Here is a 112,598-nt window from a genome sequence, read left to right as displayed (position 1 = left end):
ACGGCGGCGGCTGGACCATTGGCGACCTCGACACCCACGACACGCTGTGCCGCGAACTTGCCAACCTCTCGGGCTGCGCGGTGGCGGCGGTCGACTACCGCATGGGGCCGGAACACCGTTTCCCGGCGGCGGTGGACGACGTGCTCGCCGCCACGCGCTGGGTGCGCAGGGAAGCGGGCGCGCTCGGCCTCGATGCCGGCCGCCTCGCGGTCGGCGGCGACAGCGCCGGCGGCAACCTCGCGGCGGTGGTGGCGATCGCGGCCCGCGACGCCGGCAACCTGCCCATCGCCTTCCAGCTGCTGATTTATCCGGCGACCGACATGCGCCGCGTGCACCCCTCGCACACCAGCAACGGCCAGGGCTACGTGCTCACCAGCGACACGATCAAGTATTTCCACGACCACTACATCACCGACCCGAAGCACGACCTCGACTGGCGCGCCTCGCCGCTCTTGCACCCCGACCTGTCGCGCCTGCCGCCGGCGCTGGTGCTCACCGCCGGCTACGACCCACTGCGCGACGAAGGGCTCGACTACGCGCGGGCGCTGACCGCGGCCGGCAACCGCGCGGTCTACGTCTGCTTCGAGCGCCAGATCCACGGCTTCATTACCATGGGCGGGCTGCTCGACGAGGCGAACGCTGCGGTGGCGCTGTGCGCCGGCGAACTGCGGCGCGCGCTGATGTAGGGAAAGTCCCCGCGCTTTCGACACCGCCGCGCGGCCCCGCGCCGCTACGATCCTGCGAGCGCGACGCAGCGCAGGAGACGGCATCTTGGGCACCAGGACGGACACCGGCCGCAGCGGCAACAGCAGCAGAGGCGAGCGCCTCATGTGGTTGACGCGCGAGCGTGTCTTCTATGCCGGCTTGCTGGGCGCGGCGGCGGAGCGCAGCCTGGGAGGGCATGGCGTCTACGTGTCGCCTGCGGGACAGCCCAACCGCATCCGCATCGGCGGCGGCGCCTGGCAAAGCGGCGAGCTGCTGGTGGTGCCGCCGCAGGTGCCGCACCGGGTCGTGAGCGAGGAAGCGCTGATCATCAACCTGCTGATCGAATCGGAGTCGGTCGATCCTGCGCAGTTGCCCGACTTTCTGCAGCACTGCGGCGCGGTCGAGGCGCCGGACTTCGTCCAGCGCGTTCGCGCGGCCCACGTGCAACTGCTGGCCGCCGCCGGCCGCGAGCGCTTCGACCACCTCGACTTCGACACGCTCTTCTTCGGCCGGCCGCTCGCGACGCGCCCGATCGACGCGCGCATCCGCCGAGTGGTCGAGCGCATCGTCGCCGACCCGGCGCTGCCTGCTTCGGCCGAGGAATGCGCGGCCTCGGTGCAACTCTCCTTCTCGCGCTTCCTGCATCTGTTCAAGCAGGAGATCGGCGTTCCGTTTCGCGCCTTCCGCGCCTGGAAGCGGGCCCGCAGCCTGCTGCGCCATGTGCGAGAGTCCGCCACGCTGACCGACATCGCGCTCGACACCGGCTATCCCGACTCGACCCATTTCAGCCACTCGATCCGCCAGGTCTACGGCCTGCGTCCCAGCGACATCCTTGCCGGCTCGCGGCGGCTCGCGCTCTATCAGGGAGCCTGATTGCAGATCCTCCAGCTCCTGCTCTCGGGCATCGCGCAAGGCTGCATCTACGGCCTGATCGCGCTGGGCTTCGTGCTGATCTACAAGGCCACCGAAACCGTGAGCTTCGCTCAGGGCGAGCTCATGATGCTGGGCGCCTTCGGTGCCTTCGCCGGCATGTCCTTGTTCGGGCTGCCCTTTTGGCTGGCGGCGCTGCTGGCCTTGGCGGCGATGGCCGCCTTCGGCGTGCTGCTCGAGCTGGTCGTGATCCGGCCGATCCTCGGGCAGCCGCAGTTCTCGATCGTGATGCTGACCATCGGCATCGGCTACGTGGCGCGCGGGCTGATCACCATGATTCCCGCGATCGGCACCGAGACGCACACGCTGCCGGTGCCCTACAAGGACCAGATCTGGAAGGTCGGCGAGCTGGTCGTCAACGTGGAGCAGATGGCGATCATCCTTTGCACGGCGGTGCTCTGCGGCCTGCTGTATGCGATGTTCCGCTACAGCAAGCTCGGCATCGCAATGCAGGCCTCGTCGCAGAACCAGCTGGCGGCCTACTACATGGGCATTCCGGTCAAGCGGCTCAACGGGCTGGTGTGGGGACTCGCTGCGGCGGTGGCGGCCATCGCCGGCATGCTGCTGGCGCCGATCACCTTCGTGCACGCCAACATGGGCTTCATCGGCCTCAAGGCCTTCCCAGCGGCCGTGGTGGGCGGCTTCGGCAGCCTGCCGGGGGCGATCGTCGGCGGGCTGGTGATCGGCATCGTCGAATCCTTCGCGGGCTTCTATCTGCCCGACGGCTTCAAGGACACGGCGCCCTACATCGTGGTGCTCATGATGTTGATGGTGAAGCCCAACGGCCTGTTCGGCGAAAAGCTGCGCAAGAAAGTCTGATGCGCTTCATCTTCAAGACCACTTACGCGCAAGACATCGCACTTGCCAAGCACGGCGGCCACGTGTTCTGGTACGCCCTGCTCGGCGCGGCGCTGATCGCGGCGCCATGGCTGCTGCCCGAGTACTGGCTCGCGCAGCTGACCTTCGTGCTGATCTACGGCATCGTGGGCCTGGGCCTGATGCTCCTGGCCGGCTTCACCGGGCAGTTCTCGATCGGGCATGCGGCCTTTCTGGGCACCGGCGCCTACACGCAGGCGGTGCTCGCGAACATGGGGGTGCCCTTTCCGATCGCGATGGCGGCGGCCGCCGCGCTCTCGGCGGCGGTCGGCGTGGTGGTCGCGCTGCCGGCGCTGCGCGTCAAGGGCATTTACCTCGGCATCGCGACCCTGGCCTTCGGCTTCATCGTCGAGGAGGTGTTCGCGCGCTGGGAGAGCGTCACCGGCGGCAACTCGGGGCTGCATGTGAAGTCGCCCAGGCTCTTCGGGCTGGACATCAGCTCGAGCGAGGGCTTCTACATCGTGTGCCTGGTGATCGCGGTGCTCTGTACGCTGGCCATCCTGAACCTGCTGCGCTCGCCGACCGGCCGCGCCTTCGTCGCGATCCGCGACTCGGAGATCTCGGCGCAGAGCATGGGCATCCATCTGGCGCGCTACAAGACCATGTCCTTCGCGATCTCGGCCGCGCTGGCCGGGCTCGGCGGCGCGCTCTATGCGCACAAGCTCAGCTTCATCTCGCCCGATCAATTCAACATCCTGCAATCGATCGACCTGCTGCTGATGGTGGTGATCGGCGGGCTGGGCTCGGTGCACGGCGCCTTCCTCGGCGCGATCTTCCTGATCGCGATGCCGCAGCTGATCGCGCTGGGCAAGGACTGGCTGCCGCCGGTGATCGGCCAGGCGCCCGGGCTGCAGGGGCTGGTCTACGGGCTGGTGCTGATCGGCTTCGTGCTGTTCGAGCCGCTGGGGCTGTACGGGCGCTGGCTCAAGATCCGCACCTACCTGCAGCTCTTTCCGTTCTACCGCCGGGGCTTGTTCAGGCGGCAGAAGTCCTTCACCAAGTCGGATCGACTCCGATGAGTACGGATGTGCTTCTGTCGGCCCGTGACCTGAGCGTGCGCTTCGGCGGCGTGCTGGCCGTGAACAAGGTCAGCTTCGACGTGCGGCGCGGCGAGGTGTTCACGCTGATCGGGCCCAACGGCGCCGGCAAGACGACGGTCTTCAACCTGATCAGCCGCATCTACACGCCGACCACGGGCGACATCGTCTGGCACGGCGAGGGCGCGCCGCTTTCGCTCACGCAGCAGGCGCCGCATGCCATTGCCGCGCTCGGCATCGCGCGCACCTTCCAGAACATCGAGCTGTTCGAGCATGCGACCGTGCTGCACAACCTCCTGATCGGCCGCCACACGCACCGCCGGACCGGCTTCTGGAGCGAGCTCTTCTTCACGCCCGCCACGCGCCGCGCGGAAATCGAGGCGCGCGAAAAAGCCGAACGGGTGATCGACCTGCTGGACCTGCAGCACCATCGCGATTCGATGGTGGCGGGGCTGCCTTACGGCGTGCGCAAGGTGGTGGAATTGGCGCGCGCGCTGTGCACCGAGCCCAAGCTGCTGCTGCTGGACGAACCGTCTTCCGGGCTCAATGTCGAGGAGACGGCCGACATGGCCTTCTGGATCCAGGACATCCAGCAGGAGCTCGGCATCTCGGTGCTGATGGTGGAACACGACATGTCGCTGGTATCGAAGGTGTCGGACCGCGTGCTGGCGATGAACATGGGCGAGGCGCTGGCCTCGGGGACGCCGCGCGAGGTGCAGTCGGATGCGAAGGTGATCGAGGCCTATCTGGGGACTGTGGATGACATGAGCGGGTTGAGGAGGGCGGCATGAGCGACGTCATCCTTGCCCTCCTCAACGTCGAAAGCGCCTACGGCCCCATCAAGGCAATCCGCGGCGTCAGCCTCAAGGTGCGCCAGGGCGAGATCGCCACCGTGCTGGGGTCCAACGGCGCCGGCAAGACCACCATCCTCAAAACGATCTCCGGAATCATCGATCCGAGAAAAGGCAGCATCGAGTTCCGGGGAAAGAACATCACCGCCAAGGACCCGGCCTACATCGTCCAGCAAGGTCTCAGCCACGTCCCCGAAGGCCGCGAAGTCTTCCCGCTGCTGTCGGTCAAGGACAACCTGCTGATGGGCGCCTACACCCGCACCGACCGCGACGGCGTGGCGCGCGACATCGAGACCGTCTACGGTTATTTCCCCATCCTGCGCGAGCGCGCCGCGCAGGAGGCCGGCCTGCTCTCCGGCGGCCAGCAGCAGATGCTCGCGATCTCGCGCGCCATCATGGCAGCGCCCAAGCTCATCCTCCTCGACGAGCCCAGCCTCGGTCTCTCGCCCAAGCTCACGCGCGAGATCTTCGAGATCGTGGTGCGCATCAACCGCGAGCGCGGCACCACCATCTTGCTGGTGGAACAGAACGCCAACATGGCGCTCAATGCCTCCGACTACGGCTACGTGCTCGAGAACGGCCGCATCGTGATGGAAGATACCTGCGAGCGCCTGCGCGAGAAGGAGGACATCAAGGAGTTCTACCTCGGCCTCAAGGACGAGGGCGTGCGCGGCGAGCGGCGCTGGAAAAAGAAGAAGACCTGGAGGTAAGGCCATGGCCAAGCAGCATCGGCAGCAGCAAGGACTCTGGGACCTCTCCCACATCCAGCCGCGGCACCAAATCGTGGTGCAGGGCGACACCGTTCCCGCGATCTTCTGGAACGCCGAGCGCGCGCGCGGCGACCAGGTCTGGATGCGGCAGAAGGAATTCGGCATCTGGCGCAGCTGGAGCTGGCGCCAGACCGCCGAGGCGGTGCGCGAGATCGCCGGCGGGCTGATGGCGCTCGGCTTCGCGCCCGGCGAGTGCGCCTCGATCCTGGCCAACACGGTCGTCGAATGGGTGCTCTGCGACATCGCCGTGCTCAGCTGCGGCGGCGTGGCCAACGGCATCTACCCCACCGACGCGGCCTCGCAGGTGCACTACCTGTGCGAGGACTCGCGCACCACCGTGCTCTTCGTCGAGGACGACGAGCAGCTCGACAAGGCGCTCGAGGTGCGCGCCGGGCTGCCGCTCCTGCGCAAGGTCATCGTGTTCGACATGGAAGGCCTGCGCGAGCTTCATGACCCCGGCGTGATGAGCCTCGATGCACTGCGCGCGCTGGGCCGCGACTACCTCCAGGGCCATCCGCAGGAGCTCGAGCAGCGCATCGCCGCCTGCCGCCCCGAAGACCTGGCGATCCTGGTCTACACCTCGGGCACCACCGGCAGGCCCAAGGGCGCGATGCACAGCCACCGCGGACTGGTCCACACCATGCGCGGCTACAACATGCTGGTCGCGCAGGACGAGCGCGACGAGCGCATGTGCTTCCTGCCGCTGTGCCACATCGCCGAGCGCATGGGCGGCGAGTACTTCTCGATGTACACCGGCGCCGTCCTCAACTTCGTCGAGAACCCCGAGACCGTGCCCGAGAACGTGCGCGAGATCGCGCCCACCGTGTTCACCGCCGTGCCGCGCGTGTGGGAGAAGTTCTATTCCGGCGTGATGATCGCGCTGAAGGAAGCGAGCGGCCTGCAGCAGGCGGCCTATCGCTGGAGCATCGGCGTCGGCGGTGCCATTGCCGAGCGCGTGCTCGCGGGGCAGCCGGTGGACGGGCTGCTGCGCTTCAAGTTCCGCCTCGCGCGCTGGCTCGCGCTGGACAACGCGCGCAAGCTGATCGGCATCCACCGCGCGCGCTTCCTGGTCACCGGCGCGGCGCCGATCTCGCCCGAGCTGGTCAAGTGGTACCTGGCGCTGGGCGTGCCGATGCTCGAGGTCTGGGGCATGACCGAATCCTGCGGCGCTTCCACCGGCGTGCCGGCCGCGCGCATCAAGCCGGGTTCCATCGGTCCGGCCGCCGGCTACAACGAGGTGCGGCTCGACCCGGCCACCGGCGAGATCCTGGTGCGCGGCACTAACGTCTTCATGGGCTACCTCAACCTGCCGGAGAAGACGGCGGAGACCATCGACGCCGACGGCTGGCTGCACACCGGCGACGTCGGCACCGTCGACGAGGACGGGTATTTCCGCATTACCGACCGCATGAAGGACATCATCATCACGGCAGGCGGCAAGAACATCACGCCGAGCGAGTTGGAGAACGAGCTCAAGTTCAGCCCCTACATCACCGATGCCGTGGTGATCGGCGATGCCAGGCCCTACCTGACGGTGATCGTCATGATCGACCAGGAGAACGTCGAGAAATTCGCGCAGGACCACGATGTGCCTTTCAGCAACTACGAGAGCCTCACGCGCGCGCAGGAAGTGCAGGACCTGATTCAGGGCGAGATCGACCGCGTCAACGCCAAGTTCGCTCGCGTCGAGCAGATCAAGAAGTTCTTCCTGCTCGAGACGCAGCTCAGCGCCGAGGACGAAGAGCTCACGCCGACGATGAAGCTCAAGCGCAAGCTGGTACAGACCAAGTACGCGCCGCGCATCGAGGCCATGTACGCCTGAGACCGATTTCGCAACCGAGGAGACCACGCTATGAAGATCGAGGCATTGTTCCCACTGGCCGCCGCGGCCGGTCTTGCGCTGGGCTGCGGCCTGGCCGGCGCGCAGTCGCAGGGCGTCAGCAAGGACGAGATCCGCATCGGCACCATCCAGGATCTCTCGGGCCCGATCGCGGGCTTCGGAAAGCAGTCGCGCAACGGCATGCAGCTGCGCGTGGACGAGCTCAACGAGCAGGGCAGCGTGCACGGCCGCAAGCTCAAGCTCTTCGTCGAGGACTCGGCCTACGACCCGAAGAAGGCGGTGCTGGCGGCGCAGAAGCTGGTCAACCAGGACAAGATCTTCATCATGGCCGGCCACATCGGCACGGCGCAGAACATGGCGGCGATGCCGGTGCAGTTCGACAAGAACGTGATCAACTTCATGCCGATCACGGCGGCGCGCGAAATGTACGAGCCCTTCCACAGGCTGAAGTACTCCTTCGCCGCCACCTACTACGACCAGATCCGCCTCGCGTTGCCCAAGATGATCAAGGAGAAGGGCGCCAAGAAGGTCTGCACCATCTACCAGGACGACGAGTTCGGGCTCGAGGTGCAGCGCGGCGCCGAGGCCGGCCTCAAGACCGCCGGCATGGAGCTGGCCGAGAAGACCTCGTTCAAGCGCGGCGCGACCGACTTCTCCTCGCAGGTCGCGAAGATGAAGGCGGCCAACTGCGATCTCGTGGTGATGGGCACCATCATCCGGGAGACCATCGGCACCATCGGCGAGGCGCGCAAGACCGGCTTCAACCCGACCTTCCTGGGCTCGAGCGCGGCCTACACCGACCTGATCCACAAGCTCGGCGGCAAGGCGATGGACGGCCTCTACGCCACCATGACCGCGCAGAACCCCTACACCGACGAGCAGTCGCAGCCGATCCGCTTCTGGGCCAACAAGTACAAGACCAAATTCAACGAGGACCCGACCGTGTTCTCGGTCTACGGCTACACCATCATCGACCAGTTCATCAAGGCTGCGCAGAAGGCCGGGCCCAACCTCACGACCGACAGCTTCATCAAGGCGATGGACAGCATGACCTTCGAGCCCGACATGTTCGGCGGCCCCAAGAGCAGCTACACCGCTACCAAGCGCCTGGGCAACGACCAGTCGCGCCTGTCGCAGATCGTGGACGGCAAGTGGAAGGTGGTGTCGGACTACGTGGCGCCCTGAGGCGTCGCCGGCTCAGCGGCAGATGGTGGTCGTGCCCACCGGCCGGCAGGTCTTTCCGTCGGGGGTCTGGTAGCGGTCGAGCCGACCGGAGCGGTCGTAGTGGTTGCCCTGCCTATCCTGGCAGCCCGCGCCATCGCAGTTGCGGATGCGCGGGCGCATGTCGCGCTGCGGCATGGGCTGGCGGTAGGTGCCGGGGTAGGGGTATCCGCCGTCGATCACCAGGGGGTCGCTGCCGCGATCGCTCCAGCGCGAATCGCCGCTTCGCTCGCTGCTGCTGCTGTTGCCGCTGCGGGGGTCGATGATGGCCGGGCCTGCCGGCGCCTGCGACGGGCCGGGCGCTGCTGTCGTCGAGCCAGGCTCTTCACGCTGCCGCTCGGTTCTGCCCGGCACCGGAGGCGGGGGTTCCGCGACCCGTGCCACCGGCCTGGCGCCGTCCGGACATCTGCCGTCGGTATAGCTCACGTTGCCGGCCGCGTCCGCGCAGCGGATCACCTCCGCGCCGGAGAGCGGGGCAAGCGTGCTCAGGATGGCAAGAAGGAGGAGTTGGCGCATGAGGCTCTCATTGTGCCCCGGCGCCCCGTCCCGCGCGTGCCAACGCCAGCGCCAGCCTTGCCCCCACCTCGGCGTTGTGCTTGACCAGCGCGATGTTGGTCGCCAGGCTGCGCCCGCCCGTCAGCGCCTTGATGCGGGCCAGCAGGAAGGGCGTCACCGCCTTGCCGGTGATGCCTTGCGCCTTGGCCTCGGCGAGCGCCTGCAGGGTCAGCGCGTCGATCTCCTCGCGCGGCATCGCCGCCGCTTCCGGCACCGGCGTGCTCAGCACCACGCCGCCCGCGAGGCCCAGGTCCCACTTGGTGCGGATGAAGCGTGCCTGCGCCGCCGCGTCGTCGAGCCTGAAGTCGGCGCGGAAGCCGCTGTCGCGCGTGTAGAACGCGGCGAAGTTGTCCTCTTCGCAGCTGAGCACCGGCACGCCGTGCGTTTCCAGGTATTCCAGCGTGAGCCCGATGTCCAGGATCGACTTGGCGCCGGCGCACACCACGGCCACCGAGGTCTTCGCCAGTTCCTGCAGGTCGGCCGAGATGTCGAAGCTCTCCGGCGCGCCGCGGTGCACGCCGCCGATGCCGCCGGTGACGAAGACCTCGATGCCGGCCAGCGCGGCGCAGATCATCGTGCCGGCGACGGTGGTGGCGCCGAGTTCGCCGCTCGCCAGTACGGCCGGCAGGTCGCGGCGGCTGACCTTCTGCGCCTGGCCGCCCGTGCGGGCCAGCAGTTCAAGCTCGTCGTCCGCGAGGCCGATGCGGATCCGCCCGCCGATCAGCGCGATGGTCGCGGGCTCGGCGCCCAGGCGGCGGATCGAGGCCTCCACTTCGCGCGCCGTGCGGACGTTTTCCGGATAGGGCATGCCGTGGGCGATGATGGTCGATTCCAGCGCCACGAGCGGGCGGCCGGCAGCCTGCGCGGCGGCCACAGGCGCGCTGCGCATCAACCAGGAGTGGGCAAGTTCGGCAACCATGTCGATGCTTCGGGGGAGTGTGGTTCACGCGGCGGTTCAGCGCAAATGGCGCTGCAGCCGCTGACTGTCCTCGGCGAGCTGCTGGCGCATGACGGACAGGAACTCCCTGGCCGTGGCAGACAGCACCTTGCCGGCCGGCAGGGCCAGCAGGCAGGCGAAGGAGACGTCGATCGACAGCTTGCGCACGACCAGCCCGCGCTCGGCGTAGTCGAGCGCGGTGATCGGATTGACCAGGCCGACGCCCAGGCCGCGCAACGCCATCTCGCAGACACTGGCCGCGTAAGGCGTTTGCGCGGCCACGCGCAGCGCGACGCCCAGCGGCGCCATGGCCGCTTCGAGCCGGCGATGCGCCGGGTCTTCGGGGTTCAGGGCCAGGAAGGGAAGCTCCGCCAGCTGCTGGGGCTTGACGGTCTTGAAGCGCGCCAGCGCATGCCCTTGCGGCATCACGATCACGCCGGGCATGCGCGCAAAGGTCGAATGCTCGATGCCTTCCAGCGACAGCTCGTCGGCCATCAGCCCGAAATCCGAGATGCCCATGGCCACGCGATCGCGCACATCCTTCGAGCTCAGCACCTGCAGCGACACCTGCGGCCAGGCGCCGTCCCCGCGCTGCGCCCTCAGCCGCGCCAGCGCGCGCGGCATGAAGCCGAGGCCGAAAGCCGGATAGCAGCTGAGCTCCAGCTGGTTGACACCGAAGTCGCGCAGGCTGCGCAGCCGGTGCTCGATGGCATCCATGCCGATGAAGACGCGCTCCACCTCGGTCCAGAGCGCGCGCGCCTCCGGCGTGGGCACCAGCCGGCCGCCGGTGCGCTGGAACAGCACCATCCCCGCCTGCGCCTCCAGCCGTTTCAGCGACTGGCTGACGGCAGGCTGCGTCACATGCAGCTGCGCCGCCGCCTTGCGCGTGGTGCTGCTGCGCATCAGGGCCCGGAAGGTCTCGATCTCTGTGAATCGCATTGATAAATTTGGTTATCGGATGAATAGATAGATCGACTTTATTTTATCTATCTGCGCCTAGCATTGGGGCATCGACGCACAGACGAGAAAGAGACCCAGAGTGATGAGCTCCCTGCTTTGTGCCCTGGCCCGGCCGATTCGGCCGATCAGGAACCCGCGCCTGCGCGGCCTGCAATGCCTGCGCTGCAATGCCGAGTACCCGATCCGCCTCGCGCATGAAGGCTGCCCGGCCTGCCGCGCAGAGGGTGTGCATGCGGGACTGCGCGCGAGCTACCGCGCCGACGCGGCTGGTGCGCATGCGCCTCTCATGCCGTACACCCAAAGCTTCACCCTGGGCGAAGGCGGCACGCCGCTGTACGCGATGCCCGATCTGGCACGCCGCTTCGGCGTCGCACACCTCAGCCTCAAGGACGAGTCCTGCAATCCGACCGGCTCGCACAAGGACCGGATGAGCGCCGTCGGCGTCACGCAGGCGCTGGACTTCGGCGCCCACACGCTGGTGCTCGCCTCCTCGGGCAACGCTGCGGTATCGGCCGCGCACTACGCGCAGGCCGCCGGCCTGGCCTGCGAGGTCGCGAGCTACGAAGACATGCCCGCCGCTTACGCGCTCGCACTCGACGCCGCCGGTGCCAGGCGCTTCGCCTTCGCCGACAACGCCGGCCGCTGGGCCTTCGTGCGCGAGCGTGCGTCGCTCGCGGGCTATTTCGCGCTCACCAACTACAGCCTGCCGGCGCTCGGCAGCGCGCCGCTGGCCATCGAAGGCTACAAGCCCATCGCCGACGAATGCGTGGAGCAGGGCGGCCTGCCCGACCATGTGGTGGTGCCGACGGCGCGCGGCGACCTGGCGTGGGGCCTCTTTGCCGGCTTCCGCGATCTGCTGGCCGCCGGCCGCATCGCGAAGCTGCCGCGCATCTGGGCAGTCGAGCCTTTCGCGCGGCTCTCGCGCGTGCTCGAAGGCGGCGCGCTGGATGCCGACTACCCCGGCCGCACCGCGCAGTTCTCCACCGCCGGCGCCACCGTCACCTATCTTCAATGGCAGGCGGTCGCCGCCACCGGCGGCGGCGCAGTGGTCGTGGGCGACGATGACGCGCGCGCGGCCCGGCGCCTGCTCGAGCAGGCAGGCGTCAGCGCGGAGCTCTGCGCGGCGGGCGGCCTGGCTGCGCTTTCGCAACTGCGCGAGCGCGGGGCGATCGCGGCCGACGAGCACGTGCTGCTGATGCTTACCGCCGACGCCTCGCGCGATCCGAGCTGGCCCGATCCTGTTTGAGTTTCAAGGAGCCTTCATGTCGCCGATGCATCGCCGCACCTTCTTCCTGAGCGCCGCCGCGCTGATGGCCGCCGGGCCGAAGGCCTGGGCCGCCTTTCCCGACAAGCCGATCAAGCTGATCGTGCCCTGGGCCGCCGGCGGCAGCACCGATGCGATTGCACGCGCCATGGCGCAGGGCATGAGCAGCGCGATGGGCATCTCGGTCGTCGTGGACAACCGGCCCGGAGCCGGCGGCCAGATCGGCACCGAGGCCGCCGCCCGGGCCGTGCCGGACGGCTACACGATCGCCATCGTGGAACTCCCGCATGCCATTGCGCCGGCGGTGATGACCCGTCTGCCCTACGACCTGCTGCGCGACTTCACGCCGATGACGATGATCGGCACCTCGCCGCTGGTCTTCTTCGGCGGCACCGGCGCCGACAGCAAGGATTTCAGGAGCTTCATGAAGGCCGCGGCAGCCGCTGCAGCGCCGCCCGCCATCGCGCACAGCGGCGCCGGCACCGTCAGCCATCTGGCCGCGGAGCTCTTGGCCACCCGCAGCAGGATCAGGTTCAACATGGTGCCGTATCGGGGCTCGGCACCGGCGCTCAACGACGTGGCGGCGGGCATGGTGGCGGGCCACTTCGCCACGCTGGCCAGCGGCTCCAGCCTGCTGGGCGCCGGCAAGATCCGCGCGCTGGCCGTGGCCAGCCCGCAGCGCGTGGACCTGCCGGCGCTGCGGGGCGTGCCCACGCTGTCGGAGGCGGGCATCAAGGGTGTAGAGATCGACCAGTGGTGGGCCATGGTGGCGCCGGCCACCACGCCGCTCGAGGTGACCGAGCACCTGCGCAGAGAGGCCGCGGCTGCCCTCGCTCAGCCGGTCGTCAAGGAGCGGCTGTCCGCGCTGGCTGTGGAGCTGAAGGCGTCCAGCAGCGGCGAGCTGCGCGCCTTCATGCGTGCGGAGGCCGAGCGCTGGCAGAAGGTGGCGAAGGAAATCGGCTTGCAGCCGCAGTAGCGGCGGCGCGATTCTCAGGGGCATGGGCGCCCGCGGTCGCGCTCCTTTGCGACCTCCATCGCCGCGGACATCGACGACACCACTGCGGCCCACTCGTCGCCCGTCAGCAGCTGCGCCGTTTGCGAATGGAGCAGCGTGTCCTCCCGGTCCAAGTGGGCGAGCATCAACAGGCGGTGCTCTTCCAACAGGTTCTCAACGGCCCCGATCGCCACCGTTTCTCCCGATTCGGCAGGCCTCAACATGGCCTTCGCCTGCGAGAGCAGGCCGTCGCAGTGCTTGCTTTCCAGCTCCAGCTCATCGAGCAGTTGGTCGGCTTCTGCCGACCTGCCGCGCAGTATCTCGAGCAGGACGACGCCCTTGGGACGATGCGTCGCTTCTTCGAATGCCTGGAGGCGTTCGATGAGCTCGACGAGCGCCGCTGCCTGCGGCCCCGGGCGTGCCCAGTCTCCGGCTTTCAGCATGCCGTCGACCAGCGCCAGCAACTCACGAATGCGAGTGTGCTCCGCACGCAAGATGATCCACGCGCATTCGGCCGCCAGCATGTCTCGTCCCCTTTGGCGTCAGCTTACTCCTCTGCGCTTGCCCTGGAGGTCCGGCCCCGTGGTCGATGGGGTCTCGCGCCGATGACTCGGAACGGCACAATGCAGATCATTCCCGTCGAGGAACCATCACTCATGACCGAAGCCGCCCCCATCCCTCCTCTTCCCGATCATCTGTCCATCGATCCGCGCAGCCCGCATCATGTCGCCGCCGTTTTCGAGCACGACATCGGCATCCGATTCAACGGCAAGGAGCGGCTCGACGTGGAGGAATACTGCATCAGTGAAGGCTGGATCAAGGTGCCCGCGGGCAAGACGCTGGATCGCAAGGGGAAGCCGCTGCTCATCAAGCTGAAGGGCAAGGTCGAGGCCTTCTACCGATAGCTCGACCTCGGCCGCTACGGCTTCTCGGAGGCGTCGAAGTCCAGTTCGACCTTCGCCCCGTTGGGGTCGTGGCAGAACAGCTGCCAGGTGCCCGCGCCCGCCTGCTGCCGCAGCTCGTACTTCGTGCCGCTCAGGTCGAAGCGGGCCTTCACGGCGCGCAGGTCGCGTGCGGTGAAAGCCATGTGGTCGATGACGCCGGTGCGCTGCGCCGGCACCGGTCTGTCGAAGTACAGGTGCAGCACCGCCTGCGGCCCCTCGCCGTAGAGCCACGCGCCCGGAAAGCCGAGGTCCGGGCGATGGCCGACGGTGAGGCCGAGCAGGCCCGTGTAGAAGTCCAGCGTCTTCTTCTCGTCCTCGGCCGTGACGGTGAAGTGGTTCATCCCGACGATCATTTCGCTTGCTCCTTGTTCATGGCACCAGCACCAGCGCGCCGATGGTGGCGCGCGATTCGAGCCGCGCGTGCGCCTCTGCCGCGGCGTTCAGCGAATAGCGCTCGATCGGCGGCGCCTTGATCGTGCCGTCTGCGAGCGCGTCCCAGACCCGCTGCGCGCGTTCCGCCAGCTGCGCGTTGGTCGCCACGTAGTCGAACACCACAGGCCGCGAAAAGCTCAGCGACTTGGCGACGAGCGCGTCGGCCGGCAGCGGCGCCAGCGGCCCGCTGGCCTGGCCGAGGCTGATCCAGTGGCCGCGGCGCGCGAGCGCGGCGAGGTTCTCCTCGCGGGCCGCATCGCCCAGGCCGTCGATCACCACGTCGGCGCCGCCGCAGGCGCGCTGCACGGCATCGGCGAAACGGTAGTCGCGCGTCACGATCACATGTTCGCAGCCGTGTTCGCGCGCCACGCGCGCCTTCTCTTCGCTCGATACCGTGCCCAGCACGACCGCGTCGAGCCGGCGCGCCCAGGAACAGATCAGCAGGCCCACGCCGCCGGCTGCCGCATGGACCAGCAGCCGCGTGCCGCGCTGCACGCGCCCGAGGTCGCGCAGCAGGTAGTCGGCAGTGATGCCCTTGAGCAGCAGCGCGGCGGCGACATCGTCCTCGACCGCCGCCGGCAGCCGCACGACCCAGTCGGCCGGCACGCAGCGCAGGTCGCAGTAGGCGCCCGGCACCGGCCCGAGATAGGCGACGCGGTCGCCGGGAAGCAGGCCGCTGACCTGCGGCCCGGCATCGAGCACGCTGCCCGCGGCCTCCATGCCGGGCACGCCGGGAAGCGCAAGCATGGACGGCATCCAGCCGCGCCGCAGGTACACGTCGATGAAGTTGACGCCGATGGCGCGCTGGCGGATGCGCACCTCGCCCGCGCGCGGCGCCGGCGCCTCGGCCTCTTGCGGGCGCAGCTCCTCGGGCCCGCCGTAGCGTTCGACGGCGATTCGGCGCGCGGGCATGGCCAGGGCGTGCGGGACCGCGGCGGCGTGGCCGGCCGGGCGCAGATCGCTGCCTTGCTGCAAGTGCCTGCGCAGGTTCTCGAAGCCGGCCTCGTACACACCCTGGGCCACCATGTCGCGCAGCTCGCGCTCCTTGCCCGGCGGCGTCGCGAAGGTCGACTCCCAATGCCAGAAGGTGCGGTTGCCGTCGGTCACCGGCTTGAGCGTGACGGTGGCCACGTAGCGCTGCAGCGGCACCGTCGCCTCGACGATGCAGTAGGTGCTCTTGTGTTCGGCATCCGACAGCGTCAGCAGCTGCTCGCGGATGCGGTTGCCGTCGCGCAGCGTGAAGCTGCGCACGCAGCCGACCTGGTCGCTGCGCTCGCCGCCTTCGATTCGGCTGGCCTCCACCACCTCGTGCCACGCTTCATGGCTGTTGAAGTCGCGCAGCACGGCCCAGACGCGCTCGATCGGCGCGTCGATGATGGTCGAGCGCACGACCTTTTGAAGCATCAGGACTCCCGCCGGGCCGCCCCAAGGGAGGCCTGCGCCCCCTCGGGGGGCAGCGAATACACGAAGTGATGAGCGTGGGGGCCCATCAGCGTCCGCCGAAGTGGCGCTTCAGTGCGTCGAAGCCGCCCTGGAACACGCCGCCGCCGATCGACTCGGTCAGCTCGCGCTCGCGGCCTTCGTCGCATTCGAACTCTGCGCTCCACTCGGCGAAGCAGCGCGCGCCGTCGGTCACCGGCGTGAGCTTGAGCGTGGAGGTGTAGTTCGTCACGCCCATCGGGCTTTCGAGCATCTCGTAGGTGCAGCTGTATTCGTAGTCCGACAGCGCCAAGAGCTTCTCGCGGATCATTCCGCCATCGCGCAAATGAAAGTGACGAATGCAGCCGACGCGGTCGCCCGGCTGGTTGTTCTCGATCCGGCTGTCCGCGATCAGCGGATGCCATTGCGGCAGGCCGTTGAAGTCGCGGATGCGCGACCACACGCTGTCGGCGCTGGCGTCGATCACGCTGGAGACGTACACCTGCACCATGCGTTATTCCTTCGCCTTGGGCCCGCTCGACGGCAACGCCGCTTGCGCGCCGCTGACATCTCCCACCAGGCGCTGGATATCACCGCCCTCGATGCCGATCTCGCGCAGCAATTGATCCACCAGCGGCGCCTGCGCGCGAAAACGCAGCGCGGAGTTGACCAGCCCGTCGGCAAAGCCGCCGCCCTCGCCGTTCTGCCCGCCGCCCGACGAGCCACCCAGGCCATCGACATGCAGGATCTTGATGCCCTCGATGCGCTCCATCGGTTTCACCGACTCGCGGATGATCGCCTCGGCCTTCTCGACCAGCTTCATGCGAAGCGCCGACATGCGCGCGTCGGGCGACAGCATGTTGTGCGCCTCGTTCATCAGGCGCGCCGCCTCGGCCTCGATCTCGGCCCGCACGCGCATCGCCATCGACTTGATCTTCTCGGCATCGGCGTCGGCCTCGGCCTGGGCGCGCACCGCGGCGCCGCGGTCGGCGCTGGCGTCCTTCTCGGCCTGCGCCGCGGAAGTGAGGCGCAGGGCGTCGCGTTCGGCGACCTGCGCCGCGCCGATGAGCTCGATGGCCTTCTTGCGTTCGGCCGTTTCGACCTCGCGCGCCGTGAACACCTTCTCCTCGGCCGACACCGCCAGTGCACGGGCGGTCTCGGCCTCGGCCTGGGCCTCGCTCTGCGCCTTGCTCTCGCGCGCGACCGCGATGGAGCGCTGCTGCTCGGCGAGTTCGAGCGACATGCGGCGTTCGATCTCGGCGCTCTGGATCGCACGCTCCTTGGCGATGCGCTCTTCCTCGATGGTCTGCTCGGCGCGGATGCGTGCCGCGTCGATGCTCTGCTTGGCGGTGATCTGCGCGCCCTCGGCGGCCTGTTCGCGCTGGGCGCGTTCGGTGGCGACCTCGGCACGCTGGCGGGCGCGCGCGATCTCGACCTCGCGCTGCTGGGTCAGCCGCGCGTACTCGCCTTCGCGGTCGATCTCCAGCGAGAGCTTCTCCGCCTCGAGGTTCTTGTTGCGGATCGCGATCAGCGTGTCCTGCTCGACGTCGTTGCGCTGCTTCTTGCGGTGCTCGATCTGCTCGGTCAGGCGCGTCAGGCCCTCGGCGTCGAAGGCGTTGCTCGGGTTGAAGAATTCCATGCCGGTCTGGTCGAGCTGCGTCAGCGAGGCGGCTTCGAGTTCGAGGCCGTTCTTGGTCAGGTCCTCGGCCACGGCCTCGCGCACGCGCCTGACGTAGGCGCCGCGCTTCTCGTGCAGTTCCTCCATCGTCATCTCGGCGGCAGCGGTGCGCAGCGCGTCGACGAACTTGCCTTCGACCAGCTCCTTCAGCTGGTCCGGCTCCATCGTCCGCAGGCCCAGCGTCTGGGCGGCCGCCGCCACCGCATCGGCGCTGGTGGCCACGCGCACATAGAACTCGGCGATCACGTCGACGCGCATGCGGTCCTTGGTGATCAGCGCCTTGTCGCGGCCGCGGCTCACTTCCAGGCGCAGGGTGTTCATGTTGACCGGGATCACGTCGTGCACGATCGGCAGCACGAAGGCGCCGCCGTCGAGCACCACCTTCTGGCCGCCGAGGCCGGTGCGCACGAAGGCGCGCTCCTTGGAGCTGCGCAGGTACAGCCAGTGGAGCAGCCAGACCGCGATCGCGACCACAATCGCGACGACGATCAGCCCCAGGATGAAATTGCCGAATTGAGCGCCTGACATGGATGTCGTCTCCTGTTATCTCGTGATCTGAACGAAGCGCCGCGTCGTTTCGGTGAGCGCCGTCTCGACCGGCAGGCGCTCCATCGAACTCGCGCCATAGAAGCCGTGGCAAGCGGGGCACTGGGACAGCACGTGCTGTGCATCCTCGGGCGTTGCGATCGGGCCGCCATGGCACAGCACGATCGCTTCGGGGTTCACCGCGTGCACCGCCGCGGCCCAGAGGTTGATGCGCTCCACGCAGTCGTCCAGCGTGAGTGCCGTTTCCGCGCCGATCGACCCGCCGGTGGTGAGCCCCAGATGGCACACGACGATGTCCGCGCCGGCCGCGGCCATCGCGCGCGCGTCGACCTCGCTGAACACGTAGGGCGTGGTCAGCAGATCGAGTGCGCGGGCGCGTTGGATCATCTCGACCTCGAGCGCGTAGCCCATGCCGGTCTCTTCGAGATTCGCGCGGAAGGTGCCGTCGATCAGCCCGACGGTCGGGAAGTTCTGCACGCCCGAGAAGCCGAGGCCGATCAGCCGTTGCAGGAATTCCTCCGGGATCATGAACGGATCGGTGCCGTTGACGCCCGCCAGCACCGGCGTGTTCTTCACCACCGGCAGCACCTCGCGGGCCATCTCGCAGACGATCTCGTTCGCGTTGCCGTAGGCCAGCAGGCCTGCGAGCGAGCCGCGTCCCGCCATGCGGTAGCGGCCCGAGTTGTAGATCACGATCAGGTCGATGCCGCCGGCCTCCTCGCACTTGGCCGACAGACCGGTGCCGGCGCCGCCGCCGATGATCGGCCGGCCGGCGGCGATCTTGGCGCGGAAGCGTTCGAGCAGTGTGGTTCTGGCGATGCGGGGCATGGTCGGGTCGTGTGTGAGATCAGGCGCGCCGTGCGCCGGCCGTAGGTCTGGACACCTCGTGCCATGCGCTGACCAGCGCCTCGGCAAAGGCCTCGTCGTTGATGTGCAGGGGCAGCCGCTGCAGCTTGCGTTCGGCGCCGCTTCGGAATCCCTTCTCGATGGCGTCGAACAATGCTCGATCGGCCTCGGGGTCGTGGAAAGGCTGACCGGGCCGGTCGATCGCGGAGACGCCGCTTTCGGGAATCAGGAAGCGCACCGGCCCGCGCATCGCGTTGAGCTTGGCGGCGATGAACTCGCCGATCGCGCGGCATTCCTCGGCCGTGGTCCGCATCAGCGTCACGGTCGGGTTGTGGCGGTACAGCTTGCGTGCGCGGAAGCGCTCGGGCACCGCGTCCCAGGCGCCGAAGTTCACCATGTCGAGTGCTCCGCAGGAGCCGACATAGGGCAGCGCGTGGCGCGCGAAAGCGTCCATGCGCGTGGGGCCGGCCGAGAGCACGCCGCCTGCGATCTCGTCCGCGATCTCGGTCGTCGAGACGTCGATCACGCCGGCGAGCAGGCCCGAGTCGGCGAGCTTCTCCATCGACTGGCCGCCGACGCCGGTGGCATGGAACACGAGGCAGTCGTAGCTGTCCTCCAGGCGCTTGGCGACCGCCTGCACGCAGGGCGTCGTCACGCCGAACATCGTGAGCCCGATCGCCGGCTTGCTGACGGCCGACCGGACCGGCGGGTGGGCGATCATGCCGGCCAGCGCGTTCGCGGCGTTGGCGAGCACGCATTCGCTGATGCGATGGATGCCCTGCACGTCGGTGACCGAGTACATCATGCAGATGTCGCTCGGGCCCACGTAGGGCCGCGTGTCGCCGCTGGCCATGGTCGAGACCATCATCTTCGGCACGCCGATCGGCAGCGCGCGCATGCCCTGCGTGGCCATCGAGGTGTTGCCGGAGCCGCCGGCGGAGATGATGCCGCCGAGGTCGCGCCGCGTCTGTACGAAGGCCTCGAAGGCGAGCGCCATCGCGGCCGTCGCGCTGCCGCGGTCGTTGCTGAAGACGGCCGATTCGCCCTGCGGGTGATGGCGCGCGACCTCGCGCGGAGGCACGCTGGCCGGCGAGGTCCGGCCGGAGGTCGAGAGATCGACCGTGACCACGCGCAGGCCCGCGCGCTCCAGGCATTGGCGCAGGAACAGCAACTCGCGGCCCTTGGTGTCGAAGGTGCCGGCGACGTAGGCCGCGCGAACGCTGCTGGCGGCTACGGGCAGGTCGAAGACCCGCGGCGATGCGGCCGCAGGCGGCGCAGGCGGTGCCGGCGCGACGTCCGATGCAGCGGCGGCCCGCGCGATGTCGACCACCGGCGCGGCCGTGCCCCCGGCATTCCAGCGCGTGAAGCCGCGCACCCGGCTCGGCGCGAGATCGTCGAGCGAAGGCGCGCCCTCGCCATGCGCGCGGCGCACCGTGAACACCTGCGTGGGTGCGGGCTGCTCGATGCGGGCGGCCTCGGCTTCTTCATCGTGGCCGTTCGAGCGCACGCCGAGCAGGCGCTCCTGCAGCTCGCGATCGCCGGCGAGCTGTGCGGTGGGCATCTGCTGCGCGATGCGGCCGTTGACCATCACGCCGATGCGGTCGGCCACCGAGATCGCCACGCCGAGGTTCTGCTCGATCAGGAGCACCGCGATCTTGCCCTCCGTCGCCAGGTCGCGCAGCGCCTGCGCCACCTGCTCGACGATCACCGGCGCCAGGCCCTCGGTGGGCTCGTCCATCACCAGCAGCTTGGGGTCCAGCAGCAGCGCGCGCCCGATCGCGAGCATCTGCTGCTCGCCGCCGGAGAGCTGCGCGCCGCCATGGTCGCGCCGTTCCGCGAGGCGCGGGAACATGGTGTAGATGCGGTCGACCTCGCGCCGCCGCACGGCGACCAGGCGCAGCGTCTCGTCGACCGAGAGCGAGGGCCACACGCGGCGTCCCTGCGGCACGTAGGCGATGCCGCGCTTCGTGATCTCGTTCGGCGCCAGCCCGAGGATCTCCTCGCCCGCGAGCCGGATGCTGCCGCGTGCCGGCACGAGGCCGGTGAGCGCGTTGCACAGCGTGGTCTTGCCCATGCCGTTGCGCCCGACGATGCCGAGCACGCCGCGTTCGAGCGTCAGGCTCACGCCCTGCAGCGCATGGGCGCGGCCATAGAAGACGTCGAGGCCGTCGATCGCGAGCACCGGCGCGCCGCTCGTCGTGCCGTCGCGGTTGGGCCGGAACCAGGCCATCAGTGCCGGCTCCCCATGTAGATCGCCTGCACCTGCGCGTCGTTCTCGATCTCCTGCGGGCTGCCGGTGCGAAGCTCGCGCCCGTTGTGCATCACGGTGACCCGGTCGACCACGCGCAAGGCGATGTCGAGGTCGTGCTCGATCAGGACGAAGCTCATGTGCGCAGGCAGCGAGCGCAGCAGCGCGACGAGTTCGCGGCGTTCGGCCGGCGACAGGCCGGCGGCCGGCTCGTCGAACAGGATGAGGCGCGGCGCGCCGGCCAGCGCCATGCCGATCTCCAACTGGCGCTGCTGGCCGTGGGCCAGGTTGGCGACCCGTTCCTCGGCGATGTGGGCCAGGCGCGAGCGTTCGAGCAGGTCCTCGGTCGCAAGCATCGACGCGTCGCTCGCGCGCGGCCGCCAGCAGCTGAAGCGGCCGTTGGCGACGCCGCGCACCGCGAGGAACAGGTTGTCGCGCACCGTCAGCTCGCGAAACAGCAGCGAGGACTGGTAGGTGCGCCGCAAGCCCTTGCGGATGCGCTCGTAGGGCGGCAGCTCGGTGATGTCCTCGCCGAAAAAATGGATCCGCCCCGCAGTGGGCGGGAAGTCGCCGGTGATGGCATTGAAGAGCGTGGTCTTGCCGGCGCCATTGGAGCCGAGCACCGCGTACTTCTGCCCCGCGGCGACCGCGAGCGACACGTCGTCCACCGCCCGCAGCGCGCCGAAGGTGCGCGTAACGCCGGCCAACACCAGCGCGTCGCTGGACGCGAGCGGTGCGGGCGGCCTGGCGATGGACGTGACGGAAGCCACCGGCGCCTTTCGCTCAGGGGCAGGCCGGCACGTCGCGCGAGCCGATCTGGAACTCTTCCTTCTTCATGCCCAGCAACTGCTCGACGTTGTCGACCTTGCTGTGCACCTTGTTGAAGAGATTGCCTTTCGAGTCCTTCACGACTTCGGTGACGAAGGTGGTGCCGATGGCCTGGCGGTTGGCGTCGAGCTTGACGTCGCCGTTCGGCGTCTTCAGCGTCATCTTCGACAGCGTTTCGCGGAACTTGGCCTGGTTGTTGGACAGGTCGCCCTTGACCGCGTCCAACCCGTCCAGTGCCGCCTTCATGTTGACGTAGTAGACGTAGGCGAACAGGCTCGGGCTCGGGTAGCCGCCGGCCGAGACGGGATAGTTCTTCTGGTAGTCGGCGACGAAGGCCTTCCAGTCCGCGCCGTCGTAGGCGTCGGCCAGCGGTCCGGCCGACAGCGTGCCGATCAGCGAGTCGCGGCGCTTGCCCTTGTAGTTCAGGATGTCCTGGCTGACGGTGATCGAGCCGCCGAGGATCGGCTTGTCGCCGCCCGCGTTCTCGTACTGGGTCAGGAAGTTGACCGCATCGGCGCCGCCGAGAACCACCAGCAGCGCGTCGACGTCCTTCGGGATCTTCGCGATCACCGACGAGTAGTCCTTGCCGCCCAGCGGCACCCAGGCCTTCTCGGGCACCTTGCCGCCGGCCTTGCAGTACTCGGCCATGAAGCCCTGCACCTGGGAGTAGGGGAAGGCGTAGTCCTCGGCGATCACCATCGTGCGCTTGTAGCCCTTAGCCAGCGCCGCCTTGCCGAGGCCCATCATCCACTGCGCGCCCTCGGTGTTGAAGCGGAAGAAGTTCGGGCTCGGGTTGACCAGCGTGGTCGCCTGCGCGCCGGAGGCGCCGTTGATGAAGGTCACCTGCGGCTGGGTCTTGGAATAGTCCTTGACCGCGATGCCTTCGCCGCCCGACAGCGGGCCGACCATGATGTCGACCTTGTCCTGCTCCACCAGCTTGCGCGTGGCGTTGACCGCGACGTCGGGCTTGGCGTCGGAACTGGCCTTGATGAGCTCGATCTTGCGGCCGGCCACCGTGCCGCCGCGCTGCTTGACCGCCAGCTCAGCGCCGCGCATGCCGTCCGCGCCGCCGGCCGCGAACGGCCCCTCGAGCGTGGCCAGGAGGCCGATCTTCACCGGCTGGCCCTGCTGCGCCCACGCGCCGCCGGCCAGCGCCGCCGCGGCGGCCGCACCCAACATCGAACGAACCCAGAGTCGCTTGTTCAAGTTCACGGTTGTCTCCTTTGGTTGGAAGTCAAGCCTGGCCTCGGGCCGAAGCGCGCGCGCAGCATCGCCCACAGTCCGAGCAGGCCGTCGGGGGAAAAAAGCACGATGGCGAGGAACACGCCGCCGATCACGAGGTTGAAGCGCTCGCGGTCGATCAGGTCGATGGCGAAGGTCTGCAGGAGCACGAAGACCAGCGCGCCGAGGAAGGCGCCGATCGGGTGCCGCATGCCGCCGAGCACCGCGATCACCAGGATGTTGATCAGCCAGGAGGTGCCGACCGATCCCGGTGAGATCAGCGCGTTGTACCAGGCCAGCAGGACGCCGCCGACCGCTGCGATCGCGCCGGCCAGCGCATAGGCGGCCACGCGGTGCGCGACGACGTGGAAGCCGAGCGCGCGCATGCGCCGCGGGTTGTCGCGGATGCCTTGCAGGGCGATGCCGAAGGGCGTGCGCACCACCCAGCGCACGAGCAGGTAGCCGCCGAGCGACCAGGCCAGCGCGAGGAAGTAGAAGGGCAGCGGGTCGCGCCAGGCGATGCCGAGAACGGTCGGCGCCTTCAGTTCGCGCAGGCCCTGGAAGCCGTTGAAGAGGCTGTAGTTCTGCAGCACCAGGTAGTAGAAGGCGACGCCGATCGCCAGCGTGATCATGATGGTGTAGATGCCCTCGGTGCGTACCGACAGCCAGCCGATCAGGGTGGCCGCGATGGTCGCGATGAGGAGCGCGAAGGGCACCGCGGCCCACCAAGGCCAGCCGAGGCTGATGTCGGCGCTGCTGCTGGTGCCGAGCACCGCGAGCGCGTAGCCGGCGATGCCGGCCACCGTCATCTGCGCCAGCGACACCATGCCGCCGTAGCCGGCGAGGAAGGTGAGGGACAGCGCGATCAGCCCGAGCACCAGCGCCTGCGCGGCAACCTGGAAGGTGAGGAAGGGCGAGGCGACGAAGGGGAGCAGCACCAGGGCGGCGAGCACGATGACGTGGTGCGGGCCGACATAGGCGCGCAGCGAATCGATCCACCGCGGTGGGGGCTGTGAAGGCGCAGTTCGGTGAGGTGCGACAGGGACGGTACGCAGCGCTGTCGCCGTCGCGCCACCGCGCACATTCATCGCCCTTCGCCACCGCGCGGCGCTCACGATGCGGGCCCCTCGTCGCAGGAGTACCTGCGCCGGTCCCCCGAGGGGACATTCGCTTGCTTGGGGCGGCCCGGCGCGGCGCTCATGAGGCCCTCCCCATGATCCCGCGTGGCCGGAAGGCAAGCACGAGGATCAGGATGCCGAAGGTGAAGACCACGCTGTAGGTCGGCGCGTAGGCGAGGCCGTAGGTTTCCGCGAGTCCGAGGATCACCGCGCCGATGGCGGCGCCGACCACGCTGCCCATGCCGCCGACGATCACCACGATCAGCGAGGCGAGCAGCAGCCGGATGTCCTCGCCCGGCACCATCGACAGCTCGACCGCGCCGATCACGCCGCCGAAGCCGGCCAGCCCGGCGCCGAGCATGAAGGTGATCGCGAACACGCGGTTCACGTTGACGCCGGCGGCGGCGAGCATGGCGCGGTCGTCGACGCCGGCGCGGATCATCGCGCCGACCCGCGTGCGGTTGAGCAGCCACCACAGCCCGAAGCCGATCAGCAGCCCGAAGCCGAGCAGGCTGAGCCGGTAGGCGGAATACGCGCGGATCAGGGGGATGTCGCGGATCGGCCCCTGCAGCCAGGCCGGCGCTTCGAGCTGGTGCACCTGGCCGGTGAAGATCCAGAGCAGCACGTCGGCGATCACGATCGACAGGCCGATCGTCACCAGCGTCTGGCGCAGCTCCTCGCCCTGCATGTGGCGCAGGATCAGCCACTGGATCAGGAGCCCGGCGATCGCCGCCGCGGCGAAGCCGGCCGCCACCGCGAGAATCCACCACCCGGTGTGATTGGCGACCACGTAGCCCACATAGCCGCCCAGCAGGTACAGCGAGCCGTGCGCGAGGTTGACGTTGCGCATCAGCCCGAAGACCAGCGTGAAGCCGCTGGCGACGATGAAGTAGAGCGAGGCGAGCGTGACGCCGTTGAGTAGCGTGACGAGGTAGAGGCGCGCGTTGTCGACGAGCGCCCAGAGCGAGAACGCGAGGATCGGGCCGCCCACCAGCAGCCAGAGCAGCCATCGATTCCTGCGGCTCATGCAGCCCGCTCCCATGCCCGCTGCGACGCGATCTCCGGCGCCTTGGCGAACTCGCCGTCCTTCATCACCGCGAGGATGCGTTTCGGGTCGCGCAGGATGGCGAGGTTGGCTAGCGGGTCGCCGTCGACCAGCAGCAGGTCGGCCAGGTAGCCGTCCTGGATGGCGCCGAGCTCGTGGCCGCGCATCATGATCTGGCCGCCGTAGACGGTGGCCGAGCGGATCGCCTCGGCCGGCGTGAAGCCCAGGTACCTGACGAAGAACTCCAGGTCGCGCGCGTTCTGGCAGTGCGGCGTGAAGGCGAAGCCGTAGTCGCCGCCGGGCAGCACGCGCACCCCGCGCCGATGCATGGCCTTGAGCGATTCGAGCGCCGCGTCCCATTCGATCTGGTAGCCCATCGCAACCGCCTTGTCGTGCGTGATGCCGTAGGGCTCGGCCTCGTGCAGCATCGCGTAGAGGATCGCGATGCCCGGCGCGACGAAGACGCGATCCTTCGCGGCCTCGAGCATGTCGAGCGTCTCCTCGTCGGTGAAGCTCGCGTGGTAGATCACGTCGATGCCGTGGCGCAGCGCCTGCTTGACCGATTCCGCCGAGCGTGCGTGCGCGGTGCCGCGCTTGCCGCGCACGCGCACCTCGCGCATGGCCGCTTCCACTTCTTCGTCGCTCATCCAGGTGGTTTCGGCCGGCGAGTCGGGCGTGAAGTTGTCGCCCGAGAGATTGAGCTTGATCGAGTCGACGCCGTACTTGAGGAACATGCGCACCACCTTGCGCATCTCGTCGGCCGAGTTCACGTTCACGCCGAAGCTGAACTCGGGGAAGGGCAGGTGCGGCAAGGTCTCGTCGCCCAGGCCGCCGGGCACCGTGATCTCTTGGCTCGCGGCCAGGTAGCGCGGCCCGGGAATCTGGCCGGCGTTGATGGCGTTGCGGATCACCACGTCCAGCCGCGGCTTGGCGCAGGCCGCGCCGACGCAGGAGGTGAAGCCGGCCTCCAGATAGCGCTTCGCGACCTTGGCGCACCACAGCACGTGTTCCTCCAGCGGCATGCGCTGGATTGCGGAAAGCGTGGCCGCGTCGTTCCACGAGAAGTGCGTGTGGGCCTCGCACATCCCGGGCATCAGCGTGGCGCCGGCGCCGTCGACCACCATGGCGCCGCCGGGCGCGATCGGCGCCGTGCTGCGGCCGACCTGGCGGATGCGGTTGCCGCGCACCAGCACGCTGCCGGTGTACGGGTTCTGGCCCGTGCCGTCGAGGATGCGGACGTTGGTGAAGACAACATCGGCCATCGTGCATCTCCTAGGCTGCCCAGCGCGTCGGCTGGGCGCGCCGCACCGGCGGCGCGCGGTGGAACTCGCCGTCCTTCATCACGGCCAGGATGCGGCTCTTGTCCTGCAGCACCGTGATGTCGGCGAGCGGGTCGCCGTCGATCAGCAGAAGGTCGGCGAGATAGCCTTCGCGGACGTAGCCGAGCACCTTGCCCATGCGCATCATCGGGCCGCCCCAGGCGGTGGCCGACAGGAGCGCCTCCATCGTGCTCATGCCGACGTACTTGACGAAGTACTCCAGATCCTTGGCATTGGTGCCGTGCGGCGTCCACGCGAAGCCGTAGTCGCCACCGGGCAGGATGCGGATGCCGCGCCTGCGCATCGCGCGCATGCTCTCGACCGCGGCCTCGAGCTCGCGGTGGTAGCCCATCTTGCGCGTCACCTCGGGCGTCAGGCCCCATTCGCTCGCGTGATGGCAGGTGTTGATGAGCCAGGCCAGCCCCGGCGCGATGAAGTGCTCGAACTTGTGCTCTTCCAGCATGTCGAGCGCTTCCTCGTCGGTGAAGCTGGCGTGGTAGATCACCTCGATGCCCTGCTTCACGCACTGCTTGATCGACCAGGTGGAGCGCGCATGCGCCGCCACGCGCTTGCCCCAGGCCTTTGCTTCCTGCACGCAGACAGCGATCTCTTCTTCGGTGAACTGGCTCATCTCGCTGGACATGCCGGTGATCGACTCGCCCGAGAGATTGATCTTCAGCGAGTCGACGCCGTACTTGGCGAACATGCGCACGCAGCGCCGCATCTCTTCGGCGCCGCTGACGACCGCGCCGAAGGCGAACTCGGGTTGCGGCAGGTGCGGCTGCGTGGTGTCGCCGAGGCCGCCGGGCACGGTGATCTCCTGGCTGGCGGCCAGGTAGCGCGGGCCGACGATGGTGCCGTCGGCGATCGCATTGCGGATCACCACGTCGAGCCGCGGCTTGGCCGCCGCGGCGCCGACGCAGCTGGTCCAGCCCATGTCGAGGTAGCGCTTCGCGACTTCGGCGCACCACAGGATGTGCTCTTCGGGCGGCATGCGCTGGATGGCGTCGAGGCTGGGCTGGTCGTTCCACGAGAAATGCGTGTGCGCCTCCACCATGCCCGGCATCAGGAAGGCGCCGGCGCCGTCGATCAGCTGCGCGCCCGTCACCGGCGCGGAGCGGGCGCCGTAGCCGGTCGGCACGACGCGTGCGATGCGGTTGCCCTGCACCAGCACGTCGCCGGTGAAGGGGGCCTCGCCGCCGCCGTCGAAGATGCGCACGTTGGTGAACATCACATCGGCCATGCCTATGTCCTCGCTTGGGTTGCCAGGAATTCGCGCAGCTCGCGCTGGCATTCGTCGGGTCGCTCGACCGGCGTCCAGTGGCCGCAGCGCGGCAGCACCACCACGCGCTTGCTGGCCGCGCGGTGCAGCTTGTCGGCCATGGCGCGCACCGCCTGCGGCGGCGCCACGCCGTCCTCGTCGCCGGTCACCAGCAGCACGGGCGCTTCGATGCGCTCCACGGCCGCGGCCTGCGCGCCGGCGAGCGCCTCGCAGCTGCGCGCGTAGGCCTCGCCGTCCTGCCGCATCAGGCTTTCGCGCACGAAGGCGACAGCCACCGGCAGGCGCGCTCGCGTGTCCGCGGAGATCGCCGCCTGCAGCAGCGATTGGGTGATCTCTTGCATGCCGGCTGCGCCCTCGCGCGCCTTCGCCGCGCGCGCCTGCATGGCCGCACGCGCTGCATCGGGCGGCGCGATCAGCGGCCCGAACAGCGCGACGCTCGCAGCCAGCTTCGGATGCGCGGCGGCAATGTGCTGGCAGACGATGGTGCCCATCGAATGGCCGATCCAATGCGCCCGCGCAATCTTCAGGCGCTCGCAGACGGCGAGCAGCGCTTCGACATAGCGCTCGATCGAGAGCGCGCCCTCGGCCCGCTGCGAGCGTCCGCTGCCCGGCAGGTCGACGCGGATCACGCGATGCCGTGCCAGCGCCGGCATCAGCGGCGTGAAGCTGTTCGAGCTGCCGCCCAGGCCGTGCACGCAGACGACGGCGGGGCCCTCGCCTTCTTCTTCCACCGCGATGCGGTCGATCAACTGGAAGGTCATCTATTCGAACCTGTTCTCGATCACGCCCACGCCGTCGATCTCGATGCGCATCAGGTCGCCGGACTTCAGCCACTGCGGCGGCGTCTGGCCCATGCCGACGCCGGCCGGCGTGCCGGTCGCGATCACGTCGCCCGCATGCAGCGTGATGCCGCGCGAGCAGGTCTCGATCAGCGTCGGGATGTCGAAGATCATGTCCTTCGTCAGGCCGTCCTGGCGCAGCGCGCCGTTGACCCAGCCGCGCACGCGCGTCGCGCGGCCGTCGAGCTCGTCGGCGCTCACGATCCACGGCCCCATCGGGCAGAAGCCGTCGAAGCTCTTGCCCAGCTCCCATTGCTGGTGGCGCATCTGCACATCGCGCGCGGTCACGTCGTTGACGATCGTGTAGCCGAACACATGGTCCATCGCCCGCGAGCGCGGGATGTCGCGCCCGCCGCGGCCGATGACCACGGCCAGCTCCGATTCGTAGTCGATCTGCACCGAGGTGGCGGGCGAGGGCAGGCGCACCACGTCGTGCGGCCCGACCACGCATTCCCCCAGCTTGCCGAAGACGATCGGCCACGGATCTTTCTCGGGCATGGACTCGCGGAACACGGTGCTCGCGAGCTCGGTGGCGTGCGCACGGTAGTTGCGGCCGATGCAGAACAGGCTGCGCAGCGGGCGCGGCAGCGGCGCGCGCAGCGTGAGGACCTCGACCGGCAGCCGCGCGCCGGAAGGCTGCGGCAGCGGCTCGTGGCGCGCGAGCGCCTGGATCAGGGGCAGGGCGCCCAGCGATGCGTCGCGCACGGCCAGCGGCGTGGCCTCACGCCCGTCCGGCGAGATCGTGCCCACGTGATCGCGTCCGCCCCAACTCCAGCTGGCCAAGCGCATCGCAGTTGTCTCCGTCTTGTCCCGGGTTCCTGCCGGCGGCGCCGGTGCCTCGAGATCTGGGATTTGCCGTCTATGAGACTTGCGTCTCAAATCGGGACCGGTGCATCATACGTGCCGACCAGAGACCTCCACAAGCGAAGCAAAGCCCTTCGGAACCCGTACAAACCCCATGGCGACACTCAAGCACAAGCTGAGCGAACCCCCGCTGCCGCCCGAGCGCGGCGTCAAGGCGGCGACCTTCAAGCTTCTGCTCGACACCGCGATGGACATCATTCGCCAGAGCGGCCATATCCCTTCGGTCGCCGAGGCTGCGGCGCGCTCGAAGGTGTCGCGCGCCACCGCGTACCGCTACTTTCCGAGCCGCAGCGCACTGGTCACGGCGGTGATCGACAGCTCGCTCGGGCCGGTGCGCAAGCTCGCCTCCGACAACCCGAGCGGCCGCGAGCGGGTGCACGAACTCTTCGTGCAGACCTTTCCGCGCTTCAAGGAGTTCGAGGCGCAGCTGCGCGCGGCCGCGCAGCTGTCGCTGGAGCAGTGGGCGCTCGAGCGCGCCGGGCTGCTGGAGGAGGAGCCCTATCGCCGCGGCCACCGCGTGCGCATCCTCCAGCATGCGATCGAGCCGCTGGCGCCGCAGTTGCGCCCGGCCGTGCGCGACCGGCTGCACCACGCGCTGTCGGTCGTCTACGGCATCGAACCCTATGTGATCCTGAAGGACATCTGGGGCCTGCGCGATCGCGAGGTCGAGCGCACGGCGCTGTGGATGGCCGATGCACTGATCGATGCGGCGCTGCGCGAATCGGAGCAGAAACCCGCGTCGCGCAGGCCGCGGCCGAATGGCGCTCGCGTGCCTGCCGCGGCGAAGCGGCGCTGAACGCGGTCGAAGTTCCGCCAAAATTGGACCTGCGCATGACCGAAGCCGCCGTCCCCGCGCCATCGCCCGCCTGGTTCGACGCGCAGTACAACAACCGCGCGCGCATCCCGGAGCATCCGGCGATCCTCGCGCACTGGGCCGAGGCTTCGGCGCGGGCCTATGAACGGCCGGGCTGGGTGTGCGATCTCGCGTACGGCGACGACGCGAGCGAGCGGCTCGACATCCTCTCGGCGACGCATCCCGGTGCGCCGGTGCTGGTCTACATCCACGGCGGCTACTGGCGCGCGCTGGACAAGCGCGACCAGAGCTTTGTCGCGCCGCCTTTCGCCGATGCGGGTTCGATGGTGGTGCTGCTCGACTATGCGCTGTGCCCGGCAGTGACCGTGGAGCGCATCGTGCTGCAACTGGTCGGAGCCCTGGCATGGGTGCATCGGCATGCGGCGTCGCATGGGGGCGATCCGCGGCGCATCGTGGTGGCCGGCCATTCCGCTGGCGGCCACCTGGCGACGATGCTGCTGGCCTGCGACTGGAGGGCCGTCTCGCCAGACTTGCCGGCGGACCTCGTGAAGTCGGCGCTGTCCATCTCGGGCATCTACGAGCTCGAGCCGCTGCGGCATGCGCCCTTCCTGGCGGCGGATCTCGGCCTGACAGCCGCGTCGGCGTTGCGGCTCAGCCCCGCCTTCATGCCGGCGCCGCAGCGCGGATCGCTGGCGACGGTGGTCGGCGGCAACGAAAGTGAGGAGTTCCTGCGGCAGGCCGACCTGATCGCGCAGGCCTGGGGAGCGCGCGTTGTCGCCGCGGAACGCATTGCAAAGCGCAACCACATGGACGTGCTCAACGAGCTTGCCGACCCGCGTTCGACCACGTACCGGCTGGCCTTGCAACTGCTGGGGCTGCTCAGTCCTCCACGAACGCCTCTTCCCGCTTCGCCTTGATCGAAGGCAGGAGCACGATGCCCAGCAGCGCCAGCGCTGCCGCCAGCAGCCCGGCCGACAACGGCCGCGAGACGAACACGCTCCAGGTTCCGCGCGACAGCAGCAGCGCGCGACGCAGGTTCTCTTCCATCATCGGCCCAAGGATGAAGCCCAGCAGCAGCGGCGCCGGCTCGGTCTTCAGCTTGAGGAAGAGGTAGCCGATGAAGCCGAAGATCGCGACCATCCAGACGTCGAAGGTGTTGTTGTTGGTCGAATACACGCCGATCGCGCAGAACAGAACGATGGCCGGGAACAGGAACTTGTAGGGCACGGTCAGGAGCTTGATCCACATCCCGATCAGCGGCAGGTTCAGGATGATGAGCATCGCGTTGCCGATCCACATCGAGGCGATCAGGCCCCAGAACAGCTCGGGGTTGCTGGTCATGACCTGCGGGCCGGGCTGGATGTTGTGGATGGTCATCGCGCCGACCATCAGCGCCATCACGGCATTGGGCGGGATGCCGAGCGTCAGCAGCGGGATGAACGAAGTCTGCGCGCCGGCATTGTTGGCCGATTCGGGCGACGCGACGCCGCGGATGTTGCCCTTGCCGAAGGCGATCTCGCCGGGGCGCATCTTGATCTTCTTCTCGAGCGCATAGGCCGCGAAGGCCGCCAGCAGCGCGCCGCCGCCCGGCAGGATGCCCAGCGCCGAGCCCAGCGTGGTGCCCCGCAGCACCGCGGGCGCCATGTTCTTGAAGTCTTCTCTGGTCGGCCACAGGCCCTTGACCTTGGAGGTGAACACTTCGCGCTCGTCGTCGGGCTGCGAGAGGTTGCCGATGATCTCGCCATAGCCGAACACGCCCATGGCGATCACCACGAAGCCGATGCCGTCGGTGAGCTCGGGGATGTCGAAGCTGTAGCGCGCCACGCCCGAATTGACGTCGGTGCCGACGATGCCGAGCAGGAGGCCCAGCACGATCATCGCGACCGCCTTGAGCAGCGAGCCCGAGGCCAGCACCACGGCGCCGATCAGGCCCAGCACCATCAGCGAGAAGTACTCGGCCGGGCCGAACTTGAAGGCCAGCTCGGTCAAGGGCGGCGCGAAGGCCGCGAGGATCAGCGTGCCGACGCAACCAGCGAAGAAGGAGCCCAGGCCCGCGGCCGCCAGCGCCGGGCCCGCACGGCCCTGCCGCGCCATCTGGTAGCCGTCGATGCAGGTCACGACCGAGGACGATTCGCCCGGCAGGTTGACCAGGATCGCGGTGGTCGAGCCGCCGTACTGCGCGCCGTAGTAGATGCCGGCCAGCATGATCAGCGCCGACACCGGCGGCAGCGCGTAGGTGGCGGGCAGCAGCATCGCGATGGTGGCGACCGGGCCGATGCCGGGCAAGACGCCGATCAGCGTGCCCAGGATGCAACCCACCAGGCAGTACAGCAAGTTGGTGAAGGTGAAGGCGACGCCGAAGCCGGTCGCGAGGTTGTGAATCAGGTCCATGGTGCGCCGTCCTCAGCCCGAAATGAACGTGGGCCAGACCTGGATCTGCAGCTTGAGCGCCCAGATGAAGGCCACATAGCTGCCGGCCGCCAGGATGGTCGAGAGAATCAGCACGTCGCGCAGCTTGAAATGCGCGCCGGCCAGGCTGGAGATGATGGTCAGCGCGTAGATCGCGAGGATCATTCCCATCGCCGGCAGCCCGATGCTGGGCAGGCCGCCCAAGAGCACGCCGAAGGCGAGGTTGGCGCCGAGCACGAAGGCGAGCGGCTTCCAGGCCCACTTGCCGATCTTGTCGCCGTCGTTGGTCTCGACCACCAGAGCCTGGAACATGATCGCGGCACCCAGGATCGCCAGCAGGATTCCCAGCATGAGGGGGAAGTAGCCGGGCCCCATGCGGGCCCCGTCGCCGATGTTGTAGGTGGTGGCGCCGATGGCGAAGGCCCCGCCCACTGCGGTGAACATGACTCCAGAATAGAAGTCAGCCTGACTCTTGATGCGCATTGTCTCGACCCTCGTTGATGTGCACCCGAGGGTCGTCGCCCGTGCCTGACCGCTTGCTGACGCGCACTGTACGGACTTCCACGTACCAGCCAGGCCTCTGTTGACGCCGCAACGAAAAAAGGCTCCCGAAGGAGCCTTTTCATCGACGCTGTGAAGCGTGAACTGTGTGCTTAGTAGCCGCCGCGACCGCCGCCGCCGCCGCCGTAGCCGCCACCGCCGCTGCGATTGCCGCCACCGCCGCCGCCGCCGTAACCGCCGCCGCCGCCACCACCGTAGCCGCCACCGCCGCCGCTGCGGCCACCGCCGCCGCCGAAGCCGCCGGGCGAACGGGGCTCCATCGGACGGGCTTCATTAACGGTCAGGCTGCGGCCTTCGAGGGATTGGCCGTTCAGGCCTTCGATAGCTGCGAGTGCTTCTGCATCGCTGCTCATTTCGACAAAGCCGAAGCCCTTGGAGCGACCGCTGTCGCGTTCCATCATGACCTTGGCACTGGCGACCGAACCGTACTGGCCGAAAGCCTGTTCGAGTGTGTCGTCGCGCACGGAGTAGGCGAGGTTGCCCACGTAAAGTTTCTTGCCCATGGAGGGACTCCTATTCAAACCAACAAAACAAAGCGATGGAGTCCCTGTATCACAACAAACTAAAGCAGCGCTGTGGCGCGAAACTGACCGATCACCGAATCACGTCTGCGGCACGAAAACGGCCGAGACGCTTGGGTATTGTCGTTCACTATTAGGAATTTGTCAGAAATGCTTTTTGTAAGGGTTAACGCGGCCTTCGCAGCGGATCCAGCAGGCCCTTCAACCCGTTGTGGTCGATCTCATGCATCAGCGCCAGCAGGCGGCCGATTTCGCCCTTGGGAAAGCCCTCTCGCGCGAACCACTGGAGGTAGTTGCCGGGCAGGTCGGCGATCACGCAGCCCTTGTGCTTGCCGAAGGGCATTTCCAACCTGACCAGGCGTTCGAGGTCATCGGGTGACATGCTGGCTATGCTCCTTCACTCGTCTTCAACTTCCTCATTCATGCCATTCAGCTCTCTGGGCCTCGATCCTGCCATGGCGCGCGCCGCGGCCGACAAGGGTTATGCCATGCCCACCGCGATCCAGGCCGCGGCCATTGCGCCGATCTTGCAGGGCCGCGACATCCTGGGCGCGGCCCAGACCGGTTCCGGCAAGACGGCCGCCTTCTCGCTGCCGCTGCTGCAGCGGCTGGCGGGCGAGCGCCCGGACGCGCCGCGCCGGCTGCGGGCGCTGATCCTGGTGCCGACGCGCGAGCTCGCGGCGCAGGTCGGCGAGTCGATGCGCGGCCTGGCACGGCATCTGCCCGCGCCGATCAAGATCGCCGTCGCGTTCGGCGGTGTCTCCATCAATCCCCAGATGATGGCGCTGCGCGGCGGCGCCGACGTCATGGTCGCCACGCCGGGCCGGCTGCTGGACCTGGTCGACCATCGCGCGCTCAGGCTGTCCTCGGTGTCCATGCTGGTGCTCGACGAGGCCGACCGGCTGTTCGATCTCGGCTTTGCCGAGGAGCTCGGGCGCATCCTCGCGCTCTTGCCGGCGCAGCGCCAGAACCTGCTGTTCTCGGCCACTTTCCCGGCCGCGGTGCGCTCGCTGGCCGAGGGCCTGCTGCGCGAGCCGGTGCGCATCGAGGTGCAGGCCGAAGCGGCCGAAGTGCCCGCCATCCTGCAGCGCGCGATCGAGGTCGATGCCGGGCGGCGCACCCAGCTGCTGCGCCACCTGGTCCAGCACGAGGGCTGGGCGCGGGTGCTGGTCTTCGTCGCCACCAAGCATGCGGCGGAGATCGTGGCCGACAAGCTGCGCAAGGCCGGCATCGATGCCGAGCCTTTCCACGGCGTGCTGAGCCAGGGCAAGCGCACGCAGGTGCTGGCCGACTTCAAGGCGTCCAGGGTGAAGGTGGTCGTCGCCACCGACCTCGCCGCGCGCGGCATCGACGTGGTGCAGCTGCCGGCGGTGGTGAACTACGACCTGCCGCGCTCGGCCGTCGACTACCTGCACCGCATCGGCCGCACGGGCCGCGCGGGCGAGAGCGGCGTGGCACTGAGCTTCGTGAGCGCGCACAGCGAGGCGCATTTCCGGCTGATCGAGAAGCGCCAGGGCCTGAACGTGCCGCGCGAGCGGGTGGCGGGCTTCGAGCCAGTCGAGACCCAGGCGCCCCCTAGAGCGCTGGACAGCACCGGCGGCATCAAGGGCAAGCGCCCGAGCAAGAAGGACAAGCTGAGGGCGGCCAAGGCATCCTCTTCTTCATGACTGCGGCGGCCGCTTCGCGATCCCCATGGTCTTGGCCAGGATGCCCAGCATCACCTCGTCGGCGCCGCCGCCGATCGAGCCCAGCCGGCCGTCGCGGTACAGGCGCGACACCCGGTTCTCCCAGGTGAAGCCCATGCCGCCCCAGAACTGCAGGCAGGTGTCGGCAACCTCGCGCGTGAGGCGCCCGCACTTGAGCTTGGCCATCGAGGCCAGCGCGGTCACGTCTTCGCCCTGCACGTGGAGATCGCAGGCGCGGTAGGTCAGCGCGCGCAGCGCTTCCACCTCGGTCTGGAGCTCGGCCAGCTTGAACTGCACCCACTGCTGGTCGGCCAAGGTGCCGCCGAAGAGCTTGCGCTGCTGCGCCCACTCGATGGTGTCGGCGATGCAGGTTTCCATCGGCTCGAGCGAGCTGGCTGCGCACCACAGGCGCTCCTCCTGGAATTGCTGCATCTGGTAGACGAAGCCCTGGCCTTCCTCGCCGATGCGGTTGTGCTGCGGCACGCGCACGTTGTCGAAGTAGATGAGGCCGGTGTCGCTCGAGTGCATGCCGATCTTCCTGATCTTCTTCGCCTTCTCGATGCCGGGGCTGTCCATCGGCACGATGACCAATGACTTGTTGCGGTGCGGCGGCCCCTCGCCGGTGTTGACCAGCATGCACATCCAGTCGGCCTGCAGGCTGTTGGTGATCCACATCTTCTGACCGGTGATCAGGTAGTCGCCTCCGTCCTTGCGCGCATGGCTCTTGAGCCCGGCCACGTCGCTGCCGGCGCCGGGTTCGCTGACGCCGATGCAGCCCACCGTCTCGCCGGCGATCGCGGGTGCCAGGAACTCGCGCCGCAAGGCGTCGCTGCCGAAGCGCGCGAGCGCTGGTGTGCACATGTCGGTCTGCACGCCGATGGCCATCGGCACGCCGCCGCAGCTCACATGGCCGAGCGCTTCGGCCAGCGCCATCGCGTAGGAGTAGTCGAGCCCGGCGCCGCCGTATTCCTCGGGCTTGTTGAGCCCCAGCAGGCCCAGCGCGCCGAGCTTTTTGAACACCTCGTGCGCGGGGAAGCTCTCCGCCGCTTCCCACGCGTCGACGTGCGGGTTGATCTCCTCGTCGATGAAGCGCCGGAGCGTCTTCTGGATCTCGAGGTGCTCGTGGGTGTACTGCATGCCCCACTCTAGGCGCGCCGCGCGGCGCGCCGCTTGCGCAAACTGGCTAAGCGTGCGCCGTGCCCCGCGGCGAGTTGTCGATCGCGCGGCCCGTCACCACCCAGAGGATGAAGATCAGCACGATGCCCGCGATGCCGAACACGCCCAGCCCGATGTTGCTGCCACCGACGGCAAAGGCGCTGGGGGCCGTGGGCGCGATGCAGACCATGCTGGCCGCCGTCATGCCAACGTAGTGCATCGAGCAGACGGCCACGCCCATCACGGCGGCGGCCACCACCTGGTGCGTCAGCTCGGTCAGGTTGAAGGCCAGCCACAGCGCGGAGGCGGCGGCGATGACGGCGATGGCGAACGAGCCCGCCACGATGTTCCAGTCGAGGCTCATCGCCGCGCGCATGCTCATCGCGAACATGCCCATGTAGTGCATGACGCAGACGCCCACTGCCGCCAGCAGGCTGCCGGCGATCCAGCCCTTGGCGTTGAAGCGCTTGCCGCCCGCCAGGTACAGGGCGATGCCGGAGATGACGATCGCCGCCACCAGCGAGATGACGGTCAGCGGCACGTTGTAGGCAATGGGAATGGGCAGCCGGTACGCCACCATGCCGATGAAATGCATCGACCAGATGCCGATGCCGCCCAGGGCCACGGCGCCGGAGGCCAGCATGGCGAAGTCCACCGTGCCGTCGGCGCGGACCATCTTTCTCGCGCACAGCAGCGCGAGCAGGGAGCCGAAGAACGAAATCACGTAGGAGAGCACCACCGTCCCGAGCGCATATTTCGGGGTCAGCAATTGGCCGATGAGGGGGTCCATGACTTTCCTTTCAAGAAACCAAGAAAAGCCGGCCTACGTGGAAGACCGACGCGGCGCCCGAGGGGCCGGCCCAGTCTGTAACAACTGTTTCTGTAAGTAAATTAAGCGCTTGTTACTCAGATTGATACCTGCGTGTGACTTATTTCCGCTTTTTGCGGGGGAACAAGTCAGGCCCTGAAGCGCTTGCGGGTCAATGCCAGCGCGACCCAGAACGACACGACGGTGTAGACCGCCAGCACCGCCGCATGCCGCCACCAATCCGCCGGCCATTGATCCATGAACAGCGGCCTCACCAGCGCCACCGCGCTGGCGAGCGGCAGCCAGCCAGCCACTGCGCGCACCGCCCCCGGCAACTGCTCCAGCGGAAAGAACACGCCCGAGAGAAACATCATCGGCGTCATGAACAGCGTGAAGTAGTAGGTGAAGAAGTCGTAGCCCTTGGCGAGCGCATTGAAGATCAGCGCGATGCACGAGAAGGTGACGCCCACGCCCGCCAGCACGAACCAGGCGACGACGAGCTTGGGGCTGTGGCTGATTCCGAGCCCCAGCATCACGAACAGGATCGCGGTGGTGGTGAAGATGGCCTTGAAGCCGGCCCACAGCATCTCGGCCAGCACCACGTCGTCGAGCCCGACCGGGGCATTCATGATGCCGTCCCAGGTCTTCTGCACATGCATGCGCGAGAAGGCCGAATACAGCGCCTCGAAGGAAGCCGCGTTCATCGAGCTCATGCAGATCGAGCCGCTGGCGAGGAACAGGATGTAAGGCACGCTGCTGCCGTTCACTTCGACCTGGCCGACCAGCGCGCCCATGCCGTAGCCGAAGGCCACCAGCCAGATCAGCGGCTCGGCGATGTTGCCTATCAGGCTGGGGATCGCGAGCTTGCGCCAGACCAGCAGGTTGCGCAGGAACACGGGCCACCAGCGCATCGAGAGCGCCGGCGGGCTCCACACCGAGGGCGTCTGCGGCACAGAGGCGTCGATCAAGGTACTCATGGGTCAACCGTCCTCGCGAATCTGGCGGCCGGTCAGTTTGAGGAACAGATCCTCCAGGTTGGCAGGCCGATGAAAGGTACGCAAGCCGCTGTGGCCCGCCAAGGCAGCCAGCAGGCCGCGCGCATCCTGCGTGTAGAAGAAGACCGTTTCGCCGCTGACCTCGACGCGGGCCGCGAACTGCGCGAGCGGCGATTGTGCGAGCCCGAGCGCGCCGTTGCCGTACACCTCGACCACGTCGGGCTCCAGGTGCTCGGCGATCAGGTCGCGCGGCCGCCCTTCGGCGATCTTGCGGCCATGGTCGAGCACCAGCAGGCGCGAGCACAGGCGCTCCGCCTCGTCCATGAAATGCGTGGTGAGCAGGATCGACTTGCCCTGCTGCAGCAGCAGCTGCAACCGCTCCCACATCAGGTGCCGCGCCTGCGGATCGAGGCCGGTGGTGGGCTCGTCGAGCATCAGCAGCTTCGGGTCGTTGACCAGCGCGCGCGCCAGCGACAGGCGCCGCCGCATGCCGCCCGACAGCTCGCCGGGACGCGCATCGGCCTTGTGCGAGAGTGCCGCGAACTCGAGCAGCTGCGGAATGCGCGGTGCGATCTGCGCGCGGCGCATGCCGAAGTAGCGCGCGTAGACCATCAGGTTCTCGGCGCAGCTGAAGTCGGGGTCGAGCGTATCGAACTGGCTCACCACGCCGAGCTGCGCCTTGATGGCACGCGCATCGCGTGGCATCGAGAGCCCGCCGAGCGCATCGATCGTGCCGCCGTCGGGCGTGGTGAGCCCCAGGCACATGCGGATGGTGGTGGTCTTGCCGGCGCCGTTGGGGCCGATCACGCCGAGGCATTCGCCGCGCGCGATCTCGAAGGACAGGTCGTCGACCACGGTGGTCGCGCCGTAGCGCTTGTGCAGGTGGCTGGCGTGGAAAAGAGGGGAAGCGAGGCTGGGCACCGAGGCATTGTGGCGCAAGCGGGCGGCGCGCCTCGCCTCAGAGATGCAGCCCGTCGAACTCCTTCTTCATCCAGTCGATGAAGGCGCGCGTGCGTGCCGGCAGCAGCCGCGCGTGGGGATAGATCACGCTCACCGGCCGCGGCTCCAGCTCGAACTCCTCGAGCACGATCGCAAGCCGCCCCTGCGCCACGAAGGGCTGCACCTGGTAGGAGAAGAACATGCCGAAGCCCATGCCCGCGGCACAGGCTTCCACTGCCGGGGCGATGTGGTTGAACTCGAGGTTGCCCTTGGCCGCGACCGCGAAGCTGCGGCCGGCCTCTCGAAAGTGCACGGGCGCGCTCGGATGAATGCGCACGCAGTTGGCCTTCAGCAGCTCGCGCGGATGCCGCGGGGTGCCGTGCTGCCGCAGATAGGCCGGGCTGGCGACCACCACGCGCCGGATGCTGCCGAGCTGCTGCGCGACCAGCGAGGAGTCTTCCAGCGGGCTGATGCGGATGCCGACATCGATGCCTTCCTCCAGCAGGTTCACCGTGCGGTCGTGCAGGAGCACGCTGCATCGCATTTTGTCGTAGCGCTGGAGAAAGCGAACGATCGCCGGCGCCACGTACATGTGGCCGAAGAGCACGGGTGCAGTGACCGTGAGCTGCCCCGCGGGCTCCGCCGCATCGACCGTGAGCGCGCGGTCGGCGGCATCGGCGGCGGCCAGCACCTCGCGGGCGCTGTCGAGATAGCGGCGGCCTTCCTCGGTCAGCGAGATGCGCCGCGTCGTGCGGTGGAACAGGCGCACGCCGAGGTGCGCTTCGAGTGCGGCCAGCGAGCGCACCACCGCGGGCAGCGAGCTGTCCAGCGCATCGGCGGCCTTGGTCAGGCTGCCCTGGTCGGCGATCTGCACGAAGGTCTGCATGGCTTTGAGGCGGTCCATGAGCCGATTAGACCGGAAATCGCAGCAGTGAAATACGGAGCAGGCCATTACTCCGAAGCGCGTATCAAAGAAGAATCGGCTTCATCCACCCACCAGCCAGGACAAAGCCATGCCCACCAGTCCCGCCCGCTCCATTACGGTCTACAGCTCGTCGATCTCCGGTCACTCACACCGCGTGCGTCTGTTTCTCGGACTGCTCGGGCTGCCTTTCGAAGTCGTCGAAGTCGATCTCGCAGCGCGCGCGCACCGCAGCCCCGAGTTCCTGCGCCGCAACGCCTTCGGCCAGGTGCCGGTGATCGAGGACGGCGAGGTCACGCTGGCCGATTCGAACGCGATCCTGCTCTACCTCAACGAGCGCTATGCGCCCGATCCGGCGCGCTGGCTGCCGCGCGACCCGCTCGGCGCGGCGCGCGTGCAGCGCTGGCTCTCGGTCGCGGCCGGCCCGCTGGCGCAAGGCCCTTCGATGGCGCGCGTGATCGTGCTGTTCGGGCTGGCCACAGATCCGTCCGACGTGATCGCGCGTTCCCACAACCTGCTGAAAGTGATGGAGAAGGAGCTTGGCGAACGGCCTTTTCTCGCAGGCGACACGTCCACGCTCGCCGACATCGCCAACTACAGCTACGTCGCGCACGTGCCCGAAGGCAACGTGTCGCTGGAGCCCTACCCGAAGGTGCGCGACTGGCTGGCGCGCATCGAGGCGCTGCCGGGCTTCGTGCCGATGGCGGCATCACGCATCGGACTGAGAGCATGAGCACCGCCGCCGCCACTTGGCACGAGGGCGAGCGCGCGCTGCAATCGCGCGCCGGCATCGGCGAGCGCATGGCCGAGATCGGACCGCGGGTGGTCCGCAGCTACATGCCCGATCAGCATCGCAGCTTCTTCGCGCAGCTGCCCTTCCTGATCGCGGGCAGCCTCGATGCCGACCGCCGTCCCTGGGCCAGCGTGCTGGCGGCGCCGCCGGGCTTTGCGCATTCGCCCGACCCGACGCACTTGCGCATCGACGCGCTGCCGCTCGCCGGCGATCCGCTGGGCGCCGCGCTCGGACCCGGCGCGCCGATCGGGCTGCTCGGCATCGTGCCCCATACGCGCCGGCGCAATCGCATGAACGGCGTGGTCGAGGCGGTCGACGCGCGGGGCTTCTCGGTCGCGGTGGGCCAGAGCTTCGGCAACTGCCCCAAGTACATCCAGGCGCGCGAGCCCCTGTTCGTCGGCGGCGCGCAGGATGCGCGTGCCGGGCCGCGTACCGATCGGCTCGATGCCAAGGCGCGGCGCATGGTGCGCTCGGCCGACACCTTCTTCATCGCCACCGCGCATCCTTCGGCCGGCGATGCTGGCTCGCCGAGCCAGGGCGTCGATGTCTCGCACCGCGGCGGCCGGCCCGGCTTCGTGCAGTTGAGCGGCGATGGCACGCTCACCGTGCCGGACTTCCTTGGCAACACCTTCTTCAACACGCTGGGCAACATCGCGATCAATCCGGTCGCCGGCCTGCTGTTCATCGATTTCGAAACAGGCGACCTGCTGCAGCTCTTCGTGCGGGCCGAGGTGGTCTGGGACGGGCCGGAGGTCGATGCCTTCGCGGGCGCCGAGCGCCTGCTGCGCATGCAGGTGGTGGCCGCGCAGCATGCGCCGGCCGCGCTGCCGCTGCGCTTCGGGCCTGCGGCCCTGTCGCCGCACCTCGATGGGACGGGACGCTGGCCGGCGGATGCATGAAGCGGTTCAGCGGAACACGGGGATGCGGGCGTTGACCGAGGGCCGGTAATCCCAGCCGCGCGCGCGCAGCGATGCGGTGTCGACGCCGCCGGCCAGCAGCGCCTGCACGCCTGCCGCTGCCACGGTGCAGGCCAGGGCCTGGCCGGGGCAGGTGTGGGCGCCGTAGCCGAAACCCAGGGCCTGGCGATCGGCACGCTTCAGTTCTAAGTTCGCGGGTGCGGGGTTGAGCGCGGGATCGCGGTTCGCGGCGCCCAGCACCAGCAGCACCGCATCGCCCGGCGCGAGCGGCGTGCCTGCCACGAGGGTCGTTTCGGCGACGAAGCGGCGCGTGTTCTGCACCGAGGGATCGTGTCGCGCAACCTCCTGCACGAGGGCGTTCAGCAGCTCGGGCTGCGATTCGATCGTCTGCCTGAGCCCCGGCTCGCGCGCGAGCGCCACCAGGCTGTTGCCCAGCAGGCCGGCCGTGGCCTCGCAGGTCTGCGACAGCAGTCCGGCCAGGTTGGCCAGCAGGGCGCGCGAGTTGTCGTTCGGCGCCTGCGCGCGCACCGCAGCCAACAAGCTGCCGTCCTGCGCAGGCTGCGCGGCCACGAGCTGCTCGAAGCGCTTCATCAGCGCCTCCGCGGCCTCGCTCGCGGCCTGCAACTGCGCAGCGGTGGACAGCGGCGACAGGCAGGCGACGAAGTCGCGCATCCAGTCCGAGATGCGTGGCAGTTCCTCGTCGGCGAAGCCCAACAGGTGCGCGACGCCCGCGACCGGCAGCGCGAAGCAGGCATCGGACAGCGACGCGGCGGGCATCTGCGTGGCGACCTTCAAAACCTGCGCATGCGCCGACCGCAGATCGAGCCCGGCCAGCGTACGCTGCAGCACCGGCTTGTGTTGCGCATGCGGCGCGCCGTCGTTCATGCGCACGAGACGGCCGAACAGTTCGCCGGCCGGCGTGCCGGCGATCGCGCGCGGCACCGGCTCGGCGGCGGGGCGCACGCGCAGCGCAGGGTTGGCGAGCAGTTCACGCACGGTTTCGGCACGGCTCGCGATCCAGAGGCGCAGGCCTTCGTCGTAGACCAGCGCCGGTCCTTGTCGCAGCACGGCGTACCACGGGTAGGGGTCGGGATGCGTGGCGGCCGCGATGGCGTCGGCTGGCGGGGCGATGTCGTGGTTCATGTCCGAAGTGTGATGCTTCCCGCACGCACACACTTCGCTTAGCATCGAAGTATGGATGCATCGAGTGCCGACTCCCATCTCGCGCGGCTGGCCGGCGCCATCGCCGAGCCGGCGCGTGCGCGCATGCTGTGCTGCCTGCTCGACGGCCACGCCCGCACCGCGACCGAGCTGGCCGCCGTGGGCGAGGTCGCAGCCTCGACCGCGAGCGCGCATCTGGCGCGGCTCAAGGAGCAGAGGCTGGTCGAATCGGTGGCGCAGGGCAAGCACCGCTATTTCCGCCTTGCGGGCAGCGAGGTCGCCGCCGTGCTCGAAGGTCTGCTGGTGGTCGCCGGTGCCCCTGCGAGCGAGTTTCGGCCGACCGCGCCCAGCCGCCTGCGCGCGGCGCGCACCTGCTACGACCACATGGCCGGCACGGCCGGCGTCGCGCTGCACGACCAGCTGCATGCGCAGGGCTGGCTGCACGCGGCGTCCGAGGGCGGCGTCTACGAGCTGACGGCCGAGGGCGCGGTGGCGCTCGAAAGCCTGGGGCTGGACATCGAGAGCGCGCGCAGTTCGCGCCGGCGTTTCGCCTGCGCCTGCCTCGACTGGAGCGAACGGCGGCCGCACCTGGGCGGCGCTTTGGGCGCGGCCTGGCTGCAGCTGTCGCTGCGGCGCGGCTGGGTGCGGCAGGAGCTGGACGGCCGGGCCCTGGCGCTCACGCCCAAGGCCAAGCGCGAGATGCCGGAGCTGTTCGGTCTGGCCTGAGGGACTTCTTCAGGCTTTGAGCTTGAGGATGTAAGTCAGCACGCCCGCGGTCGCCACATCCAGTTCGAGGAAGGACTTGAAGTCCTTCCCTTCCATCCAGTAGCTGTCCCAGTTGCTGCGCTTGATGGTTTTCAGCCAGGAGTCCGTGGCCACGGCGCGCCGCACGGCTTCGAGCAGCACCGCCTGGCGCTGCGATGGCACGGCCTTGCCGGTGAAGACGCCGCGCCAGTTGGCAAGATCCGCATCCACGCCCTGCTGCCGTACCGAGGGGATGCCCTGGAACGGGCTCTTCGACGACACGCCGATCGCGCGCAGCTTGCCGCTGGCGATGTGCTCGCTGAATTCGCTGTAGCCCGAGATGCCGGCAACGGCCTTGCCGGATTCCACCGCCGACACCACCTGCGCGCCGCCGGGGAAGGGCTGGTAGACCAGCGAAGCGGTGTTGCCGGCCACGCGCGCCAGCATGCCCGCGAACATGTGATCGACCCCGCCTGCCGAGCCGCCGGCGATGGCGGCGTTCGCGGGATCGGCGCGCAACTTCGAGATCAGGTCCTTCGCGGTCATGATCGGCGAGTCGCTCTTGACGACGACCATCTCGTAGTCGCTGGTCAGCCGTGCGACGGGCGCGATGCGGCTCATGTCGACCGGCGGCTTCTGCAGCGCCACGGCGCCGACCATCACCATGCCGCTCATCAGCAGGGTGTCGGGATCGGCGTCGTACTTCTCGACGTAGCGCGCGAGGCCGACGGTGCCGCCCTTGCCGCCGATGTTCTCGTACTCGATCTGGCCGACCGCGCCGGCGGCGACCAGCGCGGCGCCCAGGGCCCGGCCGGTCTGGTCCCATCCGCCGCCCTCGTTGGCCGGGATGACGATGCGCAGGCGGGGTATCGCGGCCGCGCTTGCTGCTGCTGTAGCGGCGGGCGCAGGCCGCGCCGCCTGGGCCCATGCGGATGCCGGCAGGGCGCCGGCTGCGGTGGCGGCGAGCCACGAGGTGAAGATGCGCCGCGTCGGGTCAACCATGGGGGAGTGGGGACACAAGATGTGTCAAGTTGTTGCAGACGGGCGGAATCCTAGCCGACGATGCGCCGCGTTCAGCGTCGCCTGTGGCGAGCAAACGCCAGCCGCGCGCCAACAAAATCTCGAAAAGCGGCGCTCCGCCTACTGGAATGCCACTTCGGCGAAGCTGCGCAGCTTGCGGCTGTGCAGCCGGCTCGAACCCTCGCTGCGCAGCACGTCGATCGCGGCCATGCCGATGCGCAGATGCTGCTCCACCCGCTCGCGGTAGAAGTGGTTGGCCATGCCGGGCAGCTTGATCTCGCCATGCAGCGGCTTGTCGCTCACGCACAGCAGGGTGCCGTAGGGCACGCGGAAGCGGAAGCCGTTGGCCGCGATGGTGGCGCTTTCCATGTCGAGCGCCACCGCGCGGCTCTGGCTGAAGCGCCGCTGCGGCTGGTTGCCCGGCAGGAGCTCCCAGTTGCGGTTGTCGGTGCTCGCCACGGTGCCGGTGCGCATGATCTTCTTGAGCTGCGCGCCCTGCATGCCGGTGACATCCGCCACCGCCTTCTCGAGCGCGAGCTGGATTTCCGACAGCGCCGGGATCGGCACCCACAGCGGCAGCTCCTCGTCGAGCACATGGTCCTCGCGCACGTAGGCGTGGGCCAGCACGTAGTCGCCGAGCTGCTGCCCCTGGCGCAGGCCGGCGCAGTGGCCGAGCATCATCCACGCGTGCGGGCGCAGCACGGCCACGTGGTCGGTGATGGTCTTGGCGTTGGCCGGGCCGACGCCGATGTTGACCATCGTGATGCCGCTGCAGTCCTCGCGCACCAGGTGGTAGGCCGGCATCTGCGGCAGGCGCCCCGGCGGCGTGCCTTGCGTGCCGTCGAGCAGCGCGCCGAATGTGCCGCTCGAGCCCGCCGCGAGTCCGCGCCGGCGCGTGATCACGTTGCCGGGCTCGATGAAGGCGATGTAGCCGCTCTTCTCGTCGGTCATCGCCTCGTGCCCGAGGCGCACGAACTCGTCGATGTAGAACTGGTAGTTGGTGAAGAGCACGAAGTTCTGGAACCACTCGGGCGCGGTGCCGGTGTAGTGGCGCAGCCGGTGCAGCGAGTAGTCCACGCGCGCCGCGGTGAAGAGCGAGAGCGGCTGCGCTTCGCCGGGCTTGGGCTCGAAGGTGCCGTTGGCGATGCCGTCGTCCATCGCGCCGAGATCGGGCAGGTCGAACACGTCGCGCATCAGCGCGCGCCGCTCGACGCTCATCGTGCCTTCGATGTGGTCGTTCTCGGCGAAGGAGAAGTGGACCGGGATCGGCTGCGTGCTGGTGCCGACCTCGAGCTCGACCTCGTGGTTCTCGAGCAGGAGCCGGAACTGCTCGCGGTAATAGCGGTTGAACAGGTCGGGCCGCGTCAGCGTGGTTTCGTAGCGGCCCGGCCCGGCGACGAAGCCGTAGCTCAGCCAGGCATTGGCCGCCGGCGTGCGGCGCGAGACCGTGTGCGTATGAACGCGGACGAAGGGGTAGCAGGCGCGCACGCGGCCGGCCAGGCTGTCCCCGGCCACGAAGCGCTGCATCGCGTCGCGCAGGTGCTGCAGGCCGCCGTTGTAGATGGCCCGCACCTGTTCGAGGGCTGCGTCGGGGTCGGTGAAGCGGGCGGGGGCGACGAAGGCGGGCATGTAGGGCATCTGCGGATTGTGCAGCGTGGAAGGCGGCTGCCGCCGGGCCGCCTCAAGGCGAGCCGCGCCCGGTGCTGTCGCCAGAGGCGACAGCCCTTCAGCCCGTCCGAGGCTGCGCAGGCAGCCTTGGCGCCGCGGTCCTCAGCCCCTCGGGGGTGGAGTTACACGCAGCGAAGCGAAGTGAAAAGCCGGGGGGCCGTTTACCCGGGCATCGGTTCGCGCATCGTGACGAACTCCTCGGCCACCGTGGGGTGGATGCCGATGGTGCTGTCGAACATCGCCTTGGTGGCGCCGGCGCGCATCGCGACCGCGAAGCCCTGCACCACCTCGCCCGCGTCGGGCCCCACCATGTGCAGGCCGACCACGCGGTCGCTGGCGCGCTCGACGATCAGCTTCATGAAGGTGCGCTCGCCGCTGCCCGAGAGGGTGTGGCGCAGGGCCTTGAACTCGCTGCTGAACACGTTGACCTTGCCGAACTTGGCGCGCGCCGCGGCCTCGGTGTAGCCGCAGGTGCCGATGTTCGGATGGGTGAAAACGGCCGTCGGCGTGAATTCGTAGTCGAGCTGGCGCGGACCCTTGCCGAAGAGCGTGTCCACCACCACCATCGCCTCGGCCAGCGCCACCGGCGTCAGCTGCTGCCGCGTCGACACATCGCCCACCGCGAAGACCGAGGACACCGAGCTGCGGTAATGCGCATCGACCACCACGCCGCCGCGCTCGTCGAGCGCAACGCCCGCGGCTTCGAGGCCCAGGCCCTGCGTGTTGGGCACGCGGCCGGTCGCGTAGAGGATGGTGTCGGCCTCGACGCGCTGGCCGCGCGAGAGCAGCGCGCACAGGCCGCTGTCCGTGCGCGTGATCATGTCGATCTCGCAGTTGAAGCGGATGTCGACGCCGGTGCGCGTCATCTCCTTGGCCAGGAACTGGCGCAGGTCCTCGTCGAAGCCGTTGAGCAGGTGCGCGCCGCGATATAGCTGCGTGACCCGGGCGCCCAGGCCGTTGAAGATGGAGGCGAACTCACAGGCGATGTAGCCGCCGCCCACCACCAGCAGTCGCTTCGGAAAAGGGTCGAGGTCGAACATCGCGTCCGAGATCACCAGGTGCTCCCGACCCGCCACCTCCGGCACGAAGGGCATGCCGCCGGTGGCGACCAGCACGTGGCGCGCCGTGTGCTTCTTCTCGCCGATTTGCACCGTGTGGGCGTCGGCCAGCTGCGCCCAGCCCTGGATCAGCGTGACGCCGGCGCCTTCGAGCAGGCTGCGGTAGACGCCGTTGAGCCGCGTGATCTCGCGCGCGCGATTGGCCTTGAGCCGGTTCCAGTCGAAGCGCGGTTCGCCGCCCTGCCAGCCGAAGCCGGCCGCCTCCTCGAAGGACTCGGCGTAGCCGGCCGCGTAGCTGTAGAGCTTCTTGGGAATGCAGCCGACATTGACGCAGGTGCCGCCCAGCTCGGCGCATTCCGCCAATGCCACGCGGGCGCCGCGCTGGGCCGACATGCGCGCCGCACGCACGCCGCCGCTGCCGCCGCCGATCACGAACAGGTCGAAGTCGAATGTGCGCATGGGTGCTCCTTGCGGCCGACTGTAGCCGGCCGAAGGAGCGGCTGCTGCGCGGGTTTGTGATCGGCTGCGGTCTTTCAGGGCCGGTCGCCCTGCTGTGCCGAGTCGCGCGACGTCGCGCGCTGCTGCAGGATCTGCTGTCGCTGCTGCATGGCGCGCTGCTGGGCTTCCTGGGCCTGGCGCATCGCGTTGTGTTGCTGCTGCATCTGCAACTGCTGGGCCTGCTGCTGCGCCTGGATCTGCTGCTGCGCGCGCAGCGCCTGCTGCTGTTGCAACTGCTGCATCTGTTGTTGGGCCTGCTGCTGCGCCTGAATCTGCTGCTGTGCCCGCAAGGCCTGCTGCTGCATCTGTTGGGCCTGTGCCTGGGCAGCGGCACGCTGCTGCATCTCCTGCTGCTGGCGTATGGCCTGCAACTGCATCTGCTGCTGGGCGTGGGCCTGTGCCTGCGCCTGGGCTTGCGCGGCGCGCTCCTGTTGCTGCTGGCGCAGCCCGTCGCGTTGCTGCTGCATCTGTTGAAGCTGTTGCGCCTGCTGGAGTTGCTGCGCCTGCTGCGCTTGTTGCAACTGCTGCGCCTGCTGGAAGCGCTGCGCCTGCTGCAATTGAAGTTGCTGCTGCGCCTGCGTCTGGGCGGCGCGCTGCTGAAGCTGCTGTTGCGCTTGCTGCGTCTGCTGCTGTTGCCGCGCCTGCTCGAACTGGAACTGCTGCTGCCGTGCCTGGAAGGCAGGCGGCGGCAGCGAGGCAGAGGGACGCCCGAAGCCGCCGAAGTGCCGATCGCCGCGCGGCGGAATCGGCACCGCCGGTGCGACCTGCATCTGCGCGATGCGGTCCTCGGGCACGCGCAGGAAGTCGCGCCGGGCGATGGGGCCGCGGCCGAAGATGTCCACTGGCACGACCGAGAGCGCGCCGGGTGTGTTGCGGTGCAGGTACTCGGCGCGCGCCAGTTGCCGCTGGTAGGCGATCGCGCGGTTGACCTCGTCGATGTAGCGCTGGCTGGCGCGGTAGCCCGGCCGCCAGGGCTCGCCCGGCGCGAGAGGGAACCAGCCCACGCCGTTGCGGCCGCCGCCGATGTGGGCCCCGCCCACGAAGCCGACCAGGGCCGGTGCATAGATCGGCCGCACATTCGGCCGGCCCGGCACCCAGGCCCAGCGCGGGCCGATGCGAGCCCAGCGCCCGTAGTGGGAAGGCGCAAAGCCCCACGGCTGGGCGTCGACCCAGGTCCAGCCCCAGGGGGCGACGTCGACCCACTGGCCGTCGCGGTAGGGCGCCCAGTCGGCGTCCACATTGCGCGGGTACCAGACGTTGCCGTATTCGGGAACGTTCTGCCAGTCGCCATAGTTGTCCAGCTGCTGGTAGCCGACCACTTCGCGCGAGACGTACCGCGCCGAGATCGACTGCTCTTCGATGCGGTCGCGCTCGGCCACCCAGCGCTCGAAGGCGTCATTGCCGGCGCGCACCGGGCCCCCGCTCACCGCCGCCAGATTGCGCCCCGATACCGTGAGCTGCTGGCGCGCACCGAGCGGCATCGACTCGCCGCCCTCGCCATAGAGCGTGGCGCTGCCGGCGGCAATGGCCACGCGCGTGGTACCGGCGGCCGGATCGGCTTCGATGCGATAGTCGCCGGGCGCGTCGATCACCACCGCGAGGTTGCCGGTGTCGATTTCGAAACGCTGGCCCTCCATCGGTTCGCGCACGCGCACCTGAAGGCTGCCCCGCTGGGCGGTGATGCGGGCGGTGTCGTCGTCGAGTTCGGAGATCGCGATGCCGGTCTGGTCGTCCAGCCGCAGCGTGGCGGAGCCCACGTGCAGTTCGGCGCGGGCATTGCGATCGGTCCAGAGGCGGTCGCCGGTGGTGATCGGCCGGTTCGGGACCACGTCGTACCAGCTGTCGTCGCCGGCCGGCGAGAAGCTGATGGTGCCCTGATGGAAGTTGAGGCGGGCCACGCGGCCCGGCGGATCCTGCTGGGCAAAGGCCGCAAGCCCGGTGAAGAGCAGCGCCAGACCCAGCAGCCAACCGGCCGCGCGGCGGCCGGACGTCGAGGTGATGCGGTGTTTCATGGTCGATCCCTTCGTGATCCGCTTCTGGCTCCATTAACGCGCGAGTGCGGCCCGGCGCTGGCGTCGGCTTTGCAAAGCTTTGGCAAATATCGCTCGCCGGCGCAACCTGATGTAAACGCGGTGGGTTATGGCGTCTGCGGATGCGAGAGAAAGAAGCGCAGCATCTCGGCACTCGCGTCCGGCCCGGCGGGATCGGTGAACGAACCCTCCGCGCTGCCGCCGGCCCAGGCGTGGCCGGCGCCGTGCAGCAGCCAGTGCTCGACCGCGATGCGGCCATGGGCATCGGCGTAGGTGCGGCGGGCATAGGCGCGGCCTTGCTTCGACCGGCCTTGCATCTCGTGCGCTTCTGGCAGGCCGGCGCCGGCCTCGGCGGCGAGCGCGGCTGTCGCCACCTCTTCGCCGTTGCGCGGATGCACCGTCTGGTCGGCATCGCCGTGGAACACGATGGTCGGCCGCACCGGGCCCGTCCTCGCGGCCACCGGCGCGCCGTTCTTCATCGCCGACAGCGCCGACATCAGGTCCTTCGCCGCGCCGATCGGCAGGCCCGAGTGCACGCCGACCGCGGCGAAGAGCTCGGGGTGGGTGCGCCCCATGATGTCGGCCATCGCACCCCCGGCCGAGAGGCCCGCTACGTAGACGCGCGCCGGATCGACCGCGTGATCGGCCATCACCGAACGCGTGAGGGCAGCGAGGAGGGCAGGCTCGCCGCGCTCGCGCTGTTGGTGCTGCGGCAGGAACCAGTTCCAGCATTTCGCCGCGTTGTGCTGCTTCGTTTGCGTCGGGTAGAGCGCCAGGAAGCCGCGCTCGGCGGCGAGCCGGTTCATCTGCGTGCCGGCCGCGAAGTCGTCCGGGTCCTGGGTGCAGCCGTGCAGCATGAGCAGCAGCGGGCGCCGCTGGCCGGTGCCCTTGGCCGGCACGAAGAGCTTGTAGGCGATGTGGCGGTGCTGGTGCGCAAAGCTGCCGGCCAGCCACTGTCCCGGGGCGGGTTCGGCGGCAGGCGGGAGCAGGCGGAGGCGCCGCAGCGCATGGGGGACGGCGCGCGTCCAGCGCGCCAGGCGTTCGAGCAGAGGATTCATGGCAGGCGGGTCGGCTGAGAGCGGCCCATTGTCGGCCGCTCGTGCCGTGCGCCTACTTGTACAACAGCTGTGGCAGCCAGAGGCCGATCTGCGGCCAGATGTAGAGCAGCAGGATGGCGAGCACCTGGATGCCCATGAAGGGCAGCATGCCGAGGAAGATCTGGTTCAGCGTCACGTGCGGCGGACTCACGCCCTTCAGGTAGAAGGCCGCCATCGCGACCGGCGGCGAGAGGAAGGCCGTCTGCAGGTTCAGCGCCACCAGCAGGCCGAAGAACAGCGGATCGACGCCGAAGTTGTCCAGGAGCGGGATGAAGATCGGCATGAAGATCACGATGATCTCGGTCCATTCGAGCGGCCAGCCCAGCACGAAGATGATGATCTGGCTCAGCACCAGGAACTGGATCTTGCTGAGGTTCATGCTCAAGACCCATTCCTCCACCAGCGCCTGCCCGCCGAGCAGCGCGAAGGCGGCCGAGAAGATGGCCGAGCCGACGAACAGCCAGCACACCATGGCCGAAGTCTTGGCGGTCAGGAAGACCGACTCCTTCAGCACGCTCATCGTGAGCCGGCGATAGGCGGCTGCGAGCAGGAATCCCCCCAGCGCCCCCATGGCGGCCGCTTCCGTCGGCGTCGCGAGACCGAGCACGATGGAGCCGAGCACGGCCAGGATCAGCAGCATCAGCGGAAAGAAGGATGCCAGCAGCATCTTGAAGATCTCGAGCCGCGCGAAGCTCAGGAACAGGTAGAACAGCGCGGTGATCGCGCCGAGCACGGCGAAGCAGACCCACCACCAGGTCGGCGCCGCGCGCGTGCTGGGCGCGCCGGCTTCGGGCGCGCTGCCCGCTTCGGCGGCGGCTGCTGCCGGCGGCGCGGCGGCAGCGCCGGGCGGCTCCTGCACGCTGCCGGAAGAAGGCGGCTCGGCCAGCCCGCCCTCGCTCGGCGGCTCCTGCAGGCCGCCTTCGTTGTCGGCCGGGGGTTCCTGCAGGCCGCCCGCCTGTTCGTCCGGCGCGCTGCGCGAGGCACCGATCTCCTGGATGTCGTAGCGCGCCTCGGCGGCCACCGTCGTCACGGCGCGGTAGCTGGTCAGCGCCAGGATCGCGAAGATCAGGCCGGGCAGCAGCACGATGCCCAACTGCCGCAGCAAATGGCTGACCGGAACGTCGGCGTTGCGCCGGCCCTTGAGCGCAGCAACCAGCCGCCCGAGCGCATGCGCGCCAGGGTCGGTCGTGAGCAGCTGAGTGAGCGGCGGCAGCGGCACGGCCCGGTCGGCCGCCGACAGCGGCGGCGCCCAGGCCGGCTTGAGCTTGGCGACGATGATCACGTACACGACGTAGAGCGAGGCCAGCATCACGCCGGGGAAGAAGGCGCCCGCGTAGAGCTGCACGACGGACACGCCGGCGGTCGCGCCGTAGACGATCAAGAGCACCGAGGGCGGAATCAGGATGCCGAGGCAGCCGCCCGCCGTGATCGAACCCGCCGCGAGCGGAATGCTGTAGCCGGCGCGCAGCATCGCGGGCAGCGCCAAGAGGCCCATCAGCGTGACCACCGCGCCGACGATGCCGGTGGCGGTCGCGAAGATCGTGCAGGTGACCAGCGTGGCGACGGCCAGCGCGCCCGGCAGGCGCGCCATCGCGAGATGCAAGCTCTTGAACAGCGTCTCGATCAGGTTGGCCCGCTCGACCAGGTAGCCCATGAAGACGAACAGCGGCACGGCGATCAGCACGTCGTTCGCCATCGTCTTGTAGGCCGCCTGCACCATCAGGTCGAGCGTATGGGTGGTGTTCCGCTCGTAGGCGAACCAGGTGAAGATCATCCCCATGCCCATCAGCGTGAAGGCGGTGGGAAAGCCCAGCATGATCGCGACGACCACCAGCGACAGCATCAGCAGGCCGAGGTGGCCGTTGGTGATGGTCTCCACGCGCAGCAGCATGATCGCCGCGGCGCCGACGATCAGGAACATGAACGAGAGGCCGAACCAGAGTTCCTTGCGGATCTTCATTTCGTCGCCTCCTTCGAGGCGATTACGACGTCCAGCGCCTGGATGTCCTTGTCGTCGACATGCACCATCTCCTTGAGCTTCTCGACGTCGACTTCTTCCACGTCTTCTTCGCGCAAGGGCCAGACGCCGTTCTGGATGCACTGCACGCAGCGCACGATCTCGACGAAGCCCTGCAGCAGCAGCGTGATGCCAGCCAGCGGGATGATGTACTTGAAGGGATAGAGCGGCAGCGGGTCGGCCGAGAAGGTCTGTTCGCGAATGGCGAGCGATTCGCCCGCATAGATCCAGCCGGCCCAGGTCAGCGCGACGATGCCGGGCAGGAAGAAGAGGATGTAGAGCGCCAGGTCGAAGATGGCCTGCGTGCGCGGCCGGAAGAAGCCGTAGAGCACGTCGCCGCGCACATGGCCGTTCTTGCTCAGCGTGTAGGCGCCTGCGGTCATGAACAGCGTGCCGTACAGCATGATCTGCGCATCGAGCACCCAGGCGTGCGGCCGGTTGAGCACGTAGCGGGAGAACACCTCCCAGCTGATGAGCACGGTGAGCAGCACCGCGCACCAGGCGAAGGTCTTGCCGACCAGGGTCGAGAAGCGGTCGACCGCCAACATAAAAGATTGCATAACGGATCCTGGCCTCGCGGGGCCGCAAAAAGAAGGAGGGGCACCTCAGGTGCCCCTCGCCGTATGACCGTGAATCAGGACTTCTTGGCTTGCCGCCCGAAGTAGTGGTTGTAGGCCATCTTGAAGTCGACGGTGTAGTCGTTGTACCACTGGCCGACCCGTTCCGCGAAGGCCTTTTGGGAATCCAGCACCTTCTTGAACATCGGGTTCTCGGTCGCCTTCTTGGCCACCGTCTTGTCCCACGACGCGAGTTGCGCGCGCAGGATCGGATCGGGCGTCTTGTAGAACTTGACGCCCGCCTTCTTCAGCTCGATGTAGTCCTGCGAGTTGCGCTCCATCGCCTTCCAGCTCATGTCGGCGCTGGCCGCCTGGACGCCGTACTCGATGATCGCCTTCAGCTCGGCCGGCAGCGCGTTGAGCTTGCCTCGGTTGAACAGGATCTCGAACTGCTCGCCCGACTGGTGGAAGCTCTGCAGCATGCAGTTCTTGGCGACGTCGGGGAAGCCGAGCACCCGGTCGCTGGACGCGTTGTTGAATTCGGCCGCATCGATCAGGCCGCGGTCCAGCGCCGGCACGATCTCGCCGCCCGGCAGCGGATTGACCGCGGTTCCCATGTCGGTGAACACGTCCACCGCCAGGCCGACGGTACGGAACTTCAGGCCCTTCATGTCCTCGGCCTTCGCGACCGGCTTCTTGAACCAGCCCAGCGGCTGCGTCGGCATCGGACCGTAGAGGTAGGACGCGACGTCGAGATTGAGGCCCTTGTAGATCTCCTCGAGCAGCGCCTTGCCGCCGCCGTAGTTGTGCCAGGCCAGCACGGTGTTGGCATCCATGCCGTAGCCCGGCCCCGAACCCCACAGCGCAAGTGCGGAGTTCTTTCCGTACCAGTAGGCGACCACGCCGTGGCCGCCGTCGAGTGTGCCCTTGGCCACCGCGTCGAGCAGCTGGAAGGCCGGCACCACGGATCCGGCGGGCAGCACCTCGATCTTGAGGCGCCCGCCGGCCATGTCGTTGACCTTCTTGGCGAAATCCTGTGCGTACTCGTGGAAGATGTCCTTCGAAGGCCAGGTGCTCTGAAAGCGGAAGGACGTGGTCTGCGCCATGCTGACCATGGGCGCGGACATGGCGCCGGCCGCCACGGCTGCGCCCTTCAACAGGCTGCGGCGGCGGTTCGGTTTGTTCTCGGTCATTGCGTATTTCTCCGTTGGTGCCTGGAAAACCCCAGACTGCCATCTTTGACATGTGAACATTCGCGACAAAGAGGGTTTTCACGAACTGGTGAAGAATCATGGGATGCGGAACGGACTTCTGACGCAAAGACCGCCCGCTTCTAAGCAGTAACCCTAGGGAACAGAAGGATGACAGTGACATGACCCAGCCGGCCCCGAACACAAGCAACGCAGGCAGCACACCAGCCGGTGAACGAGCGGGCGTGCGGCCGGCCGAGGGCTATGCCGGCGACGTCACCCCCGAGCAGGCGCATGCGTGGGTCGCCGGTGGCGAGGCGGTGCTGGTCGACGTGCGCAGCGATGCGGAGCGCGAATGGGTGGGCTATGTGCCCGGTGCGGTGGGGCTGGCCTGGAAGCAGTGGCCAGGCATGGCGCTCAATGCCGGTTTCGACGAGGGTCTCAAGGCTGCCGTGCCGGCGGGCAAGAAGGTTGTGATGCTGTGCCGCAGCGGCGTGCGCTCCATCTCGACCGCGCGGCGCGCCACCGAACTGGGCCTCGAGGCCTACAACATCCTCGAAGGTTTCGAGGGCGACCCCGACGCCGAGGGCCACCGCGGGCGCAAGGGCGGCTGGCGCCTGCGCGGCCTGCCGTGGAAACAGAACTAACTAGAAGTGCTTTGCCATCGGGGTGATGCAGCCAGAGCATCAGCCAAGGCTCCAGCAAAGGTCCGCAGGGTCGAGCCATCGATTTCGCCGTGGTCAGGGTTCAGCTCGCACACGGTAAGCGCCGTCCAATTCGGCGCGCACAGCAAGGGGCGGAGCGACGCCATGAGCTGATCGAACCGGAGGCCTACGTTGCGGCGATTGTTCTCTGCAAGCGGCATATCGACGAAGTCGAGCACATCGACATCCAGGTGGACGAGCAGCCGCTCGAACTGCCGCGCCCAGCCGCTGACGACGGCCTCCGCGGCACTTGACGGGTCGGCGGCGACGTCCGTCAGCCGAACCTCGGCGATGCCGAGTTCGTCGATGATCTGCCGCTCGAAAGGCTCGACGTTGTCGTTGGCGAAGAAGAGCACTTGCTCCGGACGGAGCATCGGCACGCGCGGCCCCAGCGTGGCGAGTTCCGGCACCGTGCCCCTGACGTTCAGCATGTGCGCAACACCCATCCAGTCCAGGGCGCCGTCCTGCGTGCTGTGGGGCGTGTTCAAGTCGGTATCGAGGTCGATGTAGACGACGCCGATACTTTGCGTCTCTCGAAGCGCGCCGGCTACCGTGCCGATCTCGACAGTGCAATCACCCCCGAGGACGAGCACTGCCGCGTCGGCAGCGAGGGCGGAAGCGACACGCTCTGCGGTGGCTTTGGCCACCGTCGAGGCTGCATTCACATTCATGGCACGCGGGTTCACCCTGTCCGCACGCCAGCGGAAACCCAGAACGTCTCCATGATCGTCGACCGCGATGCCCCGGGCGGCCAGATACGCCGGCAACCCAGCAGCTCGGAGAGCAGCCGGGGCCTTCTCTTGGCCAGGCGCGTAGGCGCCTGCGCTGCTTGGTGCGCCAACGATGGCCAGGCGCTTGAACATGGCGAGAGCGCACCCGGATGAGGACGCGCGTCGGTTCTACTTCAGAGGCGGAATCCGCAGCTTCTGCCCCGGATAGATCTTGTCCGGATGGCTCAGCATCGGCTTGTTGGCCTCGAAGATCGCGTTGTACTTGTTGGCATCGCCGTAGTACTTCTTCGAGATGGCCGACAGGGTGTCGCCCTTGACCACGTCGTGGTACTGCGCCGGATCGGCCGCGGGCGCCACCAGCTTGTTGTCGACCTGCGTCACGTTGGCCACGTTGCCCGCAGCGAGCGATGCTTTTTCGCTAGCCTCCTGCGAGGGGGCGTTGCCCGCGAGCGTGACCACGCCCGAGGCGGCGACGTAAGTCACTTCCAAACCGGTCAGGCCCAGGTTCTGGGTCTCGATGTAGGTCTTGATCGCGGCGGCCGCCTTCTGGTTGGCATCCGGTTCGGCCGCCTGGGCCGAGGAGCCTCCGAACAGCTTTTCTCCCGCCTCTTTGATAAAACTCAGCAAACCCATGGTGTTCTCCTTGCGCCGTGTTGATCGGAAGGGCACTGTACCGTCGGAACGTGACCGCCGCGCGTAGGTTGCGACCGCATCTGCAAGCGCCCGTAAGCACAACTCGCAATAATGCCGCGCATGGCATTCCTCGCGATCGACATCGGCAACACCCGCCTCAAGTGGTCCCTCTACGATGTGGCGCGGCCGGGCGCGTCGCTGCTGGCGCACGGTGCCGAGTTTCTCGACCACATCGAGCGGCTGGCCGACGGCCCCTGGGCCGACCTGCCCGCGCCGGCCTCGATGCTCGGTTGCGTGGTGGCCGGCGACACGGTGCGGCGGCGGGCCGAGGAGCAGGTGGTGGAGCGCTTCGACTGCTCGCCGCGCTGGGTGGTTTCCAGCGCCGCCGAGGCCGGCATCGTGAACGGCTACGACCATCCGACGCGGCTGGGCGCCGATCGCTGGGTCGCGATGATCGGCGCGCGCCACCGCATGCTGTCGCAGGGGCCGGCGCGCCCGATGGTGGTGGTGATGATCGGCACCGCGGTGACGGTCGAGGGGGTGGATGCCAATGGCAAGTTCCTCGGCGGCCTGATCCTGCCGGGCCACGGCATCATGCTGCGCGCACTCGAATCGGGCACCGCTGGCCTGCACGTGCCGACCGGCGAAGTGCGCGAGTTCCCCACCAACACCAGCGATGCGCTGACCAGCGGCGGCACCTTTGCGATCGCGGGGGCGGTGGAGCGCATGGTGCAGCACGTGCGCTCGCACTGCGGCGTGGAGCCGGCCTGCTACATGACGGGCGGAGCGGCCTGGAAGATGGCGCCGAGCATGAACGGGGAGTTCGAGCTCGTAGATGGATTGATCATGGATGGGTTGCTGGTGATTGCGCAGGAGCGCCTTCTGACGTCCTAGCTTCTTCTTCCTAGGAAGCCAATCCGTCCACCGCCTGGAACATCGCCTGCCGCGCCTGGCTGATGACCTGCCCTCGCCAGGCATCCGTATCCGTATAGAAGGTCTCTAGCATCTGCGACCGGATGGCCGCGGCCAGGTCAGCCGGCGCCTCCGGATGCTTGTGGAGCCAGTGATCGGCCCGCAGGGCCTGCGTCACTTCGAGCATCGACAAGGTGCCGTACTCGAGCGCGATCGAGGTGTGCTCGGCCTGCGGGCATTCGTCGTCGAGCGAATAGCACATCAAGCCGGTCAGGAAGGCCGAGGTGGACGAGCCGTCGTACATCGAAGTCACCGGCGCCGCCGCAGTGCCCCACCAGGCATTGGCGCGCGCATAGGCGGCCTTGTCGTCCCTGCCGGCGAAGATGCGCTCGCCGATGCCGCTGGGGCCGAGTCCGGTGTGGAAATCGATCCAGCCGATGCGCCGCGCGCCACCGGCATGGGTGCGCAGCACTTCGCGCAAGGTCCTGTTGCTCCAGGTCGGCGCGTCGCCGCCGTAGAACAAGCCGTCGGCGAACTGGTACTGGCCGCGCGTCACGGCGGCCTGGTAGAAGACCAGGCCCTCGCGTTCGATGAGACGGTCGATCTCGGCCTGGTTGGCCGGCGTCGGCGGCCATTCTTCGGGCAGCAGCAGCGGATGCAGGCTGGCGTACGCCTCGTTGACGGGCCGCGGCTGCGTGAAGTCGAGGAAGTTGCGGTTCAGGTCCACGTTCTCGTGCGTCACGCGGCGGCTGTACGAGAAGCCATACGGATTGAGCGCATGCACGTACAGCACGGCGACGCTCTGCTCGCGCGCCTTCTCGCGCCACTCCGCGTCGTGCAGCGCGAAGACCTGCACGCCGCTGCCGCAATGGCCCTCGACGCCGTGGCAGGCGCTGCTCACGATCAACAGCTTTTCGGCCTTCGCTTCGCCATCGAGCGCGATGTCCATCGCGAGCTCCTCGCCGTCGCGTCCCTTCCGCGGATGGACATGCGACTGCACGGCGAGCCCGGCGCTCGCGCAGCCCTGCAGGAACTTCTGGCGTGCCTGCGCGTAGCGAGGGGAGAAGGCCTCGCCGACGCCGATCACGTCGAAGCCCCTTCAGGCGCCTTCGGGCCCTGGAGGAACTCTTCGGCCAGCCGGACCCAGCAGGTCGCGCCGAGCGGAATCAGATCGTCGTTGAAGTCGTAGCTCGCGTTGTGCAGCATGCAGGGCCCGCCGCCGTGGTGCATGTCGCGGTGGCTGCCGTCGCCGTTGCCGATGAAGGCATAGGCGCCGGGCTTGGCCTGCAGCATGAAGGCGAAGTCCTCGGCCGTCATCGCGGGCTCCTGCACCAGCACGTTGTCCGCGCCGACGATGCCGGCCATCACGCGACGCGCGAAGTTCGCCTCGTCGGCCGTGTTGATGGTCGGCGGGTAGTTGCGGTGGAAGCGGAACTCGCACTCGGCGTCGTGCGCAGCGCAGACATGCTCGGCGATCTTCTGCATGCGGGCCTCGATCAGGTCGAGCACCTCCAGCGTGAAGGTGCGCACCGTGCCCTTGAGCTCGCAGCTGTCGGGAATCACGTTGTTGGCTTCGCCCGCGTGAATCATCGTGACCGAGATCACGCCCGCGTCGGTGGGCTTCTTGTTGCGCGTGATGATGGTCTGGAAGGCCTGCACCATCTCGCAGGCGACCGGCACCGGGTCGATGCCCGTGTGCGGCAGCGCCGCATGGCCGCCCTTGCCGCGGATGGTGATGGTGAACTCGTTGCTCGAAGCCATGGCCGGCCCCGGACTCACGGCGAACTGGCCGGCCTTCATGCCCGGCCAGTTGTGCATGCCGAACACGGCCTCCATCGGGAACTGCTCGAAGAGACCTTCCTTGACCATCTCGCGCGCACCGCCGCCGCCTTCTTCGGCGGGCTGGAAGATCAGGTAGACGGTGCCGTCGAAGTTGCGGTGCCTGGCCAGGTGCTGCGCCGCCGCCAGCAGCATCGCCGTGTGGCCATCGTGGCCGCAGGCGTGCATCTTGCCGAGGTGCTTGCTGGCATGGGCGAAGGTGTTGAGCTCGGTGACCGGCAGCGCATCCATGTCGGCGCGCAGCCCGACGGCGCGGGAGCTGGTGCCGTTCTTGACGATGCCGACCACGCCGGTGGTGCCGAGGCCGCGATGGATCGGAATGCCCCACTCGGTAAGCTTGGCGGCCACCACGTCGGCGGTGCGCACTTCCTGGAAGCAGAGTTCGGGATGGGCATGCAGGTCACGTCGAACCGCGGCGATGCCGGCCGCCTGGGTGACGAGGGAATCGATGAGTTTCATGCAGAGAGTCTAGGCTTAGCCAGAGGTCCTCGCAAAGACCGTGCCCCTTGGTCCGCGGCGCCGCCGGACTTCCGGGACAATGCTTCGCATGGCCTACCCGCTTTCCACCCGCAGCCTCGAACTCGCGCAAACGCTGGTGCGCATGAACACCGTGAGCGCTAACAGCAACCTGGAGCTGATCGACTTCGCGCGCGACCATCTCGCCGGCCTGGGCGTGCGCAGCCGGCTCACCTACAACGCCGACAAGACCAAGGCCAACCTGTTTGCCACGCTGGGCGCCGGCAAGAAGGCGGGCGTCATCGTTTCGGGCCATACCGACACCGTGCCCTGGGACGGCCAGGCCTGGAGCGTCGACCCGCTCTCGGCCACCGTGCAGGACTGGCCGCAGGACGGCCACGACGGCGAGGCGGTGCGTGCCGAGCCGCGCCTCTACGGCCGCGGCTCGGCCGACATGAAGAGCTTCATCGCGATTGCGCTCGCCAATGCCGAGCACTTCATCGAGAGCGAGTCGCCCTTCGCGGTGCACTTCGCCTTCAGCTACGACGAGGAGGTGGGCTGCTTCGGCGTCAAGGAAATGATCGCCGACATGAAGGACCAGGGCATCAAGCCGCTGGCCTGCATCGTCGGGGAGCCGACCCTGATGGTGCCGGCCATCGCGCACAAGGGCGTCTACCGCTACCGCTGCTGCGTGCGCGGCAAGGAGGCGCATTCCTCGCTCACGCCGCAGTCGGTCAATGCGATCGAGATGGCGGCACGCGTGGTCGGCAAGCTGCGCGACATGGCCGAGGGTTTCGAGCGCGACGAGCCGCGCTACGCCGGCTTCGACGTGCCCTTCAGCACCGCCAGCGTGGGCCAGTTCCACGGCGGCATCGCCGACAACGTGGTGCCGCGCGACGCCGAATTCCGCTACGAATTCCGCGACCTGCCTACGGCCGACGCCCAGCAGATGCAGAAGGAGTTGCGCGGCTACGCGAGCCGCATCGAGGCCGGCATGAAGAAGATCGCGCCCGACGCCGGCTTCAGCTTCGAGACCATCTGCGAGATCCCGAGCTTCCTGACCACGGCCGACGCTCCAGTGACGCGCCTTGCCCAGCGCCTGGCCGGCGAAGCGCGCACCACGCTGGTCGCCTTCGGTACCGAGGCCGGCATCTTCAAGAACGCCGGCATCCCGACCGTGGTCTGCGGCCCCGGCAGCATCAATCAGGCGCACCAGCCCGACGAGTACGTGACGCTGGAGCAGCTGGCGCGCTGCGAGCAGTTCCTGCAGGGGCTCGCTACGACGAAGGAAATCCGCTGAGGATGGCCCCCGCGCTCGGCACTGCGTGTCCTCGCTGGACGAGTCGCCGCGAGGCGCGGCGGCTCTTCGGCCCGTCCGAGCCTGCGCGGGCAGGCTCGGAGCCGCGGGCCTCAGCCCCTCAGGGGCCGCAGTCCGCCTTGGGGCGGCCCGGCAGTGGACTGGTGCTGCCTCGATGAGGCGCATCGCCTTCGGCCTGCTCTGCGCCGCCGCGCTGCTGTACGCGGCGGCGACCGCGCTCGAGGCGCAACACCCCGCCTGGGGCTACGTCGCAGCCTTCGCCGAAGCCGCGATGATCGGCGCGATCGCCGACTGGTTCGCGGTGGTCGCGCTGTTCCGGCATCCGCTGGGGCTGCCGATCCCGCACACGGCGATCATTCCGGCCAACAAAGATCGCATCGGCGCCAGACTCGCTGGCTTCATCTGCAACAACTTCCTGAGCACGCCGCAGGTGCTGGCCAAGCTCGAGCAGCTCGATCCGGCCGCGCGGCTGGCGCACTGGCTTTCGGCGCCCGAGCACGCGGCCAGGCTCGGCGAGCATCTGGTGGCTGCCGCCCGCTATGGGCTCGGCGCTTTCGACGATGCGCGCGTGCGGGACTTCCTCGGCCGCATCGCAACCGCGGGCCTGGCGCAGGTCGACATCTCGCGGCTGGCGGGGCAGGCGCTCGACGCGCTGACTGCAGACGGGCGTCACCAGGCCTTGCTCGACGACGTGCTGTCGCAGGTCGCCGGCGTGGTCGAAGGCGACGAGGTGCAGGAGCAGATCACCGAGGCGATCGCGCGCGAGATCAGAGCGCTGCGCTACGTGGGCCTGGACCAGGTCGCCGCCAAGCTCGCCACGCGCAAGATCGTGGCCGCGGTGGCACGCACGATTGCCGAGATGGCCGCCGAGCCCGGGCATCCGCTGCGGCTGCGCTTCGATGTCTTCATGCACGTCTTCATCGCCAAGCTCAAGACCGACCCCGAATTCCATCGCCGGGGCGAAGCGATCCGCGCCGAGCTGCAGGCGCATCCCGCGCTGGGCGACTACCTGCATGGCCTGTGGGGCGAGCTGCTGGCCTGGCTGCACGACGACCTGGAGAAGACCGATTCGGGCATTCGCCAGCGCATCGTCGCGATGGCGGGTACGCTGGGCGCGCGCCTTGCGGCCGACGCGGCGATGCGGCGCTGGATTAACGAGCAGATCGTGGACGCGGCGCCGCGCGCGATCGAGCGCTACCGGGAGGACATCCGGCGCTACATCGTCGAACGGGTCGAAGCGTGGAACGCGGACGAGATGACGCTCGAGCTCGAGCGCCACATCGGGCGGGACCTGCAGTTCATCCGGGTGAACGGGACTCTGGTGGGCGGATTGGTGGGATTGATCATTCACGCGCTGACGCAGGTGACGAGGGCTTAGTAGTCCGTTTCGGAAGTTCGCACGCGTATTCTCAAGCGGCCAGCTTCAAGGCTGGCTCTGCGCTGGCTCATGACCTGCGCGATGACTGTTCGAAGGGCGCGCGATGCCCGTGGTCGCTTCTCGGCCTAGTTCATCAAATATGCGTGGCCGTATTGCGAAACTGCCTACTTAGTCTCGCATCGTGAACACGATCGACAAATACGTCACCGGGCCAGCTTCAATGGCCTCGATGCCATGCAACGCTGTGGCATCGAACTGCAGCGAGTCCCCTGGCCCCAGCTTCACCACCCTCGCGCCGTAGCGATAAGAGACTCGGCCTGAGAGAAGGTGCAGGAATTTCACACCCGGGTGCTGGAAGGTGACATAGGGCTCGGCCTCCGGCAGCAGCGTGACCAGATAAGGCTCGACGAACAGGTTGCCGGAGAGCTGATGGCCCAGCAGCTCATAGCGGTAGCCAGCCACAGCACCGACCCGATCCACCAAGATGCCCCGGCCTGCGGGTACGTGCGAGAAGTCGGTGCGGCTGGACTGGTCGCTGAAGAAGCGTGAGACGGGCACGCCCAGGCCAGTGGCGATGCGATCCAAGGTTTCGACGGAAGGTGACACGAGACCGCGCTCTATGCGGGAGAGCATGGAGCTCGAAACGCCAGCGGAAGTGGCCAGCTCCCCACCGGAGGCGCCAGAGGCGATCCGGAGGGCTCGTACTTGGTTTCCAATGCGGGTTGCTGAACTGCTGCGAGACGGCGGCGACCCTCGGGGCAAGCGCGCGCGAAGCACTGACGCCGGCAGACGAAACCGCTGAGCGGTCGGGAATGGCGAGGCAAGTTGTCTATTGCCCATGCTACTCAGGCCTCCTTGCTGATCGAGATCCACGAAATCAGTCCCATGCGTCCCCCAAAGTCGCTAACCGCATAGCCGACCTCCGACCTTCGGAGGCCCGCGCGCTCAGGGCCGTGTATACCACAATCAAACTCATAGTGTGTGTACTCATAGTGTAGGCGCCCGGAGACTTCCGGCGTGCCAAAGTCGCGCCCCAAGCCACCTACAAAGGAAAAGGTTCAAGTGACCTTCGGGGCCGCACTTCGAGCGCACCGGGAGGCTCGACTCCTCACCCAAGAAAGGCTTGCCGAGTTGGCTGAACTTCATACCAACTACGTGAGTTCAGTTGAAAGAGGCGAGAGGAATATTGGCCTGCACAATATTGCGCGGCTTGCGTATGCGCTGGACATGCCCGTATCCAAGCTGATGAGTGGACTGGACGGCCGGTAGCGCCCCGAAGCTCCGAAGGGGCCTCTAGCCCTCGCGCACTCGCCGAAGATCAGTTCCAAATATGCCGGCCCTGGCGTTGATTTTGCGGCTCGCAAGGGCCCTGGGGCGAAGTGCGGGGGAGCTTCTTATGGAGACGGAAGCAAAGCTCGTTGATAGGCCGCATGCTCCTGGAGCGGAATGCTAGTCCGCTGGCGATGCTTCAAGGCTAGATGCCCACCGCCACAAACCGCGCGGCATTTGGCGAGCCGAGTTGTCGGAATGGCGCACTCTCTCGAGTGCACCTACCCGGACACATCGAAGTTCTGGCTGCTTGAAGCTGGCCGCTTAAGAATACGTGTGCGAACTTCCGAAACGGCCTACTAAATCTCTGTGCTCCTTCCCCCAGCGGGCGACGGGGTAAGGCTCAGGTCCGGATCCGACCATCACCCGTGATCATCGACAGCTCCACGAACTTCGACGCCACGTGGTTGCGCGGCGAGAAGGACACCTCGAAGCCGCCGAACTGCTGCCGGTCGATGGATTCCAGTCCCGCGATCAGCCCGTCGCGCGTGAGCTTGCCCGGCGCGCGGCGCAGGCCTTCGGTCAGCACCTTGGCGGCCAGATAGCCTTCCATGCTGGAGAAGTTGGCCTTGGTGGCGCCGCCGCTCTTCTTCACCGCGTCGTTGAACTCGCGCGTGATGCCGTTCGCGGCGTAGTAGGGCGAGGGCACGACCTGGGTGACGACGACGCCGGCGCCGTCCTTGCCGAGTTCGTCGGCCAGCGCCTGCGTGCCGACGAAGGACACGTTGTAGAAGGTGCCGCCGTAGCCTGCCTTGCGCGCCTCGCGGATGAAAGCGGCGCAGGACTTGTAGGCGCTGACTTGGACCACGGCGTCCGGCTTCGCGGCCACGATGGTCTTGACCGCTGCCGCGACGTCGACCGAGTTGCGCTCGACCGTCGCGAGCGCTGCCGGCTTCAGGTCCAGCTGCGACAGCGCGAGCGTCGTGCCGTCGAGGCCGGCCTTGCCGTAGGCGTCGTTCTGGTAGAAGACCGCGATCTTCTTCAGGCCCAGGTGGGTGAGCTGCTTCACGATCAGCGCGGTCTCGTCGTTGTACGAGGCGCGCAGGTGGAACACGTTCCTGTGGAAGGGCTCGCGCAGCGCCATCGCACCGGTGAAGGGCGCAATGAACGGGATCTTCGCGCCCACGGCCAGCGGCAGGGCGGCCAGGCTGGTGGGCGTGCCGATGTAGCCGAAGAGCGCGAAGGCCTCCTCGTCGATCAGCTTCTTCGTGTTGGCGGCGCAGCGGTCGGGCTCGTAGCCGTCGTCGAGGAACTTGATCTGCACGTCGCGAAGGCCCGGCGTCGCGTTGTACTGGTCCAGGAACAGCTTGGCGCCCTGGTAGAACTGGATGCCCAGCTGCGCGGCCGGCCCCGAGAAGGGCGCCGACTGCCCGAGCACGATGGGCGTTTCGCTCTGTGCCCGCGCGATATGAAAGCCGCCGAGCGCTGCAGCGCCCGCCGCGACCGAAAAGTGCCTGCGATTGATCATCGTGAAAACCCCTCAGCGCATCCTTGGCGCACAACTTAGACTCGACCGAATACTCGTTGCCCCCGCCCCACCATGACTTCTTCGACCCAGGTGCTCGGCGCCTGTCCGCACGATTGCCCCGACACCTGCGCACTCGTGACCACCGTGCAGGACGGCATCGCCGTCAAGCTGCAAGGCAACCCGGCGCATCCGCACACGGCCGGCGTGCTCTGCACCAAGGTCTCGCGCTACATCGAACGCAACGACCATGTCGAGCGCCTTGTCCAGCCCTTGAAGCGCGTCGGCCCCAAGGGCAGCGGTCGCTTCGAAACGGTGACTTGGGATGCGGCCCTCGACGACATCGCTGCGCGCTTGAGCGAGTGCAAAAGTAACAATCCGGAAACGATTGTGCCTTACAGCTACGCCGGAACCATGGGTTTGGTGCAGGGCGAATCGATGGACCGTCGTTTTTTTCACAAGCTCGGCGCGTCGCTGCTGGACCGCACGATCTGCTCGACCGCTGGGGGTGAGGGCTTAAGTTTTACTTTGGGCGGCAAGGTCGGCATGCGGGTCGAGTTTTTCGCCGAGGCGAAGCTGATCCTGATCTGGGGCAGCAACTCGATCGCGAGCAACCTGCATTTCTGGCGCCATGCGCAGGCCGCCAAGCGCGCCGGCGCGCGGCTGGTGTGCATCGATCCGCGCAAGACCGAGACCGCCGACAAGTGCGACGAGCACATCGCGCTCCTGCCGGGCACCGATGCGGCGCTGGCCTTGGCGCTGATGCACGAGCTGATCGAGAACGACTGGCTGGACCACGACTACATCGCGCAGCACACCGTCGGCTGGGAGCAGCTTCGCGAGCGTGCGCTGCAATGGCCGCCGGCGCGCGCGGCCGAAGTCTGCGGCGTGCCCGAAGCGCAGATCGCGGCGCTCGCGCGTGCTTACGGCACGACGAAGCCGGCGGCGATTCGCCTCAACTACGGCATGCAGCGCGTGCGCGGCGGCGGCAATGCGGCGCGCGCCATCGCCTGCCTGCCCGCGCTGACCGGCGCCTGGCGGGATCGGGCCGGCGGCCTCCTCCTGAGCAGCTCGGGCCTGTTCCCGGTAGACCGCGCCGCGCTGCAGCGGCCCGACCTGCTGGCCGGCCGGCGCCCGCGCACCGTCAACATGAGCACGATCGGCGATGCGCTGCTCGACGCCGCGAACCCGATCCACGCGCTGGTGGTCTACAACAGCAACCCGGTCGCCGTCGCGCCGGAGTCGGGCAAGGTGGTGGCCGGCTTTGCACGCGAGGACCTGTTCACCGTGGTGCTCGAGCAGTTCCAGACCGACACCGCCGACTATGCCGACTACGTGCTGCCGGCCACTACGCAGCTCGAGCACTGGGACATCCACACGAGCTACGGCCACACCGACGTGCTGCTCAACCGCCCGGCCGTGGCGCCGCGCGGCGAAGCGCGCAGCAACACCTGGGTGTTTCGCGAGCTCGCGCGGCGCATGGGCTTCGACGAGCCCTGCTTCTCGGACGACGACGAGACGCTGTGCCGCAGCGCCTTCGCGCCCGGCGCGATCGACTTCGACGCGTTGCAGGCGCAGGGCTTCAGCAGCCTCGCGCTGCCCGAGGCGCCCTTCGCCGCAGGCGGATTTCCCACGCCCTCGGGCCGCTGCGAGTTCTTCAGCGCCCGGCTGGCCGCGATGGGCGAGGACGGCCTGCCCGATCATGTGCCGAATTACGAACCGGCCGGCAGCTCGAAGGCGTTTCCGCTCGCGATGATCTCGCCGCCGGCGCGCAATTTCCTCAACTCGAGTTTCGTCAACGTGAAGAGCCTGCGTGCCATCGAGGGCGAGCCGCTGCTCGAGATCCATGAAGCCGATGCGGCCGCACGCGGCATCGTCGACGGCGCCACGGTGCGCGTGTTCAACCAGCGCGGCGAGCACCGCTGCCGCGCCGAAGTCTCGCGCCGGGCCCGGCCCGGCGTGGTGCATGGCCTCGGCATCTGGTGGCGCAAGCTCGGGCTCGACGGCACCAACGTCAACCAGCTCACGAGCCAGCGGTTGACCGACATGGGCCGCGGCCCCACCTTCTACGACTGCCTGGTTGAGGTGGCCCTTGATGCCTGAGAGGCGCGCGTGAACAGGAAGCGCGCGGTCTTCGCGGCGGCAGCCTTGCTGTGCCTGGCCGGCTGCGCCGAGCTCAGCTACTACTGGCAGTCGGCCAGCGGCCACCTGGGGCTGATGCGCGCGGCGCGGCCGGTGCCCGACTGGCTGCAGGATCCGACCGCGTCCGAGGCGCTCAAGACCAAGCTGGAGCTCGCGCAGCGAATCCGCCGCTTCGCCTCCTCCGAGCTCGGCCTGCCAGACAACCCGAGCTACAAGGCCTATGCCAACCTGCATCGCCCGGCCGCGGTCTGGAACGTGGTGGCCGCGCCGCCCTATTCGCTCACGCTGAAGACCTGGTGCTTCCCGGTGGCGGGCTGCGTCGGCTATCGCGGCTACTACAACGACGTCGATGCCAGGGCCGAGGCAGAAGCCCAGCGCGCGCTGGGCCTGGAGGCGGCGGTTTATCCCGTGCCGGCCTATTCCACGCTCGGCTGGATGAACTGGGCCGGCGGCGACCCTCTGCTGTCCACCTTCATCGGCTACCCCGAAGGCGAACTGGCGCGCATCGTGTTCCACGAGCTGGCGCACCAGGTGCTCTATGTGCCGGACGACACGATGTTCAACGAGTCCTTCGCGACCGCAGTGGAGCGCATCGGCGGTGCGCGCTGGCTGCAGACCCAGGCCGGCGAGGCCGCGCGGCTCGAATATGCGCAATTCGACGGGCGACGCCAGCAGTTCCGCGCCCTTGCAAACGAGACGCGCCGCGCGCTTGCGGGCATCTATGCGTCGAAAGAGGCGCAGGCCGGCGATTGGCCGGCGGTCGACGCGATGAAGAAGGCGGCCATGGACGACTTCCGCCAGCGCTACGCCGTGCTGCGTGCAGGCTGGACCGGCCCGCGCCAGGGCGCCTACGACGGCTGGGTGGCGCGGGCCAACAATGCGATGTTCGGCGCGCAGGCCGCCTACGACGAACTGGTGCCTGCCTTCGAAGCGCTGTTCGAACGCGAGGGCCGGGACTGGCCGCGCTTCTACGCCGCCGTCAAGCGCTTCGCCGCGCTGCCCAAGGCCGGGCGTGCGCAGGCGCTGAAAGCCGCTGCCGTCCCTGCCACGGCGGACACGCACACCCCACAACCCCATAACCACGACAAGGGAGGCCGCGGTGCCTGATATTCACATCGAACGCAGCCACACCCTGGGCATCGAGGCCGCGCGCGCGGTGGCGCGCCAGTGGATGCAGAAGGTCGAGCGGGACTACGGCCTCGCCTGCAGCTACGACGAAGGCGAGCGCCGCGATGTCGGGCAGTTCGCGCGGCCCGGCATCGATGGCAGCGTCGAAGTCACGGCCGACAGCTTCAGGCTGCGTGCGACGCTCGGCCTTCTGTACGCCAGCTTCAGCGACCAGATCGAGCAGCGGTTGCAGCGCAACCTCGACGAGCTGCTGGGCACGAGCGAGGCCGACGACGACGCCTACAACGACAAGGATTGGCTGTAGGCGCGGGCGCGTTCTTCAGCGCAGCGATTCAATGAGGTCGATGTATTTCTGCTTGGCCTCGTCGGCGCCCAGGCCCTTCTGAGCTGTCCAGGCATCCCACTTGGCGCGTGCAACGATGTCGCTGAAGCTGGGTTTCTTTTCGGTGTTGTCGCCCTGGGTGGCTTGCTTGAAGAGGCCGTAGATCTTGAGCAGCGTCGGGTTGTCCGGCCGTTCGGCGAGCAGTTTGGAATTGGCTTGGGCGGCTTCGAACAGCGCGTTCAGATCGGACATGGCGGCGGGCGGGTTGGAACAAAGACGCGCATCTTAAGTGACGCTGTCGTTGACAAAGATCAGTCGGAGAGCCCCGCGCGCGCCAGTTCCACGTCGAGCCGTTCGCGCGCATCGGCCGGCTCCAGGGCGGCCGCTTTCTCGTAGAGGCGCGTGGCTTCGGCCATGCGTTGGTCGCCTTCGAGCATCAACAGGCCACGGGCGTATTCCATCAGCGCGCTGGCCGAGTGGGGGTTGAGCTGCAAGCCGCGCTCGAACAACTCGACCGCGGTTTCCGCGCGCACCCCGTAGGTCATGCGGCCCACCAGCATCCCGACCTTGTCGATGACTTCGGAATGGAAGGCAGCGAGCGCGATGTGCGCATCGGCATGGTGCGGCTGCAACTCGATCACGCGCTCGAGCGCCCCCTTGACCTTGGTGCCCAGGCCCTGCGCCAGCGCGCGTGCCACGCTGATGCCCTGGCTGTAGCGCCCCAGCGCGTAGGCTTGCCAGTACAGCGCCTGGCAGTTGTCGGGCTCGGCGGCGACCTGCGCGGTGGCGCGTTCGACCACTTGCCTGAACAGGGCCTGGCGCACGGCTTCACGCGGTTCCAGGTAGTTGGCGTAGATGGCGGTGGCCTGGTTCGCGAGCGCCAGCCCCTCGCGGCCGTGTCGCAGGCCCACGGCCGCGGCTCGTTCGAATTCGCCGCTGTGATAGAGCGCCCAGCCCTCGGCCAGCGGTCCGGGCACCGGCGGCTGCAGGCCCTGGCCGGCATGCAGCCGCGGCCAGTGGCTCAGCAGGTTGGCCGTGTCGAAGTACGGCGCGTCTCTATAAGGCAAAAGTGTCCATGGCTCCGTTGCAGGCACCGAGCCGGTCGACAGCAGCGAAAGGGGTTGGATGTCGTGGTGGGGCATGCGATGGAAAAAATGGATTTCAGACCGTTGCCGGTTGATCTTCCCCTGAGTAAGCGCTGCTCAGTGTCAGCAAATGCCGCCGTTGTTCCGTCGCCAGGTAGGGTGCCAGCAGATGCAGCGTGTGATGGGCGCCGCGCAGCAGGGCGCCCTGGGCGTGCGCCGGCTCCAGCGCCTCGCGCGGGTTGCGCACGTACTCGTAGCTGAGCCAGTAGGTCAGCACCACCACCATGCTCTGCGCCAGCGGGTCGACCTCGCGCATGTCGATGTCCAGGTGGCCGGCGCGGCTCATGCCGGCGAGCAGGGTGCGGATGGCGCGCGCCTTGTTCTTCAGGACCAGTTGGAACTGCGTTTCCAGGTGCCGGTTCTTGCTCAGCAGATCGTTGAGGTCGCGGTAGAGAAAGCGGTAGCGCCAGATCAGCTCGAAGAGGCTGTGCATGAAGAACCAGGCGTCTTCGACGTCGTGCACGCCTTCGCTGGCATGCAGCAGCTCGTTGAGCTCGGTCTCGTAGCCCTCGTAGAGCCGGTTGATCAGCTCGTCCTTGGCGGGGTAGTGGTAGTAGAGATTGCCGGGGCTGATGTTGAGTTCGCCCGCCACCAGCGTGGTCGAGACGTTCGGCTCCCCGAAGCGGTTGAACAGGTCAAGCGCGGCTTCGAGGATGCGTTGTGCAGTGCGGCGTGGCGCCTTCTTGGCCATGTCGTAGCCCCGGTTCTTTTGTCTCCTGGGACCACTCTAGCGCAAGTACACGCCGGCGGGGGTCGGTGTTCTTCCTGCCCTCAGGCCCCGCTGCCCGGCTTGTGCCGCCGCGACGGCTTCGCGGCCCCGGGCGGCGTGCGCGCGGCGGTCTTACGCGCCGCGCCGGTCGCGTTCTTGCGTTTCAACTGAGCCTCTAGCGCTTCTACCCGCGCCTGCAGCGCGGCCACTTCCTGGGCCGACGGCATGCCGAGCTTTTCGAGGGCGCGCGCAACCCGGTCCTCGAAGATGTTCTCCAGCTTGCCCCAGCCGCCCGCGGCCTTGGTGCCGAACTCGCTCGCGAAGCCTGCCATCCGGGCCTGGGCCTGCGCGAGCGTCTCCTCGGCGGCCTGCTGGGTCTTCTTTTGCACGCCCATGCCGTCTTTGACCAGCGCCTCGAAAGCCTTGCTGCCTTCCTGCTGCATCTTGGCGAAGGCGCCCAGGCCGGCCAGCCAGATCTGCTGGGCGGAGTCTTTGATCCGGTCGGGTTTGTCGTCGTCTTTGCTTGCCATGAGCTTTCCTTCAAGTACGTCGGAGGCACTCTATCCGTGCTCGCGCCTGTCCGTTAGGGACCGGTGTCTAGCAGCGTCTTGAAACATTTCACGATGGGATAATCGCGCCTCGACCGCCACCCGGCGGTTTTTTTCCAGCACAGCGGGAGATTCCATGATCCTGGTCACCGGCGGCGCCGGCTTCATCGGCGCCAACTTCGTCCTCGACTGGGCGGCGCAAAGCGAGGAAGCGGTCATCAATCTCGACAAGCTGACCTACGCCGGTAACCTCGAAACGCTCGCCTCCCTCAATGGCAACCCCAAGCACGTGTTCGTGCAGGGCGACATCGGCGACAGCGCCCTGGTCGACCGCCTGCTGGCCGAGCACAAGCCGCGCGCGTTGCTCAACTTCGCTGCCGAATCGCATGTGGACCGCTCGATCCATGGCCCCGAAGACTTCGTGCAGACCAACGTGCTCGGCACCTTCCGCCTGCTCGAATCCGTGCGTGGCTACTGGGGCGCGCTGCCGGCCGACCAGAAGGCCGCCTTCCGCTTTCTGCACGTCTCGACCGACGAGGTCTACGGTTCGCTCTCTGCGGCCGACCCGGCCTTCACCGAAGAAAACAAGTACGAGCCCAACAGCCCCTATTCGGCCAGCAAGGCCGCCAGCGACCACCTGGTGCGCGCATGGCATCACACCTACGGGCTGCCGGTGCTCACCACCAACTGTTCGAACAACTACGGCCCCTTCCATTTCCCCGAGAAACTGATCCCGCTGATGATCGTCAACGCCCTCGCCGGCAAGCCGCTGCCGGTGTACGGCGACGGCATGCAGGTGCGCGACTGGCTCTACGTCAAGGACCATTGCAGCGCAATCCGCCGCGTGCTCGAAGCCGGCAGGCTCGGCGAGACCTACAACGTCGGCGGCTGGAACGAGAAGCCCAACATCGAGATCGTCAACACCGTGTGCGCGCTGCTCGACGAGCTGCGCCCGCGCGCCGACGGCAGGAGCTATCGCGAACAGATCACCTATGTGACCGACCGCCCGGGCCATGACCGCCGCTACGCCATCGATGCGCGCAAGCTGGAGCGTGAACTGGGCTGGAAGCCGGCCGAGACCTTCGACACCGGCATCCGCAAGACGGTCGAGTGGTACCTGGACCATGCCGAATGGGTGCGCAACGTGCAGAGCGGCGCCTACCGCGAGTGGGTGCAGAAACAGTACGAGGCCGCATGAAACTGTTGTTGCTCGGCAAGACGGGACAGGTGGGCTGGGAACTGCAGCGCAGCCTGGCGCCGCTCGGCGAGCTGGTCGCGCTGGATTCTGCAAGCAGCGAGTTCCATGCCGATTTCCGGCACCCCGAGCAGGTGGCGCAGACGGTGCTGAAGCTGCAGCCCGACGTGATCGTCAATGCAGCGGCGCACACGGCGGTCGACAAGGCCGAGAGCGAACCCGAACTCGCGCGCACCTTGAACGCAACGGCCCCCGGCGCGATCGCGCAGGCCGCGCAGCAGATCGGCGCGCTGATGGTGCACTACTCGACCGACTACGTGTTCGACGGCAGCGGCGGCCAGCCATGGCAGGAAGACGATGCCACCGGTCCGCTCAGCGTATACGGCCGCACCAAGCTCGAGGGCGAGCAGCTGATCGCCGAGCATTGCACGCGCCACCTGATCTTTCGCACTAGCTGGGTCTACGCCGCGCGCGGCGGCAACTTCGCGAAAACCATGCTGCGGCTGGCCAAGGAACGCGAGCGGCTCACCGTGATCGACGACCAGTTCGGCGCGCCGACCGGTGCGGAGCTGCTGGCGGACGTGACGGCGCATGCGATCCGCGACACGCTGCGCGATCCGGGCAAGGCCGGGCTCTATCACCTGGTGGCGGGCGGCGAGACCACTTGGCATGGTTACGCGCGCTTCGTTCTCGAACAGGCCGAAGCGGCGGGTGTCGAACTGAAGGCCGGGCCCGCGATGGTCGATGCCGTTCCCACCAGCGCCTTCCCGACGCCGGCGGCGCGGCCGCACAATTCGCGCCTGAGTACCATCAAGCTCCAGTCGAGCTTCGGCTTGAAGCTGCCGCCCTGGCAGGCCGGCGTCGCGCGCATGCTGCGCGAGACGCTCTGACTCACGACCCGAAAAGAAAATCCATGACGCAACGCAAAGGCATCATCCTCGCCGGCGGCTCCGGCACACGCCTGCATCCGGCCACGCTGGCGCTGAGCAAGCAACTGCTGCCGGTGTACGACAAGCCGATGATCTACTACCCGTTGAGCACGCTGATGCTCGGCGGCATGCGCGACATCTTGATCATCAGCACGCCGCAGGACACGCCGCGCTTCCAGCAGTTGCTGGGCGACGGCAGCAAGTGGGGCATCAACCTGCAGTACGCGGTGCAGCCGAGCCCGGACGGGCTGGCGCAGGCCTTCATCATCGGGGACCGCTTCATCGGCAACGCGGCAACTGCGCTGGTACTCGGCGACAACATCTTCTACGGTCACGATTTCGTGCACCTGCTGTCGGATGCAGATGCCAGGACGGACGGCGCGACCGTCTTCGCCTATCACGTGCACGATCCGGAGCGCTACGGCGTGGTCGCTTTCGACGCGAAGGGCAAAGCCAGCAGCATCGAGGAGAAGCCCGCCGAGCCGAAGAGCAGCTATGCGGTGACGGGCCTCTACTTCTACGACAACGAGGTCGTGGACATCGCGAAGGCGGTGAAACCGAGCGCACGCGGCGAGCTGGAGATCACCGCGGTGAACCAGGCCTACCTCGAACGCGGGCGGCTCAATGTGCAGATCATGCAGCGCGGCTACGCGTGGCTGGACACCGGCACGCACGAGAGCCTGCTCGAGGCGGGCCAGTTCATCGCAACGCTCGAACACCGGCAGGGACTCAAGATCGCGTGCCCCGAAGAGGTGGCGTGGCGCAATGGCTACATCACGACGGAGCAGCTCGCCGCGCTCGCCAAGCCGCTCGAGAAGAGCGGCTACGGCATGTACCTGCACCGCCTGCTGAGCGACGGGGTGCGCTCGTGAAGGTCACGCCGACGGCGATCCCCGATGTGCTCGTGCTCGAGCCGAAGGTGTTCGGTGACGCGCGGGGCTTCTTCATGGAGAGCTTCAACCAGAAGGCCTTCGACGAAGCGGTCGGCAGGCACGTCGAGTTCGTGCAGGACAACCATTCGCGTTCGGCCAGGGGCGTGCTGCGCGGGCTGCACTACCAGATCGAGCAGCCGCAGGGGAAGCTGGTGCGGGTGACGAGCGGGGCGGTGTTTGACGTTGCGGTGGATATTCGAAAGTCGTCGAAGACCTTTGGGCAGTGGGTGGGGGTGGAGCTCACTGCGGAGAACTACAGGCTGTTGTGGGTGCCTGAAGGGTTTGCGCACGGGTTTCTGGTGTTGAGCGAGTCGGCGGATTTTCTGTACAAGACGACGGATTACTATGCGCCGGCCCACGAGCGATGCATCGTTTGGAACGACAAGGGGCTTGGCATCAAATGGTCGAGTGGCGCTATGCAACCCCTGTTGTCCGTCAAAGACGCCGCTGGTAGCGCATTCGCGAGTGCCGAAATGTTTGTTTGATTTATATCTGGCATGCAACCAATTGATCGCGTGTTAGCTTGCACGTTTTGCGCGCCCCAGAGCCTTCGATGGGCATAGTTTCACATTAAGTCGGAGTGGCGATCTTGAGTGAACTTCAAAAGTTGATCAACAAAGTCCTCGCGTCTATTGACGTGGCATTGACTCGTCGCACAACACTAGACCGCACGCGCTCAGAACTGAACAATGTTCGCGTCGCACTTGAAGCCGAGCGAGCGGAAGTACAAATACTAAAAGCTGCTTTGGTATCGCAGCATTCAATCACATCGCTGGCAGATGAGACAGTTTTGCGAATCGCTGAGAAATCACGAGCGGATATGCGCAATCTACGTCGCGATCTTATTCGGCATCAGATCGCGGATCGCTGGAGTGTTGTCGACGCGGTCGAAAGAGCGACTGCCGGCCCAAACGCAGCCAAGTGGAATTGCCCGCTGTGTCAGCATACTTCCGAATGCAGCGAGTTCAGAGCTTACAGCTCGAATTGCATATTCGGCGGCGGCATACTGCAGCGGCACCAGTGCCCGCAGTGCGACGTTATTTTTGGACCAGTAAAGATGCTGTCGCTCTCGCCGAAGGAACTTGCACAGGAGTATGAATGGCACTATCAAGTCTACGAAGAGGGTGACTCTACGGACGCAGAGGTGCGCGCATTTAAGTCTTTGAACCCGAGGCGGGACGGTGTGTATCTCAATTTTGGTGCAGGTGCTTGGTCGAGGAGTGTGCAAGTATTGCGACAGGAAGGTTGGAACGTACTGGCCTATGAACCACACAGTTCTGCCTCGACAACGGAAGACTGGGTAATTGCAGGGGAGGCAGCGTTGCATGATCGTCGCTTTGATGGCCTGTTTTCAAACAACGTGTTGGAGCATTTTCGCTATCCGGTTGAAGAGCTACGGCGCATGAAGCAATGGCTCAAACCAGGCGCGTTGATGGCCCATGCGACGCCATGCTACGAGTACCTCTATGAGTACACCCGCTTCCATCTCTTCTTCTTCCCGGGCCGTTCACGCGAACTGCTTGCGCAGCAAGCGGGACTATCTATCAATGGCTTTGAGGTCGATGGTCACTTTATGAACTGCGTGTTTAGGTCAAACGAGGACAATCGGATTGAAAGCGGCGGCGTGCCCGCCAATTTGGTCAGCGCGGCGCTTAGCCCTCACTGAGCGCTCGCTTCGTTGAGTCTGCGATCATGGAAAATGTAGGGTGCTCGTTAACTAGTTCGGTCACTATGACCTTTCCCCTCCCGTTAGCCCCGCAATCGACAGCGGCCCGGAGTTCATCAGCTGGGCCTTCATGGTTTGGGCGCAGACGCATGGCATTCGGGCATCCTGATCGAGTCGGGGCCGACCCATGCAGAACGGCTACGTCGAGAACTTCAACGGCAAGTTTCGGGATGAGTGTCTGAACGAGCAGTGCTCGAGATGCTGCGGCAGGCCAGGGCGGCCAACGACATCAACTCGCAACTCCGGGACTTCCTCTTATAAATGGGGCGCGAAAGGATAGATCATCGGAGGCAACCCGGAAACTACAGCGCACTAGTTCCTGAAAAGTAACCCGGGACTTTGAGATCGATCGGCGCGTGGATACCAAGCTGCTGATCAGCGTGGCGCCCGAAGGTCTATCTGGGCGCGTGCACTGAGCGAATGCAATAGCTTGAGCTGCGCGAGTGCCTAAGAAGGTCGCAATCTGAGTGTGAGACCGCCATGTCAGTTGGCTTGTTTCATGTGCTCGCGTCGAACTCGAGGCCAAGTCAGGGGCGCGCGTTGTCCTTTTGAATTTCCGTATCTGGCGGTTGAGCGGCGCTGGACGGGGCGAGAGTGTCCGAAGATCCGCTGATTCGGCGCTTTATCCCGCTCAAGATTCGCTTCTCCTTCACGGCTGAATGGAGGCGACGCAGCTGCGTTCTGATTCGACGCGCGGGGGCCGTGAGTCGCCAGGAAGTGCTTGCCATCACTGCCTCAAGATGCTGATCCATGTCGGCTGCTCTCGCTTCAGAGTGCGATAGCTGTTCCAGGAGGTCGGCATTGCGAGATTCGAGTTGTCGCATGTCGAGTTCGACTTGTTCGAGGCGGGCCAACTCCTGGTTGAGTCTTCCCTCCGCCTGCGCAAGTCTTTCATGCGCCTGCGCAAGTCTTTCATGCGCCTGAGCGTTGAGTTTCGCCGTCAGGTCGACACACCACGGACTCGAGGCACTGAGTTGGGCGCCATCGAACACGTTGGGCGGCGTTCGAAGGCTCTCGGCCAAATGCGCATGCTCCGAAGCCGTGTAGAAGCGGTTCAGGCCATCGAAGTACGCGAACTCGTAATCGGCCTCTATCAATAATTTGTCCGCGCCTTCGTAGGCGAGTTGCGGCGACATCGGAACTGTCGCCTCGATTAGGACGATCCAGGGTCGCAATGCTTGACTATCCCAACCCTGAAGAACCCTCTCCTCAAGTCCCTCGACGTCGATTTTCATCCAATGCACAGCCTTACCATTCAGTGACCCCAGGGCATCCTTTAGTGGCAGCATCGGGACGCTGACGACATTCGCGTTGAAGCCGTGCTGCACGCGATGGCTCTCCGCGTAGGCTTGGATGCCGGTGCTGAGCCCAGTGCCAGGAATAATGTTCAAGTCCAAGGTCCCTGTGGTATCCGACAGCGCCAGCTCGAAGACCATCTCGTCTGGCCTGTCCTGCCGCAGCAGTGCGGCGTACTCGGGGACGGGCTCCACGTGCACTCCACGCCAGCCTTTCTCGTAGAAGCCCTTGCTAACCGAGTCGAAAACCGGATGCTGCGCCCCGATATCGATATAAAGGCCGTTTTGCACGTGCTTGAGGGCGCGCCATAACATGACATCCTCGAAGTTCTGTGAGTAGGAGGTGAAAGTCATAGGTTCGAGAAGTTCTATTTACGCCTGGAATGCCCGAAGGTATGCGGCATGCTCGTCAAGGCGAGCATGGTGATGAGGCCGCATCCTTGCCTAGCGCCTGCGTCACCATTCTCACCAGGTTTCAATGGTGCCTGGTCTGAGCGATCTTCCGCACGAATGCAGACGCGCTTGCTCGGGTTCCCCCGATCTCCGGGAGGTCAAGCCTCATCCTGGGGTTGAGATAGATTTTGTGAGTTGGCGCGGGTGGTCGAAAATGTGTCGTCCAGATGTGAGAGCAGCGTCACGCCTCGCTTGCATTCGAAGTGAGTTTGGTTCAAGCCGAACACGCGATACTGAAGACCGAAGGTCGTGTCACAAAGCTCGAAATCGAGTTCGATCTTCGATCTTTGATTCGTCAGCTCACGTGCGCACAGCGTGCGTGAAACGAGTATGGCTTCGCGGCCGTCCATGATGTCCACGCTCAACATCGGCGCCGCTTCATCATCGGCTGAGTCAAGCAGTCGCAGATCGAACCCGACGGTGTAGCGGCCCCTCGGCAACGGCATGTAAGGACCGTACAGGAGCGCCCCCGGGACTCCCTGTGAACGCAACCAGCGTTCGCCGTCGATGGTCACCGGCAGGCCTACGTTCGTCTGCATCCTACCGACGCGGTCGGACCAAGCGACACGGAACGCCTTCTCCACGAGTGCCGCGACGCGCTCGCTGTCAGGTGCCTGGGCTGTCTTTCGAGCAACGATCCACCACGAGAAAGAGTGATCGGGCTCGGCGATCGCATCGCGGATGCGCCGATCCATCGGCCAGGGCTTGTTGGGCGACAATTGATCGAAGGGAAGCCGCGCACCCGTCTTGGGATCTGCACACAGCCATGTTCCCCGGACCGCCTCGACCTCGAAGCCCGCGGCCGCAATGAGTTCCGCCGCCTCTGCCGGCGTGAACTCGAGGATGTGTTCCGGATGGCTCCAGTTCTGCGCACTCGTGATTGATCGATTGGGACTGTCGACGGCGAGCACCCCGCCCGGCTTGAGCACGCGGTGACTCTCCGACAGGAATGCGCTGATGTCGTGGGGCCAGAGGTGCTCGATGTTCTGCCCGGAAAAGAGGATGTCGCCTACGCCGGTCGCGATCGACGACATGTCACCCGCCGTGTTGGCGATCCATTCGACGTTGTCGGGGAGGTCTGTCGGTTTGTGCGAGTAGTACTCGATGCCGATGTGCTTCTCGGGTGCGCACTTTTCCTGCACCCATTTGAAGTACCAGGTGTCGGCGCAGCCGACGCTGATGAAACAGGGCGCGCGCTGGGGAAGCCGGGCCAGCTCTTGCCCGCGCAAATGATGAAGTAGGTGACTGAAGTCTTTCTGTGCAACGTCGACGCGCGCCTTGGCGAAAGCCGCATCCAGCGGATCCACGGGCGGGGGCGGCTTCAGCGCCCGCCTCACCGTGGCCTGTAGGGAGACAGGCAAAGCACCGAAGAACGGTCTTGCGATCGATTTCGTCATCTTGCTGAGGCTCGTCATACCGTTCCCCGTCCCAAAACGCCCGATTTGAACATGCCCGATACGGCGCACCATACGCCTCAGCCCTGATCGATGTCGAGCGCCGGCAGCGGTAGGTTCGGCAGCTGCAATCCCAGAAAGTGATCGAGCATCTGGAAGTGGTCCTCCAGGAATTCGCCTTCCAGCGGCGGCAGTGCATCGATCGGCAGCCATTGGACTTCAGCGGCATCGTCGTCCGCACGGATCGCCGGCAGCGGGCGGTCTCCCAGATCGAAGAAGTGCACATGAGTAAGCGTTCGGCCCCTGCTGCTGCGGCCCGGCCGATCGAAAAGGGCCGTGCTTTTCAAGCAGGCGCGCAAGCTCGTCGATGGCACGTCGAGGTGCGTTTCCTCCTCGAGCTCGCGCTCGGCGGTTTGCCGCGCGGTTTCGCGCTCCTCCATGAAGCCGCCCGGCACGCCAATCAGGCCCTTGCCCGGTGCATGCGCGCGTCTGATAAGCAAGACATGATCACGGCATCTCACGACGCAATCCACCGTGAACAGTACCGGCGGATGCGGCGCGCAGGCCCAGGAGGACTTGTAGTCTCTGAGCATCTGCCATTCCGGCCGCAGTTGTTCCGATCCGCGTTTTGCCATCCAATCGCGCAGGAAGTCGACGGTGCTGGCTGGCAGAACGTCGGCAACGCGTACTAGCATTCGTTCGGGATCATCGGCGTCGGCACCAAACAGCGTGTCGAGCACCCGGGAGGCATCAACGCCGGCGACCGGCTCCACGCTGCGCCATCCCCAGTCCGGAAGCTCGGAAAGGCAGTCCTGCAATTCGCTTGTCAGTCGCCCGATCAGAGTGCGTGAACCCCTTGACCCGAGGACTGCATCGACGGTCTCGCGCAATGCTGCGGCCCACACTGTCTGTTTGTAACGGTCGCGCAGCGGTATGACATGTACCCGGGCGCGTTGTGCCGTCGGTACTGCCGCCCTGATCATTCGCGCGCATTCACGCCATGTGAACGGATGAGTCGCTGAGCGGGCCTGAAAGGCCGAACCAATCACCACCACGCAGTTCGGTGCGGTGTCCAGCGCCTGCAGCAGCGAGGCCCGATGGCCATTGTGAAATGGTTGGAAACTGCCGATCAGCACGGCGGCATCCGATGCTCCGGCACAGGGGGCATCAGATCCTTTGTCGATCAGACTGCCAGTAAGAGATGGACCCATTGAATCATTTTGTTTGCATGAGTACGTGGCCCAAGCTGATTTCGCGATACTGCTGGCCTAAAAAAACATCCAGTCACTCGCGCCGCCCGGCGTACGAGGTTTCTGCGTTTCGAACACCAGTAGGATAGCGACGTCGCGTCCCTGTCATCCTTGTTCCCCTTCGAATCCGGAACTGTGACAACACGATGCAATAATTTCGCATGCAAAGGACATCTCAAGCAAATGACTAAGAGCACCAAGCTCCAGCGTTGCCGCGTCAGCGGCAGTACCAATCTTGTTCCGGTGTTGAGCCTCGGTGAGCAGGCCTTGACCGGGGTCTTTCCCCGTTCGGCACAAGAGTCGGTCACCGCGGGGCCGCTTTCGCTGGTCTGGTGTCCGGAGTCCGGGTTGCTGCAACTGGACCATTCCTACGATCTGGGCGAGATGTATGGAGACAACTATGGCTATCGCTCCGGTCTCAACCAAAGCATGGTGCGGCATCTGACGCAGAAGATCCGGGAGCTCGAACGCTTCGCCGGACTCAAATCCGGAGACGCGGTCCTCGACATCGGTAGCAACGACGCCACTTCTCTGAAGGCCTATTCGATCCAGGACCTGGTTCGTACTGGCATCGACCCGACCGGCGTGAAGTTCGTTCAGTATTACACGGACGGCATTTCCCTCATCCCCGATTTCTTCTCTGCAAAGGCGTACTTTGCAGCCGGCGGAAAGCAGGCAAAGATCGTGACATCGATCGCAATGTTCTATGACCTGGAAGACCCAATCGATTTCGCGCGTCAGATCGAACAGGTCCTTGCCCCAGGCGGCGTCTGGCATTTCGAGCAGAGCTACATGCCATCGATGCTGCGCATGACCTCCTACGACACGGTTTGCCATGAGCATCTGGAATACTACTCACTGGGCGTAGTGCAACGCATCCTGGACGCTGCGGGCTTGAGAGCAGTCGACGTGAAGATGAACGCGGTGAATGGCGGAAGCTTCGCTGTTTCAGCCGTGCGCAAATCGGACAGCCGCCGTGGCGGCGAGGCGGTGATCGACTGGTTGCTCGAGCAAGAAGACGGCATGGGCCTCGATACGCCGAGGCCCTATCGCGATTTTGAGGAACGCGTTTTTCGTCATCGCAAGGACCTGATGCGGCTGCTGAAATCATTGGCTGCCGATGGGAAGAAAGTGCTTGGCTACGGTGCTTCGACCAAAGGCAACGTGGTCCTGCAGTTCTGCGGTGTGACCACCTCCGAATTGCCCGCCATTGCGGAGGTGAACCCGGACAAGTTCGGCGCCTACACGCCAGGAACCAACATTCCGATCATCAGCGAAGCTGAAGCTCGGGCCATGAAACCAGACTACTTCCTCGTGCTGCCCTGGCATTTCAAGGAAGGCATTCTCCAGCGTGAAGCGGAATTCCTGGCGAATGGCGGGCGCATGATCTTCCCGTTCCCGGAAGTGGAAATCGTCTGACGTGCGGCAACAGGAGGGATAAGGTCATGGGGTTCGTGTCTTATGCCCAGAACAACGAGGACGTTCTGCTGCACCGCGTGTTCGGGGGGCAGCAGACGGGCTTCTACGTGGACGTGGGTGCCTATCATCCAGTCCTGGGCTCGGTTACGAAGGCGTTCTATGACCTCGGCTGGAGCGGCATCAATATCGAACCCGGCCCCGTATTCGACGAACTGGCCGCGGCGCGTCCGCGCGACGTGAATCTGCGCATGGCCGCGCTCGACCATCGGGGCGAAGTCAGCTTCCGCCTGAACATCGAGGACCCCGGCATGTCGCAAGTGGCGAATGGTGACGACGACGAGGGCGTCGCTGTGCCCTGCGACACCCTCGAAGGCGTCGTGCACGCGCACGCTCACGGCCGCCCGATCGATTTCATCAAGATAGACGCCGAAGGCGCGGAGGAGGCGATCGTCCGCAGCACTGACTGGCGATCGCTGCGACCGCGCGTTCTCGTGATCGAGGCAACGCGCCCCTGGAGCAATGTCCTGTCCAACCAGCAATGGGAGCCCCTGCTTCTGGAGCAAGGCTATCTCCGTGCCTACTTCGACGGCATCAACTGCTTCTATGTGCCGGAGGAGGCTGCGCAGCAACTGATGCGCAGCTTCGAGACACCGGTCAATGTGCTTGACGGCGTTCTCCACAACAACGTGGTGCAGGCGCTGGCCTCACTCGAGACCGCCCGCGATCAGGTAGCCGCGTCGGAGAAGCGCGCGGGCGATCTTGGCGAGGCACTGGAGAGGCGCGCAGCCGAGCTCGAGGAGGCATTGCGCGAGAACCGCGAACTCAAGGGGGCACAGAAGGATTGGCTCGCCGAACGCGACGACTTGCTTGCCGAGAGGGACAGCTTCGCCGAAGCGAACGGCTCGCTGCGGCAACAATGCGACAACCTCCTGCGGGAGATCCAATCATTGCAGGTGAAAGTGGCTGCTCTGGAGAATCCCCAGCCTTCGATTGCGGCCGCTTCATCGATCGAGCCGATAGCCGGTTCGCAGCAGCCCCGCTCCAGCTTTGCGCGCCGTGTCGCGAAGAAGGTGTTTCGGATGGCCCGTCCGATTGCGAGGCCCATCGCCTGGCGCCTGCGCAGCTTCATGACCGCCGATCTGCTGGCGCGGATCGCCGACGTTCAGACAAAGCTCTCGTCGACGGCAGCGCTTGCGCCCTCCAACGCGGCCGCTCTGCAGCAGAGCTTGAACGAAGCGATCGGCGAGATGCGCCGTCTCGGAGGCGCATCGCAAGACTCGCTGGCGCTTGCAGAGGTGCGCCGACTTGCCGCCGAGATGGAGAAGATGCTGCTCACGCTGGCCATGGAGTCGGCCATGGCTCCGCGCACCACGGTGGCGGAGGAGTCCGCGCGCACCCCTCATTGACACAGGATCCGGGCGCGGGAGCGATTGATCGAGACCCCGCTGCCGACCTGCATCGTCTCACGCATTCCCAAGCCAGTCGGCGGTGGCGAGCGCGAAGTCGCGCCACGTCGCGAGCTTCATGTGCGCTGCCCCTCGCCAGGCTGTGGTCGCGGCTTCATCTTCACTCAGGCGCAATACGGCGTCCGCCAGCAGTTCCGCGTCTGCACGCTGCAGGCGAATCTGGCCGTCCGAAGGCAACGCCTCCAGGCTCGGCATGCTCGCGAGCGTGATCACCGGGATGCCCGCATGAAGGCTTTCGATCGGCGGCAGTCCGAAGCCGGCGAATTCGGGGATGTAGATCGTGGCTCGCGCCTTGCGCAACTGGTTCGCGACCTCTTCGTCGCTTGCCTGCGAAATCCATCGAAACTGCGGGTATCTCTTGGCGGGCTCCAGCCATGACAGACCGATGCCCTCGTAGGGGCTGCCGATCAGCGTCAAGGGCATGTCGTGGCCGGCAGCCCAGAGCCGGAGAAACGCGGCCACGATGACCTCTTGGTTCTTCCAGCCGTCCAACGATCCTAGCGCGACGAAAGGGCGCCGGTCTGCATCCCATTGTTGGCGCTCGAGGGGCAAGCCGTCCGCGCCGAGCGGAAGGATGATGCCCTCCGAGAAAGCCTGCCCGCGCATGACGCGCTGAATGTACTCGCGGCGCGTGCGCTCGCTGATGTGGGCGATGTGCGATACGGACTGCACAAGCCGCAAATAGTTCATCGCGGGAACCGCTGTGCGCATACCGACCTGCTCGGGTGCGAGAAAGGGCAGGAAATCATAGGCGAGCAAGGCGACCGTGCTTTTCCGGTTCGTGATCTGATCCTGGTAGTACAGGCAGCGCGCGGGGTCATAGAAAACCTCCGGAAGAAATCGAACGGCAGTCTTCGGAAGCGACGGCATGCCTTGCGCCTCGGACGCCGCGACAATCGCAGAGCTGAGCTCCGCGTGCGGGAGGCTGCGCGCCGCCTCGGTCCGGTCGCTCATCAACGCCACTGCGGCATCCGGCACTGCCACGAGCCCCCGTCCGTGCTCGAACCGCGCCACATGCAGCTCGGGGCTGTTGGAAGGCCAGGCGCGTAGGAGCTCTCGCACGACGCGCTGAACGCCGGTTCGAACAGGGTTCTGATACAGCTCGGTGCAGTCGAGGATGGCGGATCTCATCGGGCGAGCTCCGTGACTGCTTGGCGAGCCGGCACGTCAAGTTCCAGCACGTGACAGAGCCGCTGCGCATAGGTGGCGAAGCTCCGTTCCTGGCTGTAGGCCCTTCGGGTTTCTTCTCGCCGGCTGGCAGCCCCCGGCGTACGGGTTTGATCAAGAAGATCGGCAAGCGCCTCGGCGAGCAGCAACGGGCTGATGGCATCGCGAATCGTGCGTATGTATGCCTCCGGTACACCGACGCTTTCGGTGAGCGACTGGTTAGCGACCGCGGGCAGACCGGCGGCTGCACAGTCCAGTAATGCGCCGGACAAGCCTCCGAGACCGTAAGTCCGCAACTGAACGCCCAGATCGCTTCCAATCAGGTGATCACGATAGTCCTGCTCGGAGACATAGCCCTCCATGAAGCGGACATGTTCCTGGAGGCCAAGTCGCTGCACCAGCGCGTGCAATCCCGTTCCGCAGTCGGGCATGCCCTTCAGGTCGCCGACAAAGTGCAGCTTGCCACCGATGCCCCAGCGACGAAGGCTGTCCAACGCCCAGATGCATTCCTCGGGCGCTTTCGTCGTGTGGACGAAACCGAAAGTCGTGATGACAACGTCGTCTTTCGTCACGCCCATCCGCGCGCGCGCTTCGGCGCGGGCTTCGGGCGAAAGCTCTTCCGCATGCCATGGCCTGTAGATGCTGAATGGTATGTAGGCGGGCCTCATCCCGTACTTCTCGGCGCAGAGATCGACCGTTCGCGGCGAATGTACGATCATCGGCGCTGCGTTCGACGCGATGCCTCCGAGGAAGAGTGCTTTCAGCTTCCCTTCATCGCGCACCCATTCCTGCAGCTCGGTCTGCTCAACGGTTCGTCCCAGTTCCAGCTCGGCGATCGATCGGGCCCGATCCGGTCCTAGCAAGTGATAGAAGAAGCCGAGCATTCGCGCGTCGTGGGCGATGCACGCGCCTCCATAGCGCTGCAGGTGTTCGAAGATCCGCAAATGAAAGTGCGAGTTGCCGACAACACTGATCACGCGGTCGAAGCTGGGCATCAAATGCGGCAGCGCGGTCAGTGGGCGGATGCTGCTGACACCGGGTTGCGGGGTTGGAAACTCCGTTTCGGTGAACAGATGCAGATCGACCAGGCGACCAAGATCCGGACATGTGGCGGCACTGTAGTCGGCCACGCCCGAGCGAGACGGAGGCAAAGGCGTCAGCATCGCCACGCGCGGACGGCGGTTGCGTGACACGGCCGGCGCGGACAGCGTCCTCGGCGGGTCCAGCAACATATCCCAGAACCGTGCGGCGACCTCTTCGCCGCGAAAGCGCGGCCAGAGATCCTCTTGCCGCCGGATCTCTTCAGCGCGCCAGTGCGCATCCAAAGCAATGTCGTCAAGCGTCCTGGCAAGAGATTGATCGTCGTCCGGATCGAAGCGCAGCGCCGGATTGCTGATGAGTTCCCGGTGCGCCGGAATATCGGAGGCCAGGACCAGCGCGCCAGAGGCCATGCCCTCTATCACCGGCAGCGAGAATCCTTCGTCGCGAGAAGGCGAAACGACAGCCAATGCGTGTCGATACATGGCGAGAAGCTCGCTGTCCGACACTTGCCCAGGCACTTTGATCAAGTCGGCCCGTCCTCCGCTGGCGACGGCCAGCGCACGGAACTGTTCCGCATGCCACTCCGAGTAGTTGCCGCCGATCAATAGCGGAACTCCTCGGCCGTCCTGCATTCGTGCCGCGCTCGCATGCGCGCGGATCACGACTTCCGGGTTCTTGCGCGGATCGCCTCCGCCCACGACCAGAACGTGTCGTGCTTCTCCGGCAGCGGCATGCGCTTGCAGGAATAGCGGCGCGAGCGGACAGCCGGTAACGACGATCGAGCGCTCCGGCACGCCCACCTCGGCGCGAAGGTCGGCGGCAGCACTGTGCGAGATCGGGGCGAACAAATCGCACTGCGCCAGCCAGCGTATCGAGTCGGCATATCTCAACCGGTCTGCGCGGGTGGGGAGATAGCGTTCCGGATGACGGCGGGGAATGAAGTCGTAGACGATGGCTGCGCGCAGCAGGCGTGCGTTGGCATGAAGGCGCGCCGTGAAGTCGCACGCGTGCGTCATCGGAGAGAGCGAGACGAAAGCAGCCACCGAGGGGTGCTGGGTGCGGATCGCGCGTTCGGCCGCATAGGCATTGGAGACGACGTGGTCAAACAGCCCCCGTGCTTCATCGCTCAGCGACGGCAACTGCGGGTCGACCAACCCGATCAGGCGCAGCCCCGAGCTTTGGGGGGCATGCTTCAGCAACGTCAGTGCATGCCGACCGACGCCCCGATGGGCATAGTCAGGATCTTGCAGCGAGCGTGCGTCGAGAACGATGTCGCGCTGGGTCACCGATGTCGATCGCGGCGCACAGGTTTCTGAAGATAAGGCTTTCATGTTGTTCCGGCTGCGCAAAGCATCAGAATGCGGGGTCAGTGCCGCGATGTTCGTCGTTGTAGAACCCGTGTCACGACCTTCGTCATACCGCTAGTTCCTGCGGGCGAATGCATGGGAGACATTGTGCAAGAACGCGGGTGCGACGCTGGCAGGAGAAAACTGTTGTACGTGCTGCTGCGCGATGCGCACGTATGCGTCATAGCTATCGGGAGTCCCGTCCCCGCGCCATGCATCCGAGCGCACTGCTTCGATCTCGGACCGTAGCGCGCGCGCAAGTTGCTCGACATCGCCAGTGCGCACCAGCGTGGCGAGCTGGCCGGAAATATCGGGCGTATTGGAGTTCTCATAGGCGACGACGCGGCAGCCGCTCGCCACGGCCTCTACGATCGGTACGCAAAAGCCCTCGTGGTATGTGGGCAGCGCGAAGATGTCGGCTTCGCGAAGAGTGGCATGCTTGAGCTCGTCGGGTGCACTGCCGTGGATGCGGATCCGCAGCTTGGTGCCGAATCTCCGAGAGAGATCGTTGATCTGCCGTTGCATGGATGCGACCATCGTCGGATCCGAAAACGCCAAATTGCCGATGAAATCGAGCTGAACCGTGTTGTCGAGACTGCCATCGCGAGCAATCGCTTCGACCGCCGACAGCAGCTCGTGCGGTCCCTTGGCCTGGGTAAAGCGGCCGACGAAGGCGATCCGGACCACGCCGTCATTGAAACTCGGTTTATGCGCCGGCGCCTGAAGGGCCGAATGCACGGCAAGCGGGACCACCGACGCACGCGTCTTCAAGCCGCGCGACCTGAGCACCTCCAGATTGGTTCTGCTGTCGCAAATGACGTGATCCGCCCACCGGATGTTGTCGAGCTGCGCGAAGGACTTTTCGATCAACCATCGACTCTCCGGCGGCACCAGCGATGCGGGTGTAATGTTGTGGAAGACGACCACCTTGCGAGCCCGGTTCGGAATGATGGGGAACAGGTTGAACAGCGAATAGTAGATTCCGAAATGAAAGATGACGAGATCGCTGTCCAGAAAGTGTCTGCTGCGAACGATGTCCGAAATGCTGGTACATGCCGTGAACGGTAGCTCCTGATCGTCGCAGCTGAACGCGAAGAGGCGAATGTCCTCGTGCCCGGCCTGCCGCAGGAACGCGAACTCGTCCCGGATGGCATTGGATATCGCGTCGTTGCGAACGCAGACGCTGTTGACGTACGAAATCTTCATTCCGGTTCAGGTGACGCGTCATGGTTTCGCCGCGCGAGCCGATAGAGTTCGAGGCTGTCCTGCGCCATCCGCGATGCCGAGAAGTGCTCGGCGAAGCGAGCGCGACCCGCTTCACCGAGGCCTTGCCTCAACGATGGAGATTTCAGCAGCCGTAGAACCGCGTCTGAAAGTTGGTCAACGTCGCCCGGAGCAACCAGCAATCCACTCTCGTCGGCAGCGACGACTTCTGGCATGCCCCCGGCGTTGCAGCCAATCACCGGCTTGCCCACGCGCATCGCCTCCAGGAACACGAGGCCGAACGATTCGAAGCGACTCGGTGCGACGAAGATGTCGCAGGCAGCGTACGCCGCTTGGAGCGCTTCTTCGTCGAGATGGCCTTCGAAACGAACTTGGTTTTGCCAGGTCCTGCCTGCCTTACTGGCAAGGAACTCGTCCGCATAGGGCTTTCCGCTCGGCGAGGGCAAAGCCGCGTTACCCACGATCCTGAACACGGTAGAAGGTGCCATTTCGAGCACGCGTGGAATGGCCTCGAGCAGCACGTCGATGCCTTTGCGCGCTTCGAGTCGTCCCACGAAGAGCACGACAGGCACTTCGTTGGGCGAGACTGCGGCGACATTCGTCGGCGCCTTCATTCCGAGAGGCGCGACCTGTGTCCTACGGTCGTCGAATCGGAAGCCGTAGGCCTCTTCGATTTCGCGTCGGATCGCGTGACTGATGGCCCGGACGGCGTCCGATTCCTGCATCAGTCGTTTCTCAGTGCGCAGCAGCGGGCTGCCGTAGGTCGCCATCCAGTTGCCGTCTGCCCGTTGCGCGGGATGCGTGTCGAGCCAGAAATGCATCGTTGTCTGCAGACTGGTCACCAGCGGCCAGCGGCGATCGACAAGGTAGGCGATGCCTTCGCAATCCCATATCGGCGCTTCGATGACGTCGATATTGCGATGGGTCGCGATGCGCTCGGTCTCTGCGCGAGCGCTGGCGGACCAGTTCCAGATATCCTGCGGCAGCCCCGCTTCGGCGATCTCCGGCGGGCGATCGACATGTTGCGGAACGATGCGATGGACCCAGACGCCGTGCTCGAAGTCGACGCGGTTGATGTCGTTGCTTTGAGCGATAACATGAACAATGTTGCCGCGCGCTGCGTAGGCTTCGGCAAGATCGCGGGTGAAGGTCGCGATGCCACCGCTCTGCTCCGGCGGGAAACTCTTGGACACCAGCACCAGCGTGCATTCGTCGACGTTCTTGGTTGGCGTGAACTCTGCAAACTGCCCGAGCCACTTGTTGCGCTTTGCGTCGTCGATCATCGCGCCTGGACGCGGGCCTTCAAGGCCTCTACGCATACCGTCCACGATCGCGCGCTCGACATCCTTGTTGAAGGCTTCGACGTCGTCAGATGAGACGAGTTCGGCCGATAAGGCCCAGAGCATCTCCTTGCGATGATCTTCTACGAAGGTGGCTTGCTCCTGCAGGATTCGATCCATCGGATAGAACTGCCGGGCATGCTTGAGCATGTAGTAGATCTTGTTCTTGATGATCGGATAGCGAAAGCGAGCAACGCGGTTGTTGCCTCGGATGTTGCTCGGCGCGTACTTGTGATGAACAAATGCGTTGGGCAATTGCGCGATAAGGTATCCCGCATCCACGATCCGGGCGCAGACATCGGTTTCATCAAGGAAGTACTCGTACTCCTCATCGAAGCCGCCGATGCCCAGGAGTGCAGCAGTCCGAAAAGACGAGTTAGCCCCCAGCAGATGCGGAAAGCGAAGGCTGTTCGGATACGAAAGGTACGGCATCGGTTCCGGCGCAAACGGGTCCGCCGTGCCGAATCTGTCTACTACGCAGTATGTCGCCTGGAAGTCGTAGCCCGTGTGGTCGAAGACGAAGCCGCCGGCGCCTCCGACCTGAGGGTCATCGTAGGCAACTGCTAGTTGCTGTAGCCATTCCGGCTCGGGAATGGCATCGTCGTCGATGAACGCAATCAGTTCGCCGCGTGCCAAGCAGATCCCAATATTGCGCGATACGGACAAGTTCGCAACGGGGCATCTGGCAGATCGAATGTGCGTGCCCCAACTCGCAATGATGTCTTCGGAGTTGTCGGTTGAAGGCCCGTTGACAACAATCACCTCGAAATCGCCGTCATAGCGCAGCCACTTGAAGCTGTTAAGCGTGGCGTTGAGGCTCGCGCCTCGGTTGAGCGTATTAATGACGATGGAAAAGTCAGGGCTTCGTCTAATTCTCATGGATGGGCGAGCCTCTTCTCTGCAACGATTTCCAGCTCATAGCCGGTGCCGTTCTGGCGTCCTTCCGCGAGCACCTTGATGTTGACGAATCCCGCAGATTCAAGCAGTTGTGCCAGCAGCTTCGCCGTGAAGATGTTTCGTCTTGGATCGCTATCAGGCTGAGGAGCCCCGAAGATTGCATCGCGCAGATCTTCGGGCGAACGCTCTCCCGCCGCATATTGCCGAACCATTGCATCCATGTCGGAGACTATGGCCCGAAAGCGGCCGCCCGGTGCAAGCAATTGAAGGAAGCTCGGGAGAAGCGACCGCCGCAGGCGATCAGGAGCAAAGTGTTCGAGAAAGTGCGAGGAGAAAAACTCCTGAACCGTTCCTTCCTTGAAGGGGAGGTCGGCGACGTCCGTGACCACCGCGTCCACACCGGGGAATGGCTGCCGATCGACGTTGACGTAACCCGGAAGCGGAGAGCTGCCACATCCAAGGTTGACGCGCAGGCTCTCGGTTCCCCACGTGCCGACCGATGCAGCGCGCGGCGCAGCGACGAGGTCTTGGCCGCGGTTGAGTGCGTTGAGTGCACTGCGCAGCTGAGCAATGTCGAGCGTCAACTGGCGCAGGGTGCTCGGCGCCGTCCGCACGAAGCTGTTCTGTTCGGCATCGAGCCGCGACTGCCTGTGGTTGATCTCGGACAGCGTATCGAGCAACTGGGGCAGCTGATGCGTCACGAAGACGTTGTGACGGTGGTTCAGGTCGGGGAAGCGCACGAATGCGATGGCAATGCGCACCAAGCGCCCGATGACGGGCTTGGTGGAAAGATTTCGTGCGGCTCGCTTCAGGAATGGCTTCATGCTGAGTCACTGATATGGGCGCGGCTCTCGCGAGCGGCGGGAGGCTGTCGCTCGTGGCGCGAGCGAGCAAGCGGCAATGCTCCAACTGAAGGGTGCGACGTCCGGTCGTTCGGCGCTCGGGTGCTGCGCCGACGCGCGCAGCGCGGTCATAGCAGTCAGAACGAATGCCCTTCGGCGTTTCGACGCAGGTCAGCCTCGACCATCATCGTGCACAGCTGCTCGAGCGTCGTCGTCGGCTCCCAACCGAGCTTTTCCTTCGCGCGAGCCGGATTGCCGATCAGCAGATCCACTTCAGCCGGGCGATAGAACTTGGGATTTACTCGCACCAGCGTCTTGCCGGACTTGATGTCGATGCCCACCTCGTGCTGCTCGTCGCCCTCGAAGCGCAATTCGTAGCCGGCAGCCTTGAAGGCCATGTCCACAAACTCGCGGACCGTCTCTGTCCGATTGGTGGCGAGCACGAAACTGTCGGCTTCCTTGGCCTGCAGCATCAGCCACATGCCTTCAACGTATTCCTTGGCGTAGCCCCAATCGCGCTTGGCACCGAGGTTGCCGAGCTCCAGCACGTCGAGCTTGCCGAGCTTGATCTTGGCGACCGCATCGGTGATCTTGCGCGTGACGAACTCGCGGCCGCGCAGAGGGCTTTCGTGGTTGAACAGGATGCCGCTGCAACCGAAGATGCCGTAGCTCTCGCGGTAGTTGATCGTCATCCAATGCGCGAACAGCTTGGCCACGCCGTAGGGGCTGCGCGGGTAGAAGGGCGTGTCTTCCACTTGCGGGATGGCCTGTACCTTGCCGAACATCTCGGAGGTCGAGGCCTGGTAGAAGCGGATCTGCGGATTCGTTAGGCGAATGGCCTCGAGGAGATGCAGCGCACCCATGCCGGTGATCTGCGCGGTGGCGTCGGGCTGGTTGAAGCTCACGCCCACGAAGCTCTGCGCAGCAAGGTTGTAGACCTCGTCAGGCGCGGCTTCCTTCATCAGCGTCATCGAACTGCCGAGGTCCGTGAGGTCATACTCGATCAGATGAAGGTCGGGATTATCCTGGATGCCCAGTTCCTCGATGCGCCAGAAGTTTACCGAACTGGTCCGGCGATATGTCCCGTAGACTACGTAGCCCTTGCTGAGCAGCAGCTCCGCCAGATAGGCGCCGTCCTGGCCCGTGATCCCTGTGACTACAGCGCGTTTCTTCATGGAATATCCCTCTCGTTCCTGGTTGATTCGGTCTCGGCGCTCATCGCCTTCATGACCTTGGGGGTGACGTATTCTGCGGTATCGGCATGCCGCGATCCCTGCTCGGTCGCCGCGGACGGTTGGCGCGGCGCGGGGGCGGGGCAGGCGATGATCAGCTTGGACTTGAACTGATCGGCGCTTTGCCGCCAATCCAAAAAAGGCATTGCGTCGGACCGCGGATGCCGGCCTTGTCCAAAGACCGCGAGCCATTCGACGACGGCTGTTGCGAGCGCAATTGTATCGGCGTCAAAGTAGGCGGCATGGCCGCCGGCCACCTCCCTGAATACCGGGATGTCTGCCGCCAGAATGGGCAGCTTGTGAATAGCTGCCTCAATCAAGGGCAAGCCGAAGCCCTCGCCCTCGGACGCAGCCAGGAGGCAACTGGCCGTCGCATACAGGGTTGCGAGGTATTCGTCGCTCGCGGCAGGGATCCAGAACAGCCTCTTTCCGAGTTCGGGGTGCCGCCGCAGACGCGCCGCGATCGCATCCGCCATCCAGCCCTTCTTTCCGACGATGACGAGGTTGACTTGCGTCCCTTGGGCCCATAGACGCTCGAAGGCGTCGAGCGCGAGCACGTGGCCCTTGCGCGGCTCGAGCGTACCGACCATCAGGAAGGTCGGTGCGCCGGACATGGCGCGCCGTATCGCTTTCGCGTTGCGCGGCAGGCCCCTAGTGCTCTTCGACATGTTCAGGTCGGCGCCCAGATGGAAGGACCGAAGCCGGAACCCGGCGGCGACCCGGTCCGGCGCATGTGTCGCGAGCCACTGCGAAAGCTCCGAGGCGACGGACGCCGAGATGCAAAGGGCGCCATCGTTCTCGGCCACCGTTTGCAGCCATCGGGCATGGACCTCCGCCGCATCCTTCGGAAAGCGATGGCCGATCTGCAGCGGAAGCAGGTCGTAGACGACGAATTCGACGCGCACGCCGCGATGGCGAAGCGCCTTGTAGAAGGCGGCCTGCTGGGGGATCAGATGCGGTTGGAAGTCGAGACCGACAAAGATGTCGCCATGGCGCGCGTCGATATGGGCGTCATCCAGCGCATGGGCCGGGCAACCCATGAAGGCCAGCGTGAAACTACGCGCGTATTGGTAGCCCGGTTCGCCGTCGACCAATGCATAGACGGGCTCGATGCGGAAGCCGGCCGGTGGATCGGCCAGGAGCGCCTGCAAAAGGGATTTGACGACGCGCTGGATGCCGCTGCGCGAATCCCGCTGGACCAGCTCGGACACGTCGACGAAGAGCTGGCGCATCGGTATGGCCGTCGGCAGGGTGTCGGCAATGGCCTCCGCCAGATCCATCATCTCCCGCTCCAGAGCCGGGCCCTCCGGCAGTGGGTCGCTCGCTGCGATTGCGTGGAGCAATCCGTCTCGTCCGTATGGAGCAGCCGTGGCAAAGCGCTCGATCGCGTCTGTGTAGCGCTGTGCGCATGCCTCCGGCGAATGTCCGGACTGGACGGCCCGCTGCGCCCGAATGCCCAGGGAGCGTCGCGCCTCGGGATCGCGCCAAAGTTCCACAAGCGCACCTGCGAGCTGTTCAACCGCGAACTCGTCCGGCAACGTCCTTACCGCATCGTCCGGGAGGAAGGCCATGGACCCGTTGGCATTGACGATGGTCGCAACTTTGCGGCTCATCGAATCGAGCACCGTTGCCGAAGTCTCGCCGCGTGAGTGCGTTCTCAGCTGCACGGACAGGTCGGCCGCCGCCAGGTACCGGTGGAAGAGCTCGTCGCTGGCCCACCCCGTGATCGTGATGCGGGCGTGATCGCCATGCGCCTGCAGCCGGTCCGCGATCGTCTTGCCGTATTCGGCCCGGTCGTTGTCGCCCACGAACACGAGGCGGCAGTGTGGATCCCTCGAGAGAGGGGAGGCCAGCCAGGCGTCGATCAATTGATGGTTGAGCTTGGTCGGGCCCATCAGGCCGAAGGCGCATACCAGGAAGTCTTCGAGTCCCAGGCCGAGCTCCTTCCGCGCGAGCAGCCGCTCGCCCTCCACGTCGATCGGCGGGAGGCGCAGCAGCGGTATCAGCGCCCACTCCCGCGCCAGCGATGGCCCGTACCACTCCTCGGCAAGCGCCATGGAATGTGGCGAATGAACGATGACGCCTTGTGCCTGCACGAGAACGTCGAAGTTGCAGGGAAACTCGACCACGGCATCGGTGGCACCGACTGTTTGGAAGCGCCGTGCGACGGCCGCGTAGCCGTGCGATTCGTACAGCGCCTTCGTCCATTCGTAGGTGCCATGGCCGCGCGCCTCCTGGTGCGCGCGAACGCCGCTCAGGAAGAAGTCGTGCAGCACCACCGTGCCCGGAATCTCCGCCAGCAGCTCGAACATGTGTGCGTGGAATTCGGAGTTGCCGAAGTGGTACAGCACGCGATCGAAGTCTTGCGCATGGTCGCGGAACCACTCGACGCTGCGCAGCGGGAACGAAGCCGCCAGCACGGGGTCCCCGAGGCTGGTCAGGTCCGTGATGAGTTCGATCTCATAGTGCTGGGCCAAGGCCGGCAGCAGGTCTGCGCTGTAGTTGGCAATGCCGCTGCGATCAGGCGGCAGCGGCGATACATAGGCCAATCTCGGGCGTAGGCCGCGATGACCGGGCCGGGACGGCTCGCGCCGTGGCATGACGGCATGCAGCCGCTCGAAGCCTTCGATGGCGCGCCGAGCCGAGGATTCCCAGGAGAAGCGCTTGGCCTGCGTCAGGCCGTGCTCCACCAGCTGTGCGCGAAACGACTCGTCGGTCAGCGCCTGCACCATCTTGAGGGCAATGTCCTCGTCGCTGCGCGGATCGAACAGCGCATCGGCGCGGCCGATCACCTCGGGAAGGCTCGAGGTGTTCGCGCCGATGACCACGGCGCCGCAATGCATCGCCTCCAGCGCCGGCAGCCCGAAGCCTTCGTGCCACGATGGAAAGACGAAGAGGCGGCACAGGTTGTAGAGCGCGACGAGATCCTCTTCCGGGACGAAGCCGGTGACCACGAGGTCGCTTTCGGCGAGCCCACGCTCGCGCGCAAGCTTCAGCAGTGCGCTGCGGTCTTCAGCACGCGCGGCGCAGACGATGGCCAACTGGTGGCCAGCGCGCAGTTCGGCCGGAAGCAATGCGAAGGCGCGGATCAGTCCCTCGATGTTCTTGCGATGGTCGATGCCCCCCGTGTACATGACGAAGGGCTGGTGCAGGCCGTAGCGCGCTCGCAGTACCTGCTCGTGTTCCGCGGCGATCGCGATGCGCCGGAAATGGTCGTAGGCGGCGGTCGAGAGATTGATGCAGCGGTCCGGGTCGAGGCCCAGGTGCGCGATGCCTTCCTGCCGCGACGATTCGGAGATCGCGAACCACATGTCCGCCCTGCGAAGGGCGCCGATCTTTCGCATGTACCAGCTGCGCACGGCCGGGTTGTCGAGGTAGGGTCTCCGATTGATCAGCGGAATCAGGTCGAACAGCGTCGCCACGGTCGGAAGCGCCGCGAAGCTTCCGATGCTGGTGACGGCTGCATCGCTCAGGCCTTCGAAGAGACTCGAGACGTAGACCACGTCGGGTTTCAGGCTCGCCAGGAAGGCTTCGTATAGCTTTTCCCTGGCGCGGCTGCTGCCGGGGCTCGGCGTGCCCTCGAAAGGAGGCGGGTACCAGACCCGGATATTGCGTGCTTCGACCAGCCCCTCGAACTGCCGCTTGACGCTGTCGACGGCGTCCGCGAAGCGCCCGTTCAGCGCGAGAACGATCTCGTGCCCGCCCGGTCGGCGCGCAATGGCTTCGACCAGCGATGAAGCGTAGCGACCAATTCCACGATTTCGGCTTGATGGAGATTGCGCGCCCTGAAAATCGACAACGATGCGCATCAAGAAGACTTGTGGTGGTGCTGTGCGCGCTGGATACGGCGATAGACCAACTGCGCGGAAGGCGAAAGCGAGGTTGGAGAAGGCGCTGCAGATGCCCCACTTAACAGCGCGCGCAAGCGCGGCTTGAGCCAAGGCACGAGCACCGAGCCCGCCAGCGCCGTGCGCCGGAGCGCCGGCCGCTGTACCACGAGACGGGCGAGCCGATGCGCGGCCAGCTTGAGGCGGCGCTTGAGCCCGCTCGCGAGCCGCCCTTCCTTGACGGCCGCAAACAATCGCCCGGCGATCGCGCCCATCAGCGGTGGGATTCCAGGTTCATCGCGCCCGAAACCTGCACGGCTTGACACGTGGGGAGCGTGAGAGAGGGCAGATGGAAATCTTCTGCAAAGCGGCGGATGGGCCGAAAGGTCATGGGTCTGACAGTGCCTGGGGATGCACTTCGTGTTAGTGCCTGGTCCGCGGGTGGCCGGACGGGGGCTTGTTCGGGAGGGCCCCCATTTTACGCGGCAGTCAGCAGGCCCCTGTCACATTCAGCAACGCAACTACACTGGCCCGCCGCCGCAGAAAAGCGGAGGAGCTCGCGGCCCGGACCGCGCCCATTGCATGAACAAGTTGATCGAATTTCTTCCGCTGCCGGCTCGCAGGGTGGCACGCGGCATCGGCTGGCTCGCCACGCCCTGGCGCATGCCGCAGCGCCTCCCGCTGATTCGCAAGCGCCTGGTCGCGTGGAATCGCCGTGCCAAGCTCGCGCCCCTGATCGAGCGCGAACGCGCCCGCGTCGCCCGGCGCGAGCGCGGCCTCGAAGTCGAGCATGCTGCGCTGCTCGACCTGTTCGACGATGCGCAGGTGGCGCAGGCCGCGGGGCTCGCGTTGAGCGCTGTCCATTGGCCCGCCATGGCAGCGCAGGACGTGACCGACCGGTGGACGGCCGCGCGCTTCCTGATCGATCTGTGGCGCCGCCGCGGCGACCTGCGCGAGCGTTGTCCGTCGGGCCTGAGCGATGGCTGCGATGGCACCCTGGGGCGCTGGCTCGAAGCGCAGGGCGGTGCCGAACTGGGCCTGAGCGAAGCCGCCGTTCGACAGCTCCTGGCCGCGCTCGATGCGGGCCTCTCGAACCGCCCGCGGCAGGTGTTCCTGGCCAGCAAGGTGTTCGAGTCGGTGCTGCCGCATGGCCTCACCCCGGCCGGCATGCGCGACCTCTTCGGCTGGTTCATGCGCTGCTATCGAAGCAGCCCTGATCTGCGTCGCGAAGAGATCTGGTGGCTGTTCCTCGAAGCCGCTGCGCTTCCGGCGCGTGAGCTCGTGCGCGCCCACGCATTCACCCGCGCCTGGCAAGAGCGCCATCCTGCCGGATCGACGGTCTTCGGCCGGGATGCCTTCGCCTCGTGGTTCGCCCGCGAGTACGGTGCGACGGGCGCATGGCTGGAGCCCTCGGCCTGGCCCGCGCCGATGGGGCCGGCCGATCAGATTCGACTGGGCTACCGCGCGAGCGAAGCCTGGCGGGCAGCCCACCCAGAAGCGCTGCAGGACGAGGCCGCAGCCAAGCGCCTGCTCGCCTGGCTTGCCTCGCCGGCGGCGGGCCTGGCTTCGCACGTGGCGCAGTGGTGCCGCGAACTCGACCCGCAGGCGATGGCCGTCGAGCTGGCCAAGCCCGGCCTCAACGTGCTTGGCCATTTCTGCTATCCCTCGGGACTTCGCGTGTCCGTGGAATCGATGGTGCAGGGGATGAACGCCGTCGGCACCCCTGCGTCACTGCGCGACGTCTGGACCGACATCAGCAACGACGATCCGCACCACGCGGACTATCACGGCATGGAGTGCCACGACGTCACGCTGATCCATGTGCAGCCGGAGCCCTTCTTCGACGATGCGTACGCCCGCGCGCAGCTGTTCGAGCGAAGGCCTCGCAGCTACCGCATCGCCTACTGGTACTGGGAATTCGATTCGATTCCCGAGGCGTGGGTGGCCCATGCGAAGGCGGTCGACGAAGTGTGGGCAGCCACCGAATTCGTGGCCCGCGGACTGCGTGCCCGCCTGCAGATCCCCGTGCGCACATTGTTTCCTGGCGTCAAGCTGGCGCCTTTCGAGCGGCGTGATCGCGCGCATTTCGGCCTGCCGGCCGAGGACGAGTTTCTCTTCCTGTTCACCTTCCACATGGTGAGCGTGATGGAACGCAAGAATCCGCTGGGCCTGATCCAGGCTTTCCGGCAGGCCTTCGGCAAGGATGATGCGGCACGCCTCGTCCTGAAAGCCTCCTTCGGCGACAGGCATCCGGCCCAGATGCAGGCGCTTCGTGATGCGGCCAAGGGCGCTCGCATCACCATCATCGACGAGGTCTACAGTCCCGACGAGGTGCTGTCGCTGATGGACGCCTGCGATGCCTACGTCTCGCTCCACCGCAGCGAAGGCCTGGGCCTGACGATGGCCGAGGCGATGTTGATGGGCAAGCCGGTGATCGCGACGAAGTTCTCGGGCAACGTGGACTTCATGGACGAGAGCAACAGCCTGCTGGTGCCCTGTGAACTCGTGAAACTCGACAAGCCAATTCCTCCCTACGACGCCGGCCTGGAATGGGCCGAGCCCTCGATCGACCATGCCGCCCGGCTGATGCGGCGGCTCTTCGATGACCGGGCCTGGGCCCGCGAGATCGGCGCCCGGGCCCAGGCCAGCGCCGAAGCCAATCTCTCGCTTGCGGCCGCGGGACGCAGGATCACCGCGCGCCTGGAAGAGATCGCGGCGCTGCGCCGCGCGGCCCTTTGAGGCCGTGGCCGGGCCCTACTGAGGTTGCTCGACGATCCGCCCGTGCTCGAGGTGGATCACCCGGTTGCATTCCTTGGCGATCAGGTCCGGCGAATGCGAGGCGAGCACCAAGATGCCGGCGTTGGAGACCACGTCCTTCATGCGCTGCTCGGCCTTGTGCGTGAACTCCGCATCGCCGACCGAAAGCCATTCGTCCATCAGCAGGATGTCGGCCTGCACGCTGGTCGAGATGGAGAAGGCCAATCGCATCATCATGCCGGTGGAATAGGTGCGCACCGGCATGTTCACGTATTCCCCGAGGCCGCTGAACTCGCAGATCTCCGGCGTGAGCGTGTCGATCTGCTTCTTGCTCATGCCCATCACGAGGCCACGCAGCATGATGTTCTCGATGCCGGTCGCGTCGGGCTCGATGCCGAGCGACGGGTCGATCAGGCTGGCCACGGTGCCTTGCCGCACGAACTCGCCGGCGGAAGGCTCGTAGACGCCGGCCAGCGTGCGAAGCAGCGTCGACTTGCCCGCGCCGTTGTGCCCGACGAGGCCCAGGCGGTCGCCGCTCTTCAGCTCGAGGTTGATGCCGCCCAAGGCCTGCACCACGTTGACCCCGGTCTCCTTGCCGAAGCGGCCGCCCGTCACCGACGCGGCCAGCGTCTTCTTGAAGGAGGCGGCACCTGCGCCGTAGATGGGAAAGTTGACCGAGACGTTCTTGAGAGAGATGAAAGCCATGTTCTGTTACAGCCAGTAGACGACGCGGCGGCGGTACTTCCTGAAGAGCAGGCTCGAAATGATCAGGCTCAAGGCGGTCCAGATGAGGATGCCCCACCAGTTGTGCGCGGCGGAAACACCGCCCATCAGCGGGGCGCGCAACAGATCCAGCATCTGCGCGAAGGGGTTGTAGAGGACATAGTGCGCGCGGCCAGGGAGGCTTTCCGGCAGCCAGAAGACGGGCGTCAGGAACATCAGCATCTGCATGACGCTGGTGACGATCTGGGTCACGTCGCGAAAGCGCGTGCAGACAAGGCCGAGCGCGAGTCCGAGCGCCTGTGCGTTGACCAGCACCAGCAGGAACGCGGGCACGAAGAGCAGCGCCGACCAAGAAAGCGAGATGCCTGCCCACAGGGCCACCGGCACGTAGAGCACGATCTGGTGAGCGAGCTGGATCAGGTTGCGCGACATGCTGCGCCAGACGAACAAGCTGATCGGGAAGTAACCCTGCTTGAGGTAGTTGCCTGAGCCGACGAACGCGTTGCACGAGTCCCCCACCATGCTCGCGAAAAAGCTCCAGAAGATAATGCCGAGCGCGAGGTGCGGAAAGAACTTCGACAGCTCGGTACCGAACAGTGCGCTGTACAGCGGCCCCATGCCGCCGATCATGGCGCCCATGCTGAGGGTCAGCCAGAGCGGCCCGAGCATCGAGCGCCGGTAGCGCAGCACGATGTCGAACCAGGCGAGGGTCCACCAGATGTCAGTGCGGCGGGTGCCTTCCCACCAGTCCGACCACGCGCTTCGATGCAGATTGGAGTGTGCCTGGCTCATGCGCGCCCGTAGGTGTCGGCAAGCCGCACGATGTCGTCTTCGCCGAGGTAGGCGCCGCACTGCACCTCGATGAGCACCAGCTCATCCTTGCCGACGTTGGTCAGGCGGTGCTTTTCCTTGAGCGGGATATAGCGATATTCGCCCGGTCGGGTGGGATGCTCGACGTCGCCGATCTGGACGATTGCGCTGCCTTGCACGACCACCCAGTGCTCTGCGCGCTGGTAGTGGTATTGCAGTGAGAGCGATTCGCCGGGCTTCACGGTGATGCGCTTGACCTTGTAGCCGTCCTCTTCCTTGAGCGACGCGTAGGTACCCCAGGGGCGGTGAACGACCGCAGGCAGGTGCACGGTCTCGTGCTTGCGACTCCTCAGCGTATCGACGACCTGTTTCACCTTCTGCGCGCTGTCCTTGTGCGCAACCAGCAGTGCGTCCGGCGTGTCGACGATCACGAGGTTCTGCACGCCGAGCGTGGCGACCACCTTCGGCCCATGGCTCTCGACCTGCACGTGCGTGCCGGTGGTATCGATCGCGACCGCATCGGCCGGCAGCGTGTTGCCGCTCGCGTCCGGCGTGTGCGCGTTCGAGACCGCGGGCCAGGAGCCGACGTCGCTCCAGGCGAACTTGGCGGGCACGACGTGCACATTGTCCGCGCGCTCCATCACCGCATAGTCGATGCTGATGTCCGGTTGCAGGCCGAAGTCATGCAGGTTGAAGTCGACCGTGTTGCCGGCCGGCTTCGACGAGTCGAGCGCGCGACGTGCCGCAGCCAGCACCTCGGGCGCGTGCCGCTCGAATGCGGAGACGATCGCATCCGCCGTGAAGCAGAACATGCCGCTGTTCCAGTAGTAGCGTCCGGTCGCGAGGTACTCCTGCGCCGTCTTGAGGTCGGGCTTCTCCACGAAGCGCTTGACCGGATGGCTTTCGCGCGAGAAGTGCTCGACTTCGACGTAGCCGAAGCCGCTGTCGGGGCTGGTGGGGCTGATGCCGAAAACCACCAGGTTGCCCTGCGCCGCGAGCCTGAAGGCCTGGCTCGCGCTGGCCACGAAAGCCTCGACGTCCGGCACCAGGTGATCCGCCGACAGCACCAGCATCAAGGTGTCGCCGCTGAACTGCTTGATGCACTGGAGCGCGGCCAGCGCGATCGCCGGGCCGGTGTTGCGGCCCTTGGGCTCCAGCAGCAACGTGGTCTCGGGCGGATCGGACATCTGCGCCAGCACGTCCTTGGTGAGGAACAGGTGGTCCTTGTTGGTCACGACCATCAGGTCGCCGGTGCCGCACGCCTGACCTCTTTCGATGGCTTGCTGCAGCAAGGTGGAGCCCCCGATCTTCATGAAGGGCTTGGGGAAAGCCTGGCGCGATGCCGGCCACAGCCTCGACCCGGCGCCGCCGGAGAGCACCACTGAAAGCAAACGCATGCCTTTTCCTTGTTTGTCTGAGAGCGAGGCGCGGATTTTACCGATCGGCCATGCGCCCATGCCCGAGCCGGGACAGGCGCAGCCCTTAAGATGCCGTCCTCATCCGGTTTTGCCTTGATCTCAGTCGCTCTCTGCACCCACAACGGCGCTCGCTACATCGGCGAACAGGTGCGCAGCATTTGTCTTCAGACGCTGCCGCCGCAGGAGATCGTCATCTCCGACGACGCCTCCACCGACGATGGCGTCGCAGTCGCGCTGGCAACGCTTCAAGAGTGTAAGCAGGCGAAACCGGAGCTCTCGATCGACGTGCGCGTCTTCGAGAACTCGCCGGCGTTGCGCGTAACCAAGAACTTCGAGCAGGCCGCGCGGGCTTGCAGAGGCGAGCTGATCGCGCTGAGCGACCAGGACGATGCGTGGCATCCCGAGCGCCTGGCGCGCATGGCTGCCGAGTTCGAGCGGCGTCCCGGGCTGCTGCTGCTGCATACCGATGCGCGGCTGGTGGGCGCAGACCGGCGCGATCTGGGCGAGTCGCTGTTCCATGCGCTCGAGGTCATGCCCTTCGAGCTCGACTGGCTCCACCGCAATCGCGCCTTCGATGTCTACCTGCGGCGCAACCTGGCCACCGGCGCGACGACGGTGTTCCGCCGGTCCTTGCTTGGGCATGCAACACCGTTTCCTGTCGAATGGCTGCATGATGAATGGCTGGCGATCATTGCCGCAGCCATCGGCGAGGTCGACGTGCTCGAAGACCAGCTCGTCGACTACCGGCAGCACGAGAACAACCAGATCGGCGCGAAGCGCGATTCGTACCTGCGCAAGGTTCAGAAGGCGCTCGCTTCGCGGGGCGACAGGAATGCAAAGCACGCGATCAAGGCCGAGCTGCTTCTTGCGCGACTGATCGCACTCGGCACCTTGGTGCCGGCCGAGACGATCACCAAGGTTCGCGAGAAGCTGGCGCACCAGCGCTTCCGTGCGGCCCTGCCCCCCGGGCGCTTGGCCCGCATCCTGCCGGTGGCCCGCGAAGCGTTGAAAGGGCGCTACGACAGGTTCGGACGCGGCGCGCGCGGTGTGGTGCGCGACCTGTTCGAATCGGCGTAGTCGCGCAGGCCGCGCCGCTAGGCGGCTCGCCCCCCGCGTCGCGCGCCCAGCTTGCGATAGCGCCAGAACGCTCCCGACACCCACACCCTCAGCAGGCTCGTCACATGCCAGTACAAATGCCGCAGGCTCGTTCGGCTGGCGCGCTGCGCATCGTGCAGCGCCGTCAGGTCCTCCGCCACCTGCAGCTTCCAGCCGGCGAGCCGGGTGCGCGCGCAGATGTCGAAGTCTTCCCCGTACATGAAGAAGCGCTCGTCGAAGCCGCCGACCTGACGGTAGGCCTCGCTGCGAAAGAGCATGAAGAGGCCGGGAATCCAGTCCGGCACCAGCGGGCGCACATAGTCCGGCTGCTTGCGCCGCAGGATCTCCAGCGGGGTGATGATCGCGCGATGCTGCTCCGGCTCGCTCTTGCCGGGCTCGAGGATGCGCGGGGTGAGCAGGCCGCTGTCGGGTGCGGCTTGCGCGATCAGCGGCGCCAGCACGTCGCGGTCGAAGCGGATGTCCGGGTTGAGCACGAGGAACCAGGGCGTGGTGCAGCGATCGAAAGCTTGATTGTGGTTGGCACCGAAGCCCAGGGGCACCGCGTTCTCGATGCGTTCGATCTCGAAACCCCAACGAGTGCCCGCCAGCAAGTCGGGCTCGGGGATGTTCAGCGTGAGCACGACCTTGGCCGTGAGCGCGCGGCTGAAGCGGTCCAGCTGCTCGAGCAGCGGGCGCACCAGATCGAGCTGACCATGGCTCACGATCGAGACCGTGACGGCGGGCGAGGAGGAGGGGGAGGTGGACATGGTCTAATTTCGCTCGGGGATTCTAGGGTTCCCGATTTCCATCCATGCTTACCCTGATCGTCATCAGCTTTCTGGTCTCCGCCATTTCGGTGCTGTTCTTCATGCGCCGGGCGCGCCGCCATGCGCGGCGCTACGGCACCGACATGCCGCAGCGCTTCCACAAGGGCCACGTGCCGCGGCTGGGCGGCGCCGGCATCTTCCTCGGCACGGGGGCCGCCTGGCTGGTGGCGGGCATACCGTCCGATCCCTTCAACGTCTCGTGGCCGCTCAAGGCCTCCGCCTTCACGCTGCTGTGCATCGCGCCGGCCGTGCTGGGCGGCATCATCGAGGACCTGACCCAGCGGGTCTCGGTGCGCTACCGGCTCGGGCTCACCATCGGCTCGGCGCTGCTCGTGTGCTGGCTGCTCGGCCTCGGCGTCTCGCGCACCGGCATCGGCTTGGTCGACGGCTGGCTGCAGGCTTGGCCCTACGCGGCGATCCTGTTCGCGGCCTTCGCCATCGGCGGCCTGCCGCATGCTTTCAACATCATCGACGGCTACAACGGCCTGGCCGGTACCGTGGCCGTGCTGGTGTGCCTCGCGGTCTCGCACGTGGCGCTGCAGGTCGGCGACCGGCAGCTCGCCGCCATGGTGATCTGCCTGGTGGGCGCAACGGCGGGCTTCCTGGTCTGGAACTACCCGCGCGGCAAGATCTTCGCCGGCGACGGCGGCGCCTATGTCTGGGGCATGGTGATCGCCATCGCCGTGGTGACGCTGGTGCAGCGGCATCGCGTCGTCTCGCCCTGGTTCCCGATGCTGCTCCTGATCTACCCGGTGTGGGAGACGGTGTTCTCCATCTACCGCAAGCTGGCGCGCGGCCAGTCGCCGGGCGATGCCGACGCGCTGCATTTCCATCAGCTGATCTTCCGGCGCATCGTCCGCGTGGCTTTCGCGGACGACGAGGCCCGGCAGCTGCTGGCGCGCAACAACCGCACCTCGCCCTACCTGTGGATCTTCGCGGCGCTAACCGTGGTGCCGGCCGTGCTGTTCTGGAACAACACGCCGGTGCTGATGGCCTTCTGCGCGCTGTTCGTCGCCACCTACGTCGCGGCCTACCTCATGATCGTGCGCTTCAAGGTTCCGCGCTGGCTCCGGCCCTGAGTTCCGTCACAATCCGCCGCATCCGTCTACTCCACCGCCGACCATGACCGATCCCGTCCTCAACATCCCCCCGCGCGACAAGGCCGAGATCCTGGCGCAGGCGCTGCCGTACATCCGCAAATTCCACGGCAAGACCATCGTCATCAAGTACGGCGGCAACGCCATGACCGACCCGGCGCTGCAGGCCGATTTCGCCGAGGACGTGGTGCTGCTCAAGCTGGTCGGCATGAACCCGGTGGTGGTGCACGGCGGCGGCCCGCAGATCGAGGCGGCGCTCAATCGGCTCGGCAAGAAGGGCCACTTCATCCAGGGCATGCGCGTGACCGATTCCGAGACCATGGAGGTGGTCGAGTGGGTGCTGGCCGGCGAGGTGCAGCAGGACATCGTGGGCCTGATCAACCAGGCCGGCGGCAAGGCGGTGGGCCTCACCGGGCGCGACGGCGGCCTGATCCGCGCGCAGAAGCTCAAGATGGCGGACCGCAACGACCCCAACCTGCATCACGACGTCGGCCAGGTCGGCGACATCGTCTCGATCGACCCGAGCGTGGTCAAGGCGCTGCAGGACGATGCCTTCATCCCGGTCGTGAGCCCGATCGGCTTCGGCGAGGAGAACGAGAGCTACAACATCAACGCCGACGTCGTGGCCGGCAAGCTCGCCACCGTGCTGAAGGCCGAGAAGCTCATGCTGCTCACCAACACGCCCGGCGTGCTCGACAAGAACGGCAAGCTGCTGACCAACCTGAGCGCGCGCGAAATCGACGACCTGTTCGCCGACGGCACCATCTCCGGCGGCATGCTGCCGAAGATCGAAGGCGCGCTCGATGCCGCCAAGAGCGGCGTCAATACCGTGCACATCATCGACGGGCGGGTGCCGCATGCGATGCTGCTGGAGATCCTCACCGACCAGGCCTACGGCACGATGATCCGTGCCCGCTGAGCGACGGCCTCAGCTCTCGTAGCCCCTCGGATTCCCCTGCTGCCAGCGCCAGCTGTCCGCGCACATCTGCTCCAGCCCGCGCTGCGCGCGCCAGCCCAGCGTGGCCTGCGCGAGCGAAGGGTCGCCCCAGTAGGCCGGCACGTCGCCGGGCCGGCGCGGGCCGATCTCGTAGGCGATGGTCTTGCCGCTGGCGCGTTCGAAGGCCTTCACCACCTCCAGCACCGAGGCGCCCCGGCCGGTGCCCAGGTTGAGGGTGACCAGGCCGGGCTGCTGCTCGGCATGTCGCAGCGCCGCCACGTGGCCCTCGGCCAGGTCCATCACGTGCACATAGTCGCGCACGCCGGTGCCGTCGGGCGTCGGGTAGTCGCCGCCGTGCACCGCGAGCTTGTCGCGCAGCCCCACGGCCACCTGGGAGACGAAGGGCATCAGGTTGTTGGGCTTGCCCTGCGGATGCTCGCCGATCAGGCCGCTCTCGTGCGCGCCGACCGGGTTGAAATAGCGCAGCAGCGCGATGCGCCAGGCCGGGTGCGCATGCTGCAGGTCGGCCAGGGCCTGCTCGACCATCCGCTTCGAGTGGCCGTAAGGGTTGGCCGGCCTGAGCGCCGCGCTTTCCGGGATCGGCGAACTGTCGGGGTCGCCATAGACGGTGGCCGAGGACGAGAAGATCAGCGTGCGCACGCCCGCCGCCTGCATCGCTGCCGCCAGCACGAAGCTGCCGTGCACGTTGTTGTCGTAGTAGGCGATCGGGTCGGCGACCGAGTCGCCCACGGCTTTCAGGCCCGCGAAGTGGATCACGCCGCCGATGGGCTGTTCGCGGAACAGCTTGTCGAGCAGCGCGCGATCGCGCACGTCGCCTTCGATGAAGCGCGGCGCGGCGCCGATGATGCGCGCCAGCCGGTCGAGGACACGCACATCGCTGTTGCCGAGGTTGTCCAGAATCAGCGGCGTGTAACCGGCCGCTGCCAGCGCCACGCAGGTGTGGCTGCCGATGAAGCCGGCTCCGCCGGTCACGAGAATCGTCGAACCCATCGTTTTTCTTTCGCTGATTGTGTGAAAAAAGCCCACCCATTCTGCGCGACGTACAGTGCATGCCCGGTTGGCACGCGCTCACTGCGCTGTGCGAGAATCAATTTTTTACATTTTGCACGCGCCCATGCAGAACGATGAGACAAGCGCCCCGCGCGCTGAAGACAGCAGTTCAGGTCCGGTCGCCGTACCGACGCGCAAACGCCCCAAGCCGGGCGAGCGGCGCGTGCAGATCCTCCAGGCCCTGGCCGCCATGCTCGAACAGCCGGGCGCCGAGCGCGTGACGACCGCGGCGCTCGCGGCCCGGCTCGACGTCAGCGAGGCCGCGCTGTACCGCCACTTCGCGAGCAAGGCGCAGATGTTCGAGGGCCTGATCGACTTCATCGAGCAGAGCGTGTTCACGCTGATCAACCAGATCACCGAGCGCGAGGCGCCGGGCCACGAGCAGGCCGCGCGAGTGGTCGCGATGCTGGTGCAGTTCGCGGAGAAGAACCCGGGCATGACCCGCGTGATGGTGGGCGATGCGCTGGTCTACGAGAACGAGCGCCTGCAAAACCGCATGAACCAGTTCTTCGACAAGATCGAGTCCACCTTGCGCCAGTCGCTGCGCGGCGCGGCGGCGGCCGATGGCTCGGCCACGCCGAGTGTCGATGCGCAGGTGCGGGCCTCGACGCTCACGGCCTTCGTGGTCGGGCGCCTGCAGCGCTTCGCGCGCTCTGGGTTCCGGCGTGCGCCCTCCGAGCATCTGGAAGCCGCGGTCGCGCTGATGCTCTGACCCGTCCCCGAAGAGGTGGTCGCCTATCGCCGGGATAGCGCGATGTCATCCCCGTGCAGCGTGTTCATGGCCAGAATCGAAGGCCCCTGAACACTGCACCAAGGACAAGCCCCATGACCGAATCCCGCAAGCTCACCACCGAAAGCGGCGCCCCCGTCGAGAACAACCAGCAGTCGCAGACCGCCGGCCCCAACGGCCCGGTGCTGATGCAGGACCACCACCTGATCGAGAAGCTCGCGCGCTTCGACCGCGAGCGCATTCCTGAGCGCGTGGTGCACGCGCGCGGATCGGGCGCTTTCGGCACTTTCGAGGTGACGGCGGACGTCACGAAGTGGACCAAGGCCCGCTTCCTGAGCCAGGTCGGCAAGAAGACCGAGGTGCTGGCCCGCTTCTCGACCGTGGCGCTCGAGCTCGGCTCGGCCGACACCGTGCGCGACCCGCGCGGCTTCGCGCTCAAGTTCTACACCGAAGAGGGCAACTACGACCTGGTCGGCAACAACACGCCGATCTTCTTCATCCGCGATCCGCTCAAGTTCCCCGACTTCATCCACTCGCAGAAGCGCGACCCCTACAGCCACGTGCAGGAGCCCAACAACGCCTGGGACTTCTTCTCGCATTCGCCCGAAGCCACGCACCAGTTCACCTGGCTGTTCGGCGACCGCGGCATCCCGAAGAGCTACCGCCACATGGACGGCTTCGGCTCGCACACCTTCCAGTGGGTCAACGCCAAGGGCGAGGCCTTCTGGGTCAAGTACCACTTCAAGACGAATCAGGGCATCGACTGCTTCACGGCCGAAGAGGCGCAGCGCGTGGGAGGCGAGAACCCGAACCACCATCACCTCGACCTCCTGCATTCCATCGAGCGCGGCGAGTTCCCGAGCTGGCGCGTGCAGGTCCAGGTCATGCCGGTGGCCGAGGCGCAGAACTACCGCTTCAATCCCTTCGACCTGACCAAGGTCTGGTCGCACAAGGACTACCCGAAGATCGACATCGGCACCCTCACGCTCAACCGCAACCCCGACAACTACTTCGCCGAGATCGAGCAGGCGGCCTTCAACCCCGCCAACTTCGTGCCGGGCATCGGCCCCTCGCCCGACAAGATGCTGCAGGGACGCCTCTTCAGCTACGGCGACACCCAGCGCTACCGCCTGGGCATCAACCACACGCAGCTGCCGGTGAACTGTCCCCATGCCACGAAAGCCGCCAACTACGGTCGCGACGGGGCCATGCGCTACGACAACGGCGGCCGCGCGCCGAACTACGAGCCCAACAGCTTCAGCGATGCGCCCAAGCAGAGCAACGAGCCCGTGTACGCGCCGCTCGAGATCCACGGCTGGACCGGCAGCCACGCCTGGACGAAGCATCCAGCGGACACCGACTTCGTGCAGGCCGGCGACCTCTATCGCCTGATGGACGAAGCCGCCAGGAGCCGCCTGGTCGCCAGCATCGCCGGCAGCCTCGGCGCCGTGACGCGGCAGGACATCATCGACCGCGCGATCAACCACTTCCGCCAGGCCGATGCCGACTACGGCGAGCGCGTGCACAACGCGGTGCGTGCCGTGCAGGCGCGCATCAAGGGCGATGAAGTGACGATCCAGGTCGGCAAGCCGGCGCACGCCAGCAGCCAGAGCTGATCAGTTCGTCGCGGTCACGTCGAGCCGGTTGTCGACCGAGCTGACGCCCTTCACGGCGCGGGCGATGGTCTCCGCCCGCGCCTTGGCTTCGGTGCTCGGCGCGGGGCCGGCGAGCTGTACCGTGCCGGCGTTGGTGCGCACGTCGATGCGCCGGGCGCTCAGCTCCGGGTCGCGTGCGAGCGCGGCGGTGACCGATGCCGTGATCGCGGCGTCGTCCGTCTTGGCCGTCAATGTGTCGCCGGCGTTCTTCAGCGCATCCTTGGCCGCCGCGACGTCCCGCTTCACTTCGGGCGATTCGAAGTAGGCCTTGGTGTTGTCGCGTGCCTTCTCCGCCAGCTCGGCGGCCTTGCGCGCGGCGGCCACGGTCGCGTCCTTGGTCTTCTCCACTGCGGCGTCGACATTTCTTTCGGCGTTCTGGTTGCTGGCCTCGTCGCTGCACGCCGCCAGCGACAGGATGGCGGCCGCCGTGCACAGCGCCAGCCGGCCCGGTTTCAGTGCTCGCGGATTCATCGTCGTTCTCCCTTGCTTCATCGGCGGCGCACCCTGTCCAGCATCGAGGCGAGGCGCGCCACGCCGCCGGTGCCGCTCGCCGCGCGGCCGATGAAGGCGCCGGCCGCAGCGCCGATCAAGGCCCGGCCGAGGATCGAGCGGCTGCGCCCCGTTGCCATCAGCAACAGCAGGCCGGCGCCGAGCACGATCAGATGTTCACCCGGCAGATCGGGACGGCGCGCGTCCGCGGCCTGGAGCGTCGCGAGCCAGGATTTTCTTTCCATGAGAGATCCTCGTTCAAAGACCTCTTCATAGACGAAGACTCCGAACGCGGATGTAGGCGTCCGTCCGCTCAGTTGATCAGAAACAGATTGCGGCGCGCTTCGTCCTGGCGGCGCTGGCGCAGCGGCTTCTTGCACTGCGAGAGCTGGGCGTTGCCCGGCTGGGCGCAGCGGTTGTTGACGCAGACGGCGTGCGAAATGAAGTTGCGTCCATCGCATGCCGCGAGCGGCCCGTGCGCCGGGCGCCGGAAGCTCGCCGCATGCGCTGCCGGCGGGGGCGCCGAGGTCTTGCGCGCGGCCTGGGCGAGGGCGCGCGGCTCGCGCTTCGGCGCGGGGCTCGCCGCCGGCGCCGCCGGCCGTTCATCGACGAACACCGCAGCCGTCGGCTTCTCGCTCGAGGCGGCGGCATGGAAGCTCGAACCCATCGCCGGGAGCGCGACGGGAACCACGCTGGGCGCAGCCACCGGCATCACGGTCGGGGCCGATGCGGCCGTCGCGGCCGGCGGCGGCTCCACCGTCGCGCCGCCGCCGTACCAGAGCCCGAGCAAGGCAAGCATCGTGGCCAGCGCCGCGCTGAAGCCCAGCACCGAAATCGCGAGCGTCAGCGCGGTAGGCGTGCGCTCGTCGTCGATGCCCGGCGCGTGCGAAGCGTGGTCTGCGGCGGCGCCGGCCGCATAGAAGGCCGGCAGCTTGCCCGCGCAGCCTTTGCAGAACAGCGCGGATTCGCGGTTGATGGTCCGGCAGGTCTCGCAGACCACGGTGGTCGACTGGTTACTGTGCAGCAGCATTCTCGACAGGTCGATCAAGCCGCCGAAGGCTTCTGTAGCCACCGGGCTGGGTGAGGAGATGAAGTTTGCGGTTAGGGCGACCATGGTGAGCTCTTCGCGTCAAGGCATTGAAGTACCGGTTCCCGAAACGCCGATCTCCTTCTTCGCCGGAGCTCGACAATCGAATTAACGAAGTCTCGATGCGGTGCCCGCTTCGGAGAACGGCCGCAGCAGATGTAGGACGGAAGGCTGCGGCGATACGCCCTGCAACAAGCGCTCCGCCCGCTCGCTTCGGCTAAGCTGCGCGGCATGAACACCGCAACCCTGCTCGTCTTCGCTTTTGTCGCGCTGGTGGCCATCGCCACGCCCGGTCCCACCGTGCTGCTCGCACTCGCCAACGGCTCGCGTTTCGGCGTGCGGCGCTCGCTGCCCGGCATGCTGGGCGCGGTCGCTTCCGACTTCGTGCTCGTGGGCGCGGTGGCGCTCGGCCTCGGCGCCTTGCTGGCCGCGTCGGAGTTCTGGTTCTCGGTGCTCAAATGGGTGGGCGCGGCCTACCTGACCTGGCTCGGCATCCGGCTGCTGCGCTCGCAGGGCGGGCTTGACCTCTCACGACAGGAAGGCGAGGTGCCGAGCGGCGCGACGCCGCGGGCCATCTTCGCCAAGTCCTTTCTGGTGGCCGTGACCAATCCCAAGGGCTATCTCTTCTGCTCGGCGCTGATGCCGCAGTTCATCGATCCGGGCGCGGCGCAGTGGCCGCAGTACGCGGCCATCGGGATCGTGTTCGCGGGCCTCGACTTCTCGGTGATGCTGGCCTATGCCGTGATCGGCGCGCGCGCCGTCAAGCTGCTGCGGCAGCGCGCGGTGCTGTGGCTGGACCGCTGCTGCGGCGGCGCGCTGCTGGCGTTGGCGGGGTCGCTGGCCTTCTACCGGCGCAGCGCGAGCTAGTCGAAGTTCAGCAGCACCTTCATCGCCTGCGAGCGATCGGCCGCCAGTGCAAAGGCGCGCGCCGAGTCGCGGTAGGACAAGGTCGCCGAGATCAGTGGCTTCACGTCGACCAGCCCCTTGTTGAGCAGCTCCACCGCCACCGCGAACTCCTCGTGGAAGCGGAAGGCCCCGCG

The 112,598-nt window shown here is 66.8% G+C and carries 103 protein-coding genes and 3 pseudogenes (1 of these 106 running past the window's edge); 40 read left to right on the top strand and 66 right to left on the bottom strand.

Going from position 1 to position 112,598, the window contains the following annotated elements; all coding sequences use genetic code 11:
• From AC3A6B_RS25025 to AC3A6B_RS24990, 8 genes are all read left to right on the top strand, one after another.
• Positions 1-686, top strand: the 3' portion of a protein-coding gene (locus tag AC3A6B_RS25025) for an alpha/beta hydrolase (protein WP_487839345.1). 253 nt of this gene lie to the left of the window's left edge; the window shows 686 of its 939 coding nt (coding positions 254-939); its start codon lies off the left edge, out of view; its stop codon occupies positions 684-686.
• A 142-nt stretch (positions 687-828) separates the two neighbouring features.
• Positions 829-1,578, top strand: coding sequence for a helix-turn-helix domain-containing protein (locus tag AC3A6B_RS25020; RefSeq protein ID WP_487839356.1), 750 nt, complete (start codon positions 829-831; stop codon positions 1,576-1,578).
• Positions 1,579-2,454: a branched-chain amino acid ABC transporter permease gene (locus AC3A6B_RS25015; RefSeq protein ID WP_487839344.1), complete on the top strand. Its 876-nt coding sequence runs from the start codon at positions 1,579-1,581 to the stop codon at positions 2,452-2,454. It abuts the gene before it with no gap.
• A complete protein-coding gene (locus AC3A6B_RS25010; protein ID WP_487839343.1) occupies positions 2,454-3,530 on the top strand; it encodes a branched-chain amino acid ABC transporter permease in 1,077 nt (358 codons plus the stop codon). Before AC3A6B_RS25015 ends, AC3A6B_RS25010 begins: the two co-directional genes overlap by 1 nt.
• Positions 3,527-4,339 (top strand): ABC transporter ATP-binding protein, encoded by an 813-nt coding sequence (locus AC3A6B_RS25005; protein WP_487839342.1) that lies wholly within the window; start codon positions 3,527-3,529, stop codon positions 4,337-4,339. Before AC3A6B_RS25010 ends, AC3A6B_RS25005 begins: the two co-directional genes overlap by 4 nt.
• Positions 4,336-5,109 carry an ABC transporter ATP-binding protein gene (locus AC3A6B_RS25000; protein ID WP_487839341.1) on the top strand — a complete coding sequence of 258 codons (774 nt, stop codon included), beginning with the start codon at positions 4,336-4,338 and terminating at the stop codon, positions 5,107-5,109. The genes AC3A6B_RS25005 and AC3A6B_RS25000 overlap by 4 nt, the downstream gene beginning before the upstream one ends.
• Before the next feature lie 4 nt (positions 5,110-5,113).
• Entirely contained in the window at positions 5,114-6,991 is a 1,878-nt protein-coding gene (locus AC3A6B_RS24995; RefSeq protein ID WP_487839340.1) for an AMP-dependent synthetase/ligase, read from the top strand.
• A 30-nt stretch (positions 6,992-7,021) separates the two neighbouring features.
• Positions 7,022-8,194: an ABC transporter substrate-binding protein gene (locus AC3A6B_RS24990; RefSeq protein WP_487839339.1), complete on the top strand. Its 1,173-nt coding sequence runs from the start codon at positions 7,022-7,024 to the stop codon at positions 8,192-8,194.
• A 12-nt stretch (positions 8,195-8,206) separates the two neighbouring features.
• On the opposite strand, the gene AC3A6B_RS24985 is transcribed toward AC3A6B_RS24990, so the two are convergent.
• Genes AC3A6B_RS24985 through AC3A6B_RS24975 form a run of 3 tightly spaced genes read right to left on the bottom strand, consistent with a single transcriptional unit; the run spans position 8,207 to position 10,661 of the window.
• Positions 8,207-8,746: a DUF4124 domain-containing protein gene (locus AC3A6B_RS24985; RefSeq protein ID WP_487839338.1), complete on the bottom strand. Its 540-nt coding sequence runs from the start codon at positions 8,744-8,746 to the stop codon at positions 8,207-8,209.
• Positions 8,747-8,753: 7 nt separating this feature from the next.
• Entirely contained in the window at positions 8,754-9,704 is a 951-nt protein-coding gene (locus AC3A6B_RS24980) for a pseudouridine-5'-phosphate glycosidase (protein ID WP_487839337.1), read from the bottom strand.
• Positions 9,705-9,740: 36 nt separating this feature from the next.
• A complete protein-coding gene (locus AC3A6B_RS24975) occupies positions 9,741-10,661 on the bottom strand; it encodes a LysR substrate-binding domain-containing protein (protein WP_487839336.1) in 921 nt (306 codons plus the stop codon).
• Positions 10,662-10,764: 103 nt separating this feature from the next.
• On the opposite strand from AC3A6B_RS24975, the gene AC3A6B_RS24970 reads away from it, so the two are divergent.
• Together AC3A6B_RS24970 and AC3A6B_RS24965 are read left to right on the top strand one after the other, a co-directional pair.
• Entirely contained in the window at positions 10,765-11,928 is a 1,164-nt protein-coding gene (locus AC3A6B_RS24970; RefSeq protein ID WP_487839335.1) for a threonine synthase, read from the top strand.
• Between the two features lie 16 nt (positions 11,929-11,944).
• Positions 11,945-12,922, top strand: a complete 978-nt coding sequence (locus tag AC3A6B_RS24965; RefSeq protein ID WP_487839334.1) for a Bug family tripartite tricarboxylate transporter substrate binding protein — start codon at positions 11,945-11,947, stop codon at positions 12,920-12,922.
• A 14-nt stretch (positions 12,923-12,936) separates the two neighbouring features.
• On the opposite strand, the gene AC3A6B_RS24960 is transcribed toward AC3A6B_RS24965, so the two are convergent.
• On the bottom strand, positions 12,937-13,464 hold the full coding sequence (locus AC3A6B_RS24960; RefSeq protein WP_487839333.1) for a hemerythrin domain-containing protein: 528 nt from the start codon (positions 13,462-13,464) through the stop codon (positions 12,937-12,939).
• Positions 13,465-13,596: 132 nt separating this feature from the next.
• Here AC3A6B_RS24960 and AC3A6B_RS24955 point away from each other — a divergent pair, with 132 nt between their 5' ends.
• Positions 13,597-13,845 carry a DUF3297 family protein gene (locus AC3A6B_RS24955; RefSeq protein WP_487839355.1) on the top strand — a complete coding sequence of 83 codons (249 nt, stop codon included), beginning with the start codon at positions 13,597-13,599 and terminating at the stop codon, positions 13,843-13,845.
• Between the two features lie 14 nt (positions 13,846-13,859).
• Here AC3A6B_RS24955 and AC3A6B_RS24950 read toward each other — a convergent pair whose 3' ends face one another.
• The 15 genes and pseudogenes from AC3A6B_RS24950 to AC3A6B_RS24880 form a co-directional block, all read right to left on the bottom strand.
• Positions 13,860-14,237, bottom strand: coding sequence for a VOC family protein (locus AC3A6B_RS24950; protein ID WP_487839332.1), 378 nt, complete (start codon positions 14,235-14,237; stop codon positions 13,860-13,862).
• Positions 14,238-14,253: 16 nt separating this feature from the next.
• On the bottom strand, positions 14,254-15,720 hold the full coding sequence (locus tag AC3A6B_RS24945) for an SRPBCC family protein (protein ID WP_487839331.1): 1,467 nt from the start codon (positions 15,718-15,720) through the stop codon (positions 14,254-14,256).
• An 85-nt stretch (positions 15,721-15,805) separates the two neighbouring features.
• Positions 15,806-16,246, bottom strand: a complete 441-nt coding sequence (locus AC3A6B_RS24940) for an SRPBCC family protein (protein ID WP_487839330.1) — start codon at positions 16,244-16,246, stop codon at positions 15,806-15,808.
• A 3-nt stretch (positions 16,247-16,249) separates the two neighbouring features.
• Positions 16,250-17,941: a flotillin family protein gene (locus AC3A6B_RS24935; protein ID WP_487839329.1), complete on the bottom strand. Its 1,692-nt coding sequence runs from the start codon at positions 17,939-17,941 to the stop codon at positions 16,250-16,252.
• Between the two features lie 15 nt (positions 17,942-17,956).
• On the bottom strand, positions 17,957-18,787 hold the full coding sequence (locus AC3A6B_RS24930; protein WP_487839328.1) for a phosphoenolpyruvate hydrolase family protein: 831 nt from the start codon (positions 18,785-18,787) through the stop codon (positions 17,957-17,959).
• A 19-nt stretch (positions 18,788-18,806) separates the two neighbouring features.
• Positions 18,807-20,045: a Tm-1-like ATP-binding domain-containing protein gene (locus AC3A6B_RS24925; RefSeq protein WP_487839354.1), complete on the bottom strand. Its 1,239-nt coding sequence runs from the start codon at positions 20,043-20,045 to the stop codon at positions 18,807-18,809.
• Between the two features lie 495 nt (positions 20,046-20,540).
• Positions 20,541-21,035 (bottom strand): annotated as a pseudogene (locus AC3A6B_RS24920) (ABC transporter ATP-binding protein); the annotation flags it as partial.
• On the bottom strand, positions 21,035-21,823 hold the full coding sequence (locus AC3A6B_RS24915) for an ABC transporter ATP-binding protein (RefSeq protein ID WP_487839327.1): 789 nt from the start codon (positions 21,821-21,823) through the stop codon (positions 21,035-21,037). The gene AC3A6B_RS24915 and the pseudogene AC3A6B_RS24920, both read right to left, overlap by 1 nt.
• A gap of 13 nt (positions 21,824-21,836) precedes the next feature.
• On the bottom strand, positions 21,837-23,093 hold the full coding sequence (locus AC3A6B_RS24910; RefSeq protein ID WP_487839326.1) for an ABC transporter substrate-binding protein: 1,257 nt from the start codon (positions 23,091-23,093) through the stop codon (positions 21,837-21,839).
• Positions 23,090-24,190 carry a branched-chain amino acid ABC transporter permease gene (locus tag AC3A6B_RS24905; RefSeq protein ID WP_487839325.1) on the bottom strand — a complete coding sequence of 367 codons (1,101 nt, stop codon included), beginning with the start codon at positions 24,188-24,190 and terminating at the stop codon, positions 23,090-23,092. The genes AC3A6B_RS24910 and AC3A6B_RS24905 overlap by 4 nt, the downstream gene beginning before the upstream one ends.
• Before the next feature lie 109 nt (positions 24,191-24,299).
• A complete protein-coding gene (locus tag AC3A6B_RS24900; RefSeq protein WP_487839324.1) occupies positions 24,300-25,247 on the bottom strand; it encodes a branched-chain amino acid ABC transporter permease in 948 nt (315 codons plus the stop codon).
• A complete protein-coding gene (locus tag AC3A6B_RS24895; protein WP_487839323.1) occupies positions 25,244-26,527 on the bottom strand; it encodes a metal-dependent hydrolase family protein in 1,284 nt (427 codons plus the stop codon). The genes AC3A6B_RS24900 and AC3A6B_RS24895 overlap by 4 nt, the downstream gene beginning before the upstream one ends.
• A gap of 10 nt (positions 26,528-26,537) precedes the next feature.
• A complete protein-coding gene (locus tag AC3A6B_RS24890) occupies positions 26,538-27,827 on the bottom strand; it encodes a metal-dependent hydrolase family protein (protein WP_487839322.1) in 1,290 nt (429 codons plus the stop codon).
• Positions 27,828-27,829: 2 nt separating this feature from the next.
• Complete coding sequence (locus tag AC3A6B_RS24885) at positions 27,830-28,627, bottom strand: alpha/beta fold hydrolase (RefSeq protein ID WP_487839321.1); 798 nt, start codon at positions 28,625-28,627, stop codon at positions 27,830-27,832.
• Positions 28,628-29,494: a fumarylacetoacetate hydrolase family protein gene (locus AC3A6B_RS24880; protein ID WP_487839320.1), complete on the bottom strand. Its 867-nt coding sequence runs from the start codon at positions 29,492-29,494 to the stop codon at positions 28,628-28,630.
• A 169-nt stretch (positions 29,495-29,663) separates the two neighbouring features.
• Here AC3A6B_RS24880 and AC3A6B_RS24875 point away from each other — a divergent pair, with 169 nt between their 5' ends.
• Positions 29,664-30,365 (top strand): TetR/AcrR family transcriptional regulator, encoded by a 702-nt coding sequence (locus AC3A6B_RS24875; RefSeq protein WP_487839319.1) that lies wholly within the window; start codon positions 29,664-29,666, stop codon positions 30,363-30,365.
• Positions 30,366-30,400: 35 nt separating this feature from the next.
• Positions 30,401-31,300 (top strand): alpha/beta hydrolase, encoded by a 900-nt coding sequence (locus AC3A6B_RS24870; protein ID WP_487839318.1) that lies wholly within the window; start codon positions 30,401-30,403, stop codon positions 31,298-31,300.
• Here AC3A6B_RS24870 and AC3A6B_RS24865 read toward each other — a convergent pair.
• From AC3A6B_RS24865 to AC3A6B_RS24850, 4 genes are all read right to left on the bottom strand, one after another.
• On the bottom strand, positions 31,263-32,774 hold the full coding sequence (locus tag AC3A6B_RS24865) for a tripartite tricarboxylate transporter permease (RefSeq protein WP_487839317.1): 1,512 nt from the start codon (positions 32,772-32,774) through the stop codon (positions 31,263-31,265). The two genes, AC3A6B_RS24870 and AC3A6B_RS24865, sit on opposite strands and share 38 nt — an antisense overlap.
• Before the next feature lie 12 nt (positions 32,775-32,786).
• Positions 32,787-33,275, bottom strand: coding sequence for a tripartite tricarboxylate transporter TctB family protein (locus AC3A6B_RS24860; RefSeq protein ID WP_436294069.1), 489 nt, complete (start codon positions 33,273-33,275; stop codon positions 32,787-32,789).
• Positions 33,276-33,445: 170 nt separating this feature from the next.
• Positions 33,446-33,856 (bottom strand): RNA-binding regulator, encoded by a 411-nt coding sequence (rbp, locus tag AC3A6B_RS24855; RefSeq protein WP_126836998.1) that lies wholly within the window; start codon positions 33,854-33,856, stop codon positions 33,446-33,448.
• A gap of 184 nt (positions 33,857-34,040) precedes the next feature.
• A complete protein-coding gene (locus AC3A6B_RS24850) occupies positions 34,041-34,256 on the bottom strand; it encodes a DUF3820 family protein (protein WP_126836999.1) in 216 nt (71 codons plus the stop codon).
• A gap of 40 nt (positions 34,257-34,296) precedes the next feature.
• Between AC3A6B_RS24850 and AC3A6B_RS24845 the strand changes: the two genes are divergently transcribed.
• Positions 34,297-35,541 carry a DEAD/DEAH box helicase gene (locus AC3A6B_RS24845; protein WP_487839316.1) on the top strand — a complete coding sequence of 415 codons (1,245 nt, stop codon included), beginning with the start codon at positions 34,297-34,299 and terminating at the stop codon, positions 35,539-35,541.
• Here AC3A6B_RS24845 and AC3A6B_RS24840 read toward each other — a convergent pair.
• The 5 genes from AC3A6B_RS24840 to AC3A6B_RS24820 all read right to left on the bottom strand — a co-directional run bounded on the left by AC3A6B_RS24840 (position 35,536) and on the right by AC3A6B_RS24820 (position 40,360).
• Positions 35,536-36,696 (bottom strand): acyl-CoA dehydrogenase family protein, encoded by a 1,161-nt coding sequence (locus AC3A6B_RS24840; RefSeq protein ID WP_487839315.1) that lies wholly within the window; start codon positions 36,694-36,696, stop codon positions 35,536-35,538. The genes AC3A6B_RS24845 and AC3A6B_RS24840 overlap by 6 nt on opposite strands.
• Positions 36,697-36,742: 46 nt before the next feature.
• Entirely contained in the window at positions 36,743-37,504 is a 762-nt protein-coding gene (locus AC3A6B_RS24835; protein ID WP_487839314.1) for an MHYT domain-containing protein, read from the bottom strand.
• 167 nt (positions 37,505-37,671) lie between these two features.
• A complete protein-coding gene (locus AC3A6B_RS24830; protein WP_487839313.1) occupies positions 37,672-38,499 on the bottom strand; it encodes an ABC transporter permease in 828 nt (275 codons plus the stop codon).
• A gap of 3 nt (positions 38,500-38,502) precedes the next feature.
• Positions 38,503-39,438: an ATP-binding cassette domain-containing protein gene (locus tag AC3A6B_RS24825; RefSeq protein WP_487839312.1), complete on the bottom strand. Its 936-nt coding sequence runs from the start codon at positions 39,436-39,438 to the stop codon at positions 38,503-38,505.
• Positions 39,439-39,475: 37 nt separating this feature from the next.
• Complete coding sequence (locus tag AC3A6B_RS24820) at positions 39,476-40,360, bottom strand: LysR family transcriptional regulator (protein ID WP_487839311.1); 885 nt, start codon at positions 40,358-40,360, stop codon at positions 39,476-39,478.
• Between the two features lie 109 nt (positions 40,361-40,469).
• Between AC3A6B_RS24820 and AC3A6B_RS24815 the strand changes: the two genes are divergently transcribed.
• Both AC3A6B_RS24815 and AC3A6B_RS24810 read left to right on the top strand, forming a co-directional pair.
• Positions 40,470-41,111, top strand: a complete 642-nt coding sequence (locus AC3A6B_RS24815) for a glutathione S-transferase family protein (RefSeq protein ID WP_487839310.1) — start codon at positions 40,470-40,472, stop codon at positions 41,109-41,111.
• Positions 41,108-42,070, top strand: coding sequence for a flavin-nucleotide-binding protein (locus AC3A6B_RS24810; protein ID WP_487839309.1), 963 nt, complete (start codon positions 41,108-41,110; stop codon positions 42,068-42,070). Before AC3A6B_RS24815 ends, AC3A6B_RS24810 begins: the two co-directional genes overlap by 4 nt.
• A gap of 6 nt (positions 42,071-42,076) precedes the next feature.
• Here AC3A6B_RS24810 and AC3A6B_RS24805 read toward each other — a convergent pair whose 3' ends face one another.
• Complete coding sequence (locus AC3A6B_RS24805) at positions 42,077-43,231, bottom strand: cytochrome P450 (protein ID WP_487839308.1); 1,155 nt, start codon at positions 43,229-43,231, stop codon at positions 42,077-42,079.
• A 51-nt stretch (positions 43,232-43,282) separates the two neighbouring features.
• On the opposite strand from AC3A6B_RS24805, the gene AC3A6B_RS24800 reads away from it, so the two are divergent.
• A complete protein-coding gene (locus AC3A6B_RS24800) occupies positions 43,283-43,975 on the top strand; it encodes an ArsR/SmtB family transcription factor (RefSeq protein ID WP_487839307.1) in 693 nt (230 codons plus the stop codon).
• Positions 43,976-43,984: 9 nt separating this feature from the next.
• On the opposite strand, the gene AC3A6B_RS24795 is transcribed toward AC3A6B_RS24800, so the two are convergent.
• From AC3A6B_RS24795 to AC3A6B_RS24760, 8 genes are all read right to left on the bottom strand, one after another.
• The gene (locus AC3A6B_RS24795; protein ID WP_487839306.1) at positions 43,985-44,995 is read right to left on the bottom strand and encodes a Bug family tripartite tricarboxylate transporter substrate binding protein; all 1,011 of its coding nucleotides are present in this window, start codon (positions 44,993-44,995) and stop codon (positions 43,985-43,987) included.
• A 138-nt stretch (positions 44,996-45,133) separates the two neighbouring features.
• Positions 45,134-46,651 (bottom strand): AMP nucleosidase, encoded by a 1,518-nt coding sequence (locus AC3A6B_RS24790; RefSeq protein WP_487839305.1) that lies wholly within the window; start codon positions 46,649-46,651, stop codon positions 45,134-45,136.
• 191 nt (positions 46,652-46,842) lie between these two features.
• Positions 46,843-48,198, bottom strand: a complete 1,356-nt coding sequence (gorA, locus tag AC3A6B_RS24785; RefSeq protein ID WP_487839304.1) for a glutathione-disulfide reductase — start codon at positions 48,196-48,198, stop codon at positions 46,843-46,845.
• 74 nt (positions 48,199-48,272) lie between these two features.
• The gene (locus tag AC3A6B_RS24780) at positions 48,273-50,249 is read right to left on the bottom strand and encodes a DUF6600 domain-containing protein (protein ID WP_487839303.1); all 1,977 of its coding nucleotides are present in this window, start codon (positions 50,247-50,249) and stop codon (positions 48,273-48,275) included.
• A gap of 125 nt (positions 50,250-50,374) precedes the next feature.
• Complete coding sequence (locus AC3A6B_RS24775; RefSeq protein WP_487839302.1) at positions 50,375-51,325, bottom strand: extracellular catalytic domain type 1 short-chain-length polyhydroxyalkanoate depolymerase; 951 nt, start codon at positions 51,323-51,325, stop codon at positions 50,375-50,377.
• Between the two features lie 52 nt (positions 51,326-51,377).
• Positions 51,378-53,324 (bottom strand): TRAP transporter large permease, encoded by a 1,947-nt coding sequence (locus AC3A6B_RS24770; RefSeq protein ID WP_487839301.1) that lies wholly within the window; start codon positions 53,322-53,324, stop codon positions 51,378-51,380.
• Positions 53,321-53,941 (bottom strand): TRAP transporter small permease subunit, encoded by a 621-nt coding sequence (locus AC3A6B_RS24765; protein WP_487839300.1) that lies wholly within the window; start codon positions 53,939-53,941, stop codon positions 53,321-53,323. Before AC3A6B_RS24765 ends, AC3A6B_RS24770 begins: the two co-directional genes overlap by 4 nt.
• A 74-nt stretch (positions 53,942-54,015) precedes the next feature.
• Complete coding sequence (locus AC3A6B_RS24760; RefSeq protein WP_487839299.1) at positions 54,016-55,131, bottom strand: TRAP transporter substrate-binding protein; 1,116 nt, start codon at positions 55,129-55,131, stop codon at positions 54,016-54,018.
• A 179-nt stretch (positions 55,132-55,310) separates the two neighbouring features.
• On the opposite strand from AC3A6B_RS24760, the gene AC3A6B_RS24755 reads away from it, so the two are divergent.
• Positions 55,311-55,775, top strand: coding sequence for a rhodanese-like domain-containing protein (locus AC3A6B_RS24755; protein ID WP_487839298.1), 465 nt, complete (start codon positions 55,311-55,313; stop codon positions 55,773-55,775).
• Here the strand turns inward: AC3A6B_RS24755 and AC3A6B_RS24750 are convergent.
• Both AC3A6B_RS24750 and lysM read right to left on the bottom strand, forming a co-directional pair.
• Entirely contained in the window at positions 55,772-56,695 is a 924-nt protein-coding gene (locus tag AC3A6B_RS24750) for an arginase family protein (RefSeq protein WP_487839297.1), read from the bottom strand. The genes AC3A6B_RS24755 and AC3A6B_RS24750 overlap by 4 nt on opposite strands.
• Positions 56,696-56,731: 36 nt before the next feature.
• Positions 56,732-57,196 carry a peptidoglycan-binding protein LysM gene (lysM, locus tag AC3A6B_RS24745; protein WP_487839296.1) on the bottom strand — a complete coding sequence of 155 codons (465 nt, stop codon included), beginning with the start codon at positions 57,194-57,196 and terminating at the stop codon, positions 56,732-56,734.
• Positions 57,197-57,316: 120 nt separating this feature from the next.
• On the opposite strand from lysM, the gene AC3A6B_RS24740 reads away from it, so the two are divergent.
• On the top strand, positions 57,317-58,090 hold the full coding sequence (locus AC3A6B_RS24740) for a type III pantothenate kinase (protein ID WP_487839295.1): 774 nt from the start codon (positions 57,317-57,319) through the stop codon (positions 58,088-58,090).
• A 10-nt stretch (positions 58,091-58,100) separates the two neighbouring features.
• On the opposite strand, the gene AC3A6B_RS24735 is transcribed toward AC3A6B_RS24740, so the two are convergent.
• Complete coding sequence (locus AC3A6B_RS24735; protein WP_487839294.1) at positions 58,101-59,195, bottom strand: M14 family metallopeptidase; 1,095 nt, start codon at positions 59,193-59,195, stop codon at positions 58,101-58,103.
• Entirely contained in the window at positions 59,192-60,406 is a 1,215-nt protein-coding gene (locus tag AC3A6B_RS24730; RefSeq protein WP_487839293.1) for a M20 aminoacylase family protein, read from the bottom strand. Before AC3A6B_RS24730 ends, AC3A6B_RS24735 begins: the two co-directional genes overlap by 4 nt.
• Positions 60,407-60,494: 88 nt before the next feature.
• Here AC3A6B_RS24730 and argE point away from each other — a divergent pair, with 88 nt between their 5' ends.
• Both argE and AC3A6B_RS24720 read left to right on the top strand, forming a co-directional pair.
• Complete coding sequence (gene argE, locus AC3A6B_RS24725) at positions 60,495-61,703, top strand: acetylornithine deacetylase (protein WP_487839292.1); 1,209 nt, start codon at positions 60,495-60,497, stop codon at positions 61,701-61,703.
• A 172-nt stretch (positions 61,704-61,875) separates the two neighbouring features.
• Positions 61,876-63,099 (top strand): DUF445 domain-containing protein, encoded by a 1,224-nt coding sequence (locus AC3A6B_RS24720; RefSeq protein WP_487839291.1) that lies wholly within the window; start codon positions 61,876-61,878, stop codon positions 63,097-63,099.
• A gap of 168 nt (positions 63,100-63,267) precedes the next feature.
• Here the strand turns inward: AC3A6B_RS24720 and AC3A6B_RS24715 are convergent, their stop codons facing one another.
• Positions 63,268-63,816, bottom strand: coding sequence for a helix-turn-helix domain-containing protein (locus AC3A6B_RS24715; RefSeq protein WP_487839353.1), 549 nt, complete (start codon positions 63,814-63,816; stop codon positions 63,268-63,270).
• Positions 63,817-64,116: 300 nt separating this feature from the next.
• Between AC3A6B_RS24715 and AC3A6B_RS24710 the strand changes: the two genes are divergently transcribed.
• Entirely contained in the window at positions 64,117-64,368 is a 252-nt protein-coding gene (locus AC3A6B_RS24710; RefSeq protein ID WP_487839290.1) for a helix-turn-helix domain-containing protein, read from the top strand.
• Between the two features lie 403 nt (positions 64,369-64,771).
• On the opposite strand, the gene AC3A6B_RS24705 is transcribed toward AC3A6B_RS24710, so the two are convergent.
• Complete coding sequence (locus AC3A6B_RS24705) at positions 64,772-65,896, bottom strand: ABC transporter substrate-binding protein (RefSeq protein WP_487839289.1); 1,125 nt, start codon at positions 65,894-65,896, stop codon at positions 64,772-64,774.
• A gap of 72 nt (positions 65,897-65,968) precedes the next feature.
• On the opposite strand from AC3A6B_RS24705, the gene AC3A6B_RS24700 reads away from it, so the two are divergent.
• From AC3A6B_RS24700 to AC3A6B_RS24690, 3 genes are read left to right on the top strand one after another with little or no spacing between them, the layout of a single operon-like run.
• Positions 65,969-67,996, top strand: a complete 2,028-nt coding sequence (locus AC3A6B_RS24700) for a molybdopterin-containing oxidoreductase family protein (protein WP_487839288.1) — start codon at positions 65,969-65,971, stop codon at positions 67,994-67,996.
• A gap of 9 nt (positions 67,997-68,005) precedes the next feature.
• Complete coding sequence (locus tag AC3A6B_RS24695; RefSeq protein ID WP_487839287.1) at positions 68,006-69,142, top strand: aminopeptidase; 1,137 nt, start codon at positions 68,006-68,008, stop codon at positions 69,140-69,142.
• A complete protein-coding gene (locus tag AC3A6B_RS24690) occupies positions 69,135-69,467 on the top strand; it encodes a polyhydroxyalkanoic acid system family protein (RefSeq protein ID WP_487839286.1) in 333 nt (110 codons plus the stop codon). The genes AC3A6B_RS24695 and AC3A6B_RS24690 overlap by 8 nt, the downstream gene beginning before the upstream one ends.
• Positions 69,468-69,482: 15 nt before the next feature.
• Here the strand turns inward: AC3A6B_RS24690 and AC3A6B_RS24685 are convergent, their stop codons facing one another.
• The 4 genes from AC3A6B_RS24685 to AC3A6B_RS24670 all read right to left on the bottom strand — a co-directional run bounded on the left by AC3A6B_RS24685 (position 69,483) and on the right by AC3A6B_RS24670 (position 71,869).
• Positions 69,483-69,737, bottom strand: a complete 255-nt coding sequence (locus AC3A6B_RS24685) for an acyl-CoA-binding protein (protein WP_214691904.1) — start codon at positions 69,735-69,737, stop codon at positions 69,483-69,485.
• Between the two features lie 59 nt (positions 69,738-69,796).
• A complete protein-coding gene (locus tag AC3A6B_RS24680) occupies positions 69,797-70,627 on the bottom strand; it encodes a hypothetical protein (RefSeq protein WP_487839285.1) in 831 nt (276 codons plus the stop codon).
• A 19-nt stretch (positions 70,628-70,646) separates the two neighbouring features.
• Positions 70,647-71,321, bottom strand: coding sequence for a TetR/AcrR family transcriptional regulator (locus tag AC3A6B_RS24675; RefSeq protein WP_487839284.1), 675 nt, complete (start codon positions 71,319-71,321; stop codon positions 70,647-70,649).
• 80 nt (positions 71,322-71,401) lie between these two features.
• Positions 71,402-71,869 carry a phasin family protein gene (locus tag AC3A6B_RS24670; RefSeq protein WP_487839283.1) on the bottom strand — a complete coding sequence of 156 codons (468 nt, stop codon included), beginning with the start codon at positions 71,867-71,869 and terminating at the stop codon, positions 71,402-71,404.
• Between the two features lie 154 nt (positions 71,870-72,023).
• Here AC3A6B_RS24670 and rfbB point away from each other — a divergent pair, with 154 nt between their 5' ends.
• The 6 genes and pseudogenes from rfbB to AC3A6B_RS24640 form a co-directional block, all read left to right on the top strand.
• On the top strand, positions 72,024-73,085 hold the full coding sequence (rfbB, locus tag AC3A6B_RS24665; RefSeq protein WP_487839282.1) for a dTDP-glucose 4,6-dehydratase: 1,062 nt from the start codon (positions 72,024-72,026) through the stop codon (positions 73,083-73,085).
• Positions 73,082-73,972, top strand: a complete 891-nt coding sequence (rfbD, locus tag AC3A6B_RS24660; RefSeq protein ID WP_487839281.1) for a dTDP-4-dehydrorhamnose reductase — start codon at positions 73,082-73,084, stop codon at positions 73,970-73,972. The genes rfbB and rfbD overlap by 4 nt, the downstream gene beginning before the upstream one ends.
• A gap of 23 nt (positions 73,973-73,995) precedes the next feature.
• Complete coding sequence (gene rfbA, locus AC3A6B_RS24655) at positions 73,996-74,883, top strand: glucose-1-phosphate thymidylyltransferase RfbA (RefSeq protein ID WP_487839280.1); 888 nt, start codon at positions 73,996-73,998, stop codon at positions 74,881-74,883.
• Positions 74,880-75,428 carry a dTDP-4-dehydrorhamnose 3,5-epimerase gene (gene rfbC / locus AC3A6B_RS24650; RefSeq protein ID WP_487839279.1) on the top strand — a complete coding sequence of 183 codons (549 nt, stop codon included), beginning with the start codon at positions 74,880-74,882 and terminating at the stop codon, positions 75,426-75,428. Before rfbA ends, rfbC begins: the two co-directional genes overlap by 4 nt.
• Before the next feature lie 104 nt (positions 75,429-75,532).
• Entirely contained in the window at positions 75,533-76,609 is a 1,077-nt protein-coding gene (locus AC3A6B_RS24645; RefSeq protein ID WP_487839278.1) for a class I SAM-dependent methyltransferase, read from the top strand.
• Between the two features lie 97 nt (positions 76,610-76,706).
• Positions 76,707-76,856: pseudogene (locus AC3A6B_RS24640) on the top strand (integrase core domain-containing protein); the annotation flags it as partial.
• A 340-nt stretch (positions 76,857-77,196) separates the two neighbouring features.
• Here the strand turns inward: AC3A6B_RS24640 and AC3A6B_RS24635 are convergent.
• The 3 genes from AC3A6B_RS24635 to AC3A6B_RS24625 form a co-directional block, all read right to left on the bottom strand.
• The gene (locus tag AC3A6B_RS24635) at positions 77,197-78,318 is read right to left on the bottom strand and encodes an FkbM family methyltransferase (protein WP_487839277.1); all 1,122 of its coding nucleotides are present in this window, start codon (positions 78,316-78,318) and stop codon (positions 77,197-77,199) included.
• Positions 78,319-78,515: 197 nt separating this feature from the next.
• Positions 78,516-79,832 carry a methyltransferase domain-containing protein gene (locus AC3A6B_RS24630; RefSeq protein ID WP_487839276.1) on the bottom strand — a complete coding sequence of 439 codons (1,317 nt, stop codon included), beginning with the start codon at positions 79,830-79,832 and terminating at the stop codon, positions 78,516-78,518.
• Between the two features lie 59 nt (positions 79,833-79,891).
• Positions 79,892-80,947 carry an NUDIX domain-containing protein gene (locus AC3A6B_RS24625; protein WP_487839275.1) on the bottom strand — a complete coding sequence of 352 codons (1,056 nt, stop codon included), beginning with the start codon at positions 80,945-80,947 and terminating at the stop codon, positions 79,892-79,894.
• A 297-nt stretch (positions 80,948-81,244) separates the two neighbouring features.
• Here AC3A6B_RS24625 and AC3A6B_RS24620 point away from each other — a divergent pair, with 297 nt between their 5' ends.
• Both AC3A6B_RS24620 and AC3A6B_RS24615 read left to right on the top strand, forming a co-directional pair.
• Complete coding sequence (locus AC3A6B_RS24620; protein WP_487839274.1) at positions 81,245-82,480, top strand: class I SAM-dependent methyltransferase; 1,236 nt, start codon at positions 81,245-81,247, stop codon at positions 82,478-82,480.
• A 26-nt stretch (positions 82,481-82,506) separates the two neighbouring features.
• On the top strand, positions 82,507-83,886 hold the full coding sequence (locus tag AC3A6B_RS24615) for an FkbM family methyltransferase (protein ID WP_487839273.1): 1,380 nt from the start codon (positions 82,507-82,509) through the stop codon (positions 83,884-83,886).
• 57 nt (positions 83,887-83,943) lie between these two features.
• On the opposite strand, the gene AC3A6B_RS24610 is transcribed toward AC3A6B_RS24615, so the two are convergent.
• From AC3A6B_RS24610 to AC3A6B_RS24580, 7 genes are all read right to left on the bottom strand, one after another.
• Positions 83,944-85,077, bottom strand: a complete 1,134-nt coding sequence (locus AC3A6B_RS24610) for a glycosyltransferase (RefSeq protein WP_487839272.1) — start codon at positions 85,075-85,077, stop codon at positions 83,944-83,946.
• Positions 85,074-87,485 carry a glycosyltransferase gene (locus AC3A6B_RS24605; RefSeq protein WP_487839271.1) on the bottom strand — a complete coding sequence of 804 codons (2,412 nt, stop codon included), beginning with the start codon at positions 87,483-87,485 and terminating at the stop codon, positions 85,074-85,076. The genes AC3A6B_RS24610 and AC3A6B_RS24605 overlap by 4 nt, the downstream gene beginning before the upstream one ends.
• Before the next feature lie 90 nt (positions 87,486-87,575).
• Positions 87,576-88,706 (bottom strand): glycosyltransferase family 4 protein, encoded by a 1,131-nt coding sequence (locus AC3A6B_RS24600; protein WP_487839270.1) that lies wholly within the window; start codon positions 88,704-88,706, stop codon positions 87,576-87,578.
• The gene (locus tag AC3A6B_RS24595) at positions 88,703-90,943 is read right to left on the bottom strand and encodes a glycosyltransferase (protein ID WP_487839269.1); all 2,241 of its coding nucleotides are present in this window, start codon (positions 90,941-90,943) and stop codon (positions 88,703-88,705) included. The genes AC3A6B_RS24600 and AC3A6B_RS24595 overlap by 4 nt, the downstream gene beginning before the upstream one ends.
• A complete protein-coding gene (locus tag AC3A6B_RS24590) occupies positions 90,940-91,785 on the bottom strand; it encodes a class I SAM-dependent methyltransferase (protein ID WP_487839268.1) in 846 nt (281 codons plus the stop codon). Before AC3A6B_RS24590 ends, AC3A6B_RS24595 begins: the two co-directional genes overlap by 4 nt.
• A gap of 155 nt (positions 91,786-91,940) precedes the next feature.
• The gene (gene gmd, locus AC3A6B_RS24585) at positions 91,941-92,978 is read right to left on the bottom strand and encodes a GDP-mannose 4,6-dehydratase (protein ID WP_487839267.1); all 1,038 of its coding nucleotides are present in this window, start codon (positions 92,976-92,978) and stop codon (positions 91,941-91,943) included.
• Positions 92,975-96,976 carry a glycosyltransferase gene (locus AC3A6B_RS24580; RefSeq protein WP_487839266.1) on the bottom strand — a complete coding sequence of 1,334 codons (4,002 nt, stop codon included), beginning with the start codon at positions 96,974-96,976 and terminating at the stop codon, positions 92,975-92,977. Before AC3A6B_RS24580 ends, gmd begins: the two co-directional genes overlap by 4 nt.
• Before the next feature lie 468 nt (positions 96,977-97,444).
• Between AC3A6B_RS24580 and AC3A6B_RS24575 the strand changes: the two genes are divergently transcribed.
• A complete protein-coding gene (locus AC3A6B_RS24575) occupies positions 97,445-99,601 on the top strand; it encodes a glycosyltransferase family 4 protein (protein ID WP_487839265.1) in 2,157 nt (718 codons plus the stop codon).
• A gap of 15 nt (positions 99,602-99,616) precedes the next feature.
• Here AC3A6B_RS24575 and AC3A6B_RS24570 read toward each other — a convergent pair whose 3' ends face one another.
• Genes AC3A6B_RS24570 through AC3A6B_RS24560 form a run of 3 tightly spaced genes read right to left on the bottom strand, consistent with a single transcriptional unit; the run spans position 99,617 to position 102,549 of the window.
• On the bottom strand, positions 99,617-100,324 hold the full coding sequence (locus AC3A6B_RS24570; protein ID WP_487839264.1) for an ABC transporter ATP-binding protein: 708 nt from the start codon (positions 100,322-100,324) through the stop codon (positions 99,617-99,619).
• Positions 100,325-100,330: 6 nt separating this feature from the next.
• Positions 100,331-101,134, bottom strand: a complete 804-nt coding sequence (locus AC3A6B_RS24565; RefSeq protein ID WP_487839263.1) for an ABC transporter permease — start codon at positions 101,132-101,134, stop codon at positions 100,331-100,333.
• Complete coding sequence (locus tag AC3A6B_RS24560; protein WP_487839262.1) at positions 101,131-102,549, bottom strand: mannose-1-phosphate guanylyltransferase/mannose-6-phosphate isomerase; 1,419 nt, start codon at positions 102,547-102,549, stop codon at positions 101,131-101,133. Before AC3A6B_RS24560 ends, AC3A6B_RS24565 begins: the two co-directional genes overlap by 4 nt.
• 114 nt (positions 102,550-102,663) lie before the next feature.
• On the opposite strand from AC3A6B_RS24560, the gene AC3A6B_RS24555 reads away from it, so the two are divergent.
• Positions 102,664-103,647 carry a glycosyltransferase family 2 protein gene (locus AC3A6B_RS24555; RefSeq protein WP_487839261.1) on the top strand — a complete coding sequence of 328 codons (984 nt, stop codon included), beginning with the start codon at positions 102,664-102,666 and terminating at the stop codon, positions 103,645-103,647.
• Between the two features lie 17 nt (positions 103,648-103,664).
• Here the strand turns inward: AC3A6B_RS24555 and AC3A6B_RS24550 are convergent, their stop codons facing one another.
• On the bottom strand, positions 103,665-104,432 hold the full coding sequence (locus tag AC3A6B_RS24550; RefSeq protein WP_487839260.1) for a glycosyltransferase: 768 nt from the start codon (positions 104,430-104,432) through the stop codon (positions 103,665-103,667).
• A gap of 44 nt (positions 104,433-104,476) precedes the next feature.
• Between AC3A6B_RS24550 and AC3A6B_RS24545 the strand changes: the two genes are divergently transcribed.
• Entirely contained in the window at positions 104,477-105,571 is a 1,095-nt protein-coding gene (locus AC3A6B_RS24545; RefSeq protein ID WP_487839259.1) for an MraY family glycosyltransferase, read from the top strand.
• A 43-nt stretch (positions 105,572-105,614) separates the two neighbouring features.
• Positions 105,615-106,508: an acetylglutamate kinase gene (gene argB / locus AC3A6B_RS24540; RefSeq protein ID WP_126837059.1), complete on the top strand. Its 894-nt coding sequence runs from the start codon at positions 105,615-105,617 to the stop codon at positions 106,506-106,508.
• A 9-nt stretch (positions 106,509-106,517) separates the two neighbouring features.
• On the opposite strand, the gene galE is transcribed toward argB, so the two are convergent.
• The gene (gene galE / locus AC3A6B_RS24535) at positions 106,518-107,537 is read right to left on the bottom strand and encodes a UDP-glucose 4-epimerase GalE (protein WP_487839258.1); all 1,020 of its coding nucleotides are present in this window, start codon (positions 107,535-107,537) and stop codon (positions 106,518-106,520) included.
• Between the two features lie 124 nt (positions 107,538-107,661).
• Here galE and slmA point away from each other — a divergent pair, with 124 nt between their 5' ends.
• Positions 107,662-108,309: a nucleoid occlusion factor SlmA gene (gene slmA / locus AC3A6B_RS24530; protein ID WP_487839257.1), complete on the top strand. Its 648-nt coding sequence runs from the start codon at positions 107,662-107,664 to the stop codon at positions 108,307-108,309.
• A gap of 113 nt (positions 108,310-108,422) precedes the next feature.
• Positions 108,423-109,943, top strand: a complete 1,521-nt coding sequence (locus tag AC3A6B_RS24525; RefSeq protein WP_487839256.1) for a catalase — start codon at positions 108,423-108,425, stop codon at positions 109,941-109,943.
• On the opposite strand, the gene AC3A6B_RS24520 is transcribed toward AC3A6B_RS24525, so the two are convergent.
• The 3 genes from AC3A6B_RS24520 to AC3A6B_RS24510 all read right to left on the bottom strand — a co-directional run bounded on the left by AC3A6B_RS24520 (position 109,944) and on the right by AC3A6B_RS24510 (position 111,585).
• Positions 109,944-110,453 (bottom strand): BON domain-containing protein, encoded by a 510-nt coding sequence (locus tag AC3A6B_RS24520; protein WP_487839255.1) that lies wholly within the window; start codon positions 110,451-110,453, stop codon positions 109,944-109,946.
• Positions 110,454-110,470: 17 nt separating this feature from the next.
• The gene (locus AC3A6B_RS24515) at positions 110,471-110,716 is read right to left on the bottom strand and encodes a hypothetical protein (RefSeq protein ID WP_487839254.1); all 246 of its coding nucleotides are present in this window, start codon (positions 110,714-110,716) and stop codon (positions 110,471-110,473) included.
• A gap of 68 nt (positions 110,717-110,784) precedes the next feature.
• Positions 110,785-111,585, bottom strand: coding sequence for a hypothetical protein (locus AC3A6B_RS24510; protein WP_487839253.1), 801 nt, complete (start codon positions 111,583-111,585; stop codon positions 110,785-110,787).
• Between the two features lie 204 nt (positions 111,586-111,789).
• Between AC3A6B_RS24510 and AC3A6B_RS24505 the strand changes: the two genes are divergently transcribed.
• Positions 111,790-112,425 (top strand): LysE family translocator, encoded by a 636-nt coding sequence (locus AC3A6B_RS24505; protein ID WP_487839252.1) that lies wholly within the window; start codon positions 111,790-111,792, stop codon positions 112,423-112,425.
• Here the strand turns inward: AC3A6B_RS24505 and AC3A6B_RS24500 are convergent.
• A pseudogene (locus AC3A6B_RS24500) lies at positions 112,422-112,598 on the bottom strand (L-idonate 5-dehydrogenase); the annotation flags it as partial. The gene AC3A6B_RS24505 and the pseudogene AC3A6B_RS24500 sit on opposite strands and share 4 nt — an antisense overlap.

It is taken from the genome of Variovorax sp. Soil_C_33 (genome assembly GCF_057656935.1).
This window is presented reverse-complemented; position numbering and strand designations above follow the sequence as displayed.

Coding starts and splice junctions, on each gene's coding strand:
- AC3A6B_RS25020 (WP_487839356.1), top strand. CDS start 829: ATGTGGTTGACGCGCGAGCGTGTCTTCTATGCCGGCTTGCTGGGCGCG.
- AC3A6B_RS25010 (WP_487839343.1), top strand. CDS start 2,454: ATGCGCTTCATCTTCAAGACCACTTACGCGCAAGACATCGCACTTGCC.
- AC3A6B_RS25005 (WP_487839342.1), top strand. CDS start 3,527: ATGAGTACGGATGTGCTTCTGTCGGCCCGTGACCTGAGCGTGCGCTTC.
- AC3A6B_RS25000 (WP_487839341.1), top strand. CDS start 4,336: ATGAGCGACGTCATCCTTGCCCTCCTCAACGTCGAAAGCGCCTACGGC.
- AC3A6B_RS24995 (WP_487839340.1), top strand. CDS start 5,114: ATGGCCAAGCAGCATCGGCAGCAGCAAGGACTCTGGGACCTCTCCCAC.
- AC3A6B_RS24990 (WP_487839339.1), top strand. CDS start 7,022: ATGAAGATCGAGGCATTGTTCCCACTGGCCGCCGCGGCCGGTCTTGCG.
- AC3A6B_RS24985 (WP_487839338.1), bottom strand. CDS start 8,746: ATGCGCCAACTCCTCCTTCTTGCCATCCTGAGCACGCTTGCCCCGCTC.
- AC3A6B_RS24980 (WP_487839337.1), bottom strand. CDS start 9,704: ATGGTTGCCGAACTTGCCCACTCCTGGTTGATGCGCAGCGCGCCTGTG.
- AC3A6B_RS24975 (WP_487839336.1), bottom strand. CDS start 10,661: ATGCGATTCACAGAGATCGAGACCTTCCGGGCCCTGATGCGCAGCAGC.
- AC3A6B_RS24970 (WP_487839335.1), top strand. CDS start 10,765: ATGAGCTCCCTGCTTTGTGCCCTGGCCCGGCCGATTCGGCCGATCAGG.
- AC3A6B_RS24965 (WP_487839334.1), top strand. CDS start 11,945: ATGTCGCCGATGCATCGCCGCACCTTCTTCCTGAGCGCCGCCGCGCTG.
- AC3A6B_RS24960 (WP_487839333.1), bottom strand. CDS start 13,464: ATGCTGGCGGCCGAATGCGCGTGGATCATCTTGCGTGCGGAGCACACT.
- AC3A6B_RS24955 (WP_487839355.1), top strand. CDS start 13,597: ATGACCGAAGCCGCCCCCATCCCTCCTCTTCCCGATCATCTGTCCATC.
- AC3A6B_RS24950 (WP_487839332.1), bottom strand. CDS start 14,237: ATGATCGTCGGGATGAACCACTTCACCGTCACGGCCGAGGACGAGAAG.
- AC3A6B_RS24945 (WP_487839331.1), bottom strand. CDS start 15,720: ATGCTTCAAAAGGTCGTGCGCTCGACCATCATCGACGCGCCGATCGAG.
- AC3A6B_RS24940 (WP_487839330.1), bottom strand. CDS start 16,246: ATGGTGCAGGTGTACGTCTCCAGCGTGATCGACGCCAGCGCCGACAGC.
- AC3A6B_RS24935 (WP_487839329.1), bottom strand. CDS start 17,941: ATGTCAGGCGCTCAATTCGGCAATTTCATCCTGGGGCTGATCGTCGTC.
- AC3A6B_RS24930 (WP_487839328.1), bottom strand. CDS start 18,787: ATGCCCCGCATCGCCAGAACCACACTGCTCGAACGCTTCCGCGCCAAG.
- AC3A6B_RS24905 (WP_487839325.1), bottom strand. CDS start 24,190: ATGAATGTGCGCGGTGGCGCGACGGCGACAGCGCTGCGTACCGTCCCT.
- AC3A6B_RS24900 (WP_487839324.1), bottom strand. CDS start 25,247: ATGAGCCGCAGGAATCGATGGCTGCTCTGGCTGCTGGTGGGCGGCCCG.
- AC3A6B_RS24895 (WP_487839323.1), bottom strand. CDS start 26,527: ATGGCCGATGTTGTCTTCACCAACGTCCGCATCCTCGACGGCACGGGC.
- AC3A6B_RS24890 (WP_487839322.1), bottom strand. CDS start 27,827: ATGGCCGATGTGATGTTCACCAACGTGCGCATCTTCGACGGCGGCGGC.
- AC3A6B_RS24885 (WP_487839321.1), bottom strand. CDS start 28,627: ATGACCTTCCAGTTGATCGACCGCATCGCGGTGGAAGAAGAAGGCGAG.
- AC3A6B_RS24880 (WP_487839320.1), bottom strand. CDS start 29,494: ATGCGCTTGGCCAGCTGGAGTTGGGGCGGACGCGATCACGTGGGCACG.
- AC3A6B_RS24875 (WP_487839319.1), top strand. CDS start 29,664: ATGGCGACACTCAAGCACAAGCTGAGCGAACCCCCGCTGCCGCCCGAG.
- AC3A6B_RS24870 (WP_487839318.1), top strand. CDS start 30,401: ATGACCGAAGCCGCCGTCCCCGCGCCATCGCCCGCCTGGTTCGACGCG.
- AC3A6B_RS24865 (WP_487839317.1), bottom strand. CDS start 32,774: ATGGACCTGATTCACAACCTCGCGACCGGCTTCGGCGTCGCCTTCACC.
- AC3A6B_RS24860 (WP_436294069.1), bottom strand. CDS start 33,275: ATGCGCATCAAGAGTCAGGCTGACTTCTATTCTGGAGTCATGTTCACC.
- rbp (WP_126836998.1), bottom strand. CDS start 33,856: ATGGGCAAGAAACTTTACGTGGGCAACCTCGCCTACTCCGTGCGCGAC.
- AC3A6B_RS24850 (WP_126836999.1), bottom strand. CDS start 34,256: ATGTCACCCGATGACCTCGAACGCCTGGTCAGGTTGGAAATGCCCTTC.
- AC3A6B_RS24845 (WP_487839316.1), top strand. CDS start 34,297: ATGCCATTCAGCTCTCTGGGCCTCGATCCTGCCATGGCGCGCGCCGCG.
- AC3A6B_RS24840 (WP_487839315.1), bottom strand. CDS start 36,696: ATGCAGTACACCCACGAGCACCTCGAGATCCAGAAGACGCTCCGGCGC.
- AC3A6B_RS24835 (WP_487839314.1), bottom strand. CDS start 37,504: ATGGACCCCCTCATCGGCCAATTGCTGACCCCGAAATATGCGCTCGGG.
- AC3A6B_RS24830 (WP_487839313.1), bottom strand. CDS start 38,499: ATGAGTACCTTGATCGACGCCTCTGTGCCGCAGACGCCCTCGGTGTGG.
- AC3A6B_RS24820 (WP_487839311.1), bottom strand. CDS start 40,360: ATGGACCGCCTCAAAGCCATGCAGACCTTCGTGCAGATCGCCGACCAG.
- AC3A6B_RS24815 (WP_487839310.1), top strand. CDS start 40,470: ATGCCCACCAGTCCCGCCCGCTCCATTACGGTCTACAGCTCGTCGATC.
- AC3A6B_RS24810 (WP_487839309.1), top strand. CDS start 41,108: ATGAGCACCGCCGCCGCCACTTGGCACGAGGGCGAGCGCGCGCTGCAA.
- AC3A6B_RS24805 (WP_487839308.1), bottom strand. CDS start 43,231: ATGAACCACGACATCGCCCCGCCAGCCGACGCCATCGCGGCCGCCACG.
- AC3A6B_RS24800 (WP_487839307.1), top strand. CDS start 43,283: ATGGATGCATCGAGTGCCGACTCCCATCTCGCGCGGCTGGCCGGCGCC.
- AC3A6B_RS24795 (WP_487839306.1), bottom strand. CDS start 44,995: ATGGTTGACCCGACGCGGCGCATCTTCACCTCGTGGCTCGCCGCCACC.
- AC3A6B_RS24790 (WP_487839305.1), bottom strand. CDS start 46,651: ATGCCCTACATGCCCGCCTTCGTCGCCCCCGCCCGCTTCACCGACCCC.
- gorA (WP_487839304.1), bottom strand. CDS start 48,198: ATGCGCACATTCGACTTCGACCTGTTCGTGATCGGCGGCGGCAGCGGC.
- AC3A6B_RS24780 (WP_487839303.1), bottom strand. CDS start 50,249: ATGAAACACCGCATCACCTCGACGTCCGGCCGCCGCGCGGCCGGTTGG.
- AC3A6B_RS24775 (WP_487839302.1), bottom strand. CDS start 51,325: ATGAATCCTCTGCTCGAACGCCTGGCGCGCTGGACGCGCGCCGTCCCC.
- AC3A6B_RS24770 (WP_487839301.1), bottom strand. CDS start 53,324: ATGAAGATCCGCAAGGAACTCTGGTTCGGCCTCTCGTTCATGTTCCTG.
- AC3A6B_RS24765 (WP_487839300.1), bottom strand. CDS start 53,941: ATGCAATCTTTTATGTTGGCGGTCGACCGCTTCTCGACCCTGGTCGGC.
- AC3A6B_RS24760 (WP_487839299.1), bottom strand. CDS start 55,131: ATGACCGAGAACAAACCGAACCGCCGCCGCAGCCTGTTGAAGGGCGCA.
- AC3A6B_RS24755 (WP_487839298.1), top strand. CDS start 55,311: ATGACCCAGCCGGCCCCGAACACAAGCAACGCAGGCAGCACACCAGCC.
- AC3A6B_RS24750 (WP_487839297.1), bottom strand. CDS start 56,695: ATGTTCAAGCGCCTGGCCATCGTTGGCGCACCAAGCAGCGCAGGCGCC.
- lysM (WP_487839296.1), bottom strand. CDS start 57,196: ATGGGTTTGCTGAGTTTTATCAAAGAGGCGGGAGAAAAGCTGTTCGGA.
- AC3A6B_RS24740 (WP_487839295.1), top strand. CDS start 57,317: ATGGCATTCCTCGCGATCGACATCGGCAACACCCGCCTCAAGTGGTCC.
- AC3A6B_RS24730 (WP_487839293.1), bottom strand. CDS start 60,406: ATGAAACTCATCGATTCCCTCGTCACCCAGGCGGCCGGCATCGCCGCG.
- argE (WP_487839292.1), top strand. CDS start 60,495: ATGGCCTACCCGCTTTCCACCCGCAGCCTCGAACTCGCGCAAACGCTG.
- AC3A6B_RS24720 (WP_487839291.1), top strand. CDS start 61,876: ATGAGGCGCATCGCCTTCGGCCTGCTCTGCGCCGCCGCGCTGCTGTAC.
- AC3A6B_RS24705 (WP_487839289.1), bottom strand. CDS start 65,896: ATGATCAATCGCAGGCACTTTTCGGTCGCGGCGGGCGCTGCAGCGCTC.
- AC3A6B_RS24700 (WP_487839288.1), top strand. CDS start 65,969: ATGACTTCTTCGACCCAGGTGCTCGGCGCCTGTCCGCACGATTGCCCC.
- AC3A6B_RS24685 (WP_214691904.1), bottom strand. CDS start 69,737: ATGTCCGATCTGAACGCGCTGTTCGAAGCCGCCCAAGCCAATTCCAAA.
- AC3A6B_RS24680 (WP_487839285.1), bottom strand. CDS start 70,627: ATGCCCCACCACGACATCCAACCCCTTTCGCTGCTGTCGACCGGCTCG.
- AC3A6B_RS24675 (WP_487839284.1), bottom strand. CDS start 71,321: ATGGCCAAGAAGGCGCCACGCCGCACTGCACAACGCATCCTCGAAGCC.
- AC3A6B_RS24670 (WP_487839283.1), bottom strand. CDS start 71,869: ATGGCAAGCAAAGACGACGACAAACCCGACCGGATCAAAGACTCCGCC.
- rfbB (WP_487839282.1), top strand. CDS start 72,024: ATGATCCTGGTCACCGGCGGCGCCGGCTTCATCGGCGCCAACTTCGTC.
- rfbD (WP_487839281.1), top strand. CDS start 73,082: ATGAAACTGTTGTTGCTCGGCAAGACGGGACAGGTGGGCTGGGAACTG.
- rfbA (WP_487839280.1), top strand. CDS start 73,996: ATGACGCAACGCAAAGGCATCATCCTCGCCGGCGGCTCCGGCACACGC.
- AC3A6B_RS24635 (WP_487839277.1), bottom strand. CDS start 78,318: ATGACTTTCACCTCCTACTCACAGAACTTCGAGGATGTCATGTTATGG.
- AC3A6B_RS24630 (WP_487839276.1), bottom strand. CDS start 79,832: ATGACGAGCCTCAGCAAGATGACGAAATCGATCGCAAGACCGTTCTTC.
- AC3A6B_RS24620 (WP_487839274.1), top strand. CDS start 81,245: ATGACTAAGAGCACCAAGCTCCAGCGTTGCCGCGTCAGCGGCAGTACC.
- AC3A6B_RS24615 (WP_487839273.1), top strand. CDS start 82,507: ATGGGGTTCGTGTCTTATGCCCAGAACAACGAGGACGTTCTGCTGCAC.
- AC3A6B_RS24610 (WP_487839272.1), bottom strand. CDS start 85,077: ATGAGATCCGCCATCCTCGACTGCACCGAGCTGTATCAGAACCCTGTT.
- AC3A6B_RS24605 (WP_487839271.1), bottom strand. CDS start 87,485: ATGAAAGCCTTATCTTCAGAAACCTGTGCGCCGCGATCGACATCGGTG.
- AC3A6B_RS24600 (WP_487839270.1), bottom strand. CDS start 88,706: ATGAAGATTTCGTACGTCAACAGCGTCTGCGTTCGCAACGACGCGATA.
- AC3A6B_RS24595 (WP_487839269.1), bottom strand. CDS start 90,943: ATGAGAATTAGACGAAGCCCTGACTTTTCCATCGTCATTAATACGCTC.
- AC3A6B_RS24590 (WP_487839268.1), bottom strand. CDS start 91,785: ATGAAGCCATTCCTGAAGCGAGCCGCACGAAATCTTTCCACCAAGCCC.
- gmd (WP_487839267.1), bottom strand. CDS start 92,978: ATGAAGAAACGCGCTGTAGTCACAGGGATCACGGGCCAGGACGGCGCC.
- AC3A6B_RS24575 (WP_487839265.1), top strand. CDS start 97,445: ATGAACAAGTTGATCGAATTTCTTCCGCTGCCGGCTCGCAGGGTGGCA.
- AC3A6B_RS24570 (WP_487839264.1), bottom strand. CDS start 100,324: ATGGCTTTCATCTCTCTCAAGAACGTCTCGGTCAACTTTCCCATCTAC.
- AC3A6B_RS24565 (WP_487839263.1), bottom strand. CDS start 101,134: ATGAGCCAGGCACACTCCAATCTGCATCGAAGCGCGTGGTCGGACTGG.
- AC3A6B_RS24560 (WP_487839262.1), bottom strand. CDS start 102,549: ATGCGTTTGCTTTCAGTGGTGCTCTCCGGCGGCGCCGGGTCGAGGCTG.
- AC3A6B_RS24550 (WP_487839260.1), bottom strand. CDS start 104,432: ATGTCCACCTCCCCCTCCTCCTCGCCCGCCGTCACGGTCTCGATCGTG.
- AC3A6B_RS24545 (WP_487839259.1), top strand. CDS start 104,477: ATGCTTACCCTGATCGTCATCAGCTTTCTGGTCTCCGCCATTTCGGTG.
- argB (WP_126837059.1), top strand. CDS start 105,615: ATGACCGATCCCGTCCTCAACATCCCCCCGCGCGACAAGGCCGAGATC.
- galE (WP_487839258.1), bottom strand. CDS start 107,537: ATGGGTTCGACGATTCTCGTGACCGGCGGAGCCGGCTTCATCGGCAGC.
- slmA (WP_487839257.1), top strand. CDS start 107,662: ATGCAGAACGATGAGACAAGCGCCCCGCGCGCTGAAGACAGCAGTTCA.
- AC3A6B_RS24525 (WP_487839256.1), top strand. CDS start 108,423: ATGACCGAATCCCGCAAGCTCACCACCGAAAGCGGCGCCCCCGTCGAG.
- AC3A6B_RS24520 (WP_487839255.1), bottom strand. CDS start 110,453: ATGAATCCGCGAGCACTGAAACCGGGCCGGCTGGCGCTGTGCACGGCG.
- AC3A6B_RS24515 (WP_487839254.1), bottom strand. CDS start 110,716: ATGGAAAGAAAATCCTGGCTCGCGACGCTCCAGGCCGCGGACGCGCGC.
- AC3A6B_RS24510 (WP_487839253.1), bottom strand. CDS start 111,585: ATGGTCGCCCTAACCGCAAACTTCATCTCCTCACCCAGCCCGGTGGCT.
- AC3A6B_RS24505 (WP_487839252.1), top strand. CDS start 111,790: ATGAACACCGCAACCCTGCTCGTCTTCGCTTTTGTCGCGCTGGTGGCC.